Consider the following 115,343-nt stretch of genomic DNA (forward strand, 5'->3'; position numbering starts at 1 on the left):
CTGTCTTACTTGTCGATGCTTCGTGAGTGGAATGATGACGACCGACGGGAAAGTGAGGCGCGTATTGTTGTTATTATGCGGTTGATAGAGGAAATGCCGCCCCTGACACGTACGGTGATGGAACAATGCTATGTTTATAAGAAAATGTATCGAGAAGTGGCGCGGTTGACCGGTCTTTCGGAAAGTGGTGTGCGCAAACATGTGATGAAAGGGCTGAACATTATTCGGCAGTATTTTTCTGTAAAGTATAAAAAAGGTGGTAATTATAGTGACTAAAGTAATGTTTGATTCGTAGTAATTACGTGTAGTACATAGAAATGCGTTGATAGAATTATAAATATCATAGAAAAACAGCAAAACTATATGAGTGAGCAAGATAATAAACAAGATAGTAACTGTTGTGAGGATTATCAGGACGTAAGTACTCCCCAGGAGGAGCGTTTGCAGTATGAGTGCGAGCAGGCATTTCTCCGTTTGCAGTTTGAAGAACCATCAGGCGCAGAGGAGTGGAAGAAGTTCAGCAGCCGTGTCCGGCAAGAAAAGAAGAAGTCCCGGAAACTCCGGTCATTTATATTGTTCTCCGCTTCTGCAGCAGCTTTGCTGATTGCTGTATTTTTACTGTGGAGCAATGTGGAGACTACGTTGCACGAGAAGCAAGTGGCGGTGTTAGTGAAGACGGAGCCGGTGAAACAGGCTTCCGTGATTGAGGAGGATATCTCTTCGGAAGAAAAGACAGAAACACCTTTGCCAAATCTCTCAAAGGCGAGGATTGAGAAAGAAGGAGTGGTGCTTTCGGCTACCGAAGCCGACTATACCCGTGCGTCTGTTGAAAAGGTATGTCGTAATATTGTCTCTATTCCCCGCGGACAGGTTTATAAGATTGTGCTGAGCGACGGGACGGAAGTATGGATGAATGCGTCCAGCCGCCTTTCTTTTCCTACACGTTTTTCAGGTTCCCGGCGTACTGTGACTCTTGAGGGGGAAGCATATTTCAAGGTGGCTCGTGACGAACAGCATCCTTTTGTGATTATTACCGATAAAATGACTACCGAAGTACTAGGGACTGAATTCAATGTGAAGGCATATAAGGATTCCGAGGCGCACGTCACATTGGTGCAGGGCTCTGTGAAAGTGCATATGCCCGGAATTGACCGGGAAGTTCTGCTGGTTCCCGGCGATGACATTACCTGTACGGATGACGATTTTCAGGTTCACCAGGTGAATGTGAGCTATTATACTTATTGGATGGAAGGTTATTTCTATTATGATAATGTTCATCTGAGCGACATCCTGAAAGATTTGGGACGTTGGTATAACGTGACGATAGAGATGGAGCAGGATTCCTTGCTTGAAGAGCAGCGCCTTCATTTCGTTGCCGACAGGAGCGAGACCATAGACAGTGTCATTGAAAATCTGAACCTTTACCAATATCTTTCCGTAACAAAGGACGGAGGAAATAAAATAACTGTTCGTAAGCGCGAATAAATATCTTTTTTAGTTCATATTTTATTTGTTTGGTGGACATTTTTTGTTCATCAACGGGGCGTTATTTTCTTTTTTTTATGATTGCTCCTGTTGTTCACAATGGATGAGGAAGTGTTTTAGAGCCTTTCTTTCTGATATGAAAAAAAGAAAATGACCGTCAGAATGAAAAAAATAATGTTTTGTTGGGACTATCTTGCTTAATCTTTCGTAGTAATATAAATTTTTAATTTTTCAATATGTTGGATTTATGAAAGATTATTTAAGCAAGAGAGGGACTCTTTTGAATTCAATCGTGATAGCGTTGGTGGTCTTTTTGTTCGCCGGTTTGCCTGTAAGGCAAGCTTTAGCGCAGAACGGTTCGAAGAGGTTTGACTTAGTGTGTCATGACGAAGCTATGCCTTCTGTGTTGAAGAAAGTGGAGGAAGCTTCAGGGTTTAAAGTTCTGTTCACTTACAATGAAGTCCAGAACTTCAAGGTGACTATCAACCTGAAACAAAAAACGGTGGAAGAAGCTATGGTGGCTATCACTACTTCTTTTCCGCTTTCTTTCAGGATTAACGGCAAGTATGTGTCGGTCTTGTTGATAAAGCGGCAGGCTACACAGAAAATCACAGGGCAGGTGAAAGATGTTAATGGGGAGCCGCTTCCCGGGGTGAATGTCCGGACGGACGACCCGTCGGTAGGCGGTGCTACCGATATGGATGGGAAGTTTACGATTGCTGTGCCCGAAGGCAAACAGGTAAAAACTGTGCATTTTACTTATATCGGTATGCAGAAGGTATCTGTTCCCTTTGCGGGGAAACCTCTTACTATTGTGATGAAAGATGACGCACATGCAGTAGATGAAGTGGTGGTGACAGGTATTTTTGAACGGAAGAAAGAAGGGTTTACCGGTTCGGCTAATCGGATGTCCGGTGAGGAGATTCGTAAACTGACTTCGGGAAATGTCCTGAACGCCATTCAGATGCTTGACCCCGGTTTCCGGATGGAAGAGAGTATGATTTCCGGTTCCAATCCTAGCTCGGTTCCGAATTTCAATATGCGTGGACAGTCCAGCATGGGAGATTATTCTACGGATGAGACGATTATTATGCGTGGTGATGTGGATACTCGTCCCAATCAGCCGTTGTTCGTGCTGGATGGTATCATTGGGGTAAGCGTGACAAAGATTATGGACTTGGATCCTGCCCAGATTGCCAGTGTCACTTTGCTGAAAGATGCTGCGGCGATGGCTATTTATGGATCGCAGGCTTCCAATGGTGTAGTTGTCGTGGAGACGAAAGCACCGGAAGCGGGCAAGCTGCGCGTCACCTACAATGGAAATTACAAAGTGGAATATCCTGATTTGACAGATTACAACCTGCTTAATGCGGCCGAAAAACTGGAGCTGGAAAGGCGTGCCGGGCTTTACGACGAGTATTACACGGGAGAATCGTCTGCCGGCAGGCTGGCGTCTTATGCCAACAAACTGTATAATGTCAAGCGTGGAGTGAATACGTACTGGTTGTCCCAACCTTTGCAGACGGTGTTTGCTCATCGCCATGGTATTAATCTCGAAGGCGGTAACGAGAGTCTCCGTTACAAACTTTATGCGGGCATTAATGAGGCTCCCGGTGTGATGAAGCAGACGGGGCTTAGCGGGAAAAGTGTCAGCCTGGACATTCGTTATCGTTACAAAGGCTTGTTAATCAGTAATATTGCTTATGTGGACTATAACGTGTCTGACAGAACTTCTCCTTATGGAAGTTTCAAGGAGTATGCTTCGTTGAATCCGTATTATACGATACGTGACGAAAAGGGAAATATTCCCCTTTATCTGGAAGAACCTTTGGATATGTATGATTTCTCTTCCGGGAAATATGTGACAAATCCGATGTATAATACACTTTATAACACGAAAGACCGTAACACTGCCTTTGAAGTGCGTGACGCTTTCCGTGCTGAGTATTCTCCGATAAGCAATCTGCGTCTTGCTATGGATCTAACTGTTACAAAGACCCAGTCGGATACGGATATTTTCAAGTCTGCCAATCATACGCAGTTTCAGACTGGAGAACTTCTACCGCTTGAAGACAGGGGGAGCTACCTATGGAGCAATGCTACTTCATTGCAGTACGATTTGGCTTTCACTGCCAGTTTCAATCAGATATGGAAGAACAAGCATCTGCTTTCTACTTTTTTCCGTTATAATGTGACCGAAACCAAGAATCATACGGCTGGTGTCAATGTGACGGGATTCCCTAATGATAATATGGACGAAGTATTTCTGGGTGCGAAGATGAAAGAAACTACGGGAGATGAAAGTACTACACGTGCGTTGGGAGCGGTAGCTACCGTCAGTTATACATATGACCAGCGTTATGCTGTCGATGTGAACGGTCGCTTGGATGCTTCTTCTGAGTTTGGAAGCAATAACAGGCTCGCTCCGTTCTGGTCAACCGGCGCGCGCTGGAATCTCCACAAGGAGTCTTGGATTAGGAAGACGGGGATATTCGATGAATTGGTTTTGCGTGCCACTTATGGTGTGACCGGTGAGCAGGGATTCTCTGCCTATCAGGCATTGCAGATGTATTCTTACGCCAATAGTATGCGTATTTATCAAGGTTCGGACGTGGTGGGAACGATGCTCTACGGTATGGGAAATCCGGATCTGAAATGGCAGATTACGAACTCTTTCAATGCGGGAGTTGACTTTAGCATGTTCAAGAATAAGTTGAGCGGACGTTTTGAATACTACAATAAGTACACTAAGAATACGGTGCTTGATTATTCATTGCCGCCTTCTGTGGGATTCAGTACGATGAAAGATAATGTCGGTAATATCTCTAATGTCGGATACGAGTTTACTTTGCGTGTGATGCCTTATTACAACCCGTCCAAACAGATGAACTTTAGTATTATTGCCAACGGAAGCCACAATAAAAATAAAATTAAGAAAATTTCCAATGCCATGCGTGCACGTAATCAGGAGATGATGCAGGAAGACCCCGACAACCCGAACAAGCTGAGCCGTCCCATGCCACGCTATGAAGAGGGATATTCACAAACAATAATTTGGACTGTCCGTTCATTGGGAATCGACCCTATCACCGGACGTGAAGTTTTTCTGGATCGTAATGGCAACCGCAAAAGTACGTGGGATGCGGCCGACCAGGTTCCGGTTGGTGACACCGAACCCGACCTGATGGGTACGTTGGGGGTAAACTTCAACTGGCGCGGACTTAGTGTCAGCGTGGCCGCCCGCTATAAGTTCGGCGGACAGGTGTATAACAAGACGCTGCTTGACAAAGTGGAGAATGCTGACATTTATAGTAATGTAGACCGCCGTGCTTATACCGAGCGCTGGCTCCAGCCGGGCGATGTGGCAAAATATAAATCTTTGTCGGAGACGGTAAACGGAAATACCACAAAAGCCAGTTCACGTTTTATCATGGATGATAACGAGTTGGTGCTGAACACTATTAATATCCAGTACCGCTTTGAGAAGCGTTACGACAAGTTCCTGGAGAGACTCGGGTTGAGTAGTGCCAGCGTAGGATTTTATATGGAAGACCTTTTCCACTGGTCTACGGTGAAAGTGGAACGTGGTACGGAATATCCGATGTCGCGTCAAGTATCCATGTCGCTGAATCTAACTTTTTAATTTATTTGCCTTATGAAGAAAATAATAGATATATCTGTATGCTGCCTGTTGCTGCTTGCCACTTCGTGCAGCGATTGGCTGGATGTAAATCCCAAGAACAATATAAAGGAAGAAGAACTGTTCAGTACCGAGCAGGGATTCAAGGAAGCGCTTACCGGTATTTATATGGCTATGTGTGATGTTTCGCTCTATGGCAGACAGTTGACTTATGGCTTTATGGATATTCTGGCACAGCGTTACGACACTCAGTCGGATACGGAAACGCTGGATTATACACGGACGGACTGGTACACATTCCCATCCAACCAGACAGAGAATTATACCAATAAGTTCTGGGGCGGACACTATAATATCATAGCCAATATCAATAATTTCCTCACCAATCTTGAAACGAAAGGAGATGTCGTGACAAGCGATGGGTATCAGGATATTATGAAAGGTGAAATGTTGGGATTGCGTTCTTTTCTTTACTTTGACCTGCTCCGTATGTTCGGGCCTGTCTATAAGGACAACCCGTCTTCTCCCACTCTTCCCTACCGGACGGAGTTCGACCGTTCTATAGTCCGGCTGATGCCTGCCTCTGAATTGGTGGACAATCTTATTACTACTCTGAAAGAAGCTGAAAGATTGCTGGAAAATGACCCGATGAATATCTCTTTCCCGACAGCGGGTTCGTATGAGGAAGGAGTTGACCCTTTTCTGGATTACCGTTTCAACCGTATGAATAAGTTTGCTGTAAAGGCAGTGCTTGCCCGTGTTTACCTTTATAAGGGGGATGCACAATCTAAGGCGTTGGCGGCGGATTATGCTGCTCAGGTGATTAAAGCATCCAAGGGAAACAGCCACTTGTTCACACTGGTTACGGACAATGCTACTGATCCGGTGTGTTCCACAGAGCTTGTTTTCGCGTTGAGCATGGATTCCGAGAAGTATGATGACCAGATAGATTTGGACTTCAAAGCCGGAATGACTAATGCATATTTTATCAAAAATAGGGACAGGGTCTACGAACTGTTTGATACGGAAGCCGACGGATATAATGATATGCGTATGAAGGAAGGACAGGGCTTCACCATTTCCAATACCGGTTCGTATACCCTCAAATTCAGACAGACCGGATTATTCTCTCCGGCAATAGAAAACCAGATGCCGCTTATCCGCCTGCCGGAAATGTACTATATTCTTGCCGAATGTACGGCAGATTTGAGTGAATCGGCAGAAACGCTGTCCGTTGTCAGAAGTGCCAGGGGGCTTTCCAGCATTGAGGTTTTTGCCGGTGAAGACGAGAAGATGAAGGAAATAGAGAAAGAATACCGGAAGGAACTGTATGGAGAAGGACAGTTATGGTATTTCTACAAACGGTTGGGATATAAGACGTTCCAATTTTGTCCTGTCAACAATATGACTGAAAGTAACTATCGTTTCCCTATTCCTGATGATGAGAAAGCTTTGGGAGGCATCTGATGATTAACAAATTATAAAGACGTTATGAAGACTATATATAACTTATATCTTATTGTACTGGCTGCGCTTTTTTATTCTTCTTGTACGAAAGAGGAAGTTTATTCTTTCACGGGAGAGCCTGCCATAAACTTTACTTCGCAGGAATATCAGTTAGGAGATATGCCGAATAGTCAGGAAGACCCGGACAATCCCGACCAGATGGGATATACTTCAAATTTTGCCGCTCATTATGAGAAGGGGCAATTCACGGATAAATATGATACCGTGTACGTGAAAGCCAAACTGGAAGGAATGTTGCAGGAACATCCTTTGCGGGTGAATCTTGCTTATGAGTCGGTTGAGGGCTATGATACACCGACATTGGTTTTGCCTAAGGACTCTGTTATCAAGGCGGGAGAGTATTATGTAAGGATGGCGGTGCTGGTGGAACGTCCTGCTGCCTATAATAAGGAGTATCAGGTAAAAATCACTTTCGATTATGCAAATTCGGATGTGGTGGCCGGCTCGGAGGAACGCCAGTCCATTATTCTGAAAGCATCGGATAAGTACGAAATCTCTCAGGAGAACATGGGAGTTGGAAGTGAAGAGGAATGGAACAACACATTTGCTTCTTATATCGGTATTTACGGCCCGGTGAAAGTACGTTTTATCTTGTCTGTCTTTAAAAACCGTACTACTCAAATCTTTGTATATACCCCTTATGGATTTGGGATAGGCTTTGACAGTCCTGCTAATGTGGAAACATTGAAGGAAGCCTTGAATGCATATAATGCTAAACATGGGGCATTGACTGAGCCCGACGGCACCGTTGTCACATTTGAACCGGTAGAAGTGAAATAGAAAGAGGAGGAAACTATATGAAACCAATTTATACGATATTGACAGTACTTGCGTTATTGGTAGTAAGTTCTTGTTATGAAGATAAAGGCAATTACGATTATCAGCCTTACCACCGGGTGTTGGTGGAAGTGGACAACAACTACGGAATCAAGCAACCGGAAGAAGCCATTGAGTATACTATCACTCCTAAGGTGACATTGAGCAATGGCAGCACTGACTTGTCCGATGTCTCGTTTTTATGGAAGATGGACAGGAGAACCAATCAGGGCGGCGAGAAGTTTGGAGAAACAGTAAGTACCGGACAAAGCGTCACTATTACGATAGACCCGAATGACACGAAGACGTTCTCTTATAATTATTATTTCCGTTTTTACGTGACGGACAATCAGACGGGCGTCACTGATATGTATCCTGTTAATCTGAAGCTTATCAAACCTTTTGAGAATTCCTGGATAGTGTTGCATGATATCGACGGGCACGCAGAACTGGGTAGTGTTGAATATGCTAATGGAGCCATGATTGTCACTCCCGATGCATTGACCAGGGAAAGAGCGAAAAATGAAGAGATAAAACAGGAACCGCTTACCGGAAAATCCGTAGCGCTGGGCAGGCGGCAGGTAGCTCTTTCAAGTTATGACGCTACTAATTGGCTGGGGTTGATTACCAATACGCAGTTATATGTAAGTACTACCAACCAAGAGGAGTCCGGTTTGCTCAATCAGGCGGAGAACTTTATATTAGCGGGTAACTGGGAACATATTATTTATCCCGGAGAAATAGAGGGATTCGGCAGTGATGATGTCAGTTTCGGCAACAGTTATCAGGCAGGCTTCCTATGCAGTCATGGAAAAGTGTTCCAGGGTTGTATGTATAGTGTGTTGATGTATGGCATGTATCCGGATAATGAAGTGGCGGCTGCAGGCGATTATTATGTCGAAAAAGCATATCCTGTTCCTACGGCGGGCATTGCTTTCGACAGCAAGAACCATCGCTTCCTGAAACTGAACATTCAAAGCCAGAATAGCTGGTCGGGTAGTACACATACCGGTGCGGCACCTTCTAAAAGGGGGACGATACAGGTTGTTCCGAATAATCCGAAGAATGCGGCAGATCCTTCAGCAGTTAATCCCGATTTGAAGTTGGTAGACTTCACAGCCGGATATTGGTATGGTAAGTCTCTTATGGCGGCATGGCAGCGTATGGCTGTAAATGCTTATTTGCTGAACGAAAATACTGGCAAGTCTTCAGTGTACGTATTCCACGGTTATCCTATGACGAATAGCAGTGATCCGGATGACATTCCGGTGACGAACTTATATTCCATCGATACGCCGGCAGGGGTGACAACCCATACGCCGATGACCTCAAGTTGGGAGTACAGTAATATTCTTTTTTATGCTGTAGGTAATAAAATCTATAAATTGGACTTTGCTGTAACCGGAGGCAGTTCGACGGTTGTTTATCAGCATCCTAACCCCAATGCGGAGATTTCTTGTTTGCAGATGGCTTACGAAGAGGCTCTGTATGTAAGTGACATGCCTGATGGGGCGGAAATCTACGGGCATCCGTATGAACGTACAATGGCTGCCGGAGTGAACTTGCCGGATGGAACCGGTGAAGTGGTGGTTCTTCAGTTGAACACAGCCGGGAAAGTGGATAATGATACGATGTATCCTGCCATTCAGGAGCATAAAGGCTTCGGAAAGATTAAAGACGTGACATTTATTTAAGAGATTGCAGTTTTGCATGCGTAACTTATTTATTAAATTCTAAAATAGAACTATTTTTATGATGAATTCTTTGAAATTTTCTGGTTTGACAGCTGTTGCAGCTTCTTTCATCTGTTGCAATATGCTTGCCGGCACCGTAGATGGCAACAAGGTGCATCTCAAAGGGCAACTGGTAGACATGGGAACGACTGATGTTCCGATGCGCTTTGACGGGGCAGCTTCCATGTTGGGTGAAAGTCGTAATATCATGTTGAAAACAGATGCGAAAGGTAACTTCGACACTGTCATCGAGCTTGATAAGCCTGCTTACTTTAATATCAACCGTAATACGGTGTATCTGAGTCCGGGTGATGATCTGACAGTGAAAATCACACAGAATAATGGGGAGGCAGAGTTCGCAGGAAAGGGAGCGGAAGCCAACATATATATGAAAGGGCGCCTTTTTCCGCATGGAGGCTCTTTCCTTGAAAGTGGCGATAATATACGTGCTGACTTTGCCGCTACGCGGACTACTATCGACAGCTTGGCACGTATCCGACGTGCGCAGTTGGAAGCTCTGACAAACGTAAGCAAGGACTTCAAGGATATGGAGAATGCACGTATCAATGCGGATATTGTAAATAGTTACTTGTCTTATCCTTCTTATTCCCGACTTACGTCAGGAGTGAAAGATAGGGAACAGGCTATGCAGAAGGTCGACTCGTTTTATAATACCCTGACTGAAGAAGTAAAATCACGGATTAAAGAACTGGTTGACGACAGGTATCTGGATGTGAATGTGGCGCGTAGTGTACTGAGTCAGGTGAATGCTCCTTATCTGGCTTCTATGAAAGCATGGACGGAGGGCGTTACTTTTACCCCGCGTATTCAGGCTTTATTCAACTCTTCCGAATATGTTAATAAGTTGCGTCAGGAAGTAACTGATGAGTCACTGGCTGAGGTGAAGAGTTTTGCTGATAATTTGCAGTATAAGGACTTTGCGGCCGAACTGAACAGCATGATAGTAAAAGCGAGCCGATTGTTGAAAGGACAACCTGCTATTGATTTTGAATTGACTGATACGGCGGGAGTTGTCCGTCATCTTTCCGATTTCAAGGGAAAGGTGCTTTATGTTGATTTCTGGGCTACATGGTGTGGGCCGTGCATTCAGGAATCTCCGCATTTCGAGTCGTTAAGTAAAGAATATGCCGGTAAGGATATTGTTTTCCTGCCGGTTTCAACAGATACGAACAATAAAGCCTGGAAACGGTTCATTACCGCACATAAAAAACAACTCAGCCAGTATAACAGTGTCGATAAGACAATGCATAGTGGTTGGTCTATTTATTATATTCCCCGTTTTGTCCTGATTGACAAGGATTTTAATATAGTCAGTGCTTATGCGCCCCGACCTTCTAATCCGGAAGCGAAGGAAATGATTGACTCGTTGCTGAAATAAAGGACTGGTAAGAGGTATGTCTTAAAAAGGATATGTCTCCGGCGCTAAAACCGGGGCATATCCTTTTTCTTATTTTTTCTTCTTGTCAGCGATAAATCTCGGCAAATATGCCAGACAGCCTATCAGTATTGCGTACAACAACTCGATATCCCGAAACTCACGGTTGATAAAGTGGCAGACAATGGCGTAAATGGCAATCGTAAATCCGACATAAAGTGCCAGCACGAAAATCGTTCTTACTCTCTTATTTAGAATCATTTTAAATCTATTTATGTGTTAAATACGTGCCAAATATACTCATAATCTCCGAATTCTCTTTATCTTTGTAGCCGAAATGAAAGTGTGGACAGATTTGAGTAGCTTGCAACCACGGAAAAAAATGCTAAAACACGTCTTATCGACGCTTTGCCGTTTACTCTTTGCAGCACTCACCTCTCCTACTCTCTCATTCTTAATTCTTATTTTTTAATTCTTAATTTAAGAAAGATGGGATACTTATTTACATCCGAATCGGTGTCAGAAGGACACCCCGACAAGGTAGCCGACCAAATATCGGATGCCGTACTTGACAAACTGTTGGCTTACGACCCCAGTTCGAAAGTAGCTTGCGAAACACTAGTGACTACCGGACAAGTGGTGCTAGCGGGTGAAGTGAAAACTAAAGCGTACGTTGACCTCCAGCTCATCGCACGCGAAGTGATTAAGAAAATCGGCTATACCAAAGGAGAGTACATGTTCGAAAGTAACTCTTGTGGTGTATTGTCCGCTATTCATGAGCAAAGCCCCGATATCAACCGCGGTGTAGAACGTCAGGATCCGATGGAGCAGGGCGCGGGCGATCAAGGTATGATGTTTGGTTATGCTACGAATGAAACGGAAAACTACATGCCGCTTTCTCTTGATTTGGCACACCGCATTCTGCAAGTGCTGGCTGATATCCGTCGTGAAGGTAAGGTGATGACTTATCTCCGCCCCGATGCAAAAAGCCAGGTTACTATTGAATATGACGACAACGGAACCCCTGTCCGCATTGATACAATCGTTGTTTCTACGCAACATGATGACTTTATCCAGCCGGAAGATGATTCACAAGCGGCTCAGTTGAAAGCTGACGAAGAAATGCTGTCTATTATCCGCCGTGATGTGATCGAGATTCTGATGCCTCGTGTGATTGCTTCTATCCATCACGACAAAGTGTTGGCATTGTTTAATGACAAGATCATCTATCATGTTAATCCTACCGGAAAGTTTGTAATCGGTGGCCCTCACGGAGATACCGGATTGACAGGTCGTAAGATTATCGTTGATACTTATGGTGGTAAAGGTGCTCACGGTGGTGGTGCTTTCTCAGGAAAAGACCCCAGCAAGGTAGACCGCAGCGCGGCTTATGCAGCACGCCATATCGCTAAGAACATGGTCGCGGCAGGTGTAGCGGATGAAATGCTCGTACAGGTAAGTTATGCTATTGGTGTAGCTCGTCCGATCAATATTTTTGTGGATACTTACGGCCGTTCTCATGTGAATATGACTGATGGCGAGATTGCCCGCATCATTGACCAATTGTTCGACCTTCGTCCGAAAGCTATCGAAGAACGTCTGAAGCTTCGCAATCCTATTTATCAGGAAACTGCTGCTTATGGTCACATGGGACGTGAACCGCAAGTGGTTACGAAGAAATTCTCTTCCCGTTATGAAGGTGAGAAAACGGTAGATGTTGAGCTCTTTACATGGGAGAAGCTTGATTATGTTGATAAAATTAAAGCCGCTTTCGCTCTGTAAGTCTCTTTAGAGCTTTGCTTATTGTATAAAAGAGTCACAATTTCACCTTCCTTTCCCGGGAAGATGGGATTGTGGCTCTCGTTTTTTATAAGTTATATTTAAATAAATGTATTTTGGATACTAAATATATCTTGCAGGAATTTGTTACTTTTGTTTCGTGAAACGAACAATTTCCAGATGAAAATAAAATATTTCTGTTCAAGGTGCCATTGGTTGGCTTTTTGTTGCTTATTTGTCGGTATAGGTAGTATTTTGTCGTCTATATCCTTTTCTTCATGTTCTTCTTCAGTGAAGAATCCTTTGCTATTGTGCGCTGATTCATTAATGGAAGCACGTCCTGATAGTGCGTTATTCATTTTGGAATCTATCTCTTCTCCACAGAAACTGCCACGTGCTGATAGGGCGCTTTATGCGTTGTTGTTTACGCAAGCTCAGCATAAAAACTATATTGCTTTAGAAGATGATTCGTTGATAAAAACAGCTGTTGAGTACTATGGTGATAGAAAGAAGAGTGTGCGTGCCGCAAAAGCCCATTATTATTTAGGAGCTACATATCGGGATATGGGTTATACTTCTTTCGCTGTAGAAGAATACTTGACGGCAATTCGGTTGATGCCTGTTAAAGATGAGTTTTTGGCGATGATATATGATAATTTGGCGGAATGTTATGAAGAGGAAGATTTGAGTAGTATAGCGGCAGAAGCTTATCGTTCAGCTTATCAGATATTAAAAGGGAAAAGTGGACAGGTATATCCATTGAGAGGTATTGCACGCACATTCTTGTTACAGAATGAGAAAGATAGCGCACTATGTTATTATGGACATGCTCTTGATTGTGCGTTAGTAGATTGCGATTCTAATCTGATAGGTGCACTTTATCATGATTTAGCTATGGTTTATAGTGAAGAAAAGGATTATATTCAAGCAGATAAATACATATCGAAAGCTATTGAAATAATGGATTATGATAGTTCTTTTAATGCTTGTTTATTAAAAGCTAAAGTTATGCTTAATCTGGATAAGCTTGATTCCGCTAGTTATTTTTATTGTAAGAATATAGAACAGCTTGATATTTATGGCAAAGTTGCTTGTTATGATGGAATGTATCAGGTTGCAAAGAAAAAAGGTGAATGGAAAGCTGCAACAGAAAATATTGATGCATATAAGATACTTTATGATTCAATTCAGGTGATTGCTGATAATGAGGAACTTAATCGACTTATGGATAAGCATCAATTGGAAGAACATAAAAGAGTATTGTCAGAGCGTACTAAAATATTAATTGGTAGTTTGATTGTTGCATTTCTTTCTTTGATGGTTATATGTGTTTTTTCCTTTATGTGGAATGATAGGAAACGAAAAAAGCGTTATATAGCATTGCAACATGAATTAACTCAAAAGCGAGTAGATACTATGTTGTTAAAAGAGGAAGAAATTTCTGACTCCAATAAGGAACTTGTTAATAAAAAAATGTCCGAATTGAGGGAACAGCAGTTTCAATTATGCGTGTCTGTGTTTCAGAATACTGATTATTACAGTAAATTGGAAGCTTTAGAGAAAGCGACTCCAAAGCAATTATTAGTGATGCGTAATTTGAGAGTGGAGATGCATATTGTTATATGCAAAACATTTATTGATGTAATGACGAATTTGCAAGAATGTTGTCCAGCTTTAACTCATGACGATTTGTTTTATTGCATTCTTTCCAAACTTCATTGTTCCAAAACTGTCATTATGGAATTAATGGATACTACATCAGATGCTCTTAAAACACGTAAGAATCGTATTAAGAATAAAATGGATGCAGGGATGTTTGAATATGTATTTAGCATTGATAATCTGTAAATTATAGTGTCCTGTTACCATTGTTACCACATAAAAATCGTTTTTTTTGTATCAACTATGTATTTTTGGGGCGAAATTTTAAACTCAATTTATTATGAAAGCTAAATTCTTACTTCTGTTATTGTTGACCATTTTACTTCAGGTAAACACAACTTCCTTTGCACGAGAAATGAAATCTTTGCGTCAGATTGAACTAAGAAATAAAACTCAGGCACAACATAGAACTATTCCTATTATACCTATTGCTGTTGTTGAAAGCCCGATAGTATCCATTGACCTTCTTGTACCTGTTACTTCTGTAACAATCATCATAAAAGATGCAGAAACGGAAGAAGTTGTTTATTCATCTACTGATTTGAATGTACAAAAGGTTAATGTTAATCTTGCAGGTGAGGAGAAAGGCAAGTATATTGTAGAAATACAACTTCCGACTGAAACCTATGCCGGAGAGTTTGAATTAGACTAATCTCTGTAATAGATATATTTGCAACTAGATAAATATACCTAAATTATTAACTATTAAGGCCCCGCTATTGAATATATAGTGCATTGCTGAAAAGGCGATTGGCGATTAGATGTTGACCGAGAGGGGAAAGAACCGGTTGATTTTGACTCGTGGGCTTAATGTTCCTTGCGAAAGGCATACAATAGTTATTAGGTATATTTTGAAAATAGAATCACTTATAATAATTGTCTCGCTGAAAGCTGGTAGGGTGTTCGAGCAAACTGGTTATTCGAATAAAAGTTCATTCAGCGGCAATCTGATACATCTGTTTGCAGATGCGATATCTGCAATAGATGTATTTTCTGTGAGAAAGGCTCTTGGAATTCTGAATCAGAAGTCCAAGAGCCTTTTGAGCGTAATAGACCAGTATGTTCAATATGAGAAAGCAGGTATATCTGTTATCTCTGATAAAGATAAATGTGAATAACGGAATTTTTTCGTAATTTTGCGCCTACGATATAATAAACTCATGGATAGTGCGATGAAGATGAACCAAATAAATTCTGTATGCGTATATAGTGCCTCCAGTACCAAGATAGATCCTGTCTACTTTCAAGCAGCCGAAGAACTCGGCCGTCTGCTTGCCGAACATCATATTCGTTTGATTAACGGAGCCGGCAGTATCGGGCTGATGTGCTCTGTGGCAGATGCAGTCTTGAAGAATGGTGGTGAAGTGACCGGAGTAATCCCTCATTTTATGGTAGAGCAGAACTGGCACCATACGGGACTGACAGAACTGATTGAAGTGGAATCCATGCACGAGCGCAAGCAGAAAATGGCAAATCTGAGTGATGGCATCATCGCACTGCCGGGCGGATGCGGAACACTTGAAGAACTCCTTGAGATTATTACATGGAAGCAATTGGGGCTTTATCTCAACCCTATTATTATTCTCAATGTAAACGAATTCTTTGACCCGCTGTTGGAAATGCTTGAAAAGGCTATTGAGGAGAACTTTATGCGTCAACAGCATGGAGATATATGGAAAGTAGCCCGGACGCCTGAAGAAGCCGTAAAATTGCTTTATGAGACTCCGGTGTGGGATGTTTCCATTCGTAAATTCGCTGCTATATGATAGGCGATACGCTAAGTGCCCAACGCGCTGATACTCTGCCGCTGTTCCAACAAGGGCAGACTGCCCCGGTGAAGGCGGCTAGTGATAGTTTGCAATTGACTGCGGCTCATACTACGCAGGAAGTTGAATCAGGCTTTGAGGGAACCCCTATCCCCTACTCTCCCCGTACGGATGACGTAATCTCGTTAACGTTGCTGGTTTGCTTCTTCCTTTCTTCCATCGCTTTGGCACGCGGAAAGAGATTTCTTTCGCAGCAAGTGAAAGACTTTGTGCTGCACCGGGAGCGGACGAGCATCTTTGATAGCTCCACGGCGGCTGACATGCGCTATCTTCTTGTACTCGTATTGCAAACCTGCGTGTTGGCGGGAATCACATTTTTCAATTATTTTCATGATACTTGTCCCGCTCTGATGACCCATGTCTCCCCTCTCCTTTTACTCGGAATTTATGTCGGTTTTTGCCTGGCATATTTCTTACTAAAATGGTTGCTTTACATGTTCCTTGGATGGACTTTTTTTGACGAAAACAGGACAAATCTATGGTTGGAATCTTATTCTACACTCATATATTATGCCGGATTTGCCCTTTTCCCATTCGTACTTTTTCTAGTTTATTTCGATCTAAGCCTCACCAATTTGATTGTAATTGGTTCAATTATTCTAATTTTAGCTAAAATATTGATGTTTTATAAGTGGATAAAGCTTTTTTTTCATCAATTTAGTGGCCTTCTCCTTTTAATTGTGTACTTTTGCGCTCTAGAAATAGTACCTTGTCTGCTACTCTACCAAGGTATGATTCAAATGAACAATATTTTGCTAATAAAATTTTAGGACGTTGAAAATTACAAAAGTACTAGTGTCGCAGCCTAAGCCTGCGTCAGAGAAATCTCCCTATTACGACATAGCTGAGAAGTATGGCGTAAAAATAGATTTCCGGCCGTTTATTAAGGTTGAAAGTCTTTCGGCGAAAGAATTTCGGCAACAGAAAATTTCGATTCTCGACCACACTGCCGTTATATTCACTTCGCGTCATGCTATTGACCACTTTTTCAGTTTATGTACTGAAATGCGTGTAGCGATTCCCGAGACAATGAAGTATTTCTGCGTGACGGAAGCGGTGGCATTGTACATCCAGAAGTATGTACAGTACCGCAAGCGCAAAATCTTCTTTGGAGCTACCGGAAAGATTGAAGATCTCGTTCCTTCCATCGTGAAGCACAAGACAGAGAAATACCTCGTCCCGATGTCGGACGTACACAATGATGATGTGAAAAACCTGCTCGACAAGAATGGTATTCAGCATACAGAAGCTGTGATGTACCGCACAGTGAGCAACGACTTTACGTCAGAAGAAGAGTTTGATTATGATATGTTGGTGTTCTTCAGCCCGGCAGGAGTGACTTCTTTGAAGAAGAACTTCCCCGATTTCAATCAGAAAGAGATTAAGATCGGAACTTTCGGCTCTACTACCGCACAAGCTGTACGTGATGCCGGCCTTCGTCTGGACCTTGAAGCGCCTACGGTGCAGGCTCCGTCAATGACTGCCGCACTTGACATGTTTATCAAGGAAAACAATAAATAAACAGAGTGGGTATATATACTTTGTGCAAAGCCGAAAGGCTGAACAGTAAAATACAGATCGGAAAGATGTTTGAGGGCGGCGTTTCGAAGTCGTTTTCCATCTTTCCGATACGTGTTGTATATATGCCTGTCGAACAGGGTGAGGCTTCGGTTTCCATACTGATCAGCGTGTCGAAACGACGTTTCAAGCGGGCGGTAAAGCGCAACCGGGTGAAACGTCAGATACGCGAAGCCTACCGAAGAAACAAAGAACTCCTAATCGGTGAACTGCAACGGCGTGAACAACGTCTGGCTGTCGCCTTTATCTATCTGTCGGACGAGCTTATAGCTACTGCCCAATTGGAAGAGAAAATGAAAATAGCGCTTTCGCGCATCTCCGAAAAGCTTTCCTCATGAAATCCCAGGGCTCCGGGGTATCCTCCATCTGGGTATCTGTGAAAGGATTTTTGAGAAGGATATTTTCGTTCTTGCTACTTATCCCCATCTATTTTTACCGGATTTGTATTTCTCCGCTTACACCTCCTTCTTGCCGGTTCACACCCACTTGCTCGGCTTATGCAGTCGAAGCGATAAAGAAGCACGGGCCTGTGAAAGGGCTTTATCTGACTGTGCGACGTATCCTGAGATGTCATCCCTGGGGTGGCTCCGGTTATGACCCTGTGCCCTAAAAAGAATTAAAACAAAGAATCAAATATGGAAGGGAAAATGATAGATACGATCCTGGATATTCATACCCATAGACGGGAAGCTGACTCTGAAGGCAAGTCCATTATCAATTATAAACAGTTGACAGGAGCGCCGCTTTTGGAAGGTTATTATTATTCTATCGGTATCCATCCCTGGGAGCTGACACTGTCTAATATGAAAGAGCAACAGGATTTTATTATCAGTCAACTGTCCGATAAGAGGATTGTAGCCATAGGGGAGGGCGGACTGGACAAATTGACAGAGATTTCGATGGAACTTCAGAGAATGGCATTTATAATGCAGATAACCCTGTCGGAACAGTACAGCTTGCCATTGATCATCCACTGCGTGAAAGCGATGGATGAAATGTTGGCTGTGAAAAAGAGATTTCGTCCCACACAGCCCTGGATATGGCATGGTTTCCGGGGAAAGCCTGAACAGGCGACGCAATTACTGAAGCAGGGATTCTATCTTTCTTTGGGAGAGCATTATTCCGATGAAACAATGAAGCTGATACCCGACGACCGCTTATTTTTGGAGACAGATGAAAGTTCGCTTGATATTGAAGACATCCTGCGGCAGGCAGCCGAAGTGCGTGGAGTGGGAGTGGAGACGCTGCACGAGACAATCCGTAGAAATATTCAAAATGTCTTTTTTAAGGCCTAAGAGTTGTATCTTCCGGGAAAGAGTCGTACTTTTGCCGCATATCGGATTAAAAAGACAATAAAAAACTAATAATAAAAAGAGTAATACGATGAATTTTGTAGAAGAATTGAGATGGCGTGGCATGTTGCAGGACATCATGCCGGGAACGGAAGAGTTGTTGAGCAAAGAACAGGTGACAGCCTATATCGGTTTTGACCCGACAGCCGATTCTTTGCACATCGGGCACCTTTGCAGTGTGATGATTTTGCGTCATTTCCAGCGTTGCGGACATAAGCCGTTGGTGCTGATTGGCGGTGCTACAGGTATGATAGGTGACCCTTCCGGGAAGTCGGCAGAACGGAATTTGCTGACAGAGGATACTTTGCATCTCAACATGGAAGGCATGAAGAAACAGTTGAGCAAGTTCCTTAACTTTGATTCTGATGCACCCAATCATGCGGAAATGGTGAACAACTACGACTGGATGAAAGAGTTCAGCTTCCTCGATTTTGTCCGTGAAGTGGGTAAGCATATCACTGTGAATTATATGATGGCGAAAGACTCTGTAAAACGTCGTCTGAATGGCGAGGCACGTGACGGACTGTCATTCACTGAGTTCACTTATCAGTTGCTTCAAGGATATGACTTCCTTCATTTATATGAGACAAAAGGCTGTAAGCTGCAAATGGGTGGTTCAGACCAATGGGGAAATATTACTACCGGTGCAGAATTGATTCGTCGTACGAATGGGGGAGAGGTTTTTGCACTGACTAGTCCGCTGATAACAAAGGCTGATGGTGGTAAATTCGGTAAGACAGAATCCGGAAATATTTGGCTGGACGCTCGTTATACATCTCCATACAAGTTCTACCAGTTCTGGCTGAACGTAAGCGATTCCGATGCAGAACGCTATATCAAGATCTTCACTTCTATCGAAAAAGAAGAAATTGAAGCATTGATTGCCGAACATCAGGCAGCTCCGCACTTGCGTATCCTTCAGAAACGTCTTGCGAAAGAGGTGACTGTGATGGTTCATTCTGAAGAAGATTACAACGCGGCGGTAGACGCATCGAACATCCTGTTTGGTAATGCTACTTCCGACGCTTTGCGCAAACTGGACGAAGATACTTTGCTGGCTGTATTCGAAGGAGTACCTCAATTTGAGATTTCCCGTGATGCGTTGGCGGAAGGAGTGAAGGCGGTAGACCTGTTGGTCGATAATGCGGCTGTATTTGCTTCGAAAGGTGAAATGCGTAAGTTGGTTCAAGGCGGCGGCGTTTCGTTGAATAAGGAGAAGCTAACAGCCTTTGACCAGGTAATTACAACTGCCGACCTGCTCGATGAGAAATATCTGCTTGTTCAGCGTGGCAAAAAGAACTACTATTTGCTGATTGCAAAATAAGAAAAGAGATAGTTGAATGACTGAAAAATCAGGTTTTGTCGGCATGAGTCTGACAAAATCTGATAAAAAAACACCGAAATATTTGGAAGTTTAGTTAGATACTTCTATCTTTGCACCGCTTTTTAACAGAAAGCACTCTGAGTTTGTCCTATGGTGTAATGGTAGCACAACAGTTTTTGGTTCTGTTTGTCTAAGTTCGAATCTTGGTAGGACAACAACTTTCCAGTTTATTACAAGTAAAAACCCGCAAAAAACGTTATTTTGCGGGTTTTTTTGTATCCTTTAATAAGCTCTTCCGAAAAAAGTTGACGCTCATTCGGGAGATTTATCGGGAGACATTATCCGGTTAAAATCAATTCTTTTTTGAAGTTCCAGCAAAAACATGGAACATGGAACAGAAAAAAAGAACTTTTAACGTTTTATTCCTGATGCGTAGGAATAAACAGAGTGATGCCGAAGCATCGTTATTTTGCCGGATAACCATCCGAGGACAAAGATACGAATTTCCTCTCAATTGTAAAGTACGAGCGCGAAATTGGAATGCTGCGGCGCAAAAGTCTACAGGAAAGACAGAAGTGGACAGGGATGCAAATACCCGCATCGAAGATATAAAACTTTTCCCGAGCTGCAACAACTTGCCCGGACAAATCCGCTATCAGTTTTCTGTATTATATCCCCTTAGAGTTATACAGCTACCTGTTCTTCTTTGATAATAGAGATACCCAACGCTCTTTCTATTTTGGAAAGAGTTTCCAATGAAAGATTTTCCCGTCCTTTCAATATTTTCGAGATATACTGTTGGCTGCAACTCATCATTTCTGCCAGTTGCTTTTGGTTTATCCCCAGTTCGTCCATTTTATCCAGCATCAACATGGCTATGCGCTGTGAATATCGGAGCCACATTTTGTTCTCCTGTCTAGCTTCCAGTGCTTCACGCCATTTTGAAGGAGTTGAAGATGCATATTTTTCCAACTTCTCAATGGTTGTTTTCATGTCATTATCCATACTTTTTTCTCCTATAATTAAAGTTCAGTCATATAATCAACAAATCCTGTATCATCAATAACATTTTCCTGCAACAAGAAGTTCCGTACACGTTCCAATTTAGCGAGTTCCCTGCTTGTATGTTCTCTTTCCTGCATTGTTGCCGTCAATTTGATCGCCCCACCCGTAATGATATATATCCCGGAAACCAACTTGATAGCATATAGCCGTAACCATGACGAATGACCAAATTTGCGTTTCAGTCTTGCTTTTTCCTTCTGAAGCATGATATCGGACATCTGATTGTTATCCAACGGGCGGAATATCCGGTTTAAATCAGCTTCCGGAGAAATATCTAAAATGATACGTTGCAGGCGGTCGCTATCGTCAATCGTATCGCTTATAGCGATGTTTATATCAGATATTTTAAAATAGGCAATCAAATCATTAATGTTCTCTATGAAAAACGCGCGCAGCCATTGTACATCGTCCCATTGGTCAATCGTTTTGATAAATTCGTTATCGTCATTTTCATCGAATCGAACTGCCCACAATCTTCCGTCTCTAGTAATCTTGTCGAATATCATATCTTTTTTATTAGTTGTAACAAAGGTACAAAAAAAGAGGGAGATATACAACTTATAAGTTGATTATTTCGTTTTACGGATAGATTTTTATTTTGGTTTAGTAGTTGTATGGTAAATAGTGGTATCAGTATTCCAATCGTTTATTTTCTCATTTTTGTGATCTTGATTTCAGTAATAGTTTGTCTGTTGTAAGAAAACTATCATGTGTTATTTGTTTGAAAGATTGACTGTTTTAATGATTGCTTTATTCATTTATGAATAAGTCTGTCTTTTGTTAGCAACAATATCTTTACAGTTCTATAATAAACCCGGATACAGTTTTTAATAAATAGTTGGAGGGTTTATTATAAACGGTATCCGAGTTTATTAAAAACTATTTTTGGCGGATTTCAAGATTTTATGTGAATAATATAAACAAAACGGGAGAAAACCATTGCTGATTTTCTCCCATTGTAGTTCTTCCATATATGGAAATATATGTTTGATAATGTGCTATTATGTCTTGATTTTTATATAACTCATATTGCTTTTTCTCCTATTTTGGTTCTTCAAAGATACAAAATAAAAAGGGAAAAGTCAATAGCCGGGACTATTTAATGGTGAAAGCATAAAGCCCCATCATCATAAAAGATGTTTCCACCAGGTCGCCGGATTCTATCTGCTTGCCGAACTTGACCGGCTGCCCTTCCGCATTCATCCAGTGTGACCAGACTCCTTTTATGCGTTCCGCTTTGTTTAGGTAGCGCGCAAGCGTGAGAATACGCTTCGATCTCTCTTTGCGGGTAATCCATCCCCGTTCTATTCCCGTCAGTGTCACCATGACACCGAAGCCGCTTCCTCCGGTAGTCAGATTCTTGTTGTTGACATTCGTGCCTGCGTGAATCATTCCGGTCTGTTTATTGGCGAATTGCCAGAAATGATTGAATGCGGCACGTTGTTCCTCTTCCAATATGATACGTACAGAGTCGGGATGGTATGAGAAGGAAGGCGTCACCCGGACGGACGCGGCATATCCTGATATGCATACGCTACACGCCAGCAGGAGACTGAATACTGTTTTCTTTAGCAGGGAGTGGTTCATAGCTTTTTATTTTTGGGCAAAGTAAAGCTTTTCTTGCTATCCGCTCAAATTCCGGACAGCGTATCGAATACGTCAGCATGAAGAAAACGGAGAATCAGACTACTATTTCTATACTACATGGATAAATAATTGTCTGATAATGTGAATATTGTATCTTGGATATGTTTCCCTGTCTTTTTTCAATCTCCAAGGTATGATTCAGGTTGGATACCATTCAGTCTGCTTCTTTTTTGATGGCTTTGTTTCGGGATACTAAAAAATCCAAAGCATATGTGCTTTTCCTTTCATTAGGTGAAAATCTCTTTCGAATCGTATTATAGTTCGTTAAAAAAGTGTACATTGCAACAATTCTGGACATTTTTGGTGGATAATTGGAACAAAATTGCAAGGTAAACCCGTTTTCTTTTGCTATTTTTGCATCGTGTACGCAAACGGTGTGCACGTAGAAAGAGAGTTTATTCAATAACTATAAATAAATAAGGTATGAAAACGAACTATGAAATTCGCTATGCTGCGCATCCCGAGGATGCAAAAAGTTATGATACTACAAGAATCCGCAGAGATTTCTTAATCGAAAAGATATTTGTCCCCAATGAAGTGAATATGGTATATTCCATGTACGACCGCATGGTAGTAGGTGGAGCTCTTCCGGTAGGAGAGGTGCTGACGCTCGAAGCGATTGACCCACTGAAAGCTCCTTTCTTCCTGACACGCCGCGAGATGGGTATTTACAACGTAGGCGGCCCGGGTATCGTAAAAGCAGGCGATGCTGAATTTGAACTAGATTATAAGGAAGCCCTTTACCTGGGCTCGGGCGACCGTGAAGTGACTTTCGAAAGCAAGGATGCTGCACATCCCGCCAAATTCTACTTCAACTCACTGACTGCACACCGCAACTACCCCGACCGTAAAGTGACGAAAGCCGACGCAGTAGTAGCCGAAATGGGCTCACTGGAAGGTTCCAACCACCGTAACATCAACAAGATGCTGGTGAATCAGGTATTGCCTACCTGCCAACTTCAGATGGGTATGACGGAACTCGCTCCGGGAAGCGTATGGAACACGATGCCTGCCCACGTGCACAGCCGTCGTATGGAAGCCTATTTCTACTTCGAAATCCCCGAAGACTACGCTATCTGCCATTTTATGGGCGAAGTGGGCGAAACGCGTCACGTATGGATGAAGGGCGACCAGGCGGTTCTTTCGCCCGAATGGTCTATCCACTCGGCTGCCGCTACCCACAACTATACCTTTATTTGGGGTATGGGTGGCGAGAACCTCGACTACGGCGATCAGGACTTCTCATTAATAACAGATTTGAAATAAACAACTACAATAAGTTTTCCTAATTTAATAACAAAAAAATTATGAATCAGTATTTGAATTTTTCTTTGAAAGGTAAAGTAGCTCTCGTTACAGGTGCTTCTTATGGTATCGGTTTTGCTATCGCTTCTGCTTTTGCAGAACAAGGCGCTACTGTTTGTTTTAACGACATCAATCAGGAGTTGGTAGACAAAGGTATGGCTGCTTATGCAGAAAAGGGTATCAAGGCTCACGGTTATGTATGTGACGTAACAGACGAACCGGCTGTACAGGCTATGGTTGCTACTATCGCTAAAGAAGTAGGTACAATTGATATTCTTGTAAATAACGCAGGTATCATCCGTCGTGTTCCTATGCACGAAATGGAAGCTGCAGATTTCCGTCGTGTAATCGACATCGACTTGAATGCTCCGTTTATCGTTGCTAAGGCTGTTCTTCCTGCTATGATGGAAAAACGTGCCGGTAAAATCATCAACATCTGCTCTATGATGTCTGAGCTGGGTCGTGAAACTGTATCTGCTTACGCTGCCGCTAAGGGTGGTCTGAAGATGCTGACTCGCAACATCTGCTCTGAATATGGTGAATACAACATCCAGTGTAATGGCATCGGCCCGGGTTACATCGCTACTCCGCAGACTGCTCCTCTTCGTGAGCCACAGGCAGACGGAAGCCGTCACCCGTTCGATTCATTCATCTGTGCAAAGACTCCGGCCGGCCGTTGGTTGGATCCTGAAGAACTGACAGGTCCTGCCGTATTCCTTGCTTCTGAAGCATCTAACGCTGTCAACGGACATGTTCTTTACGTAGACGGTGGTATCCTTGCTTATATCGGAAAACAACCGAAATAATACAAGATAAGATAGAAAACTAATCCGGTAAGGTGATAGAATGGCAAAGAGCATCCTCTTTTCATCTGTCACCTTATTTTTATTTAAATAAGAACCAATCATGAAAAAGATATTTATTCTGTTTGCCGCCGCTTTGATGGGCTTCGCTTCCTGTGCGGACAGCAAACAGGCGATGACGGTCACTGTGACCAATCCTCTGGCGTTGGAACGTGCAGGGGAGATGGTTGAAGTACCGATGAGCGATGTAGTTGCCAGACTGAAACTGGCAGATACAGCACAGATTGTAGTGCTTGACGCCGACGGCCGGCAAGTGCCTTACCAAGTGACATATGACGAAAAAGTTATTTTTCCGGCTGCGGTGACAGCTAACGGCACAGCCGTTTATACTATCCAGCAGGGCACTCCGGAGCCTTTCAACGTAATTGCTTGTGGCAAATACTACCCCGAACGTCTGGACGACGTTGCCTGGGAGAATGACCTTGGCGGTTATCGTGCCTATGGCCCTGCCTTGCAGGCAAGAGGCGAACGCGGCTTCGGCTATGACCTATTTACGAAGTACAACACCACGGAACCGGTTCTTGAAGGTATGTACGCTGAAGAACTGAACAAGGAAAAGCGTGCCAAGATAGCCGAACTGAAAAAGACAGACCCGAAAGCGGCAGGAGAACTGGGACGTTCCATCTCTTACCATATCGACCATGGTTACGGAATGGACTGCTATGCCGTAGGTCCTACATTGGGTTGCGGTACGGCTGCTTTGATGGCAGGTGATACCATTATCTATCCTTACTGCTATCGCACACAGGAAATCCTTGATAACGGCCCGTTGCGTTTCACTGTGAAGCTGGAATTCAATCCATTGGTAGTTCGTGGAGATTCCAATGTGGTGGAAACGCGTGTCATCTCCTTGGATGCAGGTTCATACCTCAACAAAGCAGTAATTTCGTATACCAACCTGAAGGAAGCCATGCCTGTAACTACCGGACTTGTCCTGCGTGAACCGGACGGTATAGTTGCAGCAGATGCCGCAAACGGCTACATCACTTATGTTGATCCTACGACCGACCGGAAAGGTGGAAACGGCAAGATATTTGTCGGCGCCGCATTCCCTGCGCAAGTAAAAGATGCTAAAGTAGTTCTTTTCCCGGAAACGGAGAAGAAAGAACGCGGCGGAGCGGACGGTCATGTACTGGCTGTCAGCGAATATGAGCCGGGTTCTGAATATACTTATTACTGGGGTTCTGCTTGGGACAAAGCTGCCATCAAGACGGCAGATGTATGGAATAAATATATGGCTGAGTATGCTCAAAAATTACGTGCTCCGCTTTCGGTAGCATATTAGTATCTGATATAAGAGCTGAAAATAGTAGAAAAGTGGGGATTCCTGTAATTATATGGGAGTTCCCATTCTTTTTTAGTAGAAATAATCTATCGTGTGGTTGCTAGACAGGAGCGAAGGGGAGAGTATATATTTGTTGTGCGGGTGTGTTGGGAGGTGATTAAGTTCTAGCAGAACTTGGTGCATTGCTGATAGTGAACTTTCCATCCATGTTGGTAGTAGTTCCTATAGACGTGCCTTTTACTAGTACGGATGCCCCTACAACAGGCTGGTTGTCCTCTTCCGAAATGACAACACCTGTGATTGTTTTAGGTGTTTGGGCGATCGCTAGACCAATTCCTGCCAATAAGCAGGCCAATAACAACACAAATCTTCTTTTCATACGCTCCCTAAATATTTAGTTAATATAATAGTTGTCTATTTGCTTGTATACTTTTTGCAAAAATAAGCACATTTTATTAAAAACAAAGCAAAACAATGAAAAAAATATCAATTTGATTGCAAGATAATTTGAAAGATACGTGGTGAATATCATTTTTCAAAGGAAGTGGATAGATTGTTTTTGATAACATATTGCTATTATTAATAAGGTGCATCACTATATTATGAAAATAAATAGTACATAGTGATATTTTTAAAAATGGGTTTAATTATATAAAAACTAGTATTGATATTTTCAAAAGAACCAAAATTTAACAAATTACAAAGAGGACAAATTAGGATGAAAAATAGCTACTTGAGACATTAAAGACATTTCCTTAAATATGAAAATAAGCAATAAAAATATGAAGGGTTTTAAATGGTAGTAAAATAAGGGTATTTCTGTCATTATGCAATATAAACACAATTATGGGTAACATGTACTTTCCCGAAAATATCCGGTATATAGAAAAAAAGGCCAGGATATATACATTGGAGACGTTGGACATATATACACTGCCTGTCAGACATATATGCCCAACACATTGGATATATATATCCAACACTTCAGCAAACTATATCCAACATGTTGGCAAGTAATAGCCAACCTGCCATTTCCCCTTTTAAAGGTTATCAGACCTTAATTTCCTGTCATACACTTGTATGGAAATAAGAAAACGGAGCTTTTATTTTCATTTTTATGCTGATAAAGGACTGGAAGAATTATAAAATAGTTTTTTATTTTCTAGTTGCTACCTATAAATAAATGGGGCAAAACTAACAAATAAAACGAGTATTGAAGATTTTACATTCCCATTTCACACATAAAACAGATATTCTTATTTTTATTGATATAATAATTGACAGTTGACATACATCATGCATTTTCCTATCTCCGAATCCTTGCGTTTTTATCATTTATATCGTACTACTTCCAAAATATTTGCATGCTGAAGAGAAGTGAATATCATTTTGACAGTTTTATGTTTGGGTTATTATATTGACAATTATTCCCGAATTTGTAAAACAAATATTCTTTAATATTAAGTTCTGCTAGAACTTTGAAAATTAGCTATATCGGTATGAAAACGCAAGAAGTCTCCATTAAACCGGGGACGATGAAAGTTGTAATGAAACCCGATGCAGAAGTATTGCAAGAGGTTGTGGTCACCGGTATGCAGAAAATGGATAAGCGATTGTTTACGGGAGCAGCGACTAAGATTTCGGCGGAAAATGCCAAATTGGACGGTCTTGCAGATGTCAGCCGAGCCCTGGAAGGACGTGCAGCCGGTGTATCTGTTCAAAATGTGTCAGGAACATTCGGTACAGCACCGAAGATTCGTGTTCGTGGCGCTACTTCCATTTATGGTAGTTCAAAACCTCTGTGGGTAGTAGACGGTGTCATCATGGAAGATGTGACGGAAGTAGGAGCTGATGATTTATCTTCCGGTAATGCAGAAACATTGATCAGTTCGGCCATTGCAGGTTTGAATGCCGACGACATTGAGAGTTTTCAGATATTGAAAGACGGTTCAGCTACTTCCATTTACGGTGCACGGGCCATGGCAGGTGTTATCGTAGTCACTACCAAAAAAGGAAAAGCCGGAACAAACAAAATCAGTTATACCGGTGAATTTACGATGCGCCTGAAGCCTCAGTACCGGAACTTCAACATTATGGATTCTCAGGAGCAAATGAGTGTATACAGGGACTTGGAAGCAGCCGGTTACCTGAATTTTTCCGATTCGTATCGTGCCTCCAACAGTGGGGTATATGGCAAAATGTATCACCTCATCAACCAGTATAATGCGACAAACGGGACTTACGGATTGGAAAATACACCGGAAGCACGCATTGCCTTCCTCGAACAGGCGGAATACAATAACACGGATTGGTTTGACTTGTTGTTCGACAACAACATATCCCAAAGCCATGCCGTCAGTATGTCCACCGGTACGGAAAAGGCATCCTATTACACCTCACTTAGTGCCATGATAGATCCGGGATGGTCAAAGAAGAGCAAGGTTTCACGCTATACCGCCAATATCAATGCACTCTACAATGTTTCGAAACAAGTATCATTGAATCTGATTGGTAACGCTTCTTATCGTAAACAGGAAGCGCCGGGAACCTTGGGTTCGCAGTCGGACCCCGTAAACGGAGAAGTGAAACGGGATTTCGACATCAATCCCTATTCGTTTGCGCTGAATACTTCACGTACAATGGATTCCAATGAGTATTATGTACGTAATTATGCCCCGTTCAATATCTTTAATGAATTGGAAAATAACTATATGGACCTCCATGTAGTAGATATGAAGTTTCAGGCAGAGTTGAAATGGAAACCTGTCCACAAAGTGGAACTGTCCGCCCTGGGTGCTTACAAATATTCTACTACAACCCAAGACCATTACGTGAAAGATTACTCCAATCAGGCATGGGCATACCGCGCTATGGATGATGCCACGATGCAGAAAGCCAATCCGTGGCTATATACCGACCCTGACAAGGTAAATACACTTCCGGAAAGTGTGATGCCCGTCGGTGGCTTCTATCGCGAAACAAAATATGCGATGAACAGTTTCGACTTCCGCGGTACCGTAAGCTACAACGACGTCTTTAACGAAGACCATATCCTGAACGCCTTTGGAGGTATGGAAGTGAACTCCACCAACCGTAACAAAACTTGGTTCAACGGAGTAGGTATGCAATATGGCATGGGACTATTGCCGGCTTACGACTATCTCTATTTCAAACAAGCGAACGAGGAGAATTCTAATTATTATACGGTGGATGAAACCCGTTCGCGGGAAGTGGCTTTCTTTGGGACAGCAACCTACTCATACAAAGGCAAATATACCATCAACGGCACGCTTCGCTATGAAGGATCCAACAAACTGGGAAAAAGCCGGGCTGCACGCTGGCTTCCTACATGGAACGTATCCGGCGCATGGAATATGCACGAAGAAAAATGGTTTGAGAACCTGCGCCCCACACTCTCCAATGTCACACTGAAAGCCTCCTACTCACTGACGGCAGACAGGGGGCCGGCTAATGTCAGTAACTCGCTGGCAATTATCAACAGCTATAACCCGTGGCGACCCACCGCAAATGTTCAAGAGTCCGGACTGCAAATTAAAGAGCTGGAAAACAACGGACTGACTTATGAAAAAAAGCATGAACTGAACATAGGAGCCGATATAGGTTTCATCGACAACCGTATCAATGTAGCCTTTGACTGGTACCGCCGTAATAACTACGACCTGATAGGCATCGTAAATACAGTAGGTGTAGGAGGGCAGATTTCCAAGTATGCCAACATGGCCAGTATGCGGTCGCATGGAGTGGAATTTACCTTGTCGACACGTAACATCGTGACGAAAGATTTCAAATGGAATACGGATTTTATCTTCTCCAAAGCAAAAAATAAAGTCACCGACCTCAAATCCAATTCTACCATTATGGAAATGATCAGCGGCAGCGGATTCGCTTTGGAAGGTTATCCGGTGCGCAGCCTTTTCTCAATGGATTTCCAAGGACTGAACGAAGAGGGTGTACCAACGTTCATCAATGAATCCGGTGAACTGACCACAAGTAACATTAACTTTCAAGACCGTGACCACAAATCCCATTTAGTATACGAAGGCTCTACCGACCCCACCATCACCGGTAGCTTCGGCAACGTGTTCTCTTACAAAGGGGTCAAGCTGAATGTGTTCATCACATACTCTTTCGGCAATGTGATACGTCTGGATCCGGCTTTCCATAATAAATATTCGGATTTGGACGCTACACCGAAGGAATTCAAGAACCGTTGGATGACTTCCGGAGACGAAAAAACGACCAACATTCCATCCATTGCCGATAAACGGATGAACACGAAAGATACCCGGCTAAGCCGCGCTTACAACGCATACAACTATTCTACCGAACGGATAGCAAAGGGAGACTTCATCCGTATGAAAGAAATCTCATTATCATATGATTTCCCCAAGTCATGGGCAAATCGGGTAGGGCTTTCTACAGCTTCACTGAAACTTCAGGGTACTAACCTATTCCTGATTTACTCGGACGACAAACTCAACGGACAAGATCCGGAGTTCTTCAATACCGGTGGTGTAGCCGTACCTATGGCTAAACAATTTACTTTGACTTTAAGATTAGGAATTTAACAGGAGACAATACATTATGAAAAAGAATAGACTTTATATCCTGCTGGTTGCTTCAATGTCGGTATTCGTGTCTTCATGCAGCGATTTTCTTGACACGGTGCCCGACAGCCGCACGGAAATTGACAAAGGTGACAAGATCACCACCTTATTGGTATCCGCCTATCCGGACAGATCACCGTTTTTCATGGCGGAAATGTCATCTGACAATGTGATGGACAACGGCGCCCGATTTGATGACATGAAACTACAGGAAGAGACATATTTGTGGGAAGATCCCACGGACAGGGAGTCCAGTGATTGCCCTTACGATCTGTGGGAATCATGCTACAAAGCCATTGCTTCGGCCAACCAGGCACTGAAAAGCATTGAAGAATTGGGAGACCCCGACAACTTGTCCGCCCAGAAAGGGGAAGCTTTGGTGTGTCGGGCGTATGCGCATTTCGTACTGGCAAATATTTTCTGCATGCCCTACAATCCGCAGACAGCAGACAAGGAGTTGGGAATACCTTACTGCACAACACCCGAGAGAGAGGTATTCGCCCCATATGAACGAGGCACATTGGCACAGACGTATGAACAAATAGAACAGGATATCACAAAAGGATTACCCTTGATCAGGGATGCCATCTACAGTATTCCCAAATATCATTTCAACAAAAAAGCAGCCAATGCATTCGCCGCGCGATTCTACCTCTTCTCCCAAAAATGGGACAAAGTGATAGAACATGCCGATGTCGTATTGGGAAGTAACCCCGTCACCTCTCTGCGCCACTGGACGGAAGACTTCGGAGAGTTGAGCCAAGTGGAGGACATCGCATCCAAATATATTTCGGAGAAAGTAGCTGCCAACTTGTTGATATCCCCGGTTTATTCGGAATGGGCCTACATAGCCGGACCTTATAGCATATACGAACGCTATGCCCACGGGAGAGAAATATTCAGTGCGGAAACGATCGATACCAACGGTCCCTGGAGCTGGAGAGGCGGTTCAGGTTTGCTATACTTCATTAGCGCCAACCAGCAAAAGAATCCATTCCCGAAGATGATAACGTATTTTGAATATACGGACAAAGCAAACGGTATTGGATTCAATCACGCGGTAAATGTGACGTTCAGCGGTGACGAAACACTTCTTTGTCGCGCGGAAGCCTATGCGGTGGGAAAACATAACTATGCACAGGCATTGGCCGACATCAACCAGTGGATTGTATACAACAGCGATATGAGTCAAGATACGGGAAGCGACCTGACGATATCTGCCTTAAATGAATATTACGACGCCCTTCCGTATGCTCCCGCAAAAATCGATTCACGTGATCAACGGAGTGTAAAGAAGACACTGAACCCTGAAGGATTCACCGTAGCAGCCGGAACGGAAGAGAACCTCGTTCAACTGATTCTGCAGTTGCGCCGGCTGGGTGGAATCCAAGAGGGAATACGCTGGTATGACCTGAAACGTTATGGCATTGAATTTTCTCACAACCATGCCACAAGCTCGTCTACCGTATTGAAAAAAGACGACCCGCGGCGTGCCATCCAATTGCCTCAAGAGGTTATCAACGCGGGAATGCAACCTAATCCTAGAAACAATTAAAAAGAGAATACGTATGAACTATTTTAAATATATAACTTTAATCCTGTTTGCCATTTGCGGGCTAAGTGCTTGCAGTGAAGACGACTTGAACGACCGGAGTATCTTTGAAGGTACTGCCATCCAAAGAGCAGAATTCGACAACTGGTTACTGAACAACTACGTATACCCCTATAACGTAGACTTCAAATACCGGCTGGAAGACCATGAGTCCGACCAAAAATATAACTTGGTACCGGCTGAATTCCGCAAATCAGTAGCCATAGCCAAGTTGGTGAAGTTCCTATGGATCGACGCTTACATCGAAGTGATGAACAACGACCGGGAATTCATCTGCACATACGGTCCGAAGATGATTCACTTAATTGGTTCTCCGGCTTATGAAGAAGGACAAATTGTGCTGGGTACGGCAGAAGGCGGATTGAAAGTCACGCTATACAACGTCAATGCTCTCAATCCGGACAATCCGGACATAGAAGTGCTTAACTTCTGGTACTTCAAGACCATGCACCATGAATTTGCGCATATATTGCACCAGACAATAGAGTTTCCACAGGAGTTTTACGAAATATCCACCGGTAAATATACGGGGGGAAGCTGGGTAAACTACACAGATAAACAAGCCTTGGAGAGAGGATTCATCACGGCTTATGCCAGCAACGAAGTGCACGAAGACTTTGCCGAGACGATAGCCAACTTTGTCACTCACGATAAGGCTTGGTGGAACGAGCAGATTGAGACTGCCGGTGACGGAGCCGCCTACATCGAGCAAAAGCTGGAATTGGCACGCACCTATATGGCAGAAACGTGGAACATTGATTTGGACAGTCTGCGGGACATTGTCCAACGGCGTTCTTCGGAAATTATGAACTTGGATTTGGTAAACCTGAACGATTAAAAGCATGAACTATATGAAACATTTATACAAAATCAGCCTTCTGCTGGCCGTCTTTACCTTTGCGGCATGTTCTTCCGAAGTGGACGACTTGTTTAACAAGACGGCATCCGAACGCATCAGCGAAGCCATCAAAGAAGACTTGAACATATTGCAAAGCGCCAAAAACGGATGGGTGATTGAATATTACCCGTCTCCCACTAAGATGTATGGAGGATATACCATCCTGACTTCTTTCGACGATAAGAAGAACGCGACAGTGTCGTGCGACCTCTTTGCCAGTGACAAGAAAGTGATCAGTCAGTATGACGTAAAGCAGAGCACAGGTCCGACGTTGACTTTCGATACGTACAATGAGATATTCCACCTATTCTCCGAACCTCTCAATAATTTCGGCATCGGTAGTTCGGGTAAAGGAATGGAGGGGGATTATGAATTCCTCATTCTGGAGTGTACTCCGGAGAAAGTGACGCTCAAAGGTAAAAAGACCGGGACAACGATGTTGATGACTCCACTGCCTGAAAACAAAACATGGAAAGAGTATCTGGACGAAGTCAAGGCAGTGACCAAAGAAGCCTCTCCTGCCCTGTATGACGTAAAAGTAGGAGCTGAAAAGAAATATGATGTGGAACAACTGTACCATAAATTTGTGCTAACCCACGAAGATGGCACACAGGAAGATCTTCCGTTTGTCTACACCCCGGATGGAATCAAGTTCTACGAACCGATAGATTTGGGTAATGCACAGATGCAGTCATTGACCTGGGATAAAGAAAGAAAGGCCTACGTGAACGGAGATATAGCCATGGAAGCCTTCATTCCAGAAGGATATAAGGCATATGATGAATACTTGGGAACATATCTGTTTTATTACAACAGTACGAAAAGGGTCACTCTTAGCCGTGTAGAAAACGATCCTTTCAACACACTCTATACCATGTCAGGATTTCCCAACGATATTCTGATGACTTATGATGCTGCTTACGGCAGAATAACTCTTCTGACACAGCCTCTGTATGGTAGCGTTTATCTGTGTGTCTGGGGGCTTGCTGCTGGCGGAAGTCTTACCAATCAGTCCGGAGCCGGAATGGTTGGCATCAATGACGAGAATGGTGTCATTAACTTTAAAGATAACGGAGTATGGGGCAATACAGATTCATTCATCGCCTATGACTTGAAGACACACCAAAGTATTTTCCAAATCCCTTACGTAAAAAAAATGGTTAAACAATAAAAGGTTATGAGAATAAAGAATATATATACATTATGCTTGGCGTTGTGTAGCTTATTAGTAGTAGTTGCATGCTCTGAAGAAGATAATGACCATCTGATTCCTACGCCGAAATTTGAGATAACCCAGTCCACCAACATCGATTTGTCGGCCAAGGGTGGTGAAGCAACCGTAGAATTTATATCGGAAGGTGCAGAAATAAAAGCCAGTGTAGATGCTGACTGGTGCCGAATAAAGGAGATTACGGGCAATAAAGTGATAGTAACGGTAGACGTGAATGCAGGATATCCGAGCCGTACGGCCGCCATCATATTGTCGGATGGCCAAACAAACCGGAAAGTAGCCATTTTGCAACAAGGTGCCGTGTGGATCTATAATCAAAACGAAACAACGCTATTTGTAAGAGACATTGCAGGTGACGTGTTTGTGGAGACATCCGGAACGTTCCCTATTGAGATTGATATTCCTGAAGCTGCCAAGCAATGGATAACAGGAGAAGTGACAGATACCGGATTCAAGCTGTCCGTGCAGGAGAATGCAACAGCCAGCCGCCGCACTGTCTCCTTCAAGGCCAAGATGAACAATCGTGAAGTGGAATATACAGTCATACAATGCTGTGTTGCCGATTACGTGGGTACATGGGAAGGAAAAACACAAGTCATAGGAGAAGACTTCGGAATTTCCGGTTTGTTCTCATTAGCTGGCACAACAATTGAGAAGAGCGAGACGGAGGGTGAATATCTAATTACCGTTCCAATGGATATGCTTGCAGAGGGTCTAACGATGGAATTGACTGCCGTTTATGACAAAGGCGAATTTCTAGTTACCACTCCTCTTCCCCAAGATATAGGCATAGGCGGTGGAGTGAACGGATCCGTCATTGCTGCCAGTCAGGATGGAGGTTTATATTTGGAGGCAACGATTGCTCTTGTTCCCTCCATCAAAAACGGAGTGGTCACTCTGACTTATGACGATGCGGGCTTATTCTTTGTCATCGGATTTTTCAAAGGCAGCAGTTATCAGGGACACCCGATTCTGTTCCCCGTTTTTACGATGCAAAAGTCCTTGAAATAACATGTTTTGAATAGTATAAAGCGAGCGCGCTTAAAAAGCTAAATCATATAATGACCCTTAAGGAAGGTTTAGCTTTACATTAATTATTTCGGAACAGCCGTTTTGTGATAAAACGGCTGTTTCTTTTTAGTACGCCCAACATGGGCGTACGTTTTAGGGTGCAAATTTCTCATGAACTCGGATAGTAGGATTCTGTTTCAGGACATTCTTGCTTTACTTATAAATTAAAATGTGAGATATCCATAACTTTTATCTAATATTGAGCTATTTGCGGAATATCTCCAATAGATAATCTCTCTTGAGTTATATGGTTTAGTTTAACTTTTGTGAGAAGGTGCGTTTGATTGAAAATGTGCCTTCTCTTTTTAATGTCTATCAGTCGTTTTCAATTTCTTTGAATTTGAATATTTCCTCCTCATTCTCAAGTATATATCGTAGACATCTATGAAATTCTTTCTTTATTGTTGGATTTAGAAACTCACTCCAGGCAGGATTCTCTTCATATCTGAGAAATGCAAATAGCGCTAATGAATAAGCCCATTCGTTGTGATTTAAATAGCCGGACGTACTATATGCCCACCTGTCGTATTCTTGAGAAAATTGGAAGGAAGCATTTGATGTAAAAACCCCGAATCCAAAGAATACTGTTGCAAGGTCTGTCATGTATTCGTCGTTTTCTTCCATTTTCTTTTCTCCTAATAGCTTGATGTGGCATAATTCATGGGCCAGAGTGGCAATTAATGCTTCAGGATTTCCCAGGTTTATTTCATTGATGGAAATCTCATATTTTCCATTTTCATTTTTATCAAAGTATAATCCTGATGTATGTTCTTCCTCAGCAGGATTTTCCAGGAAAATAGGAGTCGTTCCTGTATTTAATTCCGTCATTCCTTCCATATAAAAATCCATTTCAATCTCATCAGGGTTTATTTGCATGGCTTCAGAAACTATTCTCAGGGCTTCTATCACATTTGTTTTTGATTTATTCCATTTTATTGGAATATCGTCTTCGGAAGGTAAAAAGACTTTTCTCTTGTCTAATGAAGGCTCAGGGAAGAAGTCGATTAGGCAAAGTATATTATTTTCGAAATACTTTCGAAGTGTATAATCTAATGGTTCATATGTCTTCTTCGACTTAAAGAGTTTACTAAACATCGTTCTTCTTTTAAGGAACTAAAGGATTGGTAATTATCGCTGATAAAATTACTGAATGTTTCTTGAATAACCAATGATTGTTACTTGAAATCTTTGCTTTTTCACTTTTTATCTTTCTGAAAAAGAAAGAAATCGGTAAAAGTTTCTTTTCTGGAAAGAAAGAATTGCTATTATCATTAGGATAATGATAAATTAGTTTCACGGTGTTTTTACTGAATTCCCACTTATACAACCGACTCACCACCTGGAGGCTTTCTGCGAAAGAGTCCTATGCAAATTTATAAAGAAATAAGTTTGGAGGGGACGATAATGATACATGACTTTTTAAAGATACACTATTTTGCTGTTTTTTTGTCCTTTATTGAACGAATGTGCGTCACGATGACGGATGGTAGCTAGAACGGGAATCTTTCGGATTTGAGCCGGAAAGTGGCTTTAAATGAAGAAAAGCCGGGGCGTAGGGCTTCGGCTTTTATATTTTCTCGAATTCTCTTGCGAGAAACGGGGCTTTATTCTTGCAGGTCAGAATACTTTAAACTCATATCCTTCCTCTTTCAGGAATTCGATGGAGCGGGGTAGTGCATATTGCAGGTTTCCGTTATTCCAGGATTTCAGGGAGTCGTGGAAGGTGATGATGGAACCGTTGCGGGCATACCGCTTTACGTTGTTCAGTACCTGTTCCGGACGCATCCGCTTACTGTAATCGCGGGTTACGAGGTCCCACATGATGATGCGGTAATGATAGCGCAACGTATAATACTGCCGGAATCCCATATGTCCGTGTGGCGGACGGAAAAGGTCTGAATGGATAATTTCGTCCACTTTCCGGGCGTTTGCCAGATAATCCGGGTTGGAATATTCGAATCCGCGGATGTGGTTGAAGGTGTGGTTGCCGATGCGGTGTCCGTGTTCCACCACCATCCGGTATTCATCCGGGTGTTTGCGTATATTATCGCCTACCATGAAAAAGGTAGCTTTGATAGAATGCTTTTCCAGTACATCCAGTACCCAGGGAGTAACTTCGGGAATAGGACCGTCGTCAAAAGTCAGGTAGACTGCCCGTTCGTTCGGGTCCATACGGAAGATTGCTTGTGGATACAACGCCCGTAAAAGCCAGGGTGGTTGTTCTATAAACATTGAGCTTGTGATTTTTTTGAGTATCAGGTATCAGGCATTAAGTATTATTCCGTGCGGAAGAACTGGTTAAAAGCTGCGATTCATACTTAATACCTGATACTTTATACTTACTTATTTCCCTTTCATTCTCGTAACATACTCGTTGTATAGTTGGTCGAGCTGTTCGGAGTAGTGTTTTGCGAGTTCTGCTGATTTGTATTTCTCCATCAGGCGGATTTCGGCGTCAAGCAGGCTGGCGTTATATACGAAATTCTCGCTGGCAATGGCAAGTTGGCTATCAGTCAGGCTGAGATACCAAATCATGTATTCGAGCGACTTGTTGGCAAGTTCGTCGATAATCTTGTTGGCCTTCTCGGTTTGTTCCAGTTGATAATAAGATTCCGCCATTTGGAAAGCGCCGTTCGCCCAGTCGTACGGTACGTTGTAGGCCGGAATCATCTTTTCGGCATAGTCAAGGGCTGCAAGAGCCTTGTCTTTCTTGCCTTCTTTGATGAGTTGTCCTACGAGCTGTGTGAAGACACGACGGTGTGTGTAGCACATGCGCATTACGTTCTCGTCGATGTAGATACCCGGTTTGTCGATGCCACCGAACTTGAACTTGTTCATCAGGTTGTCGTACATCTTCTCACTGTCTATCTTGCTGTCGAGCTTGTCCGTATCGAACGGAGTGAAGCGGTAGGCGAGACCTTCTTGTGTGAAGTGGTTGCCCATGCCGAGGTGGTTCTCGCTGCCTACGGTGATTGCCATGTAGATAGGACGTTCCCAGTTAGCGTTGGCAAGCATTTCGAGCATCATCAGTTCGCTCTTGTAGAGGGCACGTTTCGGGTTGCCGTTGGCGTCTCTCAAGGTGATGGTCATGTATTCGGGGATGGAGTCGCCCAATGCTTCCGGTATCTTCATGCCGGAGCGGCGTACGGCTTCCTTGTCTATCTTCATTACGATGCTGTCCGTAGGGATAAGCGGTAATTGTATATCCTTACCGGACTTTTTGAGAAGCTCCTTCAACTGGTCGTTCTTGCCAAGCATCCAGCGGTTGATGATTTCCTTCAGTTCATAAGGATTCTCGCCGAAGATGGAATGAACGAGCGACAGTATGGTCGTGTCTCCCTGTGCAGCCAGTTCATTGGCTTGTTTGAAGTAGCTGTCGATAAGGGCTTTCATTTCCGGGCGGATAGAGATATATTCATTCTGTCCTTCTACGTACTGTACGCGGTCCCAGGTGATAGGAAGCGATGGAGAATCGTATGCCGGACGCTTCATCTGGTCGATGTACCAGTCGGTTTGCAGGTAACTCAGGTTGCAGGTACGGGCGTCCGTGCGGAAGCCTTCCGTTTCCTGATTGTACCACAATGGGAAAGTATCGTTGTCACCGTTGGTGTAGATTATCGGGTTGCCTTCTTCCTGCAAGGTCATCAGGTAGTTCTGGCCGAAGTCGCGGGCTACGAAGCGTCCGCTACGGTCGTGGTCGTCCCAAGTTTGGCTTGCCATTTGTATGGGGACAAGCAGACAAATGATGGAAAGGCTGCACGCCATTGCCGCAGATGGCTTGTATGGAACGTAGGTTTCGTACAGAGAATCAAGTTTATGTTGCAATTCCGCTTCTTCTTCCTCTGTAATAAACTTCGCTCTTTTATCTTCCAGCGTTCTTCTTATCTTCTCCGCTTCTTCTTCCGTTGCTCCTGCGATAAGGCGCTGTTCGGGCTTCATTCTTGAGCACCACTGGATCAGTCCTGCCACTCCCATACCTATCCAAATGGCAAAGGCATAGAACGAGCCGGCATATGCGTAGTCACGTTCACGGGGCTGTGCGGGCGTTTGGTTGAGGTAGAGCACGATGGCGATACCTGTCATAAAGAACAGGAAGAATACTACCCAGAACTGCTGGATACCACGCTGGTTTCGGTAAGCCTGCCAGAATAGCCCTATCAGGCCGAGAATCAGCGGCAGGCAGTAGAATACATTATGCCCCTTGTTATCCTTGAGATCCTGTGGGAGCAATTCCTGATTGCCTACGAGCAGGTTGTCGATGAACGGAATGCCGGTAATCCAGTTGCCATGTTCTATTTCTCCGGTGCTCTGTATGTCGTTCTGCCGTCCGGCAAAGTTCCACATGAAGTAACGCCAGTACATGAAGTTCAACTGGTAGGAGAAGAAGAACTTGATATTCTCCCATTGGGTGGGCATATTTACCATTACCATTTCCCCGCACTGGTCGTAAGGCACGTCATAGCCTTTGATGTCTACCCATTGCTTGTAGAGCGGGGCGTGTGACGAGCTGTACATACGCGGGAAGAGCATATTCTGCGCATATTCGTATTCGATACGTCCGGGGAGTTCGATATAAGAGTCCTTTTCGTCCGGTGAGGTCTTTTCCTTGCGGACATATTTGCTTCCCGTTTCCGATTGGCGGGGAACGCAATATCCGTCTTTTACGTCGAGAGCCACTTTCGAAGAGAAAGCAGGGCCGTAGAATAACGGACGTGTTCCGTACTGTTCGCGGCCAAGGTATTCGCCCAACGTGAAGATGTCTTCCGGTGAGTTCTGATCCATCGGAGTGTTGGCGGTAGAACGGATAACGATTAGTGCGTAAGAGGAATATCCGATGACAATCATCATGGTACACAGCAATGCCGTATTCATGGTGCGGGCGGAAATACGCCATTTCTCTTTGATTTTGGCCTGCATTTGCGGAGCAAGATAAAGCCCCAATGCGGCGATAACCAGAATACCGATAACGATACTGCTTGCTCCGTGTCCGTAGAATGGGATACCGAGCAGGGTAATCGTCAGGATGAAGGAGATAGCCATGCGCATCTTGTTCTTTTCGGTATAACTTTCGTATACACCCCAAATAAGAGAAGCCGCAAGCAGGATTATGTAAACGACTACGCCGGAATTGAACGACATGCCGAGTCCGTTGACGAACAGCAGTTCGAACCAGCCGCCTACTTTCACGATGCCCGGTACGATGCCGTAGAGCACGGCGGCTACGAGTACGCCGGAACCGACGAGTGCCAGTAACGAGCCTTTGGCGGTGGCATTCGGAGTCTTTTTGTAGTAATATACCAGTACGATGGCAGGCAGGCAGAGCAGGTTCAGCAAGTGCACGCCGATACTTAATCCCGTCAGATAAGCGATGAGGATAATCCAACGGTCGCTGTGAGGTTGGTCGGCTACGTCTTCCCATTTCAGAATCAGCCAGAAAACGACTGCGGTAAACAGGGAAGAGAAAGCATATACTTCACCTTCTACGGCCGAGAACCAGAATGTGTCGCTGAACGTATAGACCAGTGCGCCGACCAGTCCGCTGCCCATGATGGTGACAAGCTGTCCTTGGGTGATATTGTTTTCGTCAGTGACAATCAGTTTGCGAACCAGGTGGGTGATGCTCCAAAAGAGGAACAGGATACAGGCGCCGCTCATCAGGGCACTCATATAATTCACCATTTTCGCAACGGTGGTAACGTCGGAAGCAAATTGGGTAAACAGATTCGCCATCAGCATGAAGAAAGGTGCGCCGGGCGGGTGACCGACTTCCAGTTTGTAGCCGGTGGTTATAAACTCAGGGCAATCCCAGAAACTTGCGGTCGGCTCTATCGTGAGACAATAGACTGTCGCCGCAATGATGAATGTAAGCCAACCCATGAGGTTGTTTACGGTTCTGTACTGTTTCATTAGCACTATGGTAGTTTATTCGTTAAAAACAAGTTACGCGGTCGCAAAGATAGTGATTTACCTGTATATAGGAGAAGAAAGTAAGATTTATTAAGTATAAGGAGACTCTTTGGGTGATAATAAATATAAATCCCGCGACAGGTATTAATAGATAAGGTTGTCAGGTGTTAATACTTGAGTTGTCAGGTATTAACACTTGGGACTTCAGGTATTAACACTTGAGAGGCCGGCTATTAATAGCTGATTTTCAAGGTGCTAATAGCTGATTTTTAAGGTATGAATGGTTGAAAGCCCAAGTATTGCATCTTTAGTGATGGTGATGCTCGCCCAGAATGCGGTGCGGCAATGTCCCGTGTCCGAGCAGTTCGATGGGGCAGTTGAAATTCTTCTCCAGCCATTCAGTGGTGACAACCGTATCGGGGTGATAATCCAGTGTTTCATTGACACAAGCGATGGATTTTACTTGTTGGAGCACTGTGCCGATGTCATGGCTGACAAGGATAATGGCGCAATCTTTATTGATTTCTGCCAGCAGTTCATATAGACGGGCTTCGAAACGCTTGTCGATATACGTGCTTGGCTCGTCGAGGATCAGGACTGCGGGGTCGGAGATGATGGCACGCCCCAATAGGGCACGTTGTAATTGTCCGCCGCTGAGTTGTCCGATAGAGCGGTGTTCAAGACCTTCTAGCCCCATGCGGGCGATGATTTCTTTCCCTTTTTCTTTCTGTTCGGGCGTAAATCGGGAGATAAGGGACTTTTGTATGCTCAATCCTGACAGGATAACTTCTTCCACCGAAATCGGGAATTTACGGTCGATGGTGCTGTATTGCGGCAGATAGCCAAGTGAAAGTTGGGTGTTGGAAGCCTTTTCTGCAGGAGTGTGAAAGATGATTTCTCCCCCTGTGAGGGGCAGCAGGCCGAGGATACACTTGATAAGTGTCGTCTTGCCGCCGCCGTTGGGGCCGATAATACCCAGAAAATCCCGTTCGTAGACGTTCAGGTTGACGTCGTGGAGAACAGTGCGGCCGTCATATCCGGCAGAAAGATTCTTTATTTCGATTATGGGTTTCATTGTTGGAAATGGCTGTTTTTTATTCTTTATACTTCTACTTTGCGGCTGCTTGCATCTACTTTGTAGCTGTTTGCGGGGCAAGTGCTTTGGCTACATTCAGCATTTCTTCTTCCCAGTCGTAGCTTAACGGATTGATGGGGACAACCTTTGTTCCGGTTTGCTGCGCGATGGTTTCCGCATTGCGTTTGTCAAATTCCGGTTGAACGAAGATGACGCGCACATCTTCGGTCTGGCAGAGGTCTATCAGTTCTTTCAGCTGGGCGGGAGAAGGCTCTTTGCCACCCTCTTCGATAGAAATCTGATGCAATCCGTAGTCGCGGGCGAAGTAGGAGAGTGCCGGATGGTAAATCATAAAGGCTTTGGCGGCTTCCGGTGCGGAGAGTTGTTGGCGAATCAGGCTGTCGGTATGTTGGATACGTTGGCAGAGGGAGTCGTAACGTGCCATGTAGTATGCGTCGTTGGCTTTATCCAGTTGGCTGAGGGCTTTGTAGGTGTTTCCGGCGATGATTAATGCATTGGTGGTAGAATTCCATACATGGGGCTCTACGGCGTGGGTATGTCCGTCACGAGGGCCATGTCCGTGTCCGTGGTCATGGTCGCCGTTGTTAAGGATAAGGTCGATGCCTTTGGAAGTATCGAATACTTGGATATGGGGCGTATTGTTCATCAGGCGCTCCATCCATGCCTGTTCGAAGCCGATGTATCCGATGCGGAAATAGGCTTTGCTATCTCCGAGGGAAACGAGTTGTTGGGGGACAGGGTCGTATGTCTCCGGGCTGGAACCTTTGGGAACCATGCTGACTACCTTGAACTTGTCTCCTGCGATGGCTTCGGTGAAATAACGCTGGGGTTCGAGTGTGACGGTAATCACCGGCTTTTCTCCATCGCCGTTATTGCTTTTGGACGCACGTCCTGTGCAGGCTGCCAGTAGCAGGCAGGAACCAAGGAGAAGAAGCGTTCTCATATCTTTTAGTTGTTTTTTCATGGCTTTCTTTTATTTCGAGGGTTTCTTTTTATCTTATCTTGTTTTTACTCTTGTTTACAGGCGCGTAATATCTCCCGTTTACCGCCCGGAGGGCCCGGAAGACGTTCTACGATGAATCCGGCTGTCTGCAACATTCGTCGTACAATGCCTTTTGCGCAGTAAGTGGTGAGGATGCCGTCTTTAGCTAATAAAACATAAAGACGGTTGAATAGTTCTTGCGACCACATTTCCGGTTGCTTTTCCGGGGCGAAGGCGTCGAAGTAGACGAGGTCATATGAGTTATCAATAGTCGATAATGGAGAACGGGTTTCGTTATTGGTTATTGCCCATTTTTCATTATTCATTGTCCATTCGTTGACGTCCGTCTCTACTTTCCGTAAAGTGAAGTGTGGAGTAAGGTGTACCTCTTCTTCCCAGGAAGATGTGTGGAGTTGCTTGAAAAGTTCGATAGCCGTTTGCTGTTCGCCGTTTACTGTTACTTGTTCATCGTTCGGAACATAGTTAAGCTGCTCCACTGTCTGCCATTCCAAAGGATATAGTTCCAAGCCTGTATAGTGTACGTTCCGGCCGCTTTTCTCTGCTTCTTTGAGAGTGAGCCAGGCATTCAGTCCTGTTCCGAAACCTATCTCAAGAACGCGCGGAGAGATGGCGGCAGAAGCTTTCAGCCCCATATCAATGAAGATATGCTGAGATTCCGTGTGTGCTCCTTTCGTTGAATGATAATGTTCATTCAATTCCGGTACAAATAGGGTAGCACTCCCGTCCTCGGTTTTCTCAATAATTCTTTCCATTACGCAATCTCTGTTACCTGATAATGCTTGATATCTAATACTTTACACTTAATACCTAATACTTATAATACCTGATGCTTAAAACCTTTATCCTGCCACTGCATCCCAGGCGCTTTCGAGCACATACAGAAGAAGGATATAGCGTACTAATTTTCCGACAAACATGGAAGTTACGGTAATCCATGTATTGCTCCGCATAAATCCCAGTGCAATGGCGATCACTTCTCCGATGGCGGGAAGAAAGGCAAAGAATGCCATCAATGCTCCTTTCCCTTGCAGGAAGCTCACCATTTTATCTACTTTTTCTTTCTTTACTTTGAAATATTTCTCAATCCAGCTTATTTTGCCCAGGCGCCCCATGTAGTAGCATGTCATTCCGCCGACCGTGTTGCCTAAAGTGGCGGACAGCAGGCAGGCGACAGGGGGCAGACCGAGTTTCACCAGTGTCACCAGTACCAGTTCGGAACTGAAGGGCACGATGCTTCCTGCCAGTAAAGCCGAGATGAATAATCCCGGAAGTCCCCACTCTATGAGGAGTTGTACTATTGAATCTATAAAAGCGTCCATATATTAAATGCGAATAAGAGGATGAGACTGACCAATGAAACGATAAAAAACACATTGGAGCTTTTACTGTTGGTCAGTACAAAAAAATGTCCGATAAGGATGCTGCAACTTATCATAAGAAGCGGTAGCAAATCACTGCAATAGTTCGGTTGGATGGCTATCAGCAGGAAGAGGAAGATGGTCAGGTCTATCAGGAATTGCAGATAGGCGCGTGTACGTATCTTGTCCTCGAAGCCGGCGGCAATACAATGAACGGTGCTGACAATGAACAGCACGAGCAAATAGCCGAGCACCGCCAGTTCCCAAGTCTGAAGAATCTGTAAGTTAAAGACGTCGCCGAAAGTTGTCAGTTCGATGAAAGGACGGTAGAACAGTTCCATTTCATTGTAGAAGAAGGCATGTCCGAACAGCATCCAGTAAGGCAGCATCCATCCGAGCAATGCGCCGCAGAAGCTGCGTGGCGTAAGCGCCTGAAACCGGTAGGCTTCAAACAGCCAAAGCACAGAGAGCACAGTGAGCTGTGGAAAAAGGATGCTTCCCGCCCCGATAAAGAGGAAGGAATAGAACAGATAGCCTGCCGCACGCGATTGCTGATAACTCTTAAATAAGAAATAAATCGAAATAAGGAAAGCCAGGGCGGCAATGTCTCCTGCGTACAACAGATGCATCTCCGGACAGGCAGTGACCAGCAGGAAGTAAATAGCCGTCTGCATCGAAGCCCTCATACGGATAATACCGAACTGGTTGTTCAGCTCTATCAGGAAATAACCGATAACGGCATAGACAAGAAAGCTGACGATTCGTTCCGCCCAGCCCGGAAGCAGAAAGTCACGGGCAGATTGCCAGAACGAAGAAAGGTTTTCTTGTGTGGGAGCAGTCATAAGGTCGGGAAATAAAAAGTAGGTCGACACCCAACAGAGGGTGCAGATAAGAATAACGACAGGCAGGGTGAACCGTCCTGCCGTTACTTGATTCTGTAGCTTTTTATTTCTCATTATTTCGTTTCTTACAAATCGAACCCGATGTCGCGACGGAAGTATTTCTTGTCGAAGTCAATCATATCCGCCACTTTGTAGCTCTGTGCCAGTGCTTCTTCTTTCGTCGCACCGTAAGAGCAGACGGCGATGACACGTCCGCCGTTTGTCACCACTTGTCCGTCCTTCAGGGCTGTTCCGGCATGGAAGATGATACTGTCCGTAGCGGCAGCCTGTTCCAGTCCCTTGATGGGGAATCCTTTTTCGTAGGCTTCGGGGTAACCGCCGCTGACGAGGATTACACAACCTGCCGAGCGCGAATCCATTACGAGCGTTTTCTCGTTCAGGTTGCCTGCGGCTGTGCCTTCAAGCAGTTCGACGAGGTCGCTCTGGATGCGGAGCATCACGCTTTCTGTTTCGGGGTCGCCCATGCGGACGTTGTATTCGATAACCATTGGCTCGCCTTTCACCCGGATAAGTCCGAGGAAGATGAAGCCTTTGTAGGTGATGTTTTCTTCTTTCAGTCCGTTGATGGTCGGTTCGATGATGCGGGTACGTACCTTCTCCATATATGTTTCATCGGCAAACGGAACAGGGGTTACGCTACCCATACCGCCTGTGTTGAGGCCTTTGTCGCCTTCGCCGATACGTTTGTAGTCTTTGGCTACGGGAAGGACTTTGTAGTTCTCTCCGTCTGTCAGGACGAATACGGAACATTCGATACCGCTAAGGAATTCCTCGATAACAACCGTTGCGGATGCAGAGCCGAACATTCCGCCCAGCATTTCTTTCAGTTCCTTTTTTGCTTCGTCCAGTGTGGGAAGGATAAGAACGCCTTTGCCGGCACAAAGACCGTCGGCTTTCAGTACGTAGGGAGCTTCCAGTGTTTCGAGGAAAGCGAGCCCTTCTTCAAGGTTTCCGGCAGTGATGCTTTTGTAGCGGGCTGTCGGGATATTGTGACGCATCATGAAGCCTTTTGCAAATTCTTTGCTTCCTTCCAGTTGCGCTCCTTTTGCCGAAGGGCCGATAACGGCAATATGCTTCAGTTCCGGACGGTTCTGGAAATAGTCGTAGATGCCTTCTACCAGCGGGTCTTCGGGGCCTACTACTATCATTTCGATGTTTTTCTCCTTTGCGAAGGCGCTGATAGCTTCAAAATCAGTTGCTTTGATGTTGACATTCTCGCCTACGGCAGTTGTTCCGGCATTACCCGGGGCAATGTATAGTTTTTCAACTTTCGGACTTTGGGCAATTTTCCATGCGAGTGCATGTTCGCGGCCGCCCGAGCCTAGTAATAATATCTTCATCTTTGTACTGTTATAAGTTATACTGTTATTTGTCTGGATATGGATGCGGTTACTTTTTGCAGGTTATAGGTTCTGTTCAAAGTAACGGGTGATTTTCTCGTGCAGATGTACACGGTCGCGGCCTGATACGTTGTGCTTGTGGCACGGGTAAATGAACAGGTCGGGGTAGGTGCGGGCATCTACACAGGCTTTCATGAACGACAGTGTATGCTGTGGCACACAGGTATCGTCGTGGTCGTCATGGATAATCAGCAGGTGGCCTTTCAGTTGTCCCGCAAAGTTCTTTAGGTTACATTCTTTGTAGCCTTCGGGATTGCTTTCGGGAGTGTCCATATAGCGTTCGCCGTACATGATTTCATAGTAACCCCAGTCGATTACAGGGCCGCCGGCAACGCCTACTTTGAATATTTTCGGGTAACGGAGTAATAGGGCGGTGGTCATGTGCCCGCCGAAGCTCCATCCGTGTACGCCGATACGTTCGCTGTCTACGTAGGGCAGGGATTTCAGGTATTCTACACCTTTCACCTGGTCTTTGCCTTCTTCGATGCCGAGATGACGGAAGGTGGCGTTTTCAAATTCCAGTCCGCGGTTGCTGCTGCCACGGTTGTCGATGGTGAACATGATATAGCCTTTGTTGGCCATGTAAGTATCCCATCCGCGCGCGCCGTTCTGCCATCCGCCGGTGACGCATTGTGCGTGAGGGCCGCCGTAGACGTAGACAATGACCGGATATTTCTTGTTAGGGTCGAAGTCTGCCGGTTTCATGAGACGGTAGTGCAGGTCGGTGGTACCGTCGGCTGCCTTGATACTTCCGGTTTCGATGCTTGGCATCTGGTAGCCTTCGTAGGGGCTTTTTGCTGTCAGCAAGTTGACGGTTTCTTTGAAATCCTTGGTATCTACCAGGTTGATGATACGTGGCTGGTCTTTCGTGGAATAACGGTCGATAAGATAAGTACCGGATGCGTTAAGTACGCCGCTGTGCTCACTTTCCTGACACTTGCTGAATGGTTGGTTCATCTTTCCGTTGCCGGTATTTACTGCAAAGTGACCACTCTTCAAACCTTCGATAGCGGTGAAGATAATGTCTTTGCGTCTGGCATTGAAGCCGAGGATGTCTTTTACCAGCCAATTGCCTTTGGTCAACTGTCGTACCTTGTAGAACTGTTGGTATGTTCCGCCTGTTGCAGAGGAATGTACTTCGGGATACGTCTTGGTACGTGTATCAAAGAGGTATAGGTGATTGTAACCATCACGCTGGCTCTGATAGATGAATTTGGTGGCATCCCATGGTAAGAATACGATTGGATTTTGCGGTTCGACGTATTTGGGGTGCGTCTCTTCATAAAGAACTTCTATCAGATTGCCTGTCTCCGCATTGTATTGGCAAAGTTTGGCCTGATTTTGGTCACGGTTCACTTCTATGAGGTAGAGGCTTTTTTCATCCGGCGACCAACTGATATTTGTAAAGTAACGGTCGGTAGGGTCGCCCGTATTCAGGAAAATGCTTTTCCCGGTTACAGGATTATAGATACCTACCTGTACTTTATGACTGGTCATTCCTGCCATCGGATAGCGTACATTATTAACTTTTCCCACACGTGCGGTAATATCTACAAGCGGGTATTGTGTTACCATGCTTTCATCCATGCGGTAGAAGGCCAGCAGATTACCTTTCGGGCTCCAGAAAGTACCTTTATTGATACCAAATTCATTGCGATGCACGGATTGTCCGCAAACGATGCCTTCGGGTTCGTTGGTCACTGCTTGCTCATTGACGTACAGGTTATTGCCTATCGTGTAAGCTACATTACCGCTAGTTGCGCAATAGTCTTCATTATTAGCTTTCTCCCTAAGTTTGAGGGTGCTGATAATGCGGTTGCTCTTAAAGTCATATGTGATAAACTTTCCTGCTATTGTGAATAGCATTTGCGGTTTGTCCGCCCACGGGAAGCGGATAGAGTACAGATGTGACAACTTCCCTGCTTCGTTCTCGGCAAGTACCTTGTTAATCTGTTCGCGGGTGATGACCATCGTCTCTTTTCCCGTTTTAGGCTCAACCGAATAAAGCGTATCGACGCCCGGTTTCATACATTCGTCACCCCACCATTGCAGCCCGTACAGGTTTTCTGCATAAAGGTAGCTTTCGCCGCCCGGAATTAACTCTTCCAGTGTCGGCTTTTTGGTTTCTTGTGCCATAACATTGAATCCGATTGGTAGTGCCATCAACAACAGGATAGCTCTTTTTCCAATTTTACTCATTGCTCTTTTCTTTATTATTTGTTTTTAAATCCTTCTACTTTTACTCTGTCCAAAGGAGTGGTTTTTACCTGAATGGCGGCACTCAATTTGGCAAAGGCGGTGAATAAGTCATCAAATTGTTTCTCGTAGCTTTCTCTGTCCGATGATACGTCTTCTTCCAGATATTCAATCCTTTTCTTTAATTCTTCCAGTTCCTGCTTCGGGGCGTGGGAGAGTAGGTATTGACGCATATGAACGAAGGCTCGCATGATGTTGATGTTGACTTCGATGGCTTTAGGGCTCCGAAGTACTCCGGAAAGCATGGCTACACCTTCTTGAGTGAAGGCGAAAGGTGCATATCTAAACCAGTTAATATCTAAGGTCACATTTTGTGACCTTATGCTGTTTATCAGATAGTTACACTCTTCATTCGTTAGTCTAAACATGAAATCATCAGGAAAACGTTCTATATTTCTTCGTACAGATTGTTTGAGTACTTTTGTTTCGATTTCATACATCTCTGCTAAGTCAAAGTCAAGCATAACCTTTTGACCTCTGATTTCATATATCTTATTTTCTATAATGACTAATTCATTCATTTTTCGTTTAATTTGGTAGCTAGCTTACCATCTACGCCTATTACTTAACATAATTATCATTTGAACTTGAGGTTGCAATTTGTGACCTCATATTGTTTGTCAGATAGTTAACCCTCTTTTGTCTGGTAAAGTGTAATTAACTATTGATGTTCAGCTATTCCTCTTCCTTCTTTGGAATCCTTGGCTCCCGATTTCCTTTAAACTCTCTCGGCGCTCTTGAATCCCTTCCCTCGCGGAAATCTCCCCGTGGCTTTCTGTCTCTGTCGCCACCTTTAAAATCACCACCTTCTCTGCGCGGTTTGAACTCTCCCTCTCTGCGAGGTCTGGATTCACCTTCTCTGCGTGGCTTGAAGTCCCCTTCGCGTCGTGGTTTAAACTCACCTTCACGACGTGGCTTGAACTCTTTTCTTTCTCTGAATCTTGGAGCTTGTTCCCCTTCGGAGTCTTTCTTGTCTTCCTCTTCTCCTTCCTGGCTCTTGAATTCTTTGTACTTTCCGTCAAAAATCTCATATTTGCGGAACTCACACTCCAACGGGCCATTGAATAAAGGCACTTTCTGGCTTGCCTTCAAACCGATTTGGTCGAAACACTCTTCCCGATAAGACAATACCCACGCTTCATTACCGACAAACGCATGCTTCAGACGCTCGCCAATCATTTGATAAAGCCCGAGCAAATCATTCGTAGAAATACGCTCTCCGTAAGGCGGGTTTGTGATGATGATTGACTTCTCCTTCGGCTGTTCGAACTGCTGGAATGGTTGTAACTTCAGCACTATATCTTTCGATACACCCGCAGCCTTTATATTATGTGTAGCAATCTCATTAGCCTTCGGATTATTATCATATCCATAAATCTTATGAGTAAATTCACGCTCCTGACTGTCATCGTTGTAGATTTCATCAAACATATCCGCATCGAAATCCACCCACTTCTCGAAAGCGAATCCTTTGCGGAACACTCCCGGAGCAATATTCTTTGCAATCAGGGCAGCTTCGACAGGAATAGTACCCGAACCACACATAGGGTCAATCAAGTCACAATCTCCACGCCATCCCGTCATCAGAATCATACCGGCAGCCAACACCTCGTTCAACGGAGCTTCTACCGCTTCCTGGCGATAACCGCGGCGGTGCAGTGACTCGCCCGAAGAATCCAAAGACAACGTACAGGTAGTCTGTGCAATATGAATATTCAGCAATACGTCCGGATTATTGATACGGACAGACGGACGTTTTCCGGTTTTCTCGCGGAAATAGTCCACAATCGCATCTTTCACTTTATACGAAACGAACTTCGAATGGCGGAACTCATCGCTGAACACCACTGCGTCGATAGCAAAAGTCTTGTTAACATCGAGATAATCTTCCCATCGAATGGCTTGTATCTGGTTATAAACTTCGTCAGCATCCTTCGCTGTGAAGTTTTTGATAGGTTTCAGGATGCGGATAGCGGTACGAAGGCAGAAATTAGCCTTATACATCATACGTTTGTCTCCGGTGAATGAAACCATCCGGCGTCCTATTTGGATATCGTTGGCTCCTAATGCTGTCAGTTCTTCTGCAAGTATCTCTTCCAGTCCTTGGAAGGTCTTGGCTATCATCTCGAATTGTTCGCTCATATATAGTTATTTGATTTTATTTTTTTGCTTTGGTTTGTACGATTCTCGCTCCTGCGGGCACATTCTCTGTCACCCATATATTGCCGCCCACGGTTGCATCGCGTCCGATAGTGATTCTGCCCAGGATAGTGGCATTGGAATAGACAATCACATTGTCTTCCAGAATCGGGTGGCGGGGGATACCCTTGATAGGCTTTCCGTCGGCATCCAGCGGGAAACTCTTGGCTCCCAAAGTGACACCCTGATACAGTTTGACATTATTGCCGATAATACTTGTAGCACCGATAACGACACCCGTTCCGTGGTCGATAGTGAAGTGGCTGCCGATTTTCGCAGCCGGATGGATGTCTATCCCCGTCTCACTATGTGCCATCTCCGTGATGATACGCGGAATCAGAGGAACACCCAGTTCCAGTAATTCGTGCGCAATGCGGTAATTGCTGATAGCCTTGATAGCCGGATAGCAGAAGATTACTTCACCATAGCTTTCGGCAGCAGGGTCGCCGTTGTAAGCGGCTTCCACGTCGGTTGCCAGTATTCTCCTCATGGCGGGCAGCTTGCTGATAAATTTAGCAGCAAGGCGTGCGGCTTCTTCCCGTTTGGAGTCTGAGCAGACATTGCATTTCCCTTCTATGCTGACGCTGAAACACAACCCGGCGAGGATTTGCTCGGAGAGCAAACCGAATAACTTCTCAATATTTACACCGATGTGATAATTGATTGTCCGGCTGTTGATGGTTGAATTCCCGTAATATCCGGGGAAGAGAATGGAGCGTGAAAGCTCGATAATTTCATACAAGACTTTAGCAGAGGGCAGTGGTTCGCCATCTTTGTGTTGATGAAACAGTCCTTTGTAAGATTCGCTTTCCGATAGCTCATCGACTGCCTGTGTCAAAATGTGGGTGAAGTTCAGTGGACTCATTAGGTCAGTTACTCATATTTATATGGGTGCAAAGGTATTAAAAAAATAATAAAATTCGTTGGGATTCAGGATAAATAATGTATTTTTGTCACATTCAAAACATGACATGAATAAGGGGCAAATGAAACAAAGGGCTACTATGAAACTATTCGGGTGGTTGTGGCTGTTGATGTTATTGGGCTGTGGATATACTGACAAACATCACAGTAAGCCTTTGTGTGAACAGACTTTTGTTGATTCATTGGAAGTTCGCGTGCAGGACTCCCTGTTCTCCAATGTGCTTTATTCCCGCTCACAGATACGTGACGCGCTGGCTCAGGCGCAGGATTCTCAATTTTATTATCGTCTTCTCGCTTTGTACGGAAAAACATTCTTTGTTTCTTCTGATTTCGATTCTATCTTTTATTATCACCGGCAGGTGAAAGCATTCTCCCACAAGGCGGTCAAATGCCCGCGGTGGAACAATGTGCTTTCCGAGATTTATAATATGGAAGGAAATGTCTGGATGCAGTTGAATCGTCCGGATTCTGCCATAATGGACTATAGGCAGGCGTATAGGCATTGTCTGGACGGAGAGAAATTACAGCGTCTTCCGGATATTTGCATCAATATAGCCGATGCTTATCTGCATCGTGGCGACCTGGCGCATACCGCTTTGTATTATCGTCGTGCCCTGTTTCTCTGCGATTCATTGAACTTGTCCGAACATACGAAATTTCCCGTCTACTACGGACTGGGGCAAACCTATATGGAATTACGTGACTTCGACTTGTCAAACCACTATTATGAACTGGCAGGACAGTTCTTCGATGAAATGAATGTAGGAGAGAAATGGACTTATCTCAACAACCGCGGTAATCATTATTATTACAGAAAAGACTATCAGGAAGCCTTGAAGTATATGCGCAGGGCAAATGAACTGGTATCCGCCCACTCCCAGATGGTGTTCGAGCAGAACTTTATCAAAGTGAATTTGGGAGAGTTATATGTATTGACCGACAACCTCGATTCCGCACAAATATGCCTGGATGAAAGCTATCGTTTTTTCTCTAAAATACAGCATAACTCGGCCATATATTACATCGAAACCCAAATGATTGAACTTGCCCTGAAAAAGGGAAACATTGCGCAAGCGCAAGAAATGATTGCCCGCACTGCTCCCGTGGGGCATCTCGATGCAAATATGCTGACCATACGCAACCAGTATCTCCAGCATTATTTTGAACGTACCGGTGGTTACCGTCGCGCCTATGAATATCTGAAACGTAATGGTCATTTGGACGACTCCATCCGTAGCGAACGGGTGCAGATGCGTGTTGCCGAATTGGATATGCGTTATCAGCAGGATACGATTGTGTTGCGAAAAGAGATACAGATTCAGCAACAGGCAGGTGAAATGAAAGCCCTGAGGTTGAGTGTTTATGTTTGGATACTGGTCTGCGTGCTGCTTGTAGCGGGTACGGTAGTCATAATATGGTATATGCGCAAGAAGCGGGAATTCCTTCGTGAGCGCTTTTTCCGGCAGATAAACCGTGTCCGCATGGAGAATCTGCGCAGCCGTATTTCCCCTCATTTTACTTTCAATGTGTTGGGACGTGAGATTAACCAGTTCAATGGGTCTGAAGAAGTGAAACAAAACTTGATGGAACTGGTGAAATATCTCCGCCGGAGTCTCGAACTGACGGAAAAACTGAGCGTGCCTTTACAGGACGAACTGGATTTTGTATGCTCTTACATCGACCTGGAGAAAGGACGTGTCGGAGAGGATTTCACCCCGACAATCACAGTAGAAGACGGATTGGATGCTACCCGTATCATGATTCCTTCCATGATTGTGCAGATTCCCGTAGGAAATGCCATCAAGCATGGGCTGGCAGGAAAAGACGGAGTCAAGGAACTGGTTATATGCGTCTCCCGGCAAGAGAACGGAATCCGCATAACAATTATCGACAACGGGCGCGGATATCTCCCGCAGGTGGCTTCCGCAACACGTGGTACCGGTACAGGATTGAAAGTCCTTTACCAGACTATCCAACTGCTGAATACGAAAAATAAGAGTGACAAGATACGTTTTGATATAACCAACAGAAGCGATGGACAGACCGGAACGCAAGTCTCGGTATATATCCCGTTTCATTTTTCTTATGATTTATGATGGAGACAGACGAAAAGTATAAAGTAGTTATCGTTGATGACGAACGTTCGGCGATTGATGCTTTGCGCCATGAGTTGGAACCCTATCGTGATTTTGAAGTGAAGGGAATTGCAAGCAATGGTACAAAGGGGAAGAAGATGATTATGGAACTGCGCCCGGATTTACTCTTTCTTGATGTAGAACTTCCGGACATACTCGGTCTTAACCTGCTGAGTGAAATAAGGGATGATGTATTGTGGGATATGAAAGTGGTATTCTATACCTCTTATGACAAATATCTGCTGCAAGCCCTGCGCGAATCTGCTTTCGACTTCTTGCTGAAGCCTTTCGAAAGCGAAGATTTAAAAGTGATTATAGACCGTTACCGGAAAGCCATGTCAACCTCTGCGTTGCTTCCGCCGCCTTCCTTCGCGTCTTCTATCAATGCCCTGCTGCCGCAACATGGCATGTTTATGATTAGCACAGTGACCGGATTCAAACTCTTGCGGCTGGAAGAAATCGGCTTCTTCGAATACCTGAAAGAGAAGCGGCAGTGGCAGGTCGTACTGTTCAACCAGTCACGGCTGAACCTGAAGCGGAATACGAAAGCCGAAGATATTATCGGTTATTCACAAGCTTTCATACAGATTAGTCAGTCTGCTATTGTAAATGTAAATTATCTGGCTGTGATTGACGGCAAGTGCTGCCAGCTTTATCCGCCCTTTCATGACAAGAGCGACCTGGTTATCTCCCGGAATTTCTTGAAAGAACTGCAAGAACGCTTTTACGTGCTATAATCTGCCGGGCTTATACATAATCGAAATTATATATCATCGGACTTAATATATAAATGAGCATATATATAAAATGGGGAGACGCCACTTCTTCATCAGGAGCGGCGTCTCTATTTGTTAGAATATTAGAATGAGAGAGAGTTATGTTACATATTTGTATTATCCATCGTAACGGTCATTTCGGGAACCAATACGTAGGTTTGTTTCTTAGCGTTCCATTTGTAATAATTGGTAGTGACAGTCTTGCCTTCATAAATGTAATTGATGCGTAAGTCTTTTTGCCATTCATCCTTGCTGCTGTTCCATTTCATGGATTCACTTTCAATCATACGTTTGTTATCATCGTACTTATAATTGTACTTCATATAATTAGCGAGAGTGTTACCGTCCATTTTGTAAACGGTTTGTCCTACTGTCACGCCATTTTCTTCTACCGGATTATAAACCAGTTGACCATCGTAGCTACGTGCAGAAGTAGCAAGCGACACAACAAGAAGAACAGCTGATAAAACGAACATTTTTAAGGATACTTTTGCTTTCATGGCTATTTAAGTTTTTGAGTTATACTTTCATATTTCTACAACTGCATCAGTTTTACGCTGCAAACTTACATATTAATTTGGTATTTATGCAATTTAAATGCTGAAAGATTGTCAAAATGTCAATAGGTGGTGTGGGGTAATAGTTGCTTTTTGCCAATATTGGTGACAAAAAAATATCCGGCAGTCAATCTGCCGGATATAGAATGAATCACTTCGTTGAAAAAGTGTTCCTTTTACTAGCTTTATGGATACCGGGTTAAATAATGTTATTACATCTTTTACTTTCCGGTTTCCTGATATTTACTTTGTCAGTATGACTTGTGCCGCCTCTTATTAATGTGCTTCAAGCCAATTCTTCCCCCATCCGCAATCAGCTTTCAAAGGCACATGCATACGATATGCCTTCTCCATTTCCTCGATAACGATTTCCTCCACGCGTTCTTTCTCGTTGATGGGAACGCTGAAATTCAATTCGTCATGTACTTGCAGAATCATCTTCGCCTGTATTCCTTCCGCCTGGAAGCGTTGGTAAATACGGGCCATGGCTACCTTGATAATATCCGCCGCACTACCCTGGATAGGAGCGTTAATCGCATTTCGTTCCGCATACCCGCGTACGACGGCATTTCGTGAATTGATGTCCGGCAAGAAACGTTTCCGGTGGAAAATCGTTTCTACATATCCTTTTTCCTGTGCCACCTGAATGCTTTTATCCATATACGCCTTCACGCCCGGATAAGTCTCGAAATACCCGTCAATCAATTCTTTGGCCTCTTTCCGGTCTACATTCATCCGTTCGGCAAGACCGAATACGGATATACCATATATAATACCGAAATTGGCAGTCTTGGCTTTACGGCGCATATCCGAACCTACATCATTCAAATCAATCTTATAGATTTTCGCGGCCGTGGCAGCATGAATGTCGTGATTGCTGAGGAAAGCGTCAATCATATTCTTATCCTCACTGAGATGCGCCATAATGCGCAATTCAATCTGCGAGTAGTCCGCCGAGAAGAAAAGACAACCTTCATCGGGGATGAATGCCTTGCGGATTTCCTTCCCGTTCTCGTCGCGGATAGGGATATTCTGCAAGTTCGGATTGCTCGAACTCAGGCGTCCCGTAGCGGTGACCGTCTGGTTGAAAGACGTATGTACCCGGCCTGTGCGTGGATTGATTAATAAAGGCAGCGCATCGATATACGTTCCCAGTAACTTTTTCAGCCCGCGGTGTTCCAGAATCTTTTCCACCACCGGATGCTTGTGGCGAAGACTTTCAAGCACCTCTTCCGAAGTGACATACTGTCCCGTCTTGGTCTTTTTCGCTTTCTCTACAATCTTTAATTTATCAAACAACACTTCGCCGACTTGCTTGGGAGAAGCAATATTGAAAGTCTCGCCTGCCAACTCGTAAATTTCCTTCTCGATGTTTTCCATCTGTGCCGTGAAATGGGCAGACGATTGTTTCAGCGCTTCCGTGTCCAGCAATACCCCGTTCCGTTCTATATTGACCAATACCGGAACAAGCGGCATCTCTATATCGTAGAATAACCTTTCGGCATCATTCTTCTTCAGTTCCTCTTCCAGTACATTCTTCAACTTCAACGTTACATCCGCATCTTCGCAAGCATAACGATAGACGTCCTTCGGGTCAAGGTCGCGCATGTTCTTTTGATTCTTGCCTTTCGGCCCGATTAGTTCGTCAATATGAATCGTCTGATAATGCAGATATATCTCCGCAAGATAATCCATCCCGTGGCGAAGTTCCGGCTGAAGAACGTAATGGGCAATCATTGTATCGAAAAGCGGGCCTTTCACTTCCGCGCCATAATTTTTGAGAACAATCATGTCGTACTTGATATTCTGTCCCACCTTCAGCGAATTTTCATTTTCAAAGACCGGACGGAACTCATTGACGATTTTTAACGCTTCCTCTTGTCCGGCAGGGACAGGAACATAAAATGCTTCATTTTCGGCAATAGAAAAACTCATTCCGACCAATTCTGCGTCCATCGGTTCCGTTCCCGTTGTCTCCGTGTCTAACGAGAGAATTTTCGATGTAAGTAACTTTTGAATAATTTCCCGCCTTTTCTCTTCTGTATCAATGAGTTGGTAGTTACAATTAAGTGATTCTAGCGTCTCTAGATTTGATTTTTTTGCTTCGTCCGGCTCGTTGCCCGTGAAATTTGCAAATAAATCGCCTTGCACAGCTCCTCCTTCTTCGGGAAAAAGTGGAAGAGGGGCGGGAGTCTCCTTTTTGAGCACGCGGTCGATAAGCGTCCGGAATTCCAGTTCCTCAAAAATACTGCGGAGTGAATTTTCATCTGCGTCTTCGCGGACAAGCTTGTCCATTTCAAGTTGGATGGGTACGTCGATTTTGATAGTTGCCAGGAACTTCGAGAATGTAATCAATTCCCGGTTCGTTTCCACTTTCGTCTTCAGTGCCCCTTTCAGTTGGTCGGTATGCTCCAGCAGATTCTCGATACTTCCGAATTCGGCAATCAATTTCTGTGCGGTCTTTTCCCCTACACCGGGGCAACCGGGAATATTGTCCGAAGAGTCACCCATCAACCCCAGCGTATCAATCACCTGCGCAGGCGACTGGATATCAAACTTGGCTTTCACCTCCTCGATGCCCATCACCTCAAAACCACCCGTATGCTTGGGACGGTACATGAATACCTTGTCGCTCACCAACTGACCGTAGTCTTTGTCAGGCGTCATCATATACGTCGTAATCCCCTGCTTGCCGGCTTCGGTGGCAAGAGTTCCTATCACGTCATCGGCTTCGTAGCCCGACACTTCGAGAATAGGAATACGATAAGCCTTTATAATATCCTTTATAATAGGTACGGACAGGCGGATTGCTTCGGGAGTCTCTTCGCGTTGCGCTTTATATTGTTCGAAAGCCTCGTGGCGGAAGGTAGGCCCTGAAGGGTCGAAAGCTACTCCTATATGCGTCGGATTCTCTTTTTTCAGCACCTCTTCGAGCGTATTGACAAAGCCCAGGATGGCTGAAGTGTTGAATCCTTTGGAGTTGATTCTTGGGTTCTTGATAAAGGCGTAATACGCCCGGTATATCAGTGCATAAGCGTCTAAAAGAAATAATTTATTATCTGAATCCATAGATTTAATTAATTTTTCATGGTAAAAGTACAAAAAAATACCGTATTAAGCGTTTTATTATTACTTTTGTGCTCAAATTACGTATTAATGGACAGTATCTCACTCATCAGGACTCCGATTGAAGCGGAACTGGCGGACTTCAAAAATCTTTTTGATAGTTCTCTTTCCAGTTCGAATGCATTGCTCGACAGCGTCGTATCCCATATACGACAGAGGAATGGTAAGATGATGCGTCCTATTCTCGTCCTGTTGGTGGCGCGCCTTTACGGTGCTGTCCGCCCTTCCACGCTTCATGCCGCCGTTTCCCTGGAGTTGCTTCACACAGCCAGCCTAGTACACGATGATGTAGTGGACGAAAGTACCGAACGTCGCGGACAACTTTCGGTGAATGCCATCTTTAATAATAAGGTAGCCGTACTGACAGGCGACTACTTGTTGGCTACAAGCCTTGTTCATGCCGAACAGACCCACAGCCATCCTATTATCCAGTTAGTATCTTCATTGGGACAGGATCTTGCCGACGGCGAATTGCTCCAGCTCTCCAATGTAAGCAATCATAGCTTCTCCGAATCAGTTTATTTCGATGTCATCCGTAAGAAAACCGCCGCCCTTTTTGCAGCCTGCACAAAAGCCGCCGCTTTCTCGGTGGGGGTAGGTGAGGAAGAAGCTGAATTTGCCCGTTTGTTGGGCGAATATATCGGAATCTGCTTTCAGATAAAGGACGATATATTCGATTACTTCGACAGCAAAGAAATCGGCAAACCGACCGGCAACGATATGCTCGAAGGCAAACTGACATTGCCCGCCCTGTATGTGCTGAACTCAACGAAAGACAGCGCTATGCTGGAGATTGCCATCCGTGTGAAGGAAGGCACGGCCACCCCTGACGAAATAGCCCGTTTAATCGGGTTTATCAAAGAAAATGGCGGTATTGAATATGCAGTCCATACGATGAACCTTTATAAGCAGAAAGCCTTTGGCCTGCTGGCTTCCCTGCCGGATTCAAATGTCTGCGCGGCTCTCCGTGCCTATTTGGACTACGTGGTAGACCGCGAAAAGTAATTACTTCCTGTATTTGTCTAGCAGAGAATAACAAGTCAGCGCTCTGTCCCAATCTTCTATTCTTCCTGATTTCATGGCCCGGCCGAGCAGGTAGCTTTTGTCTATCTCTTCCGGAGTGCGAAGATTTTCCGCACACAATGCGCTTGCCTGTTCGATGTATTTCCAAGCCTCTTCTTTGGTAATGTACCCACTGCCCAAAGCTGCGCGGACTAATCCGACCAGCAGTCCCATATCCCATCCGACGACCCCTCTTTCCAAGTCATTAATCCATATGATCGGATCCCTTCTTTCTTCTGTATACTTCACGAAATTGTATAGATTCTTTCCCTGCTGAACGAAGCGCTCCACTCCGAAGAAACGTTTTTGAATGATTTCCTCGAACTCGCAGAAGTTGCTTGTCGATAGGAGATAGGGGAGCATGATTTGATAGGAAACTCTGTCTCCTTCGTTAGTAAGGAACTGGAATAATCCGGTGACGGACTCGGTATCCGTGCAGTGAAAGTCTTCCGATAGAAATCTTGATAACTTTTGCGGATGTACGCCGGTATCCATGGAATTGATATAGAAACCATTCAGTGTGGCTTCCATATAACCTATACGCAACCCCTTTTTTCTCTCATTTCCAAGAAAGAAATTCAGAGGATTGGGATTGAATCGTACGGTTCTTATATGTGTTTCCATCCTTAGTACTTCCATTAAAATTTGCGAAAAGCGTGGGAACTGTTGCCATGTATTTTCCTGAGGCTTCGGCAAGCCGTTATGAAATACAAGCAACAGTCCCACGCTCCGTTCGAATATATAACAAAAGTATATACATGAAGGTGCGTGAGACCCGTTTGCTTATTACCGTTCATAACTTTGAAATTTGCCGAATTTCAGGAATATGGTAATAAATGAAACGTTCTCTAATATAACTAATTAGCTATATTTTCTCTGCTAATTCACTTACAAAGATAAGGAATTTTCCCGATAGCCTGGTAACTATCTTTAGTTTTTCTTAAATAAAAAATACCGCGTCGGCTTCCGTATAGACGGGAGCCGGCGCGGTGAGGCATATTTGAATTGCTAATGTAGCCTTTGACTTTCCTAGAAGAACTTGACCTCTTCGCCTTTAATATCCGAGAGCAATAAATTCGCTAAACGACTTGTTCCCAGGCGGAACAGTTGGTTATCCAGCCATTCTTCGCCCAGCAACTCCTTGACGATAGTGTAATAGATAATCGCATCGTTCACCGTGTTGATTCCACCTGCCGGTTTGAAACCGACTTTGATGCCTGTCTTCTGATAATACTCCCTGATAGCTTCGCACATCACGTAGGCGGCTTCGGGGGTGGCGGCAGGCTGTTGCTTTCCTGTAGATGTCTTGATGAAATCCGCACCTGAATACATGGATAGGATAGAGGCTTTCTTGATGTTGGAAGCGCTCTTCAAAGCACCTGTTTCGAGGATTACTTTGAGGTGACGTTCCTTGCATACTTCCTTCAATTCCTGTATTTCCTCGCACATTCCTGCGTAGTCGCCACTCAGGAATTTGCCGACAGAAATGACAATATCTATCTCGTCCGCACCGTCTGCAATAGCCAGTGCAGTCTCTGCCACTTTCACCTCGATAAAAGTCTGTGAGGAAGGAAACCCGCCGGATACACAAGCGATATTGACGCCATCCACTTCCAACGTATTCTTCACGATAGCGGCAAAATTAGGATATACACAGATGGCAGCCACGTTCTTCAAGTCGGGATATTCGTCGTCGAACTTATTGACCTTTTCCGTGAAATGCATCACGCTTTCATCGCTGTCCGTACTGTTCAGAGTAGTCAGGTCGATGCAGTTGAACAGGAATTTCTTCACATCTTCCGTATCATTTTCCGGTACTTTTTTCTCGATTAGTTCAGCTACGCGAGCCTGAATATCCGCATCGTTCAGATGTGTATTATACTTTGCCAATGCGGCATCATACTTGTTGGGCAGTGAGTTATTCTCTTCCATGCTCTTTCAGTTTTGGGTTATTGATATGTCTTTGATTATCTCGTTTCGTTTTCTTGTCCATGCTCTTCTGAAGGGCGGTGGTGAGGTCTACACCCGTCTGGTTGGCGATGCAGAGAAGTACCCAGAGTACGTCTGCTATCTCCTCGTCGAGATTGTCTTTCTCTCCCTCTTTGAAGGACTGGTCGCCGTATTTGCGAGCCATCACGCGTGCCAGTTCGCCTACTTCTTCCGTCAGAACCGCCATATTTGTCAGTTCGCTGAAGTAGCGGACACCGTATGTCTTGACCCATTGGTCTACCTGTTTTTGAGCTTCTTCTAATGTCATTTTTTACTCCTTGTTTTTTGTATCCATGCATATAGTAACAGGGCCGTCGTTTAAAAGTTCGACCTTCATGTCTGCCCCAAAGATGCCCGTGCCTATTTCTTTTCCTAATGCACTGCTCAAGTCCTTGCAGAATCGCTCGTAGAGTGGGATAGAAACTTCCGGCTTGGCAGCCTTGATATAAGAAGGGCGGTTTCCTTTCTTCGTAGAAGCGTGTAACGTAAACTGGCTGATGACCAGAATTTCGCCCCCGTCCTCTAAAATAGACTTGTTCATCACCCCGTTTTCATCGTCGAAAATACGTAGATTTACTATCTTTTTGCAGAGCCAGTCGATGTCTTCCTGTCCGTCTGTTTCCTCGATGCCGACCAATATCAGCATCCCTTTTCCGATGGCGGACTTGCAGTTTCCTTCAATGGTCACTGACGCATGACTTACCCGTTGTATAACTGTTCGCATTGCTATTTATCCTATTTCATGATTATGAAAGGCAAATTTACAAAATTCGAAAGAGAAAACGATGGGTTGAGAGGAAAATATTATAGAGTTGTACAGAAAGCTTTAATGATTTGGTTTAGGCACGGATTACGCTGTTGTTTTATACAATCATATTTTCAAAATCCGTGTAATCCGTGCAATCCGTGCCTAAAAATGATAGAAATACAACCGGCTCTATTCTGCCAATTTCTTATCGAACTGACGTTATTTGTTGTCGGCCTGTTCATCGTTCAATCCCGCCTTTACAGTCTTTGCCTTCGCTTCCCCGACGATAGCGCTAATCTCCTCTAAAGAGGCTTCTTTGATTCGTTTTACGCTCTTAAACTCCTTCAAAAGGGCAGTCTTGGTCTTTTCACCGATTCCCTTGATATTATCCAGCGCAGACGCCACCTGTCGTTTGCTCCGTTTATCGCGGTGAAAACTGATAGCGAAGCGATGCACCTCATCCTGAATCTGCGTCAGCAAGCGGAACAGCGAACTATGCTGCTTGATACCGATAGTCTGCGGTGGAAAACCGAAAAGCAGTTCCGATGTGCGGTGACGGTTGTTCTTAGCCAACCCCGCAATAGGAATATTAAGATTCAATTCATCCTCAATAACCTCCCTGACGACCTCCATTTGCCCTTTTCCACCGTCAGTAATAATCAGGTCGGGTAGTGGAGAACTCTCCTCGATAGCGCGCTGATAACGCCTTCTTACGATCTCTTTCATCGACGCGTAATCATCCGGCCCTACAACCGTCTTTATATTGTATTTCCGATAATCTTTCTTCGATGGCTTGGCCTTTTTGAATACGACACAGGCGGCCACGGCATCAGACCCCTGTATATTCGAGTTGTCGAAACATTCAATCTGCAAAGGCGGCCTTTCCAAATGCAACTCCTGCTGTATCTCCTTCATCAAACGCATACTTCTCTGCTCAGGATTCAGCTTCTCCGCCTGCTTCAGCCGGTCAGCCTTATATTGCTTCACATTCAAGATAGAAAGATCCAGCAACTTCTTCTTGTCTCCCCTCTGCGGAACGGTGAAAACGACATTATTCAACTCCAAATCGAGCTCGAAAGGAACGATAATCTCCTTCGACATACTTTTATAACGCTCCCGCATCTCAATAATGCCAAGCGTCAAAAGCTCCTCTTTCGACTCATTCAGCTTCTTCTTGTACTCGAAAGTGAATGCCTGATTGATAGCCCCGTTCGTAATATGAAGATAATTGATAAAAGCCGAATTAGTTTCATCTTCTTCAATAGAGAATACATCAATATTATGCAGGATAGAACTTACCACCTCAGACTTCGAACGGTAATTCTCTATCAGCAGATACTTTTCCTTTACCTTCTGCGCTTCTTCAAACTTCATCTCAGCCGCCAATGCCTGCATTTTCTCCAACAGCATCCGGCCGACCTCCTGTGTATTCCCTTTCAGAATCTCCTTGATTTCATCGATATTTTTAAGATAATCTTCCTGTGATTGCAGTCCGACGCAGGGCCCTGCACAGTTTTTGATATGATATTCCAGGCACACATTGAACTTCCCGGCACGTATATTCTCCGGTGTCAGGTTCAAATGGCAGGTACGCAACGGGTACAAATGCTTAATCAAATCCAACAGCGCATACATTGACGGAATATGACTATACGGCCCGTAATAAGAAGAACCGTTCCTGATAATCTTCCTGGTTCTGAAAATCCGCGGAAAGTACTCATTCTGCACACAGATGGAAGGGTACGTCTTGTCGTCCTTCAGCATTACATTGTAACGCGGCTTATACTTCTTAATCAGATTATTCTCCAGCAGCAAAGCATCCTCTTCCGTATTGACCACGATATAGCGGATATCGGCAATCTTGCTGACGAGCACCCGGGTCTTTCCCGGTTCATGCTCCTTGCTGAAATAGGAATAGACCCTTTTCTTTAAATTTTTCGCCTTTCCAACGTATATAATTGTCCCTTCCGTATTCAGGTATTGATAGATACCCGGCTTATCGGGAAGGTTGGCTACGATTCCTTTCAAATATTCATTGGTTTTACTTTCCGGTTCTGTATTCATAATCGTTAGGGATGAGAGACCACTAAATGAGAAACTATTAAATGAGAAACTGCTAAAATGAAAAAGGCGTAGTTCAACTACGCCCTGCAAATATAATCAAATCCTTTATAAAGACAATACGGATTCTACTTCTACGTCATCTCCGAATACAGATTTCCCATTCAGGTCTTTCAATTCAATGATGAAGTTTACATATACTTTCTTTGGTTTTAGCTTTTTCACCAGTGCACAGGCTGCTTTCATTGTTCCGCCTGTTGCCAGTAAGTCATCGTGCAGCAGCACTACGTCGTTTTCATCCAACGCATCTTTGTGGATTTGCACGGTGTCTTTTCCGTATTCCTTGTCGTAGCTTTCTTCAAGCGTTTCTGCCGGAAGTTTGCCGGGCTTGCGGATAGGGATGAATCCTGCGTTCAAACGGGTAGCCAGGATAGGTCCCATAATGAAACCTCTAGATTCTATACCTACCACTTTTGTGATGCCTTTCTCCTTGTACATTTCATACATGACATTTGATAATTCCTGCAGGCACCACGGGTCTTTGAATAAAGTGGTAACATCATAGAATAGGATTCCGGGAATTGGGAAATCCGGTATTTCCCGAATGCTTTTAATTAGCGTTTCTTTGCTCATAATCATTGAATTATATCGTTTCTTTAAATGCTTTGTTTCACGTGAAACGTTGCCGTTTATCGTCCGGAAAGTACCAGTAATACGTTGATGTCGCTTGGTGATACTCCCGGAATCCTGCTTGCCTGGGCAATCGTTTCCGGATCTATCTTTATTAGTTTCTGACGGGCTTCCGTCGATAATGATTGAATGGAAGCATAATCAAATTTGCCTTTGATTTTAATGCTTTCCAGTCTCGCCAGTTTTTCCGCTATCATTCGTTCCCTGTCAATATATCCTTGATATTTGATCAGGATTTCGGCAGCTTCGAGAATCTCTTCTTTACGGTCTTGATTAGCACTGGTTGCTTTATCCAGTTCCCGCTGAAATGCCGGAACGTATTCCGCTATGTTTCCGATTGTCACCTGCGGACGGTTCAGTATTTCTATCAGTTTGCATCCCTGGCGTAGGGGAGTTGTTCCTATCTTTTCGAGCGCGTCGTTAATTAATGCCGGTTTCATCGAGTAGTTGTGTGCGAAAGATACAATCTGGTCTACCGCCTCTTTCTTGCTCTTCATTAATTGATAACGTTCTTCCGTTGCCAGTCCGAGTTTGTAAGCCCGTTCGGTCAGGCGCATATCGGCGTCATCCATACGGAGCAGGATACGATATTCTGCACGTGAGGTAAACATCCGGTAAGGCTCGTCCACACCTTTAGTCACTAAATCGTCGATCAATACGCCGATATATGCTTCATCGCGTGCCAGTGTGAAAGGCTCTCCGCCGTGGCAATTGATGTGCGCATTGATTCCGGCTACCAATCCTTGTCCACCTGCTTCCTCGTATCCGGTAGTACCGTTTACTTGTCCGGCAAAGAACAGGTTGCCGATAATCTTCGATTCCAACGTATGCTTTAACTGCGTCGGGTCGAAATAATCGTATTCGATTGCATATCCCGGACGATAGATCACCAAATCCTTGAAAGCGGGAACTTTCTTTAATGCGGCAATTTGTATGTCCATCGGAAGCGAAGAAGAGAATCCGTTAAGATACAACTCTTGTGTGGTTTCTCCTTCCGGTTCGAGGAACAATTGATGCTGTGTCTTATCGGGGAAAGTTACAATCTTCGTTTCAATGCTTGGGCAATAACGTGGCCCGATACTTTGAATCTGTCCGTTGAATAGGGGAGAATCCGGCAGTCCGTCACGTAGAATCTGATGTACCTCTTCATTAGTATAGCAAGTCCAGCATTGCAGTTGCTTCAGGTGGCGTACGCTCGTATTCATAAAAGAGAACTTATGAAAGTCACATTCACCGTCCTGTGTTTCCATCAGGTCAAAATGAACGCTGCGCGCGTCGATTCGTACCGGGGTTCCGGTTTTCATCCTTCCGTAAGTGATGCCGTGGCGGGCGATGGATTCGGTTAATTTGTAAGAAGCCGGTTCGGCCATTCTTCCGCCCGGTAACTGGTGGCGTCCTACGTGCATCAGTCCGTTGAGGAAAGTTCCTGCGGTGAGTACGATGCATTTTGCTGTAAGAGTAACACCCCACACAGTGACCACTCCGGTCACTGCACCGTTTTCAACAAGAAGTTCGCATACGGTATCTTGCCAGATATGAAGGTTGGGCGTATTCTCCAGTTTCTCCCGCCACGACCAGATAAACTTGGCACGGTCGCATTGGGCGCGGGGACTCCACATGGCGGGGCCTTTCGAACGGTTCAGTATCCGGAACTGGATAGCTGTCTCGTCTGTTACCAATCCCATCTGTCCTCCCAACGCATCTATTTCACGTACTATTTGTCCTTTGGCAATTCCACCTACGGCAGGGTTGCAGCTCATCTGCCCGATCTTGTTCATGTCCATCGTAATGAGACAAGTCTTCGAACCTAAATTTGCAGCAGCGGCTGCCGCTTCGCAACCAGCATGTCCGGCACCAATTACAATTACATCGTACTTAAAATCCATTCTATCTTATTTATTATCAAACGGTGCAAAGTTACGGAAAAGTTGCGAGAAATATATCTCCATGCTCTTTTTGCTTCCGAAAATTCGGGGAAGCTGCCCGGCTTCGTTGAAAAAAACGCCGTAATTTGGGCTTAGAAATATACAGTTTGTTCGATATTGACGGCTCAACCGTGTTTTAGATGCTTCGATTCCTTTTCAAAATGTCTGTTTTCTGCCCAAGGATACTCGCTTATGCTTTCTTTTTGCTACTTCAAAATCGGTCGGAATACGGATAAAACTAGAACGAAAAGTGTTAAATTCACTCTTTGTCTTGACATAAATCAAAAAAACAGGCCAAAATTTGATTTTTTAGATTATAGCTCTTGTCATTTTCCGAAACAGCTATAACTTTGCAGCGTAGTTGTGAAACTACTAAGATTTTTAGGTATTAGGAAAAAGGTAATATACGAAAGGTATTAGTTTATAAAATTAAGGTATTAGATTTAGAGATTAGTTTTTAGGAAAAAGATTGTTTTGATTAGGTATTAGGAAAAAAGTAGTTTTCAGGTAATGAGTAAATGAAAGATGAAAGAAAGAAGAATCCCATTAGGGGGATTCTTTAAAGGTGGGGCGGAATGATTCGCTCTTTTTTTGTGCCATGTCAGGAGATGCACGGGTTCTCCTTTTTTGAGCAAGGGGCTTTTCTAAAAGAAAGAGTCCCGAAAAAACTTCCGGGACTTTTCCATGCAATGATGGTTCTTTCATTCAATGATGAAGACACTCCTTGTTATTTCAAGACTTCGCTCAGTTTCTTTTCAATTTCCTCACCTCTGAGGCTTTTCCCTATAATCATTCCATTCGGGTCTACTAACAGGGTGGCAGGAATAGCTCTTATGCCATAAACGGCAGCGCCTTCACACTTCCAGCCCTTTAAGTCGGACATTTGCGGCCATGTGATACCCAGATCTTTTATTCCCTTCAACCATGCTTCTTTCTTGCTGTCCAAAGAGATGCCGACAACTTCAAAACCTTTGGAAGCGAACTTTTCGTAAGCTGCTTTTACATGTGGCATTTCCCCGCGACAAGGACCGCACCATGAAGCCCAAAAGTCAATCAATACATATTTCCCTTTTCCTATGTAGTCGGATAAGGCAACCTCTTTGCCGTTCACATCTTTCAATTTGACATCTGTATATTTCTGTCCCACTTCTGCGCGTTTCATGGCAGTCTGGTGCTTGATAACAGCCTGAGTATATCCGTTTTCCTTCATGACAGGAGAGGCGGCTGCAAGAATTTTTGTAACCTCTTCGCTTGACAGGCTGCTTTCAAAGCGGCGGAGTAACTGTGCTCCGACAATATTGTTCAGGTTTTGGTTGATACATTCTTTTACTACTGCCGTTTGCCTGTTACTTACATCTTCCCAACTCTTTTCCAGTTCGAGCATTTTGTCCTTATCCTCTTCTTTTAATTCGGAAGCCTGTTTCCTTAATGCTTTGTATTCATTGTTGAATGCATTAATCTTCTCATTGCAAGCCTCAAGAATGTCATTTGAAGGCGTTCCTGTCGCTTTTCCCGAAGATTTATCCAGAGAGACATTGATCGTCCCGTCTTCAAGGATTAAAGTCGTTCTGGCTCTGCCCGCTGATACGGTGGCAAAACAAGCTTTTGGTTGTGTTCCTTTGAATGTAAAGGCGTTGTTACTGATAATTACGCTATCCATTGCGGCGGCTTCACCGCTTTCTGCGTCATTGAGATAGACTGTCTGCCCATCCATACCGGTAGCGCTACCTTTGATGGTATAGTTTACTTGTGCGGATGCTGCGAGTGACATGCATAATGCGCATGTCGTGATACTGATTCTGTTCATAATTCGAATATTAAAGTTTTATTGTATGTTCAAGTTATCTGTTCATTTCTTTCCGAGCGGGTCATATGGGCGGTTATCGACTTCCAATCCCCATTGCGGATTCTTTTCAATGATAGAGTTCGATTTCGGCAGCGTGTAATACTCATTATTCACCGGAGCCGAATAAGTCTTGCTTCCTATCTTATGTGTGATTGTAGTCTGACACCAGGGCTTTCCCGTATCATATACAAAACGTTTGATGTCAAAGGTACGCTGATAAGATGAAATAGGCAACTCCCGACGGCGTTCTTTTAGTATTTCATAAAGTAATTCATCTTCATTTAATGAACTGCCGTTCGGCAAGTCGGTATTATCACCGGAATAACGGTACTTGCGCAACAGGTTCAGGTCTTTCAATGCATTTGTCTTGTCGGAAGTGCGGGCTTCCGCTTCTGCTTTCATTAAAAGAAGCTGAGGATATGTGATGCCTTGATTGGTCAGCATTTTGGAACTGCGGCAATAAGTCCTTTTTATGCCGTCCTCATATTTTATGCCGCCTACGGTCGTCGAATATCCTAATATTCTCAAGGCAAATAACTGGTAACGCCTGTCGGTATCCGGGTCGAACAGGGCAAGGAAATCATCCGACGGGTAATAAGTGGATTGGCCATTGGTGGTGGCACATCCTGCAGGTGCTGTTCTGTAAAAAAGATTTTCCCTGTGTATACTTTGGTTGAACAGCAGGTCTTGTCCGAGTAAGTCGAGTGACAGTTCTTTGTCCGTTCCTTCTGCCGGCTCGGCATTGGGGTCATCCTCATAATAACATTGGTTGAAATCATAAATCATATTATCGACACTTCCTTTCAGTGCAAGAGAACGGCTCCATGCTTCCGACGCTTCTTTCAGCATATTGGGCCAGTCTCTCATATACATGAAATATTCTGCCCGCAAAGCATGCACGGCCGCCTTGTTGGCACGGCAGGGATTTACTACATTTTCGGGAGCGTCCAGCGCGTCATCCAAATCTTTCTTTACAAGCTGCATCAGTTCCGCTGTGGTAGCCAGGTCGGGATTGGGCACAGTAGGGTCGCCCGAAGTGCGGTAAGGAATTGTTTTGGTGCTGTTGTCCCCGTCAGGGTTATACATCGGGCCATAGCCCAGTCCGCCTACCATGTAAGACCATGCGCGTCCGGCTTTGGCCTGCGCGATAACCGCTTTGCCGTTTTCTGTTCCGGCGGCACCGTCCAGCCCTTCAATGCCCTCGATGACATTGTTGAATAATCCGACTGCCCGGTAGATTCCCCATTCCCACGTATATTGCGGCTTGATGGGACTCTCATAAGGCACATTGAAAGTATAGGCTGCATATACATCCTTATTGACATACGAGCTGATATATTTATATTTATCCTGATTCTCGCTTATGGATAAATTGTCCGCCAACATAGAGTAAAAAGAGGTATTGTTGTTATCCATGAAATGGTACTTGATGGTACTTTCATTATTTAACAAATTCTCAAATTCCTCTATCTCTGTCGGTATTAACTTGCCGATGGGCTTCACATCCAGAAAATCACTGCAAGATGTAAAGGCGATGGATATCAAAAATAAGTATTTTAGTTTCATGATCTATTCAATTAAAATGAGAATGACAAACCGATATAAAACTCAGGGCGTAAAGGCAATGAAGTGTATCCCTGGTCGTAAGTGGGGCCGGAGTATCCGGTTTCGTTCACTTCCGCGATTTCGGGGTCTATGTCAACGCCTTTGGCTGTTATCCTAAACAGATTGCGCATCTGGAAATAGACTCTTGCGTTATTCAGATGAATCTTGCTGATGAGCGAACGGTCAAACGTGTAAGCCAGCGTGACATCCCGTAATTTCATATAACTGGCATTTCCGACTAATATATCCAGATATGGGAAATCAAACAAATCCATATTCCAGCTTTTCAGTACCGGATAGATTGCCGTTGCCTCGTCTCCCGGCTTTTGCCATCTTTCGCCTACATGGCGGTTGGAATAGTTGGAACCGCTGAAGCAATCTTTGCGATATTTGTGACCTAATTTGGCAATCAACATAAACGATAAATCCCAGTTCCTGTAACTGAATCTATGAGTCATGGACATATCGAATTTGGGACGTAAGCTTCCCTGACAATAAACATCGTCTATCTCGGCGTCACCAATCAGTATTTTTTCTCCTTTTGAGTTATAAATCATGGTGGCTCCTTCTTCGTTCAAGCCTGCGAATTTATATCCCCAGATAGAATTGGCAGGGTATCCGGCAACAGTTACCGAGCCTGTGCTTGGTGTGTAACTGCTTGCGTAACTGCGTGTTACATTGTACTCTTTCACCTTGTTATGATTGTATGCGAAATTGTAATTGATATTCCATTTGAAATTGCGCGTGGCAATAGCATCAGCGTCCACGGTTATTTCTATACCGTTATTGACAATCCTGCCCACGTTCTTGGTCAGAGAAGCAAAGCCGGTAGTCGGGTCTATCGCGTCTTTTGCCAACAGATCGGAACTGTTCTTGGTGTAGTAATCAAAGCTGAAGTTCAACCGGCTGTTGAAGAAAGAGAAATCCAGCCCGATGTTGGTCGTTTTGGTCTTTTCCCATCTTAACTGGTTGTTGGGCGGAGAGGCTACCTTGTAGGATACGCCACCGGTCGTCTGGTTGTAACCCCCTGCTTCCAGGATTAAGAACGGGCCTTCATCCAAAGCGATATTACCGTTTATACCATAAGACGCGCGGATATTCAGCCTGTTGATCCACGGCACATTGAAGAATTCCTCATTGGCAAGCTTATAGGTTCCGCCGACAGACCAAAGCGGTTTATGGCGGTATTTAGGGTCTGTACCGAAGAAATTGGTCAAATCCATACGAATGCTGCCGCTTACGATAAACTTGTTATTGTACTCATAGGAGCCGTTGCCATACCAGGAAACGAAACGGTTGTCACGGTAGGTATATTCTCCGTTTGTGAACGTGTCATAGAGCGGCGGACTCCACGGAGAGCCGAACAGCATGTCCGAATAGTTCACATTCCCGACAAAATCCTTTAAATTCATCGGAATAAAGGAACCGGCCACTTCATTGTATCCCGCGCGGGTTGCCATGGTGTTATAATCGTATGTGGAACGGCGTACTTCATTGCCCGCAAGGAGTGTGACGCGGTGTTTGTCATTCAGGAATGAACGGTTGTAATTGATTTGGGTACGTACCGTCCAGTCTTCGCTTACATTTCTTTTTTCATTGATAATGGCACCGTCGGGCAGATAATGGTTTACGGTATTTGTCTTGGAAGTCGCGTCGTTGTAGGCGATGCGAACGGCATAAGAATCGGCCTGACGCAATTGCTTGTATTGGTAATTTCCCCTTTGCCATACCCCGCCGACTTCGATATTCAGTCCCTGCATGATGTCCAGACGCAGCTTGCCGCTGATTCTCGTGCTGAAGTTCGCGGTATTTATCGCATCTTTGTAAACATCCTCAATCGGATTATATGACCAGTCTTTCATGCCGGGCGTATTCTGGTAAGTTTTCACTTTATACTGGCTGATTCCCCATACGTTACACGGATTCCCGTTTTCGTCTACAATGGCGGTATAAGGCTGTAAGGCGGAGCCGCTGCTGTATCCGGTCAGACTTGAATAGGTCGTGTTCGGCTCATTGGTACGGTTGTACAAGATGTTTGCTCCCAAGTCTATGGTCAGGAATTTATAAGGTTTCCATTGGTTGTTGAAATCCAGTATCAGCCTGTCCTCATCGGTATTGATGAAACTGCCCCTCTTGTAATTATAATTGGCTGCTACGTTGTACATATAGTTGTCTCCGCCACCGGAAATGGAGACATTGTGCTGATGGCTTAGCTGGTTGCGGAACATATACTTCTCAATCTGTTTCAAACCGTCCACCCCGCGGAGCTGGTTTATTTCCGCCATGGCTTCGTCCTGTGTTATCTTATTGTTATGTGCCTGCATCAGCAGATAGCTGACTCTGCTCATGTTTCCTTCATCCAACGGGTCGTAACTATCCGGCGACTGGTTGAACAAGTCAATCTCGGCATCAATATAATCCGAGGAAGATGCCCTGTTCAGTTTGCTTAAATCAGGTTTCAGCGTAACGTTGAACGAACCTTTGTAGGAGACTACCGCTTTTCCTTTCCGACCGCGCTTCGTCGTGATGACGATAACCCCGTTGGCTGCCCGCGAGCCGTAGATGGAAGCCGCCACACCATCCTTGAGTACTGTGATGTTTTCAATATTGTCAGGGTTCAGGTCTTCCAGTTTTCCTTCGATAGGATAGCCGTCGACTACGAGCAACGGGGTTTTCTCGGCGTTGAAAGTGGAGACACCCCGGATTTCAATGTTTCCTTTCTTGTCTATCACGATGCCGGCAGCCTGTCCTTCCAGTAAAGATTTTAAGTCGGGCTGTAACTTGGTTTCCAGTTTGCTGGAAGAAATAAGCCCGAATGCTCCTGTCACCCTCTCTTTGGAAAGAGTCTGGTAACCGGTCACAACCACTTCGCTCAACGCGGAAGTGGCAGGCAATAATTTTACGTTTACGGCTTTGGTGGCAGGAGTGACCTTGATCATCTGGTCAGCCATGCCTACAAAGGTGAATGTCAGTACCTCGCCCGGTGTGGCTTTGATTGAAAAGTGTCCGTTTGCGTCCGTGATTGTACCGTTATTGCTTCTGGGGACAAAGACGCTTACACCTACCAGTCCGTCTCCGTTTTCATCTGTAACAGTGCCCGAAATGTTTATAGGAGCGTGTTTTTTGTCGCTGAGTGCCGTTTCCTTTTCAGGATAAAGGAGAATAAGGTTCCTTTTAATCTCGTAACGCAGCGAAGTCTGTTTGCAGAAATCCTGAAGGACTTCGGATAACGAAGCGTTTTGATAACTCAACGTCACTGTCTGTCCCGGATGAATGGTCGTTTCTTCGTACACAAAATGCAAATTTGTCTCCCTTTGCAATTGGTCTAACACTACCCTGACCAGAGTGTTTTGAACATTTATGCTTATCTTCTTGTCGGCCTGGGCAAACGCTTGTGTGCCAACTGTTAAAGAGAAGAGCATAAAAGTTATAAAACATCTAATCATTAAATTCTTACGAAGAAAAATTTCGTTTAAAACTTTTTTTCCCATAACTTTGTTTTGATTAAATGATTGAAATTTCCTGTTTCACAGGATTTTGATTGTTGTGTTATAGCGGGAAGGCTCCACCCTTTCCGCTATTTGTTATATATATCTTATTGTTTTCCCTGATGAATTTCACGTTTGACACTTTCTCGATTACTTCGATGGCGAAACTGAGTTCGTTATTGCGGAATATGACTCCGGCAAAACGCTTGTGCTTTAGCTTTTCATCATTGAAGCATATGTCTACGTTATACCAACGTGAAAGTTGTGCGGCGATGTCACCGAGTTCTGTTTTGCGGAACTCATACATTCCCTGCGACCACGATGTAAAGAGTCTTGCATCCACATTTTCTACTTTGATATCTCCTGTTCCGTGCATTGCCGCTTGTTGGTTCGGGAGCAAGGTGACCGAGCGCTCATGGTTATATATCTTTACTTTTCCTTCCGCCAGTGTCGTGTATATTCTATTTTCCGGATATGCTGAGACATTGAACTTGGTGCCCAGTACTTCTACTTTGTTGCCGGCCATGCTGACTATGAAAGGACGCTTGCTATCTTTGGAAACTTCAAAATAGGCTTCACCTGTCAAAGCAACTTCACGTTTGTTCGCGAAACTGACCGGATAGTGCAGGCTGCTTTCAGAATTTAGCCACACTTTTGTCCCGTCTGCCAGAACAAGCAGGTACTCGCCACCACGGGGAACGGTCAGCGTATTGTATTTGAGAGTCTTGGGCGTCTCCTTTTTCGTGTCTTGATAAACAAGCGCCTCATTGGGCTTGCTGACGGCAATTGTACCTTCCGTACTCTCTATATTTCCTTCTTTTGTACCTAAATCTATTTCTTTCCCGTCATCCAGGGTTAAAGTGGCTTTTTTACTGCCCATTTCCGGAAAAGAATCCGTTGCGGCGGAAAGTTCTGTTTCCTTATGAGGGAAATTATGAGATAAGGAAGTGTAAGCCAGTGTGAAAATGAGCAGGAAAGATGCTGCGACAGCAACAGATGTATATGTCACGCGACGTATTTGTCTCCGGCTTTTCTTTTTCTGAAGGCGTTTCCATGCTTGTGCAGCGTCATACTGTTCGATGAAGTCAAGGCAGCGTCTGATTCTATGATGTTCAAACCATGTCTTTGCCGCCTTCTTGTGTTCATTCAAATTATTGAACTGCGTGCGAAGGTTTTTCATTTCTTTGCTCATTTTATCAATCCTTTATAATAAGGAGTATAAAAGTTGCAAAATGGGTGACATAAGAAACGAAAAATATAAAATTAATTATTTTATAGCCATAAAAGTATTAGGTTGTTATCTTTGCGCAAGCGCTTCAGTGCACGTGACAGATGGGTTTTCAGGGTATTCACGGATATATTCAGTTCTTCTGCCGCTTCTTTGTACTTTTTGTTTTCGAGAATCACCGCTTGCACGGCAGAGAGTTCCTGCTTGGGCAGCTTTTCTAGTTCTTCCATGATTTTCCTCTCTTTTTCTCTCAGTTCTTCTTCGTCGGTGATAGATTCGGTGATATCTATTTCCGTATCGAAAAGTTCTTCCATCGAGACGAGGTTGTTCTTCCTTAATAATAAGTAAGAGTTGTTCCGTATGGCATAAAACAGGTAACTGCGTAACTTGACAGCAATATTCTGATATGTTTTTTTCTCCCAAAAAGAGATAAAGAAGTCCTGCACGATGTCTTCAGCCATGCTGAAAGAGTCTGTCAATTGCACGGCATAAAGACAAAGAGGCATATAATACGTATCAAACATCAATTTGAACGCACTTTGAGGATTGGTGCGAAACAGTTCCAATATGAGCTTGTCTTTTTCGTCGTAATATTTTTGTTTCTCTTGAAATCTGTGCATTACTTACTGCTTTTGGTTTTGCAAAGAAACGAAAAAAAAGCTTTCTAGGAACATTTTGATAATTATTAATAGTAGATATCGATAACTCGGTGAACAGATAATTTCATACTCATCAACATACCTTAATAATGATGCGTGTTAATGATTTGAGTCATTACCCTCTTTTGCTTTCCATTCCATCAATAGTTCGTCTGCTAGATATTCATCGCTTAAGCAGTGCATGTCACCTATTCCTTCACTTACCAGACGATAAGTATCCGAATCATAAAAGAATCCAAGTGCGTCTTCATATGGCAAGTGGAGAAAGTCGGCAAACAACCGGACTATTCGGGCATATTTCATTTGCAGTATGATTTTATCGGCTTGCATGGTCAGTTCCTCTTGTTGTTATTTCCTTGACACTGATAAAATGAAGATGGCGAATTATTATTTCCTGATTCAAGATGCATAATTGATGATTGGGATGCTCAAATGCCAGTCTTCCCAACGCGTCATCTTTGCTCATGGCTCCGGAAAAATAGAGGTCAATAGTATTGAATACCTTGTCATTGGCTATGCCGCCCTCTACTAAATCGAAAAGTCCATCCTGTGTTCCCCTGCGGCATTCTCCTACATAGTCCAGCCATTCTTCATCATAACTTTGAAAGATTTTAATCTTAAAGTCTGATAGTTCGTCATCCAACATGTATTCATTAATATAGGCTTTTTGTCTTCTGAGTAGAAAGCGCATGGCGTATTTATAGGCTTGGTCGTACAAAGAAGTCAGATAAAATCCTTTTCCAAAATCCAGATGTTCTCGTGAATGATATACATCCGGTTGTTTGATGACTAATGACGATGCATGATATAGTTTCATGCTAATACTCCTTTCTCTTTCATATATTGGATAAGATCCTCCACGATATATTCTTTGCTGAATGTATGAAGAACGTCATATCCCGGAATCAGATAATCTGTCAGTATTCCGGAAGTACGCAGTAATTCATATGTTTTCCCTGCACTCATTTTCAATGCTTCTGCAAGGCTGCCTACACAAAAGGTTGTAAAACTTAACGTCTCAAAATTCATATCCGTCAATTGATTGTCATTTGCAAAAATAGCATTAATTCTTCGTAAAGCAATCGGTTCTCTTAGTTTTTATTCGATTGGTTGTTCATTCCCTTCACATTGAGATAATTCTCAATCTATCAGTCATTTTATGTGATTCGTTGAGTGAAAACATCTCTTTCACGTCCTTCACACCCTTCATCGTGTGGGATGTTCCGCATCTCTCGACACCCCATAATAACCGGGAGCAGGCACATACATCGGTTGATTACGCAAACCGATATTCACTAGCTTTCCTTCTCCACGCAAACGAACCAAATGTGTTTTGGCGGTAGTACGAGCCAAGCCGCATATCTCTTGAAAGTCACGACGGGTCATCATCTGATGTCCGGCAAAATATTCTTTCAACAAGATGTCAATCTCCACCTCTGAAACCTTCTCCGAATGGCGGACGTACTTGGACTGACTGGCACGAACGCCAACAAAATGTCCTTTCAGATTAGTGTCAGGACGGAAACGGACTGTTTTAAAAGTCACCTTGTTGGTTTTGTGCGGAGTACTGCGGGTCACTTTCCCCGTAGCCGCCAAAGTGGGGAAAAAATAACCGATTCCTTCGATATGCACTTCTTTTCCCTCACGCAACGACTCGCCGAGAATCTTCGACAGGTTGTCGAGCACATTCTTTACATCACCCACAGTCAACGAACTGTAATCATGAATCTTATAACAAAGCATATCCGTATCCACCTTACCATTCATAAAGATGCGCGGATGCAACGCTGCCTCTTCTTCTTCCGAAGATGCATTAGGATTTTCATACCAATCAAATACAATAGCCATTACTTCTTATTAATAAAAATGTTTAACTTCATCATGAGACGACTGTAATCGGCTACTTGGACAACTGGAATCGGCTGTTCAGTCAACTATAGTCAGCTAACTAGACAACTCCAGTCGGCTTTCCTCAAATAAGCACTAAAGATACGACAAAGTAACGACATATCAGCATAAGAATGCATGTTTTTCGTTTCAGAAGAAAGGAAGTATTTTCTTTGTTAAATACTTGCAAGTCCTATATTCATGTCATACCTTAACAGCGTCTTTACTTGCATTGCCTTGTCTGACTCATTGTTGATACAAAACTTCTTATATTTATTCCCGTATTTCCGACATAGTTCAAAAAAAACATCTATCTTTGTCACGCACTTTCAGCCCATCGGCGTGATGAAACTGGCGGAAAGTGTTTTTTATTTCCTTTATGGAGTAAATAACGTATTGTCTCTCCAATTCAAAAATCAGCAAATTTTAAACAGAGAGAGATGATACAACAGATACTCCACGTGGATTGCCGTATATCAACATATCAGTTAAAGATGTGTTATATATAAACGATTGGCGTGGATGTCTGTTGTTCTCATTATCTTCTGGAAGGGTTTTGCTGGCCTTGAATTGGGATAATGGTGCAACAGCATCTGCGCCTTTCTTGTGTCCGGACGGTTTGTTTCGCGCCCTTGTATATACCCTGATTAATCCCCACCCACCGGATTATAGAAAGTGCAGATGCCCGTTGTGCTAATATATTAAGAAAAGAGCTTTCACTCTTTTTAATTGTATAACACATAAAAAACGAACACTATGTCGGAATGGATTAGCATAAAAGAAGCGGCTAAAAGACACAACCTTGATGAAGAGTATATCCAACTTTGGGCGGACATGAAAGTGATAACTGCCTATCTCAAGGAATATAATACGGTTGTAGTAAACGATGAATGCCTTCGTGCATTCCTGAAAGTCAAGGAGCAAGGGAATACTCTGGCATATGTTAAGATGCTGGAGCGATTTAGTATCAGCCAATCCGAGACTTGTGTAACGTATGCCTATCTCTTAAGTGCACGCGACAAGGAAATAGAAATGTATAGAGAAGCAAAAACGCAGCGGGATGCATTTCGTAGGATGTGGCTGGAGCAGAATGACCAAATGCGGGATTTGGCAGTAGAACTTGCATTGGAGCAAACATGTTGTTATAAATGTTGGTTGAAGAAGCTGTGTATGACAATCAAGAAAATAACAGCTCGTAGTCGTGTCGGAATGAGGTTTCCGGTAAGATTGAGGAGAAATAACAAGAAATCAGAGCGATAAAAAGACGGTGATAGGTGATAGATGAGGTGATAGGTTGCCGACAACCTATCACCATATCTGGAAGTACCATGAATAAACTGTTTCAAGAACCCCGGTGATAGGTGAAAGAGAAAAGTGAAAAAACTCTATGTATGTGAGAGAGCTTTTTTATTTTCTATTTTGTAAGCCGGCAAGGTCTGCGTTTCTGAAAAAAAACAATATATTTGCATTCGTAAATATCGCAAAAGTAAGTAGTTACGGTGATTTTTATGAATTCTGTTTTCTTTTTTCGCAGGTAATGTGACAGTATGAACGATAAAATTGACACCATAGTAGCGGGAGTAAACCGGAAGGATGAAAAGATGTGGGGCGATTTCTACGATCGTTTTTATGCTGCTTTATGTGTTTATGTTTCCAAGATATTGCCGGTTCCCGATGCGGTGGAAGATTTGGTGCAGGAAGTCTTTATTTCTGTATGGGAGGGCAAGCGAACCTTTTCCGATATTAAAGAACTTACCAATTATCTTTATCGCGCCTGCTATAATAACACCTTATTATATATACGCAATAATCAAATCCATGATACCATATTGAGTTCTTTAGCCGAAGAAGAAGGTGTAGAGGATGAAGATATGATTTATGCATTGACGGTAAAAGAAGAAATTATCCGCCAACTGTATTGTCATATTGAAGAACTTCCTGCCGAACAACGCCGGATTATCTTAATGAGAATCGAGGGGTATACGTGGGAAGAGATAGCGGAACGTCTGAAGATAAGTATCAATACCGTCAAAACCCAAAAGACCCGCAGCTATAAGTTTCTCCGTGAAAGGCTGGGGGATTCCATGCATTCCATAATTCTTTGTTTATTTCTCTAAAAAGATAAAAAAGTCATTCTGATACTTCTTTATCTTTTTATTGATTGATTAAGATTTGTTTTCTTTGTTAAAATCAAAAGCTTTTCTTTTATATTGTGACATTATGATATATTTCTGCCCCTAAATTCTGAATCCTTATTCTCCTATCTCAAAAAAATATCATCTTTTTGTCACCCCTTTCTATGAGTTGTGTATATCTATAATAAAGATGAATTAAACAATTGTTTAATTAAAAAAATCGCAATAAGATGAAGAAGTTCGAAAATGTATATCAAGATGCCGCTCTAATGAGAAAGGTTCTTTTGGGAGAAGCTGATGAAGTGGAGCAACAAGACCTTGAAAAACGGCTGGCGGAATGTCCGGACTTACAAAATGTATATGAACAATTACAGAACGGGGAGACTTTGAAAGTCGCCTTTGGAGAATATCAAAAATATTCGTCAAAGAAGGCTTATCAGTCTTTTCTTCAGAATATCGGGCGGATGGAACCGGAAGCGCAGAAGCGCCGTTCTCTCCGTGTTTGGTGGTACGCTGCTGCGGCTGTCGTTACTTTAGTCGTTGCCCTTTCTTTCTATATGTCGAACTATATCTCACCGGAAAAAGAGGGGAAGGCCCTGATTCAGCCGGGAACCCAGCAGGCACAACTGACTTTGCCCGATGGCAGCGTGATTGATGTGCATAAAAAAGAAGTAAGCGTAATCGTGGACGGTGTTCAAGTAAAATATAAGAAAGGAGTGCTGTCTTATCAGCCTACCGTCACAACACAACATGAGGAGAAAAGCGTCGAAGAACAACCTGCCAAATCAAATGAACTGGTTATACCGCGTGGGGGTGAAAACACCGTAATCCTTGCCGATGGAACGACAGTGCATTTGAATGCCGGCTCCAAACTGACTTATCCGGTACGTTTTGGCGGTAAACGCAGAATTGTACGTTTGGAAGGTGAGGCCTATTTTGATGTTGTGGCGGATGAGAATCATCCGTTTGTGGTACAAACTCATCTTGGAGAAATAACCGTACTTGGTACTGAATTCAATGTGAATGCTTATGCCGATGCCCCTGTCTGCTATACGACTCTGGTACATGGGAAAGTGAAATTCTCCACATTAAATGCGGAAACGATTACCCTTTCACCGGGTGAACAGGCTGTTGTATTTGCCAATAGTTCAACGAAACGCAAGGTGGATTTGGAAGAATATGTTGGTTGGGTAGATGGCATGTACATCTTTAATGACCGTCCCCTGGGCGATATTATGAAGACATTCGAACGCTGGTATGACATACAGGTTTATTACGAAACTCCGAACCTGCGAGATATTACCTATAGTGGCAGCTTGAAGCGTCACGGAACAATAAATTCCTTCCTGGATGCACTGGAACTGACGGGCGACCTGACTTACAAAATCAGTGGGCGGAGTATATTGATATATGACAAAGCGGATGAACAGGAATAAAAGGATAGAATATTAGAATAATTAGAATATTAGGTACACAAAAGTTTAATTATTAATTTATGAGAGAAAAACGATGGCTGCTATGTTTTCTAGTGGCAATGTGCTGCACGTTTAGTGCATGGGCTTTACCGTCACAAGACAAGACGGTAACTTTGAAACTGCACAATGTCTCTATCGAGACTGTCTTGGATGCAGTGAAGAAACAGACAGGCGTGAATATGTTGTATAATTCACAAATGTTCAAGGGCGTTCCTCTGGTGTCGATTAATGTGAAAAATGAGCGATGGGACGCAGCTCTTAAGTTGGTATTGAATCCTCAAGGGTTTGACTATGTGATGAAAGACGGTATCGTTGTCATTCGCAAACAAAAGCGTGAGAACCGTGTTCGTGGTATGGTGACAGATTCACATGGAGAGCCGATTCCCGGAGCCAGTATTATTGTTAAAGGTACACGTACAGGTACTTCTACCAATATTGAAGGTGAATTCACTTTGGACGTGAAAAGTGATAAAGTGGCGTTGGAAGTTTCTTTTATTGGTATGAAGAAGCAGACTGTTCAAGTAGATGCTACCCGCCGGAAAACGGTTGAAATTACATTGGTAGACGATGTTAAAACATTGGAAGATGTGGTTGTGACCGGATATAGCAATGTACGTAAATCCAGCTTTACAGGTAGTTCGACTCAGATTTCGGGTGATGATCTTCGTAAGGTGTCGCAAACAAATATAATTGGAGCAATCCAGTCATTCGATCCCTCTTTCCGTCTGGTAGATAACGTACAATTTGGTTCTGACCCGAATGCTTTACCTGAAATGTATATCCGTGGACGTTCTGGTTTTGGTGTTAAAGAACTTGATAAAGATCAACTTTCAAAATCAAATTTGGAGAATAATCCTAACTTACCAACCTTCATCATGGATGGTTTTGAGGTAAGTATTGAGAAGGTATATGACTTGGATCCTACCCGTATTGAGAGCTTGACGGTTTTGAAAGATGCTGCTGCTACTGCTATGTACGGTTCGCGGGCAGCTAATGGTGTGGTGGTAATTACTACTGTTGCTCCGAAAGCAGGAGAGGTACGTGTTTCTTACAACTTTACAGGAACGCTGGAAATGCCTGACTTACGAGATTATAATTTGGCAAATGCATCGGAGAAATTAGAAATAGAGCGTCTCGCAGGCATGTTCGATAAGGGACAACTCAATATTCCGACAACTGCAGTAGGAATGAATAACTATTATAAGAAATATGCTTTAATCCAAAAGGGAGTAGATACAGATTGGATGTCTATTCCACTTCAAAACTCTTTCAATCATAAGCATAGTGTTTACTTGGAGGGAGGAACTCCTAATCTGCGTTATGGTGTAGACGGTTCATTTAATATAGCAGACGGTGTGATGAAGGGTACAGAGCGTAACCGATATAGTGCAGGCTTCTCATTAGATTATCGTATCAAGAATCTGCAAGTAAGAAACTATGTGTCTTTTGGACATACGAAATCGAAAGAGTCTCCGTATGGTTCGTTTAGTGATTTTACCGGACTACAGCCTTATGACTCTCCTTATAAAGATGATGGAACACTCCGGGAGACACTCACATATTCGAAAATCGGTGGACGTGATAATAATAATCCGCTGTATGAAGCGACTTTGGGTAATTATAATTGGAATTCCTATGATGAGGTTATCGATAACCTGAGCTTTAACTGGTATCTGAATGATTACTGGACGGTTAAAGGACAATTTAGTGTAACGAAGAAATATTCCAAATCAGAGAAATTTATTGATCCGCTTTCAAGCAAGACTAGTGTTACAGGTTCAAAAGATAATAATCTTGCCGGTGATTTGTATACGACGAATGGAGAAAGTCTGGATTGGAATTCTAATGCTTTTTTATACTATACACGTAGTTTTAACAAGCAGCACAACTTGAATGTTTCAGCAGGTTGGGAAGCTGCTTCTGGTACTACTGAAAGTACCAATGCTCATTATCGTGGATTTCCGTCGGGTGAGTTCCACTCGCTCAATTATGCGGCGGAAGTATATAAGAAACCTACCCGTACTGAGAATACCACACGAAGGGTCAGCGTATTGGCTTCTGCCAATTATACGTGGAATGATATTTATTTGGTAGACGCTTCTGTACGTTTCGACGGTTCGTCAGAGTTTGGGGCGAATCAGAAATGGGCTCCTTTCTTTTCTGGAGGTGTGGGTGTTAATATACATAATTATGATTTCTTCAAAAGTAATAGTTATATCAATAAGTTGAAATTACGCGCTTCTTATGGGCGTACCGGTAAAGTCAATTTTCCGGCTTATGCTGCAACGACGATGTATGAAACTTTATTTGATGAATGGTATATAACAGGTTATGGAGCTGTATTGAAGGCTTTAGGCAATAAAGACTTGACTTGGGAAAAGACGGATAAGCTGAGTTTTGGTCTTGAAACAAAAACATTACATGACCGATTGACTATTGATTTCGAGTATTACTATAATAAGACAATCGACTTGGTGAATGATGTCACTCTTTCCCAAACCTCTGGTTTCTCAACTTACAAAGATAATATGGGACAAGTTGCCAACAAAGGTGTAGAATTAAAACTTCGTGCGGATATTTATCGTGACAGAAACTGGAATGTGGCCTTATGGGGAAATATGGCACACAATAAGAATGAGATTTTGAAGATTTCCGACTCTCAGAAAGCATATAATGAGAGAGTGACCGCTTATTATAAAAATGAAGCACTTTATCAGGAAACATTAGGACTGTCTCATGGTGCGGAGTATTCGGTACCACTGCCACAGTATGAGGAAGGAGCTTCTCTGACTTCAATTTGGGCTGTACGTTCATTGGGCATTGATCCTACCACGGGTAAAGAGATCTTTTTGAACCGTGATGGTTCTATAGCTGATAAGTGGAATGCTGCGCAGGAAGTTGTAGTTGGAAATACAGAACCTAAATGCAGTGGTGCTTTCGGGTTGAACCTGTCGTATAAGAATTGGACTCTGTTTGCTTCATTCCTTTATGAATGGGGTGGACAGGAATACAATCAAACATTGGTCAACAATGTGGAGAATGCGGACTTAGTGAATAAGAATGTCGATTTACGTGTATTGACGGACAGATGGAAAAAACCGGGTGACATAGCTCAGTTTAAAGATATTAAAGACCGGGGGATGACTACTTTGCCAACATCACGTTTTGTACAGGATAAAGCATTGGTTCGATTGAATTCATTGAATGTCAGCTATGATTTTAACCGTGACTGGATAAAAAAACATCTCCGTATGAATCTGCTTCGTTTGGAAGCTTCTACGAGCGACCTGATAAACTGGTCCTCTATTAAACAGGAACGCGGATTGAGTTATCCGAGATCTTGGAAAGTGGAATTCTCATTAAAAGCACAGTTCTAAAAAAGAAGAAAAATGAAAAAGATATATACTCTAATATTTGCGTCATGTCTAGCGGCTGTCTCGTTCAGTTCTTGTAGTGACTGGCTGGACGTGAGACCTGCGGATGAGATAAAGGAAGAATATTTGTTTGAGACAGGAAACGGTTATCGTACAGCTCTGAATGGTATATACCGGAAGTTGGCAACTTTCGATTTATACGGTAGTAACCTGAGTTGGGGGTTGATAGATGGTTGGGGACAGGTATATGACTTGGACAAAGCTCCCGACAGCGGTGGTGGTAAAGCTATGAAGAAATTATCTCAGTTCTTGTATAAGAACTCTGAACTAACTCCTACAACAGATGCTATGTGGAGTGCTGCGTGGAATATTATAGCCAATTGCAATAACCTTGCACAGCAAGTGGCAGAGGAAGATACAATGCTGTTCTACAAACGTACACAGGAGAAAAATATGATTTTAGGAGAAGCTATTGCCTTACGGGCATATATGCATTTTGATTTGTTACGTATATATGCGCCGTCTTTGGCTATGAATCCGGGAGACAGGCTTTTTATTCCTTATGTGGACAAATATCCATCTTATTTGGCCGACCGACAAACAGTCAGTTACTGTTTGGAACGCATCATCGCTGATTTGGTAGAAGCACAAAAGATTTTGGAGGATGTAGATAAGTCATCAGAGTTTACTTCAGGTAATCGTTTTACTAAGTCTCCTTCCGGAGAGGAACGTTTTGTTTGGTACAGAGGATTCCATCTTAATTATCATGCTGTAACTGCGGAGTTGGCGCGTGTCTATTTGTATGCAGGACAACCGGAAAAGGCATATGCGGCAGCGAAGTTACTAATAGATATTAATGCTGATAAAGGCTATTACAAGGCAGTAACAAGCAGTTATAGTGGACCAATGAATATAGAGAATGGGAATATAAAGATGTATGAAGACATCATATTTGCATTATACTCTACAGATCAGACTGATTGGGATTTGGAGATTAATCATGCAAGTGATAATGCTACGAAACCGGATGATGAAAGGTATCTGGCTTTGAGTGATGCTGTGGTAACGAAATTCTTCGGTAACGAGAGCGGTAAAGATTGGCGTCTTAAGTATCAGTTGGGACCGAATACTTCTTCTTTCTATCGTTCATTGAAGTATAAAAAACAAGATGAAGGTTCTGGTTTTGGAAAAGTGAATAGTACAATGGTGCCTATGATCCGTATGTCTGAAGTATATTATATAGCTGCAGAGGCTATTTATGATACGGATAAGGAATTGGCCAAGACATATCTTAAAACTGTGAAACAAGGAAGAGGTATTAGCTCTCCTGATCTTAGCAAATCGGGTACGAAGCAAGACTTTATTAATTTGATAGTTGATGATGCTCGTCGCGAGTTTATAGGCGAAGGACAGACTTTCTTTTTATACAAGCGCCTGAAACGGAATTTGGAAGGATCGGATAAAAAGCAGTCCGTAGAATATCCGGCGATTGAAGAATATTTGGTGATGCCATTGCCTGATTCGGAAAGCAATATTTAAATTTTGAAAGATTGAAGATATATGAAAAAAATAAGTTTTTATATAATCATTATATTGTTGGGAGTCTCCTTCTTTACTTCTTGTGAGGAGCAAGGATTACTGACCCATACAAATGATGTGTCATATATTGCATTTGAGAAAAATATGACAACAGATACAACAGGTGTATCTTTTAAGTTTTATAATGAAGGTGAAAATGCTAAGATATTATTAGGAGTTACTATTTCTGGAAAAGTACAGGATAAGGATTTGGAGTTTACGGTCAGTGTAGATCCGGAACGAACGACTTTGCCTGCTACACAATATGAATTACCGGAGAAATGCGTAATTAAAGCAGGAGAACTAACCGGAGAAATATTGGTGGTTTTGAAGTATTACGAGAAATTGGATACGAAAGCTGAACTACTGACGTTGCAAGTGAATGACGGTGGTGAGGTTCGTCAAGGTCCGAGTGTTTATTCACGTGCCATTATTTCTGTATCTAATTTATTGTTTGCACCTGAGTGGTGGACTAGAAATGACGGTGATGTAAATAATCCCTATAATATTGTTGAAGAATGGTATCTGGGGAGGTATTCGGAAAAGAAATATTTAATGTTTTTGGAAGAATTGAAGAAAGACGGGGTGGTATTTGACGGAAAAGACATGTTTGTACTGCGTAAATATGCACTGCGTTTGAAAAATAGAATTAAAGATTATAATACTCAACATCCGGATGAACCAATGAGTGATGAGTATGGTAAAATGGAAATTCCTGTTGCCGGATAATTAAAAAACGGAAAAAGTATGAAAAAGATAACAGTTTATATTTTATCACTACTTTTATTGGGTAGTATTTGCAGTTGCCTGGATGATAAAAACAATTATGATTATACACCGATTAATGAATTGAAAGGCACTATTAAAAATATTGAGAAAAACTATAGTGTTGGGATAGATGAAGACTTGGTTATAACACCCACATTTGAGTTTACAATTGATAAAACAGACCCGGATGTGAGCTACGAATGGAGGATGGACGGAGAATTGCTGAATGTAAAAACGCCTTCGTATACTTTCAATTCTCATAAAATCGGATTGTTTGAACTCACATTTTCTGTCATCGACAATAAAACGGGTGTTAAGTACTCTGCTTCAACTGACATTTTGGTTCGTTCTCCTTATCAGAGAGGATGGGTGGTTCTGTCTGACGTAGATGGAAAATCAACACTTTCATTTATCAAGATTAAGACTTTGTATGGCGTGTCAGAAACTGTGAATATCTGGGGGGAGAAAGTGGTACGTGATTCTATCGCATATCATTCTGTCGAAAAGTATTTAGTCAAAGATTTGGGAACTAATCCCAAAGGTATCTTTGAACACTTGGGCTATCCCAGTACTTTCGGGCAGGTAGAGACTGTATATGATGAACTGGTAGTGATGCAAGATCGTTGGGTGGAGCTGAACGGTAATACTTTGGAGCGTGAAGTATATACAGAGGATGAGTTTTATGGGGATTTGCCGGTGGGAGGCTTCAAACCTGTAGAAGCTGCCATGTCTTACTCTGCAAAATTTATTCGCGATGAAAATGGATATATCTATATGCACACGAAGCCGGTTGCGAATGATTTTCATGCTGGAGCTTATATGTCTATTCCATTGTGGAATTATACTAAATTCAGCGCTTTATATCCTGTACAGAAGTTTAAGGATAGAAATATGGATGCGGTTCTGGCTCTCCGTGAAGAGGATAATTCGTTGGTGATTATTCGAAATGGAGGTGGGGTAAAGAATAGTTCCAATGACCCGACATTTTATGATAATACGGTGAAGGATACCGGAGAAATAGTTGAGTTTGAAGGAGAAGACGCTGAGAATTTTCAGAATATGAGTGATAAAAGTATAGTAGAAATGAAAACTGCGTCAGTTAATTTGGACGGCGACATGATGCAAGCATGGGTTGCTTTGATGAAGGGTAACGATATGTCCTATCAATTGCGTTATTTCAGAATGAAGAATAAAAAATGGGAGATGTATGATTATTATGAGAATGACTTGACACCATTGAAAAATAAAGACTATACAGATATGGCTGTATTTGAACAAAAAAAATATGTTGTTATTGCAATGGGGAATGAATTGTGGTATTGCCAATATGTGAAGGGTGTAGCGTCTGTTCCAAAACTGATTCATACATTTGATAAGAAGGTGATTGCTCTTTCATCTAATGATATATATTTGTATCCAAAATACGGGACTTACAACGGTCAGTTAGGGGTTGCCTTGGAGGACGGAAGTTTCTTTATATATGGGGTAGAAGAGAAGAATAAACAAGAATCAGGATTGGTTAATGATGTAGAAATAAAACAATTATACCCGAATGAGGAAAGTGAGAAGGAGGGAGATAATAATTTTGGAAAAATAGTGGATGTGCTATATAAAATAGGAAATGCTAACCAGCTTGTTCAGTTTGACCTTTAAAATAATTTGATCTATATAGATTATGCGGAGAATCGCATTGAGTCTTGAATACTTTATGTGATTCTCCTTTGTTTATTTGAATATGAGAAAAAGAATACTGTTTATAATCTTATTTGCTTGGTCAGGCTTTCTGTATGTTTTTTCCCAACAGCAGGCCAACTATGAATTGGCAAATGAATTTCAGGCTTTTGGTTTAGGAGGTAATTTTTCTGCTAATAGTCTAAATCTTTGGCCGAATGAAATCAATGGAACAGATAAGTTTTGGTTTGAATTTCATACGACTGCCGGGAAGGATTATTATTTTGTAGATCCTGAACGTCGCTTAAAGGAACCGTTGTTTGATAAAGGGAAACTGGCATCGGGAATAGCACAGATTACTAGAGGGGTAGTGGACAGGAATAAAATGGAGTTGAGTGATATCAAGTTTTCTGAAAACCTGGCTGTGTTTTCTTTTTCTTATAAAGGGAAGAATTATGAATATAATCGCTTGACACATCAGATTGTAGAGAAAAAGAAAGATAAGAGCCGGTCATTATTTGATCGTTATTCATGGATGAAATACTCACCGGACAGGAAATATCTCGTTTATGTGAAGAAACACAATTTGTATGTGAAAGGTAACGGAGAGATGGGAATGGACACAACGGAAGTGCAGTTGACTACTGACGGAGTTCGGTATTACTCTTATGCACATGATGGAGGAACGGAAGAAGAAGGAGAAGTCATGTCTGATATCCGTTGGTGTCCCGATTCACGGCATCTTTATCTGGTACGCGAAGATGAACGTCTGCTTAGGGATTTTTGGGTGATAAATTCGTTGGGTGACAGACCGTCCCTAACTACATATCGTTATGAATTCCCTGGCGATAAGAATGTAACCCAGAATGAACTGGTGATAGTTGATGTAATCGAACGAACCGTAAAGAAGGCTAATATAAATAAGTGGCCGGATCAATACGTAGCTCCTTTGTGTGTGACATCTGACAGTAAATACCTCTTTTTCGAACGTACAAAACGTACATGGGATGAAGTGGATGTTTGTTCTGTTAATATTTCGACAATGGAAGTGAAAGAAATCATTCACGAAGTTGACAAACCATATCGTGACCCTCATGCTCGTAGCGTTGCTATTTTGAATGACGGTAAAGATATTCTTTTCCGTTCGGAACGTACGGGATGGGGGCATTACTATCATTATGATGGCAATGGAAAGCTGAAGAATGTGATGACTTCCGGTGACTGGGTGGCAGGTCAGATAGCTTCTATTGATACTTTGGAACGAACAGTATATTTGTATGGATATGGTAGGGAAAAAGATATTAACCCATCTTATTACATGCTCTACAAAGTACATATTGATAGGGAAGGAGTGACTCCATTAAGTACGGAAGACGGTCAGCATCAGGTTAACTTCCTGAAGTCTAACAGATATTATATTGATACTTATTCTAGAGTGGATATGGAACCTAGAATCATGTTGAAAGACAATAAGGGACAAACGATTCTTGAATTGGCAAAGCCGGATATTGAATTAGCCGGCAAAGCCGGATGGAAAAAACCGGAACGTTTTGTTGTGAAGGCTGCTGATAATATAACTGATTTGCATGGAGTAATGTGGAAACCGGCAGACTTTGATTCGACTAAGGTGTATCCGATTGTTTCTGTGGTATATCCGGGACCTTACTTTGGGCAGGTTCCTACTTCGTTTACCTTAGAAGATAGATGTTGTACCCGTTTGGCTCAGTTAGGTTTTATCGTAATTGCTGTGTCTCACAGAGGAGATACCCCTATGCGTGGAAAGGCATATCATCGGTTTGGTTACGGCAATATGCGTGATTATCCATTAGCGGATGATAAATATGTTATCGAGCAGTTAGCTCGCAAACATTCTTATATTGACATTGACAAGGTAGGTATCTACGGTCATTCCGGTGGTGGATTTATGGCTGCTGCAGCCATCTGTACCTATCCGGACTTTTATAAAGCTGCTGTCTCCTGTTCCGGAAATCATGATAACAACATCTATAATCGTGGATGGGGAGAATGCTACAATGGGGTGAAGGAAGTGGAGAAAGTTGTAAAAGACAGTTTGGGCAACGAGACAAAAGAGTATGAATATAAGTTTAGTGTAAAGTCAAATGCAGAGATTGCTAAGAATCTGAAAGGACACTTGATGCTTGTCACCGGAGATATGGATAAGAATGTGAATCCTGCACATACATATCGTATGGCTCAGGCTTTGATTGAAGCCGGAAAGGATTTTGATATGCTGGTGATTCCGGGTGCCGGTCATGGATATGGTTCTGCTGATAAGTATTTTGAAAAGAAAATGTACCGTTTCTTCGCTAAACATTTGCTAGGTGATACTCGTGCGGATTATTGGGGAGACATTAATCGCAATAAATAAGACAATAGATAAGATTTTATGAAGAATTCTCTCTTTAAATACATATGTCCGGTAGTTGTGTTGTTTGTATGCAGTTTTGCCGGTGCGCAGCAGAAAGCGAATTATAAGTTAGCGGAGAAGTTCCGTCTGTTGGAACAAAATCCTATAATAAAGTATTCAACAGAAGTCAAGCCAACGTTTATCAACGATACGGACTGTTTTTATTATTCGTTTACTACACGTGAAGGAAAGAAGTATTATTATGTCAATCCGAGGAAAAAGGAAAAACGTCTCCTGTTTGATACGGCTGAATTATTGAGTAAAATTGCGGCATATACCAAGAAAGCCTATTCTTCGGCAGACCCATATCTGTCTTTCACTTTCATGAAGGATAACGAAACTATCCGTATTAATTTCGACCGTGGATTGTATACTTACAACATCTACTCGAAAGTATTGAAGCAGCTTAATGAGAAATCATCTTATGGAAATAGTGATCCGTATTGGATGAAATATTCGCCGGATAGTCTTTACTTTCTTTATGCCAGTAAGGATAATTTGTATTTTGTCGGGAATCAGAAGAAAGGACAAGATACTATTCCTGTACAACTGACAACGGACGGTGAACCGAATTATACATTTAACCGTGAAGATGAGGGCATGATGGAAGGACGCTTCGGGGCTGAGTCCGCTCATTGGATTCCGGGTAGCCATCGTTTTTATGCAGTTCGTGAGGATAACAGGAAAGTGCGTGATTTATGGTTAATCAATTCGTTGTCTACTCCATATCCGACACTGAAAACTTATAAAGCCGAACTGGCGGGCGATAAACATGTCACCCAATATGAATTATTGATTGGAGATGTTGATACCCGTGAAGTGAAAAAAATTGATATTAATCGCTGGCCTGATCAGTATATTGATGTATTGTATATTTCAAAAGACGGGAAACGTTTGTACTTCCAACGCTATAACCGCCCATGGAACCAGTCGGATATCTGCGAAGTAGACGTAGAAACCGGAAAAGTGCGCGTGGTGATTCATGAAGAAAACAAACCGTATCTCGATTATCAGATGCGTAATGTCTCTTTCTTGAATGACGGAAAGGAAATTCTGTTCCGTTCCGAACGTAACGGTTGGGGACACTATTACCTGTATGACACGGCAACGGGAAATCTGAAGAACCAACTGACTGATGGAACGTGGGTAGCCGGTCCGGTTACCAAGATTGATACTATCGGGCGTAAGATGTATTTCTATGGTTATGGTCGTGAAAAAGGTATTGATCCTTATTACTACATCCTTTATGAAGCTCAATTGGATCGTCCAAATGCTGTTCGTTTGTTGACTCCGGAGAATGCGTCACATGATGTCAGTATCTCTCCGTCTTACCGATATATGGTAGATTCTTATTCTACCGTTTCGCAGGAACCGGTGAATGTGGTTCGTAACCGGAATGGAAAGGTAATCATGACGTTGGAAAAGCCCGATTTGCAGCCTGTTTATGAGATGGGATGGAAAGCGCCGGAACGCTTTAAGGTAAAAGCTGCCGATGGAGTGACCGACTTGTATGGCGTGATGTGGAAACCTGCCGATTTTGACTCGACAAAGGTTTATCCTATCATTTCTAATGTTTATCCGGGACCGTTCTTTGAATATGTGCCGACACGTTTTACGATTAGCGATGTTTATAACACCCGCCTGGCTCAACTGGGATTCATTGTAATAACCGTAGGTCACAGAGGCGGCACTCCGATGCGTGGAAAGGCTTATCATACCTACGGATACAACAATATGCGTGATTATCCGTTGGCGGATGATAAATATGCTATCGAGCAACTGGCTGCCCGTTATCCGTTTATTGATGCTACCAAAGTCGGTATTTACGGACATTCTGGCGGAGGATTTATGTCGGCTGCCGCCATTTGCACTTATCCCGATTTCTATTCGGCTGCCGTTTCATCGGCTGGTAATCACGACAACCGTATTTATAATAAAGGTTTTGTAGAGATTCATTTCGGTGTGGATGAGAAGGTGAAAACGACTAAAGACAGTTTGGGAGTAGAAAGCACGACGTATGATTATAGTGTCCGTGTACGTCCGAATCAGGAGTTGGCAAAGAATTATAAGCACGGCTTGCTGCTGTTTACCGGTGCGATGGATAAGACTGTGAATCCGGCTAACACATTGCGTCTGGTGGATGCGTTGATTAAGGCAGATAAGGATTTCGAGATGTTTGTATTGCCGAAATGTACACATGGATTCTTCGGTGAGTCCGAGGACTTCTTCGAGCATAAGATGTGGCGTCATTTTGCCCGCTTGCTGTTGCATGACAACTCGGCTGATTCTGATGTCGATTTGAACAAGGATATGATTAAAGATGACAGGAGAAGATAAGATGAACCGGATATTTGTACATATAGGGATTATAGCGGGCTTGTTGCTAGGTGGAAGCTTGTCTGTTGAGGCTCAGAAGAGGCCGTTGGATATAGAAGCGTGTACGTCTTGGAAACGTATTGATGCGCCGGATATTTCACCGACAGGCAGGTGGGTGACTTACCGTATATCGTTGATGGAATATAATCCGGATAGCAAGGAAGAAAAACCTCTGCATTTATTCGATTCCCGTACACGGAAAGAAATATTGCTGAATGGTGATATAGAGCGCCTGGAGTTTTATAATAACGATCAGGGAGCTTTTTATCGGCAGGCGGACTCAGCAGGAGTAATGAAGACGTTCTTGTTGTCATTGCCTTCGGGAGTAAAGGCCGAATGGAAACATAAAGAGGCTTTTCGCCCTGTAGAAGGGACTCCTTACTCAATCTCTGTAACTAACGTGCCGAAAGATACGGTGAATCATGTCCCGGCTTTTAACAGGCTGGTGGTACGTCATTTGAAGACAGAAGTTGCTTTTCATATTGACAGTATCGGCTATCATACATTGTATGACGGAGGGCGTTCTATTCTTTTCATTCGTAGAAAGTCAGACGGGAACGAGCTATGTTATGGTCCTTTAGCCGGTCCATATAAGACTCTTTATCAGAGTTCTGTAAAGAGTGAACCCTCTTCTTACAGTTTTAATGAAAAAGAGATGACCGGGGAGTTTAGCGTAAATGATTCTTTGTGGTATGCTTTCTCATTAAAGAAGCCGGGTTGTAACTTACTTTTTGACCGGAAAGAGATTGTTTTACCTGAGGGAATGGCTGTCGGACGCATTGACTTGTCTAAAAGCCATAATTTTCTGATACTTGAACTTCGGGACTCACAGCAGATTTCACGTAGAAGGGAAGAACCGGAAAAGAAACCGGACAAGAGCTTTGAATTGGAGTTGTGGACATGGAACGAAATGGAAGTTCCGACTTTACAACGGGGCGGACGTTATAGGCAGGATAAGTCGGTGACGTATATTTATGATATTTCTTCTAAGAAGCTTACTGAAATTGCCCCGTCTACCGTAGATTTACTCTTACCATCGGGAGCAGAGAAATTGGATTATGTGCTTTACACGGACGAATCTCCTTATAAGACGCAACGTGAGTGGCTGGACCGGTTGCCGTTCGATGTGTATTCGGTGAATGTGCATACGGGTGCGAAACAACTGATCGGACGTAACTATCGTACTGCTCCGAAATGGTCGATGAATGGCAAGTGGGCGGTAATGTATGATCCGATTGCCCAAGTCTGGAATAAGTTTGATGGTGCTACCGGTAAGGTCGTTAATATATCTGATGCTATCGGTTATCCGATGTTCGTGGAAAGTTATGATAAACCGGCTCCTGCCCCCGCTTATGGAATAGCAGGGTGGACGGCTGACGGGAATAATGTCTTTCTGTACGATGCATATGACTGGTGGAAGGTTGATTTGACTGGAGAACGTCAGCCGGAGTGCCTGACTAAAGGGTATGGTCGCAAGCATGGCAAATCTATTCGTAAAATGACGAGCAATATAGATAAGGATGTTTTTCAGAAAGACGAAACTGTCATTGTCAGCCTTTGGGATAAAGACACGATGGATGAGGGTGTCTATCAGCTTGATATGAAAGGACGTCTGAAGAAGCTGATGGAAGGGAATTATGTATATACCATACACCGTTTCTCTGACAATCATAAGTATTGTGTTTGGAATCGTCAGAATGTATCGGAATTTCGGGATTTGTGGTGGAGCAAAGCAGACTTTTCAAATCCGGTCAGAGTAACGGATGCCAACCCTCAACAGGCGGATTATAAATGGGGTACAGTCAAACTGGTGAAGTGGACCAATTACGAGAATAAGGAAAATAAGGGATTGCTTTACTTGCCTGAAGATTATGATCCCCAAAAAGAATATCCGGTGCTGGTACAGTTTTATGAAACCCATTCCGGTGAGCTGAATATCTATCATGCACCTTTGCTGAGCAGTGCGTTAGGAGATCCTGTATATTTTGCCAGCAATGGTTATATTGTGTTTATGCCGGACGTGCATTTCACGGTTGGGACTCCCGGCCAGAGTTGTTATGATGCTGTGGTTAGCGGAACAAAGTACTTGATAGAGCAGGGGATAGCGCATCCCGGGAAAATTGGTTTGCAGGGACATAGCTGGTCCGGTTATCAAACATCCTATTTGGTGACAAAGACAGATATTTTCACCTGTGCCAATATTGCGGCTCCTATCACCGATATGGTTACCGGCTATTTGGGAATTCGTAATGGAAGTGGGCTGCCGCGCTATTTTATGTACGAAGAGACACAGAGCCGGATGGGAAAGACTTTATGGGAAGCGAAAGATAAGTATTTGGCTAGTTCTGCAATTCTGGAAGCAGACAAGATACATACACCTTTATTGATATTGCATAATGACCAGGATGAGGCTGTTGCGTATGAACAAGGTCGTGCCCTTTATTTAGCTATGCGCCGCCTGCAACGTCCGGCATGGTTATTGAATTACAAAGGTGAAGGGCATTTTGTAATGGGCAGAGGTGCTCAGAAAGACTGGACTATCCGGATGATGCAGTTCTTCGACTATTACCTGAAAGGAACCAAAGAGCCGCGTTGGATGAAGGAGGGTATTCATCTGAGAGAACGTGGCATTGACCAAAAATATGATTTACTAGAAAAATAAATGAAATGAAGAAACTATTAATTACAGCTATGACTCTGTTCTGCTTTGCGTTCAGCAGTTACGGACAGGGCAAAGTGGAGAAACAAATTATTGGTAAATGGTGCAATCCTTATACCTACAAGTCTACAGGTGAATTCAAAGGATTTGAATTCAAAAAAGGGGGAAAATGCTCTGCTGTCAATATCCCTTCTTTAGATTTAAAGACTTGGAAGATTGATAAAGACGGCTATTTGATTATTGAAGGATTCAGCAAGGAAGACAATGGAAAGACGGAAGTGTATAAGACACGTGAACGCATCGGAAAGCTGACAACTGATTCATTGGAACTGGTTACACAGGACGGACCACCGAGGTTGGCTTTCCTGTATCTGAATACCAAATCAATCAAGAAATTGGTGACTCCGGAAGTAGCTCCCGACAAGAAGAAATAAATCTCTCTCTTAAATAATTTAGTGTTAATATTAGCATTACGTTGCTAATGAAGGCGCCCCGTCGTAGTGGTTACGATGGGGCGTTTTTTTCATTATACTGTTATAGTATATCTGGATGAATCGCCAATAGGATATAGCTTATAGCTGTCGTACCGCCAATGCCTTATTTTCTGCCGCTTCCATAATTTCCCGTTCTCCGGGGCCTTTATCGTTTATACCGCAAAGATGGAGTATCCCGTGAATAATGACACGATGTAGCTCATCGTCATAGGATGCACCGAATTGCTCTGCATTGGTGCGTATCGTATCCAAGCTGATGAACAAATCGCCTGATAAACGGTCGCCCTCGCAATAGTCGAAGGTAATGATATCTGTATAATAATCGTGTTGCAGATATTGGCGGTTTACTTCCAGTATTTTCTCATCCGAGCAGAAAATATAGGCGATTTCACCGAGTCTTTTTCCGTAGGAAGCAGCTACGGCTTTTATCCATTCCGTAGTCTCATGTTTTTTGATATCAGGCATCTTGACGCCTTCTGTTTGATAAGTTACAGCCATAATTGAATGTTATGATTTAAAAGAAAAATAAATAACTGATTAAGATAGCGGCTATGATACCGGAGAAATCGGCGATTAAGCCGCAAGTTACCGCATTGCGGGTTTTACTGATACCTACACTGCCGAAATATACAGCCAGAATGTAGAAAGTGGTATCTGAAGCTCCGCGTACTACACAACTCATACGTCCTACAAATGAATCGGGCCCCAGTTCTTTCATCGTATCAATCATCAAACCGTTTGCACCGCTTCCACTAAGTGATTTCATCAATGCCGTAGGCAATGCACCTACAAAGCTGGTATCCACTCCGCATAATCCTACTACATAACCGATTCCACCCACTAAGTAGTCCATCGCTCCCGAAGTGCGGAATACAGCGATACCTACAAGGAAAGCCACCAAATAGGGAATGATACGCACAGCCGTGGTAAAACCTTCTTTAGCCCCTTCCACAAAAGAATCATAGACATTGATTTTCTTTCTGATCCCTGTTAGAATAAACAGGATGATAACACCGAACAGAATGATGTTGGCTATCAGTGTGGAGTAAGTTCCCATTTCCTCACGGGAGACACTGATAAACAGATAAATCAATCCGGAAAAGAAGAGGCAGACTACACCCATCAATATCAGAATCGGCTTATTGATTAAGTTTATCTTCTGGGCAATGCTGACGGCTATAACTCCCACCAAAGTAGAAATGAAAGTACTTAGCAAAATAGGGATAAACACGTCTGTCGGTTGCGCAGCCCCCATTTGTGCACGATATACCATGATACTGATAGGGATAAGAATCAGTCCCGAAGTATTGATGACTAAGAACATAATCATCGGATTGGAAGCCGTATCTTTCTTCGGATTCAGCTCCTGCAATTCTTTCATTGCTTTCAGTCCCATCGGAGTGGCGGCATTATCCAGTCCGAGCATATTGGCGGACATATTCATAAAGATAGACCCCAGTACAGGATGCCCTTTAGGAATATCCGGGAACAAACGGCAGAGTACCGGACTCAAGAAACGTGCCAATGCACTGATTAATCCACTGTTCTCGCCGATTTTCATAATACCCAGCCAAAGGGCTAATACTCCGGTAAGCCCGAGAGAAATCTCAAAAGCTGTCTTTGAAGAGTCGAATGTCGAGTTCATGATAGCGGTGAATATCTCCGTATCTCCCAGGAAAATCACTTTTGCGAGGGCGATGACGAAAGCTATAAGGAAGAAAGCTATCCAGATATAATTTAGGACCATGGTCGATTGCGTGTATTATAGATTTACATATATCATATATACGATATATATCGTGCAAAAGTAATATTTTATAGTTGCTTTTCATGCTACCGGGCTTTTTTTATTCATCTTTCTTATATTGAAAATGAATGTATTTCTCTATCTTTGTCTCCTACTTTCGAGAAATAAATGGAACAAGAAGATTTTAACATACGCGAACATCAGCTAACTTCAAAGGAACGGGATTTTGAGAATGCACTCCGCCCGTTGAGCTTTGAGGACTTTAGCGGACAGGATAAGGTGGTGGAGAACCTTCGCATTTTTGTGAAGGCGGCACGCTTGCGTGGCGAGGCGCTAGACCATGTCCTGCTTCATGGCCCTCCCGGCTTGGGAAAAACAACTCTTTCGAATATTATCGCCAATGAACTGAATGTCGGCTTTAAAGTGACTTCCGGTCCGGTACTCGACAAACCGGGCGACCTGGCAGGTGTACTGACCAGTCTCGAACCGAATGACGTGCTTTTTATTGATGAAATCCATCGTCTGTCACCGGTAGTGGAAGAGTATCTTTACTCTGCCATGGAAGATTATCGCATTGATATTATGATTGATAAGGGGCCTTCGGCACGTAGTATTCAGATTGATTTGAATCCTTTTACGTTAGTGGGTGCCACTACACGCAGCGGCCTGCTAACGGCTCCGCTTCGTGCACGTTTTGGTATTAACCTGCATTTGGAATATTACGATGATGATATTTTGAGTAACATTATCCGTCGTTCCGCATCCATCCTGGATGTACCCTGCTCGGTGCGTGCAGCATCGGAGATTGCTTCCCGCAGTCGTGGAACACCGCGTATTGCCAATGCTTTGCTTCGTCGTGTACGCGACTTTGCGCAGGTGAAAGGTTCCGGATCTATTGATACGGAAATCTCCCAGTTTGCGTTGGAAGCATTGAATATCGACAAATATGGTCTGGACGAGATAGATAACAAGATACTTTGTACCATCATAGACAAGTTTAAAGGCGGCCCTGTGGGATTGACAACCATTGCAACCGCTTTGGGCGAAGACGCGGGAACCATTGAAGAAGTATATGAACCTTTCCTCATAAAAGAAGGATTTATGAAGCGTACTCCCCGTGGCCGTGAAGTGACGGAACTTGCTTACAAGCATTTGGGGCGTAGCCTGTATAACAGTAATCAGAAAACGTTATTTAATGATTAATATAAGGTTAATGTAAAGTTAGCAGAATGTTAATATAAAGTTAGTGTAAATTAGTAGTAAGTCATATCTCATTAGGGGAATCTCCGAGAGTTAATAGTCGGTAGTATTCCCATTCTCCTCCTTCTGGAAGGAGGAGTACCCGTAGGGGGAGGTGGTAGGTGAATACATAAAACAAATGATCTATGCACGATACAATGAATAAGTCTGAACTGAAATCAGTTCGAAAAGATTTAAGAAATGGGGGCACCTCTGCCGAAGCCACTCTTTGGAAACTAATCAAAGGAAAGCAAATTGATGGACTTAAATTTCGTTGGCAGCAGAGTGTCGGTCCTTATATTTTAGATTTCTATTGTCCGCAATTCCGATTGGGTATAGAATTGGACGGAGAAGTACATTCTACTTCGGCGGCAATGGATTATGCGGATACTCGTGCACGTTTCCTGTTTAATGAGAAGGGTATATGGGTCATTCGGTTTGAGAATAGGGTGGTATTTGAGAATCCTTCGCAAATAGTGGAGGAGATTCGAGAGGCTGTGAGGAAGAGGAGAGGGAATCCTACCACCTCCCCCTGCGGGGACTCCTCCTTCCAGAAGGAGGAGAGTGGAGATACTACCGGCTGTTCGATATTAATCGCTAATCATTCGTCCGTTAATCACTAATCATTATCTGCATGGCTGGACTAAAATCATTAGCAAAAGATACTGCAATTTATGGGTTGAGTAGCATTGTCGGACGATTCCTCAACTATATGCTGGTGCCGTTGTACACGGCTGTTTTACCGGCTTCTACGGGGGGATATGGAGTCGTATCCAATGTATATGCTTTTACGGCTTTGATGCTGGTACTGCTTACATTCGGTATGGAAACCGGATTCTTCCGCTTTGCCAATAAATCGGGAGAAGATCCGATGAAGGTATATGCCAACTCTCTGCTTTCGGTAGGCGGGGTATCGTTGATTTTCGTTCTTCTCTGTTTATTGTTCCTACAGCCGATCTCCAATCTGCTGGATTACGGTAACCATCCGGAATTTATAGCGATGATGGCTGTTGTAGTGGCTTTAGACTCTTTTCAGTGTATTCCTTTCGCTTATCTACGCTATAAAAAACGACCGATAAAGTTTGCGGCTATCAAACTGCTTTCCATCATTGGCGGAATCGGGCTGAACCTGTTTTTCTTATTGCTGTGTCCCTGGCTGAATGTGCATTGCCCGGAAATAATCTCATGGTTCTATGATCCCGATTATCTGATAGGCTATATCTTTATCAGTAACCTGATAGTCTCCGTTGCCCAGATGTTCTTCTTTATCCCTGAACTGAGAGGGTTTGCCTACAAACTGGATAGGGCATTGCTGAAACGTATGGTTGTTTATTCCTTCCCTGTACTGATTCTTGGCTTGGTCGGTATTCTGAATCAGACGGTGGATAAGATGATTTATCCGTTCCTTTTCGAAGACCGGCAGGAAGGATTGGTGCAACTGGGTATTTATGCGGCTACCAGTAAAATAGCAATGGTAATGGCTATGTTTACACAAGCCTTCCGCTATGCTTACGAGCCGTTTGTATTTGGCAAGGATCGTGAAGGGGACAACCGGAAAATGTATGCGGCTGCGATGAAGTATTTCCTTATCTTCTCGTTACTGGCTTTCCTTGCCGTAATGTTCTATCTTGATTTGCTGCGTTATCTGGTAGCAAAAGGATATTGGGAAGGTTTGGGAGTCGTGGCTATTGTGATGCTTGCGGAAATCTGCAAAGGCATCTATTTCAATCTCTCCTTTTGGTATAAGCTGACGGACGAGACACGTTGGGGAGCTTATTTCTCCCTGATAGGTTGTGCTATAATCGTAGTGATGAATATTATGTTCGTTCCTACTTACGGCTATATTGCTTCTGCCTGGGCTTCCGTTGCCGGATATGGAGTAATTATGCTGCTGTCTTATTGGATGGGACAGAAGAAGTATCCGATTCAATATGATTTGAAAAGCCTTGGACTTTATGTGCTGCTTGCGGCGGTACTCTATGTGATTGGAGAACAAGTGCCAATCTCCAATCTTGTGCTTCGCCTTGCTTTCCGCACAGTGCTTTTGTTGTTGTTTGTAAGTTATATTATCAAGCGGGACTTGCCTTTGAGCCAGATTCCTGTTATTAACCGATTTATAAAAAAGAAATAAACATGAAGACAGATGAGCGTAATAAATTTGCCATCAAGTCCTTTTTGAATGAATATCTGGACTTGAAAAAGGATAAGGATAACGAATTGGCAACAGTCGATTCCATCCGTAAAGGAGTAGAATTCAAAGGTGCCAACTTATGGATTCTTATCTTCGCCATCTTTATGGCATCACTTGGATTGAACGTGAACTCTACCGCTGTCATTATTGGTGCCATGTTGATTTCCCCGTTGATGGGCCCTATCATGGGTGTGGGCCTGTCTGTCGGATTGAATGATTTCGAACTGATGAAACGCTCTTTGAAGAGTTTTCTTATTACGACAGCTTTCAGTGTGACGACGGCAACCATTTTCTTTCTTCTTGCCCCTATTGCCGGTTCACAATCAGAATTGCTGGCACGCACATCGCCTACTATTTATGACGTATTCATCGCATTATTCGGTGGTTTGGCGGGTGTTGTAGCCCTTTCTACTAAAGAAAAAGGAAACGTGATTCCGGGCGTTGCCATCGCTACCGCATTGATGCCGCCACTTTGTACGGCGGGATACGGATTAGCGTCAGGTAATCTGATCTATTTTCTCGGAGCTTTCTATCTGTATTTTATCAACTCTGTATTCATCAGTCTGGCTACCTTCCTCGGAGTTCGCGTGATGCACTTCCAACGGAAAGAGTTTGTAGATAAGACCCGTGAGAAGACAGTACGTAAATATATCATCCTGATTGTGATTCTGACGATGTGCCCGGCTGTCTATCTGACGTTCGGTATCATTAAAAGTACCTTCTACGAAGCTGCTGCCAATCGGTTTATTTCTGAACAATTAGGATTTGAGAATACACAGGTACTTGACAAGAAGATCAGTTATGAACATAAGGAACTTCGTGTTGTTCTGATTGGGTCTGAAGTGCCGGATGCTTCCATTTCCATAGCTCGTAGCAAGTTGAAAGAGTATAAGCTCGAAGATACCAAGCTTATTGTATTGCAGGGTATGAATAACGAAGCGGTGGATGTCTCTTCTATCCGTGCCATGGTGATGGAAGATTTCTACAAGAACAGCGAACAGCGTCTCCAAGAGCAGAAAGTGAAGATATCCCAACTGGAGACAACGCTCGAACAATACAGGACGTACGATGCGATGAGCCGTACGTTAGTGCCCGAATTGAAGGTGCTTTATCCTACTGTCACTACACTTTCTATCGCTCATTCGCTCGAAGTGCGGGTAGATTCGATGAAAACAGATACAGTGACACTGGCTGTTCTGAAATTTACCAAACATCCGTCCACAACAGAAAAACAAAAAATCAGCGAATGGCTGAAAGCCCGTGTAGGAGCCAAGCAGTTGCGACTGATTACAGAATAATGAATCTAAAAATAAGAACATGAAATTCAGACTAACCGCCATCGTACTTCTCTCTATCTGTCTCTCGAAAGCTTTTGCTGACGAGGGAATGTGGTTGTTGGGAAATCTCAATAAGAACAAGCAGACAGAACAAGTGATGAAACAACTTGGCTTGCAGATGCCTGTAAAGAAACTATATGACCCGAAGAAACCATGTCTTGCAGATGCCGTTGTCAGCTTTGGCGGCTTTTGTTCGGGAGTCGTTGTTTCCGAAGACGGCTTAGTGTTTACCAACCATCATTGCGGATTCAGCAGTATCCAGCAACATTCTTCAGTGGAGCACGACTATCTGAAAGATGGTTTTGTGGCACGTAGTCTTGAAGAAGAACTGCCGAATCCGGAGTTGTATGTTCGTTTCCTGCTTCGTACGGAGAATGTGACCAAACGGGTATTGTCCGCTGCCAAACATGCTAAAACGGAATCAGAACGCCGGGTAGCTGTCGATTCTGTCATGAATGTAATCGGCATGGAGATTTCGGAAAAGGACTCTACATTGACCGGGATAGTAGATGCTTATTACGCAGGAAATGAATTCTGGCTTTCTGTTTACAGGGATTATAATGATGTCCGTCTGGTATTTGCTCCCCCTTCTTCGGTCGGAAAATTCGGATGGGATACGGATAACTGGATGTGGCCGCGTCATACCGGTGATTTTAGCGTATTTCGTATCTATGCTAATAGCAAGAACGGTCCGGCGGATTATTCTCCTGAGAATGTCCCATATCACCCTGAATATGTAGCTCCCATCTCTTTGGATGGATATAAGGAAGGCTCGTTCTGCATGACGCTTGGTTATCCGGGAAGCACGGAGCGTTATCTTTCCTCGTATGGCATTGAGGAAATGATGAATGGCATCAATCAGGCCATGATTGACGTGCGGGGAGTGAAACAGGCTGTATGGAAGCGGGAAATGGATCGCCGTCCGGATATCCGTATCAAATATGCCTCAAAATATGATGAAAGCTCCAATTACTGGAAGAATAGCATCGGAACGAATAAAGCCATCAGACATCTGAAAGTCTTGGAAAAGAAACGTATTGCTGAGGCTGCACTCCGTGAATGGATTCAATCGCACCCGTCAGAACGTGAAAAACTCCTTCGTTTATTCTCTTCTTTGGAATTGGGTTATAGCAATCGCCGCGAGACAAACCACGCTTTGGCTTATTTCGGCGAGGCGTTTATTAATGGCCCTGAATTGGTTCAACTTGCCCTTGAAATCCTGAACTTCGACTTTGAGGCAGAAGAAAAACAGGTAGTAAGCCGCATGAAGAAACTATTGGCAAAGTATGATAATCTTGACCTTTCCATTGATAAAGAGGTCTTTGCTGCCATGCTCAAGGAGTATCAGGAGAAAGTCGACAAGAAATATCTCCCCGCCATGTATCAGAGGATAGATACGCTTTACAACGGGAATATTCAAACTTATGTCGATTCTTTATACGCAACGTCCCAAATAACTTCTCCAAAAGGCTTGAAACGTTTTCTGGAACGGGATACGACTTATAATCTGATTGAAGACCCTGCTGTTTCCTTGAGTCTCGACCTGATTGTGAAATACTACGAGATGAATCAAAGTATCTCCGAAGCTTCCGAGCAGATAGAGCAAGGCGAGCGGCTGTTCAATGCCGCCATGCGTCGCATGTATGCCGACCGTAATTTCTATCCCGACGCCAATTCTACCATGCGTTTGAGTTTTGGAACAGTGGATGGCTACTCACCTTTTGACGGAGCTACCTATGACTATTATACGACTGTAAAAGGCATATTCGAAAAGGTGAAAGAGCATGCCGGTGATATTGACTTTGCCGTCCAACCGGAGTTGCTGAACCTGCTTTCTTCCGGTGACTTCGGCAGATATGCCAATGAACAAGGCGATATGAGCGTTTGCTTCATCTCTAATAATGATATTACAGGAGGAAACTCCGGCAGTGCCATGTTTAACAGCAAAGGAGAATTGCTTGGCCTGGCTTTCGATGGGAACTGGGAAGCCATGAGCAGTGATATTGTTTTTGAACCCGATTTGCAACGTTGTATCGGAGTGGATGTCCGGTATATGCTCTTTATCATGGAGAAATACGGAAAGGCGGGAAATCTTGTACAAGAATTGAAAATAGCCCGATAAGATAGCTCATGTAGTCTTACATATGCATTTACTGGAATTATGCCCAGGGGAGAACGACCGTATGCCCCGGGCTAATAAAAATAAGCCCAGGGTTCATCTCATGTGAGCCCTGGGCTAAACTTTGGTAATCCCCGGGCTGAATGGAAATCATTCCGGGAGATATATTAGTTAGAATCTTACTTCTTCGGTTTTCTGCGTGCCCATCCTTCTTCGCTGAAGTCAGGTTCCTTATCTTTGAAGAACTCCTGCCAGTCATCTTTCTTTTTCGGTCCGCGGGCATCCGAATATCCTCGTTCCGCACGGCTCGGTTTTTCTTTCTTTCCGGGTTTTGAACCTTTGGCAGACGCATCCTTAGATTTTCTGTCTTTATTCTCATAGCGTGGCGCACGTTCTTCTCCTTTACCGAATCGCTTACCGTCTTTGCGTTCTCCTGAACCGTTTTCGCGTCCTTTTCCGCCTTCCTCGCTGGATATTTCCACAACAACTTTGCGTCCGTTCCATTTCGCATGGCTTAGGGCTTTCACTACATTGATTGCTTCTTTTTCAGGCACTTCGAAGAAAGAGAAGTTCTGCATTAAGTCAATGCGTCCCAACTCGATGCGTCCGCGTGTGTTATTATTCAGCAAACCGATAAGGTCACTTGGGAAGAAACTGTCCGTTTTACCTAAATTGATAAATAAACGGTTGAAGCCCGGAGCAGCTTTCCGGCTTCTCTTTTCGAAGCCACCCTCTTTGCGGTCACCTCTTCCGGCACGTTCACCGCGGCTTTCACTTGTCGGTTGTTCTATTTCCGGGCGGTGACGGTAATACTCTGCGAAACGGTTGAATTCGTGCGAAACCATTCGTTTTATCAGGTCTTCCTTACTCAACCATTCCAGTTTACGATAGATTTCCGGCATGAAGTCCGCGATTTCTTCTTCGTTTACTTTTACTTTTTCAAGGTCATCAATAACCTTAATCAACTGCTTCTGGCAAATGCCTGCCGCAGTCGGCATCTCTCCGGCAATGAATTTCTTGCCGATGATTCGTTCTATTTCTCTTAACTTACCTCTTTCGCGGAGATTGATGATAGCGATAGAAGTACCGGTCTTTCCGGCACGTCCCGTACGTCCGCTACGGTGAGTGTAGCTTTCCGTATCATCAGGCAAGCCGTAATTGATAACGTGAGTCAAATCGTCCACGTCCAGACCGCGGGCAGCTACGTCCGTAGCAACGAGCAGTTGCAGATTACGGATACGGAACTTTTGCATAACAGCGTCCCGCTGCGCTTGTGAAAGTTCGCCATGCAGCGAGTCAGCATTGTAGCCTTCCTGCATTAATTTGTCGGCGATTTCTTGAGTTTCCTTACGGGTACGGCAGAAAATGATACCGTATATTTGCGGGTAGTAATCTACGATACGTTTTAGCGCCTCGTATTTATCTTTAGCCTGTACGGTGTAGACAACGTGTTTTACGTTGTTGGTACTCTCGTTCTTACGGCCGATAGTGATTTCTTTGGCATTGCGCAGGTAATTCTTTGAAATACGCGCAATCTCCGGGCTCATAGTAGCCGAGAAAAGCAATGTATTACGTTCCTGCGGCACATCAGCCAGGATAGCGTTGATGCTGTCCGTAAATCCCATGTTCAGCATTTCGTCTGCTTCGTCCATCACCACGTTGCGGATGGTAGATAAGGATACGGTTTTGCGTTCCATCAAGTCCAGCAAACGTCCGGGAGTGGCAACGATGATATGTACACCCCGTTTCAGGCTGCGTATCTGGCTGTCAATAGAAGAACCGCCATATACAGGCAGCACCTTCAGTCCGTCAATGTATTTGGAATAATCGTTCAAATCTCCCGCTATCTGGAGACAAAGCTCACGGGTAGGGCAGAGGATAAGCGATTGTGGAATTCGATTCTTTACGTCAATCTGTTGGAGCAGGGGCAGTCCGAATGCGGCTGTTTTACCTGTTCCTGTCTGTGCAAGAGCTACTACATCATTATTTTCTCCTAAAAGGTACGGAATCACTTCCTCTTGTACCGGCATGGGATTCTCGTATCCCATTTCTTCAATTGCTCTACGTATCTCCGGAGAAACGCCAAGCTCTTCAAATGTCTTCATTAAATCTCTGTATATCTTTTATTTCGGGCACAAAGATAGAGAATAATTACGAATTATTAATTACGATTTGCCATTTATTCCAGCAGGATACTGCGTAACTCTTCTATTTCTTCGGCAGAAAGTCCTATCCCTTTCTTCAGGTAGTCTTGTACGCTTCCATACTCTGACTCAATCTGTTCCTTTGCGGCATTCAGAAAATCTTCCTTAGCCGAATAGATCGTAGTGATCGCTTCTTGCGAATTTGCCGGTAGTTGATAAGCATATTTTGAAGCCTTGGGGATATTGAAATAATCATTACTCAACCGGTAATCTGACATTATCACGTCTTCATTGACACCCAGGGCGGCAAGCAACAAGGCGGAAACGATTCCCGTGCGCCCTTTCCCCGATGTACAGTGAATCACAGCCGGATAGCAGTCACGATTGAGCAAAACAGAGAATAATTCTTTGAATTCCTTCTGATAGTTCATCACTAATTCACGATTCATCCGCTCCACCAGGCGATATATGGTATCGCTTTTTATTTTCTCTTCCTGAATCCCTTGCAGGATTTTATCCATATTTCCTGTCGGGATGGGAATATGCACAATCTTAAACTCATCATCATGTAGCTGCGGATAGTTATGCCGCTCTTCTTCGGCACGTAAGTCTATGATAGTCCGTATGCCCATATTCTTCAGTTCCCGGCGGGAGCAGGGCGGAATGCTATCTATCTGTGCAGAGCGGTAGAGCATTCCCCAACTGACTGATTTCCCTGTATCGACGGATTTATATCCGCCTAAATCACGGAAATTCTGGATACCGGGAATATTAATGTTGCGGGTAGCCACCTTGACCCTGTATTTATTATCGAACACCATCAAATAATAATAGCGTCGGGACGGGTCGTCAGTGACAATGGTCATCTTGCCGCTGGATATTTTGCTCATCGCTACGGGAGAGTCTTCGGGAATCAACTCGGGGGAAGTAGATGCATATACTCGTACCTGTCCTTTCAGTACTGGTGCCGTTTCCCATTTAATCACGCAGTTTCCCACGTTGTTTTCTTCGCATACCACCGATATGGTCGGTTGTATACCGGAGCAGGACGGGAGTACTAACAAAATGGTAAGCCAGCTAAACAGGTTCTTATACATAGTTTCTTTGTCTGAGTGAATCATATACGCAAAGATAGGAATTACCGGAAGATATGGTAATTCCTTTGCGATAATTAGCCAAAGTTAATAGTAATTTACGTGCGAACGGGCACTGTACTTGCAGCTAATGAAGGATTATTTATAGTTCTGCGCAAACTCCACTGACACTGAATTGCTGAAACTGCGGCAAACCTCGGCTGCAAAGTCTTTTCCGCACCGAATAATTTTATCCCATACTTCTTCGTTCAGGTTATTCAAGTCTCGGTAACGGACATCGTATTTTAATAGTCCGTAAATCAGTCCCGCATTGAAATTATCACCGGCTCCGATGGTGCTGACAGCTTCCAGCGGCTCAATCGGATAATCTTTGTTGACCAGGTTGGTGCGTAGCGAAACTTTCTCTCCGCCTGCGGTACAGATAAACCGTGGACAGTAAAATTTGATTTTATCCTTGTATATCTTGTCGGCATCCTGCATACCATACATATAAAGGAAATCTTCTAAAGAACCGCGTACAATGTCCGCATACTCCAGGTTTTCGATGATAGTCGGTGCCAGTTTCATTGCTTCATTCTTGTGCGAAGAACGGAAGTTCGGATCATAATAGATAATGGCCTTTTTCTCCCTTGCCTGGTCGAGTAATTCGAGAATCTTTTCCCGTAATACCGGATTCAGGGCATAGTATGAACCTACCATGACAATATCATCCTCTTCCAATTTTGGAAACAGGACATCCAGGCGTTGCTTGGGGTAATCTTTGTAGAAAATATATTCGGCATCACTTTGTTCGTTGAGAAAAGCAAGAGATACCGGTGATTTACCGTCGGGGAATACATTCACATGATCCGTCGGGATATTATTCTCACGCATGAATTGCAGGATAATGTTCCCTACACGGTCATTGCCGGTTTCGCTGATGAAACCGACGTTTACTCCCATCCGTCCTAAGGATACGATGCCGTTGAACACAGAGCCTCCCGGTACGGCTGCGGAAGGCTGATCACCTCGAAAGATGATATCGAGGATTGTCTCTCCGATGCCGATTACTTTTCGCATAGCGATCTTGATTTTTCTCCCAGATAACCGCCGTGATGACGTTTTGAATATTCCTCTATGGTGAATTGGGTTTCCTTCATTGTCTGCACTACTAATATATCACCGATAACGGTCATGGCGGTGGTTGAGGTAGTAGGCGTCATTCCTAAAACGCAGACCTCAGCCGGCTTGCCGGTACTCAGGCAGACATCCGATTCGTGTGCCAGCGGGCTGTCGGGGTTTCCGGTAATAACGATAAACTTCAAGTCCGGGTCCAGATTATGGGCAAGGCGTGTTAATTCTACGATTTCGCGTGTCTTGCCTGAATTAGAGATAAGCAGCAGTAAATCGTTCTTTTGTAAGATACCCAAGTCACCGTGTTGTGCCTCACTGGGATGCAGGAAAACGGATGGGATACCGGTGGAACAGAAAGTGGTAGCAATGTTCATTGCAATTTGTCCGGCTTTTCCCATGCCGGAAGTTACTAATTTCCCCTTTTTCTGATGTATTTGTTCTACAATCAGTTGTACGGCTTTCTCATAAGCGTCTGTTACAGGGATGTTGAGCACGGCTTGTGCTTCCTGTTGCAAAAGTTGTTTGATGGAGTCTATCATATAATCAGTTTATTTTTTCTTTCAATTCTTCCAGGGTGTTTGTTACTTCGTAATAGGTGGAAAAAGGCTGCCGGGCAAACCCTTTGTCTTCTAATGTTTTGAGTGCTTTCAACAGTTCGTCGTAGAAACCGTATTCATTGTAAAAGACCACCTTTTTATGATGGTATCCGATGGAAGCGGCGGCTATCACATGAAATATTTCATCCAATGTGCCCACGCCACCCGGCAATGCCACCAGTATATCCGATTTCTCGGTTATCACATCTTTCCGGTCACTTAGATTATGGGTGCGAATCACTTCGTTCAGGCAGTTGCTTACACTGCCTTTCTCTTCCAGTTTGGAAGGGACTACCCCGATGACTTTCCCGCCGTTCTCTTTCACGGCACGGGCTACGCATTCCATAAGTCCGAGGTTGGCTCCTCCGTAAATCAACGTTTTACCTGTTTTCCCCATCCATTCGCCGATTCGGCGGGCACTTTCAAAGTACATTTTGTCAATGTTTTCAGAGGCAGAACAGAATATTCCTATCTTTTCCATATACGTTGTAACTGTTATAGTCCACAAATATCTGCAATTTTCTATAAACAGCAATAAGTTTTATTGTATTTTTGTACCATAATTCAATAAGGAACCAGAAAACAATGCAATCTAACGTATATACACTCCCCAACGGCCTGCGTATTATCCATGAACCGACTCTCTCAAAAGTAGCTTATTGTGGTTTCGCCATTGATGCCGGAACGCGCGATGAGGCGGAGAACGAACAGGGGATGGCTCATTTTGTGGAACATCTCATCTTTAAAGGAACGGAGAAGCGAAAAGCTTGGCATATCCTCAACCGGATGGAGAATGTGGGCGGTGATCTGAATGCCTACACCAACAAGGAGGAAACAGTGGTCTATTCCGCTTTCCTGACTGAACATTTAGAGCGTGCACTCGAACTGCTGGGGGATATTGTATTCCATTCTACCTTTCCTCAACACGAGATAGAAAAAGAAACGGAAGTCATTATTGACGAAATCCAATCGTACGAAGATAATCCTTCCGAACTCATCTTCGATGATTTCGAAGATATGATATTCCGCAACCATCCGTTGGGGAGAAACATTCTGGGCAAACCGGAGCTTCTGCGGAGTTTCCGCACCGAAGATGTTCTTTCATTTACCCGCCGGTACTATCAACCGGGGAATATGGTCTTCTTCGTTCAGGGACAATACGACTTCAAGAAAATAATCCGCCTGGCGGAGAAATACCTGTCGGATATTCCCGCCGCGGAAGTGAATAATCACCGTGTACCCCCTCCACTTTATGTTCCCGAACATTTAACGATTGCCAAAGATACGCATCAGGCACACGTAATGATCGGCAGCCGTGGCTACAACGCCTATGATGATAAACGTACTGCCCTCTATCTGCTGAATAACGTTCTCGGCGGCCCCGGCATGAACAGCAAACTGAATGTGGCTCTCCGTGAGCGTAGAGGACTGGTTTATAATGTTGAATCCAACCTGACTTCTTATACCGATACAGGAGCTTTCTGCATCTACTTTGGGACAGATGTCGAAGATATGGACACCTGCCTGAAACTCACTTATAAAGAATTGAAACGAATGCGGGACACGAAGATGACCTCTTCACAATTGGCGGCAGCCAAAAAGCAGCTTATCGGACAAATAGGAGTGGCATCCGATAATTTTGAGAATAATGCATTGGGAATGGCGAAAACATACCTGCATTACCATAAGCACGAATCGCCGGAGCTTGTCTTTAAACGTATAGAGACATTAACGGCAGAACAACTACTGGAAGTTGCCAATGAAATGTTTGCAGAAGAATACTTGTCTACGTTGATTTATAAATAATGTATGATACTGTCCTGACATGATAGAACCACTCATAAACCACTAATATTAAATTGACCATGAAAAACTTGACACGGAATGTTTGGATTTGCTTAGGTTTGCTGATGCTGCCTCTTGCCATGTCCGCGCAACAAAAGAAGAACTTTACCTATACATCGGCACAAGACCTTTTACTGGTGGGTAAAGCAACTACCGAAGGTGAATATTTCCATCGGGTAGACACCGCGAAGTACCATTCAATGCCGCCCAGGGTGAAGAAACTATTTACGAACTCTGCCGGTCTGGCTATTTCTTTTACTACGAATAGTCCGGTGATAAAGGCAAAATGGACTGTACCTGATAATCCGCAATTACCTAATCTGACGAGAGTCGCTCAGAAAGGGCTGGACTTATACATCAAGCGGGATGGAAAATGGCAGTTTGCAGGAGTAGGAATGCCGGGCGGCGTGACTACGGAAAGAGTACTTGTCGATAACATGGGTACTGAAGAAAAAGAATGTTTGCTGTACCTCCCTTTATATGATGAACTGAAAAGTCTTGAAATCGGAGTTCCTTCCGATTCGTATATACGCAAAGGACAGAATCCGTTCAAAGAAAAAATAGTAGTGTACGGGTCAAGTATCTTGCAGGGAGCATCCGCCAGCCGTCCCGGTATGGCTTACCCGTCCCGTTTATCCCGTAGCAGCGGATATAATTTTATTAATTTAGGATTGAGCGGTAACGGAAAGATGGAGAAAGAAGTTGCCGAAATGTTGGCGGATATAGACGCGGACGCCTTTATCCTGGATTGTATTCCCAATCCTTCTCCCAAAGAGATTACTGAACGTACTGTCGATTTTGTAATGACATTGCGCCAGAAACATCCGGATACTCCTATCATCGTGATACAGACATTGATCCGTGAAACGGGTAATTTCAACCTGAAAGCCCGTGAAAATGTGAAGCAGCAGAATGAAGCCATTGCCGGACAGATAGAAGTACTGCGTAAGAAGAACGTCAAGAACCTGTATTTCATCAAAGAGGACAGCTTTTTGGGTACAGATCATGAAGGAACCGTTGACGGGACTCACCCGAATGATTTGGGATTCGACAGAATGTTGAAGAAGTATAAACCGGCTATCGGCAAGATTCTGAAAATCAAGTTTACGGATGAATAACAGAAGCGAGAGATGAATAACAGGAATAAAAGATGATGAAGAAAACAGAAAAAAGCTATCATAATGGAAAAACAATACTGATAGAAGCAGAAAGATAGAAGTAATAAAGGCCAACTCATGAGGGTGAGTTGACCTTTTTTGGTAAATGTGCTAAGTTATTCCTGAAAACAGTACTTGATAAAGCCTGTCGTCCTCTCGTAGGACATTTGATTATTTGACAGTGATACGCCGGATCAGATAGTTGACAGAACCTGCCACATACATCGTCTTGCAGTCTTCCGAAATAATGATTTCATACGGTTGATTGAAAGTAGCCTTCAAGCCTTTTCCGTCGGCAAACCCGGCTTTGCCGGAACCTGCTATCGTTTCTAATGTTCCTTTCGAGTAGTCTCCATTTGTGTCGGGAGTTAATTTGCGGATACAATTATAGGTATTGTCAGAGATATATAAGCATCCGTCCGAGCCGGCAGCCACACCAAAAGTCGCGCCTACTTTGGCAGTAAGCGGATTGCCGGGCTCACCGTCATAATATTCCTGACCTTTTACACCATCCCCTGCAATCGTCTTTTGAGTACCGTCCGGGCTAATCTGAATCAAGGCGTAGCTACTGGAAGTGCCGACAATCATATTTTTATTCTTGTCGAATACAATGTAGTTCGGCGAAGCATTGAGAGTTGCGAAAGTCGTTTTCGTACCCGAAGGGGTAAATTTATAAATTGCTTTATTGTCACGCGCCGATACATATATGTTGTCTTCATCATCAAATGCTACGTTCATCGGACTCTTCATATCGGTTGCAACAGTTGAAACGGTCATGCTGCCGGCTTCAACTTTCCGCAACATTCCTTTTCCTTTATCAATAAAATAATAATCCCCTTTCGAGTCAAATCCGCCTTGCCAGATGGCACTTTTACTGTCTACAGCCACATCAAGAAGCGAAGTGACCAGGAAATCTGGTGAAATCCGGCGTATCCAGTTATACCCGCGTTCTGTAAACCAAAGGCTGCCGTCGGGAGCAAAGGCGATTCCGGTGGGTAGTTTGGTCGTTGCTTCGCTTCCTACGCCGTCCTTCATCTCGAAGATGCCTTTTTGGCCTACGATGGTCTGGACGATATATTCTTGGTCGGGAGTCTTGAGATAATTAAGTTCAAGTCCTGTCAGTTCGCCTGAAGGGGATTTGACGCGGATAGAATACTTTCCCGGAGCCATTTCGGGCAATATGATTTTCAGTTCGTCTTTGGCGGCTTCTATTACCGTCGCTTGCCTGTCATTGATGAAGACAGCGTTCTCTT

The 115,343-nt window shown here is 43.6% G+C and carries 90 protein-coding genes, 1 tRNA gene and 2 pseudogenes (2 of these 93 running past the window's edge); 48 read left to right on the top strand and 45 right to left on the bottom strand.

The genetic code is table 11. From position 1 onward, the window contains the following. The 7 genes from AB5443_RS16435 to AB5443_RS16465 form a co-directional block, all read left to right on the top strand. Positions 1-276 carry the 3' portion of a sigma-70 family RNA polymerase sigma factor gene (locus tag AB5443_RS16435; RefSeq protein WP_022139152.1) on the top strand. It extends 267 nt beyond the left edge of the window, so the window shows 276 of its 543 coding nt (coding positions 268-543); its start codon lies off the left edge, out of view; its stop codon occupies positions 274-276. Positions 277-363: 87 nt separating this feature from the next. Next, a complete protein-coding gene (locus AB5443_RS16440) occupies positions 364-1,485 on the top strand; it encodes a FecR family protein (RefSeq protein ID WP_195662024.1) in 1,122 nt (373 codons plus the stop codon). Positions 1,486-1,732: 247 nt separating this feature from the next. Then, complete coding sequence (locus AB5443_RS16445) at positions 1,733-5,128, top strand: SusC/RagA family TonB-linked outer membrane protein (protein WP_368119624.1); 3,396 nt, start codon at positions 1,733-1,735, stop codon at positions 5,126-5,128. Positions 5,129-5,140: 12 nt separating this feature from the next. Further along, positions 5,141-6,592, top strand: coding sequence for a RagB/SusD family nutrient uptake outer membrane protein (locus AB5443_RS16450; RefSeq protein WP_277129899.1), 1,452 nt, complete (start codon positions 5,141-5,143; stop codon positions 6,590-6,592). A gap of 24 nt (positions 6,593-6,616) precedes the next feature. Then, positions 6,617-7,432, top strand: coding sequence for a hypothetical protein (locus tag AB5443_RS16455; RefSeq protein ID WP_277129896.1), 816 nt, complete (start codon positions 6,617-6,619; stop codon positions 7,430-7,432). 17 nt (positions 7,433-7,449) lie between these two features. Then, positions 7,450-9,162 (top strand): PKD-like family lipoprotein, encoded by a 1,713-nt coding sequence (locus AB5443_RS16460; protein ID WP_277129893.1) that lies wholly within the window; start codon positions 7,450-7,452, stop codon positions 9,160-9,162. A gap of 58 nt (positions 9,163-9,220) precedes the next feature. After that, the gene (locus AB5443_RS16465) at positions 9,221-10,600 is read left to right on the top strand and encodes a TlpA disulfide reductase family protein (RefSeq protein WP_277129891.1); all 1,380 of its coding nucleotides are present in this window, start codon (positions 9,221-9,223) and stop codon (positions 10,598-10,600) included. 69 nt (positions 10,601-10,669) lie between these two features. Here the strand turns inward: AB5443_RS16465 and AB5443_RS16470 are convergent, their stop codons facing one another. Further along, a complete protein-coding gene (locus tag AB5443_RS16470; protein ID WP_022139159.1) occupies positions 10,670-10,858 on the bottom strand; it encodes a hypothetical protein in 189 nt (62 codons plus the stop codon). A gap of 228 nt (positions 10,859-11,086) precedes the next feature. Between AB5443_RS16470 and metK the strand changes: the two genes are divergently transcribed. The 12 genes from metK to AB5443_RS16530 all read left to right on the top strand — a co-directional run bounded on the left by metK (position 11,087) and on the right by AB5443_RS16530 (position 20,828). Continuing rightward, entirely contained in the window at positions 11,087-12,379 is a 1,293-nt protein-coding gene (gene metK, locus AB5443_RS16475; protein ID WP_044653537.1) for a methionine adenosyltransferase, read from the top strand. 177 nt (positions 12,380-12,556) lie between these two features. Further along, positions 12,557-14,224 carry a hypothetical protein gene (locus AB5443_RS16480; RefSeq protein WP_368113713.1) on the top strand — a complete coding sequence of 556 codons (1,668 nt, stop codon included), beginning with the start codon at positions 12,557-12,559 and terminating at the stop codon, positions 14,222-14,224. A gap of 94 nt (positions 14,225-14,318) precedes the next feature. Beyond that, positions 14,319-14,690, top strand: coding sequence for a DUF3244 domain-containing protein (locus AB5443_RS16485; protein ID WP_022136638.1), 372 nt, complete (start codon positions 14,319-14,321; stop codon positions 14,688-14,690). A 526-nt stretch (positions 14,691-15,216) separates the two neighbouring features. Further along, a complete protein-coding gene (locus AB5443_RS16490; protein ID WP_044655339.1) occupies positions 15,217-15,804 on the top strand; it encodes a TIGR00730 family Rossman fold protein in 588 nt (195 codons plus the stop codon). Next, entirely contained in the window at positions 15,801-16,634 is an 834-nt protein-coding gene (locus AB5443_RS16495; protein ID WP_303002794.1) for a DUF4271 domain-containing protein, read from the top strand. Before AB5443_RS16490 ends, AB5443_RS16495 begins: the two co-directional genes overlap by 4 nt. Before the next feature lie 4 nt (positions 16,635-16,638). Next, on the top strand, positions 16,639-17,385 hold the full coding sequence (locus tag AB5443_RS16500) for a uroporphyrinogen-III synthase (RefSeq protein WP_022136634.1): 747 nt from the start codon (positions 16,639-16,641) through the stop codon (positions 17,383-17,385). A gap of 5 nt (positions 17,386-17,390) precedes the next feature. Next, positions 17,391-17,780 carry a ribonuclease P protein component gene (rnpA, locus tag AB5443_RS16505; RefSeq protein ID WP_368113715.1) on the top strand — a complete coding sequence of 130 codons (390 nt, stop codon included), beginning with the start codon at positions 17,391-17,393 and terminating at the stop codon, positions 17,778-17,780. Positions 17,781-17,830: 50 nt separating this feature from the next. Then, a complete protein-coding gene (yidD, locus tag AB5443_RS16510; protein ID WP_303003092.1) occupies positions 17,831-18,052 on the top strand; it encodes a membrane protein insertion efficiency factor YidD in 222 nt (73 codons plus the stop codon). A gap of 25 nt (positions 18,053-18,077) precedes the next feature. Continuing rightward, entirely contained in the window at positions 18,078-18,737 is a 660-nt protein-coding gene (locus tag AB5443_RS16515; protein ID WP_022136632.1) for a TatD family hydrolase, read from the top strand. Between the two features lie 88 nt (positions 18,738-18,825). Then, the gene (gene tyrS / locus AB5443_RS16520) at positions 18,826-20,118 is read left to right on the top strand and encodes a tyrosine--tRNA ligase (protein WP_368113716.1); all 1,293 of its coding nucleotides are present in this window, start codon (positions 18,826-18,828) and stop codon (positions 20,116-20,118) included. A 144-nt stretch (positions 20,119-20,262) separates the two neighbouring features. Next, positions 20,263-20,333 (top strand) — tRNA-Gln (locus tag AB5443_RS16525). Between the two features lie 213 nt (positions 20,334-20,546). Further along, entirely contained in the window at positions 20,547-20,828 is a 282-nt protein-coding gene (locus AB5443_RS16530) for an Arm DNA-binding domain-containing protein (protein WP_195407747.1), read from the top strand. On the opposite strand, the gene AB5443_RS16535 is transcribed toward AB5443_RS16530, so the two are convergent. From AB5443_RS16535 to AB5443_RS16545, 3 genes are all read right to left on the bottom strand, one after another. Then, positions 20,803-21,123, bottom strand: a complete 321-nt coding sequence (locus tag AB5443_RS16535; protein WP_195407748.1) for a helix-turn-helix transcriptional regulator — start codon at positions 21,121-21,123, stop codon at positions 20,803-20,805. The two genes, AB5443_RS16530 and AB5443_RS16535, sit on opposite strands and share 26 nt — an antisense overlap. Positions 21,124-21,140: 17 nt before the next feature. Continuing rightward, complete coding sequence (locus AB5443_RS16540) at positions 21,141-21,689, bottom strand: hypothetical protein (RefSeq protein ID WP_195407749.1); 549 nt, start codon at positions 21,687-21,689, stop codon at positions 21,141-21,143. Between the two features lie 589 nt (positions 21,690-22,278). Beyond that, positions 22,279-22,770, bottom strand: coding sequence for a hypothetical protein (locus AB5443_RS16545; RefSeq protein WP_195662013.1), 492 nt, complete (start codon positions 22,768-22,770; stop codon positions 22,279-22,281). Positions 22,771-23,253: 483 nt separating this feature from the next. On the opposite strand from AB5443_RS16545, the gene kduI reads away from it, so the two are divergent. The 3 genes from kduI (at position 23,254) to AB5443_RS16560 (ending at position 26,283) form a co-directional block, all read left to right on the top strand. After that, complete coding sequence (gene kduI / locus AB5443_RS16550; RefSeq protein WP_368113717.1) at positions 23,254-24,096, top strand: 5-dehydro-4-deoxy-D-glucuronate isomerase; 843 nt, start codon at positions 23,254-23,256, stop codon at positions 24,094-24,096. Positions 24,097-24,137: 41 nt separating this feature from the next. Then, positions 24,138-24,941, top strand: coding sequence for a gluconate 5-dehydrogenase (locus AB5443_RS16555; protein WP_044655860.1), 804 nt, complete (start codon positions 24,138-24,140; stop codon positions 24,939-24,941). 100 nt (positions 24,942-25,041) lie between these two features. Then, positions 25,042-26,283, top strand: a complete 1,242-nt coding sequence (locus AB5443_RS16560) for a DUF4861 domain-containing protein (RefSeq protein ID WP_368113718.1) — start codon at positions 25,042-25,044, stop codon at positions 26,281-26,283. Positions 26,284-26,440: 157 nt separating this feature from the next. Here the strand turns inward: AB5443_RS16560 and AB5443_RS16565 are convergent, their stop codons facing one another. Further along, complete coding sequence (locus tag AB5443_RS16565; protein ID WP_044657265.1) at positions 26,441-26,662, bottom strand: carboxypeptidase-like regulatory domain-containing protein; 222 nt, start codon at positions 26,660-26,662, stop codon at positions 26,441-26,443. Between the two features lie 1,078 nt (positions 26,663-27,740). Between AB5443_RS16565 and AB5443_RS16570 the strand changes: the two genes are divergently transcribed. Genes AB5443_RS16570 through AB5443_RS16590 form a run of 5 tightly spaced genes read left to right on the top strand, consistent with a single transcriptional unit; the run spans position 27,741 to position 35,663 of the window. Next, entirely contained in the window at positions 27,741-30,872 is a 3,132-nt protein-coding gene (locus AB5443_RS16570) for a SusC/RagA family TonB-linked outer membrane protein (RefSeq protein ID WP_195407783.1), read from the top strand. A 16-nt stretch (positions 30,873-30,888) separates the two neighbouring features. Next, entirely contained in the window at positions 30,889-32,466 is a 1,578-nt protein-coding gene (locus tag AB5443_RS16575) for a RagB/SusD family nutrient uptake outer membrane protein (RefSeq protein ID WP_368113719.1), read from the top strand. 13 nt (positions 32,467-32,479) lie between these two features. Then, on the top strand, positions 32,480-33,361 hold the full coding sequence (locus AB5443_RS16580) for a putative zinc-binding metallopeptidase (RefSeq protein ID WP_044654061.1): 882 nt from the start codon (positions 32,480-32,482) through the stop codon (positions 33,359-33,361). 13 nt (positions 33,362-33,374) lie between these two features. Further along, on the top strand, positions 33,375-34,592 hold the full coding sequence (locus AB5443_RS16585; protein ID WP_333699908.1) for a DUF4302 domain-containing protein: 1,218 nt from the start codon (positions 33,375-33,377) through the stop codon (positions 34,590-34,592). A 6-nt stretch (positions 34,593-34,598) separates the two neighbouring features. Next, positions 34,599-35,663, top strand: a complete 1,065-nt coding sequence (locus AB5443_RS16590) for a BACON domain-containing protein (protein ID WP_368113720.1) — start codon at positions 34,599-34,601, stop codon at positions 35,661-35,663. A gap of 375 nt (positions 35,664-36,038) precedes the next feature. Here AB5443_RS16590 and AB5443_RS16595 read toward each other — a convergent pair whose 3' ends face one another. The 14 genes and pseudogenes from AB5443_RS16595 to AB5443_RS16660 form a co-directional block, all read right to left on the bottom strand. After that, on the bottom strand, positions 36,039-36,818 hold the full coding sequence (locus AB5443_RS16595) for a hypothetical protein (RefSeq protein WP_195407762.1): 780 nt from the start codon (positions 36,816-36,818) through the stop codon (positions 36,039-36,041). 522 nt (positions 36,819-37,340) lie between these two features. Beyond that, the gene (locus AB5443_RS16600) at positions 37,341-37,955 is read right to left on the bottom strand and encodes a polysaccharide deacetylase family protein (RefSeq protein WP_022138878.1); all 615 of its coding nucleotides are present in this window, start codon (positions 37,953-37,955) and stop codon (positions 37,341-37,343) included. 111 nt (positions 37,956-38,066) lie between these two features. Then, positions 38,067-39,500 (bottom strand): annotated as a pseudogene (locus AB5443_RS16605) (hypothetical protein); the annotation flags it as partial. A 174-nt stretch (positions 39,501-39,674) separates the two neighbouring features. Further along, a pseudogene (locus AB5443_RS16610) lies at positions 39,675-41,630 on the bottom strand (DUF2723 domain-containing protein); the annotation flags it as partial. A 307-nt stretch (positions 41,631-41,937) separates the two neighbouring features. Beyond that, complete coding sequence (locus AB5443_RS16615; protein WP_073346987.1) at positions 41,938-42,705, bottom strand: metal ABC transporter ATP-binding protein; 768 nt, start codon at positions 42,703-42,705, stop codon at positions 41,938-41,940. A 55-nt stretch (positions 42,706-42,760) separates the two neighbouring features. Further along, a complete protein-coding gene (locus AB5443_RS16620) occupies positions 42,761-43,690 on the bottom strand; it encodes a zinc ABC transporter substrate-binding protein (RefSeq protein WP_368113722.1) in 930 nt (309 codons plus the stop codon). A gap of 44 nt (positions 43,691-43,734) precedes the next feature. Then, positions 43,735-44,481, bottom strand: a complete 747-nt coding sequence (mnmD, locus tag AB5443_RS16625; RefSeq protein WP_333699039.1) for a tRNA (5-methylaminomethyl-2-thiouridine)(34)-methyltransferase MnmD — start codon at positions 44,479-44,481, stop codon at positions 43,735-43,737. 87 nt (positions 44,482-44,568) lie between these two features. After that, positions 44,569-45,048 carry a YqaA family protein gene (locus AB5443_RS16630; protein ID WP_368113724.1) on the bottom strand — a complete coding sequence of 160 codons (480 nt, stop codon included), beginning with the start codon at positions 45,046-45,048 and terminating at the stop codon, positions 44,569-44,571. Then, entirely contained in the window at positions 45,033-46,043 is a 1,011-nt protein-coding gene (locus AB5443_RS16635; RefSeq protein WP_368113725.1) for a hypothetical protein, read from the bottom strand. The genes AB5443_RS16630 and AB5443_RS16635 overlap by 16 nt, the downstream gene beginning before the upstream one ends. Before the next feature lie 11 nt (positions 46,044-46,054). Beyond that, entirely contained in the window at positions 46,055-47,329 is a 1,275-nt protein-coding gene (gene purD / locus AB5443_RS16640; RefSeq protein WP_368113726.1) for a phosphoribosylamine--glycine ligase, read from the bottom strand. 63 nt (positions 47,330-47,392) lie between these two features. Further along, complete coding sequence (locus tag AB5443_RS16645; protein WP_368113728.1) at positions 47,393-49,588, bottom strand: DPP IV N-terminal domain-containing protein; 2,196 nt, start codon at positions 49,586-49,588, stop codon at positions 47,393-47,395. Positions 49,589-49,602: 14 nt separating this feature from the next. Next, positions 49,603-50,166, bottom strand: coding sequence for an ORF6N domain-containing protein (locus tag AB5443_RS16650; protein WP_277131823.1), 564 nt, complete (start codon positions 50,164-50,166; stop codon positions 49,603-49,605). A gap of 154 nt (positions 50,167-50,320) precedes the next feature. Continuing rightward, complete coding sequence (locus tag AB5443_RS16655; protein ID WP_277131821.1) at positions 50,321-51,787, bottom strand: THUMP domain-containing protein; 1,467 nt, start codon at positions 51,785-51,787, stop codon at positions 50,321-50,323. A gap of 16 nt (positions 51,788-51,803) precedes the next feature. Further along, positions 51,804-52,709: a serine O-acetyltransferase gene (locus AB5443_RS16660; RefSeq protein WP_022138029.1), complete on the bottom strand. Its 906-nt coding sequence runs from the start codon at positions 52,707-52,709 to the stop codon at positions 51,804-51,806. Positions 52,710-52,830: 121 nt separating this feature from the next. On the opposite strand from AB5443_RS16660, the gene AB5443_RS16665 reads away from it, so the two are divergent. Beyond that, on the top strand, positions 52,831-54,864 hold the full coding sequence (locus AB5443_RS16665) for a histidine kinase (RefSeq protein WP_368113730.1): 2,034 nt from the start codon (positions 52,831-52,833) through the stop codon (positions 54,862-54,864). Further along, positions 54,861-55,640, top strand: a complete 780-nt coding sequence (locus tag AB5443_RS16670) for a LytTR family DNA-binding domain-containing protein (RefSeq protein ID WP_044657145.1) — start codon at positions 54,861-54,863, stop codon at positions 55,638-55,640. The genes AB5443_RS16665 and AB5443_RS16670 overlap by 4 nt, the downstream gene beginning before the upstream one ends. A 143-nt stretch (positions 55,641-55,783) precedes the next feature. Here AB5443_RS16670 and AB5443_RS16675 read toward each other — a convergent pair whose 3' ends face one another. Together AB5443_RS16675 and polA are read right to left on the bottom strand one after the other, a co-directional pair. After that, positions 55,784-56,179, bottom strand: a complete 396-nt coding sequence (locus AB5443_RS16675; RefSeq protein WP_022138032.1) for a DUF3836 domain-containing protein — start codon at positions 56,177-56,179, stop codon at positions 55,784-55,786. 333 nt (positions 56,180-56,512) lie between these two features. Next, positions 56,513-59,305 (bottom strand): DNA polymerase I, encoded by a 2,793-nt coding sequence (polA, locus tag AB5443_RS16680; RefSeq protein WP_368113732.1) that lies wholly within the window; start codon positions 59,303-59,305, stop codon positions 56,513-56,515. 87 nt (positions 59,306-59,392) lie between these two features. Here polA and AB5443_RS16685 point away from each other — a divergent pair, with 87 nt between their 5' ends. Then, complete coding sequence (locus tag AB5443_RS16685) at positions 59,393-60,367, top strand: polyprenyl synthetase family protein (RefSeq protein WP_277131812.1); 975 nt, start codon at positions 59,393-59,395, stop codon at positions 60,365-60,367. Here the strand turns inward: AB5443_RS16685 and AB5443_RS16690 are convergent, their stop codons facing one another. From AB5443_RS16690 to AB5443_RS16765, 16 genes are all read right to left on the bottom strand, one after another. Continuing rightward, positions 60,368-61,048, bottom strand: coding sequence for a DUF1266 domain-containing protein (locus tag AB5443_RS16690; protein WP_022138035.1), 681 nt, complete (start codon positions 61,046-61,048; stop codon positions 60,368-60,370). Positions 61,049-61,453: 405 nt separating this feature from the next. Further along, positions 61,454-62,356: a deoxyribose-phosphate aldolase gene (gene deoC, locus AB5443_RS16695; RefSeq protein ID WP_022138036.1), complete on the bottom strand. Its 903-nt coding sequence runs from the start codon at positions 62,354-62,356 to the stop codon at positions 61,454-61,456. Further along, entirely contained in the window at positions 62,343-62,681 is a 339-nt protein-coding gene (locus AB5443_RS16700; protein WP_022138037.1) for a nucleotide pyrophosphohydrolase, read from the bottom strand. The genes deoC and AB5443_RS16700 overlap by 14 nt, the downstream gene beginning before the upstream one ends. Positions 62,682-62,684: 3 nt before the next feature. Then, complete coding sequence (dtd, locus tag AB5443_RS16705; protein ID WP_195661994.1) at positions 62,685-63,137, bottom strand: D-aminoacyl-tRNA deacylase; 453 nt, start codon at positions 63,135-63,137, stop codon at positions 62,685-62,687. A 243-nt stretch (positions 63,138-63,380) separates the two neighbouring features. Beyond that, positions 63,381-65,225, bottom strand: coding sequence for an excinuclease ABC subunit UvrC (gene uvrC / locus AB5443_RS16710; RefSeq protein ID WP_368113734.1), 1,845 nt, complete (start codon positions 65,223-65,225; stop codon positions 63,381-63,383). Between the two features lie 105 nt (positions 65,226-65,330). Further along, the gene (locus AB5443_RS16715) at positions 65,331-65,861 is read right to left on the bottom strand and encodes an adenine phosphoribosyltransferase (protein WP_022138040.1); all 531 of its coding nucleotides are present in this window, start codon (positions 65,859-65,861) and stop codon (positions 65,331-65,333) included. A 50-nt stretch (positions 65,862-65,911) separates the two neighbouring features. Further along, a complete protein-coding gene (gene mnmG, locus AB5443_RS16720; protein WP_195661991.1) occupies positions 65,912-67,798 on the bottom strand; it encodes a tRNA uridine-5-carboxymethylaminomethyl(34) synthesis enzyme MnmG in 1,887 nt (628 codons plus the stop codon). Positions 67,799-68,564: 766 nt separating this feature from the next. Then, positions 68,565-69,644, bottom strand: coding sequence for a TlpA disulfide reductase family protein (locus AB5443_RS16725; protein WP_022138042.1), 1,080 nt, complete (start codon positions 69,642-69,644; stop codon positions 68,565-68,567). Between the two features lie 42 nt (positions 69,645-69,686). Beyond that, positions 69,687-71,249, bottom strand: coding sequence for a RagB/SusD family nutrient uptake outer membrane protein (locus tag AB5443_RS16730; RefSeq protein WP_022138043.1), 1,563 nt, complete (start codon positions 71,247-71,249; stop codon positions 69,687-69,689). Between the two features lie 11 nt (positions 71,250-71,260). Further along, on the bottom strand, positions 71,261-74,581 hold the full coding sequence (locus AB5443_RS16735; RefSeq protein ID WP_368113736.1) for a SusC/RagA family TonB-linked outer membrane protein: 3,321 nt from the start codon (positions 74,579-74,581) through the stop codon (positions 71,261-71,263). A gap of 256 nt (positions 74,582-74,837) precedes the next feature. After that, on the bottom strand, positions 74,838-75,968 hold the full coding sequence (locus tag AB5443_RS16740) for a FecR family protein (protein WP_368113738.1): 1,131 nt from the start codon (positions 75,966-75,968) through the stop codon (positions 74,838-74,840). 80 nt (positions 75,969-76,048) lie between these two features. After that, positions 76,049-76,624 carry an RNA polymerase sigma factor gene (locus AB5443_RS16745; protein WP_368113740.1) on the bottom strand — a complete coding sequence of 192 codons (576 nt, stop codon included), beginning with the start codon at positions 76,622-76,624 and terminating at the stop codon, positions 76,049-76,051. Positions 76,625-76,762: 138 nt separating this feature from the next. Next, the gene (locus AB5443_RS16750; RefSeq protein WP_229088124.1) at positions 76,763-76,966 is read right to left on the bottom strand and encodes a DUF3791 domain-containing protein; all 204 of its coding nucleotides are present in this window, start codon (positions 76,964-76,966) and stop codon (positions 76,763-76,765) included. A gap of 13 nt (positions 76,967-76,979) precedes the next feature. Then, the gene (locus AB5443_RS16755) at positions 76,980-77,480 is read right to left on the bottom strand and encodes a DUF3990 domain-containing protein (RefSeq protein ID WP_195407775.1); all 501 of its coding nucleotides are present in this window, start codon (positions 77,478-77,480) and stop codon (positions 76,980-76,982) included. Then, the gene (locus AB5443_RS16760) at positions 77,477-77,692 is read right to left on the bottom strand and encodes a DUF3791 domain-containing protein (RefSeq protein WP_195407776.1); all 216 of its coding nucleotides are present in this window, start codon (positions 77,690-77,692) and stop codon (positions 77,477-77,479) included. The genes AB5443_RS16755 and AB5443_RS16760 overlap by 4 nt, the downstream gene beginning before the upstream one ends. A 177-nt stretch (positions 77,693-77,869) precedes the next feature. After that, entirely contained in the window at positions 77,870-78,511 is a 642-nt protein-coding gene (locus AB5443_RS16765) for an HU family DNA-binding protein (RefSeq protein WP_368113742.1), read from the bottom strand. 795 nt (positions 78,512-79,306) lie between these two features. Here AB5443_RS16765 and AB5443_RS16770 point away from each other — a divergent pair. The 11 genes from AB5443_RS16770 to AB5443_RS16820 all read left to right on the top strand — a co-directional run bounded on the left by AB5443_RS16770 (position 79,307) and on the right by AB5443_RS16820 (position 97,448). After that, positions 79,307-79,810: a hypothetical protein gene (locus AB5443_RS16770; protein ID WP_368113743.1), complete on the top strand. Its 504-nt coding sequence runs from the start codon at positions 79,307-79,309 to the stop codon at positions 79,808-79,810. Between the two features lie 287 nt (positions 79,811-80,097). Beyond that, a complete protein-coding gene (locus AB5443_RS16775) occupies positions 80,098-80,667 on the top strand; it encodes an RNA polymerase sigma-70 factor (protein WP_368113744.1) in 570 nt (189 codons plus the stop codon). 248 nt (positions 80,668-80,915) lie between these two features. Further along, a complete protein-coding gene (locus tag AB5443_RS16780; protein ID WP_368113746.1) occupies positions 80,916-82,121 on the top strand; it encodes a FecR family protein in 1,206 nt (401 codons plus the stop codon). A gap of 59 nt (positions 82,122-82,180) precedes the next feature. Further along, positions 82,181-85,537 carry a SusC/RagA family TonB-linked outer membrane protein gene (locus AB5443_RS16785; protein ID WP_307995983.1) on the top strand — a complete coding sequence of 1,119 codons (3,357 nt, stop codon included), beginning with the start codon at positions 82,181-82,183 and terminating at the stop codon, positions 85,535-85,537. 12 nt (positions 85,538-85,549) lie between these two features. Beyond that, positions 85,550-87,073, top strand: coding sequence for a RagB/SusD family nutrient uptake outer membrane protein (locus AB5443_RS16790; protein ID WP_022137127.1), 1,524 nt, complete (start codon positions 85,550-85,552; stop codon positions 87,071-87,073). A 21-nt stretch (positions 87,074-87,094) separates the two neighbouring features. Further along, the gene (locus AB5443_RS16795) at positions 87,095-87,841 is read left to right on the top strand and encodes a DUF4843 domain-containing protein (RefSeq protein WP_022137126.1); all 747 of its coding nucleotides are present in this window, start codon (positions 87,095-87,097) and stop codon (positions 87,839-87,841) included. A gap of 18 nt (positions 87,842-87,859) precedes the next feature. Next, entirely contained in the window at positions 87,860-89,533 is a 1,674-nt protein-coding gene (locus AB5443_RS16800) for a PKD-like family lipoprotein (protein WP_022137125.1), read from the top strand. An 82-nt stretch (positions 89,534-89,615) separates the two neighbouring features. Then, positions 89,616-91,940 (top strand): DPP IV N-terminal domain-containing protein, encoded by a 2,325-nt coding sequence (locus AB5443_RS16805; RefSeq protein WP_022137124.1) that lies wholly within the window; start codon positions 89,616-89,618, stop codon positions 91,938-91,940. Between the two features lie 18 nt (positions 91,941-91,958). Next, complete coding sequence (locus AB5443_RS16810; RefSeq protein ID WP_022137123.1) at positions 91,959-94,316, top strand: DPP IV N-terminal domain-containing protein; 2,358 nt, start codon at positions 91,959-91,961, stop codon at positions 94,314-94,316. Beyond that, entirely contained in the window at positions 94,300-97,017 is a 2,718-nt protein-coding gene (locus AB5443_RS16815; protein ID WP_368113748.1) for a prolyl oligopeptidase family serine peptidase, read from the top strand. The genes AB5443_RS16810 and AB5443_RS16815 overlap by 17 nt, the downstream gene beginning before the upstream one ends. 5 nt (positions 97,018-97,022) lie before the next feature. Next, complete coding sequence (locus AB5443_RS16820; RefSeq protein ID WP_195663761.1) at positions 97,023-97,448, top strand: lipocalin family protein; 426 nt, start codon at positions 97,023-97,025, stop codon at positions 97,446-97,448. Between the two features lie 138 nt (positions 97,449-97,586). Here the strand turns inward: AB5443_RS16820 and ybeY are convergent, their stop codons facing one another. Continuing rightward, the gene (gene ybeY / locus AB5443_RS16825) at positions 97,587-98,006 is read right to left on the bottom strand and encodes an rRNA maturation RNase YbeY (protein ID WP_368113750.1); all 420 of its coding nucleotides are present in this window, start codon (positions 98,004-98,006) and stop codon (positions 97,587-97,589) included. Positions 98,007-98,022: 16 nt separating this feature from the next. Continuing rightward, positions 98,023-99,255 (bottom strand): nucleoside recognition domain-containing protein, encoded by a 1,233-nt coding sequence (locus AB5443_RS16830; protein ID WP_022137119.1) that lies wholly within the window; start codon positions 99,253-99,255, stop codon positions 98,023-98,025. Between the two features lie 168 nt (positions 99,256-99,423). On the opposite strand from AB5443_RS16830, the gene ruvB reads away from it, so the two are divergent. The 5 genes from ruvB to AB5443_RS16855 all read left to right on the top strand — a co-directional run bounded on the left by ruvB (position 99,424) and on the right by AB5443_RS16855 (position 106,144). After that, entirely contained in the window at positions 99,424-100,458 is a 1,035-nt protein-coding gene (gene ruvB, locus AB5443_RS16835; RefSeq protein ID WP_022137118.1) for a Holliday junction branch migration DNA helicase RuvB, read from the top strand. A 182-nt stretch (positions 100,459-100,640) separates the two neighbouring features. Further along, positions 100,641-101,117 (top strand): endonuclease domain-containing protein, encoded by a 477-nt coding sequence (locus AB5443_RS16840; RefSeq protein ID WP_368113751.1) that lies wholly within the window; start codon positions 100,641-100,643, stop codon positions 101,115-101,117. An 11-nt stretch (positions 101,118-101,128) separates the two neighbouring features. Continuing rightward, positions 101,129-102,625 (top strand): polysaccharide biosynthesis C-terminal domain-containing protein, encoded by a 1,497-nt coding sequence (locus AB5443_RS16845; RefSeq protein WP_368113753.1) that lies wholly within the window; start codon positions 101,129-101,131, stop codon positions 102,623-102,625. A gap of 2 nt (positions 102,626-102,627) precedes the next feature. After that, a complete protein-coding gene (locus tag AB5443_RS16850) occupies positions 102,628-103,983 on the top strand; it encodes a TIGR00341 family protein (RefSeq protein ID WP_022137115.1) in 1,356 nt (451 codons plus the stop codon). 19 nt (positions 103,984-104,002) lie between these two features. Next, complete coding sequence (locus AB5443_RS16855) at positions 104,003-106,144, top strand: S46 family peptidase (RefSeq protein ID WP_368113755.1); 2,142 nt, start codon at positions 104,003-104,005, stop codon at positions 106,142-106,144. A gap of 176 nt (positions 106,145-106,320) precedes the next feature. Here AB5443_RS16855 and AB5443_RS16860 read toward each other — a convergent pair whose 3' ends face one another. The 5 genes from AB5443_RS16860 to AB5443_RS16880 all read right to left on the bottom strand — a co-directional run bounded on the left by AB5443_RS16860 (position 106,321) and on the right by AB5443_RS16880 (position 111,569). Then, positions 106,321-108,246, bottom strand: a complete 1,926-nt coding sequence (locus AB5443_RS16860) for a DEAD/DEAH box helicase (protein WP_368113756.1) — start codon at positions 108,244-108,246, stop codon at positions 106,321-106,323. Positions 108,247-108,320: 74 nt separating this feature from the next. Further along, positions 108,321-109,382: a tyrosine-protein phosphatase gene (locus AB5443_RS16865; RefSeq protein WP_368113767.1), complete on the bottom strand. Its 1,062-nt coding sequence runs from the start codon at positions 109,380-109,382 to the stop codon at positions 108,321-108,323. A 135-nt stretch (positions 109,383-109,517) separates the two neighbouring features. Then, complete coding sequence (locus AB5443_RS16870) at positions 109,518-110,438, bottom strand: carbohydrate kinase (RefSeq protein ID WP_277131767.1); 921 nt, start codon at positions 110,436-110,438, stop codon at positions 109,518-109,520. Further along, complete coding sequence (locus AB5443_RS16875; protein WP_022137108.1) at positions 110,426-111,031, bottom strand: SIS domain-containing protein; 606 nt, start codon at positions 111,029-111,031, stop codon at positions 110,426-110,428. Before AB5443_RS16875 ends, AB5443_RS16870 begins: the two co-directional genes overlap by 13 nt. Before the next feature lie 4 nt (positions 111,032-111,035). Further along, positions 111,036-111,569, bottom strand: a complete 534-nt coding sequence (locus tag AB5443_RS16880; protein WP_368113758.1) for a TIGR00730 family Rossman fold protein — start codon at positions 111,567-111,569, stop codon at positions 111,036-111,038. A 104-nt stretch (positions 111,570-111,673) separates the two neighbouring features. Here AB5443_RS16880 and AB5443_RS16885 point away from each other — a divergent pair, with 104 nt between their 5' ends. Both AB5443_RS16885 and AB5443_RS16890 read left to right on the top strand, forming a co-directional pair. Beyond that, entirely contained in the window at positions 111,674-112,894 is a 1,221-nt protein-coding gene (locus tag AB5443_RS16885; RefSeq protein ID WP_195406628.1) for a pitrilysin family protein, read from the top strand. 59 nt (positions 112,895-112,953) lie between these two features. Further along, a complete protein-coding gene (locus AB5443_RS16890; RefSeq protein ID WP_195406629.1) occupies positions 112,954-114,051 on the top strand; it encodes an SGNH/GDSL hydrolase family protein in 1,098 nt (365 codons plus the stop codon). Positions 114,052-114,261: 210 nt separating this feature from the next. Here the strand turns inward: AB5443_RS16890 and AB5443_RS16895 are convergent, their stop codons facing one another. After that, positions 114,262-115,343, bottom strand: partial view of an IPT/TIG domain-containing protein gene (locus AB5443_RS16895; protein WP_368113759.1) — the 3' portion only. Its footprint extends 178 nt past the window's final position; only the last 1,082 of its 1,260 coding nucleotides appear in the window; the start codon falls outside the window, past its right edge — the gene reads right to left on this strand; the stop codon is at positions 114,262-114,264.

The organism is Bacteroides sp. RTP21281st1_H5_RTP21281_210402, from assembly GCF_040918965.1.
Classification (GTDB): Bacteria; Bacteroidota; Bacteroidia; order Bacteroidales; family Bacteroidaceae; genus Bacteroides; species Bacteroides congonensis.

What these genes read in the sequence shown, in the direction of transcription:
- AB5443_RS16440 (WP_195662024.1), top strand. Translation starts at nt 364, where the DNA reads ATGAGTGAGCAAGATAATAAACAAGATAGTAACTGTTGTGAGGATTAT.
- AB5443_RS16770 (WP_368113743.1), top strand. Translation starts at nt 79,307, where the DNA reads ATGTCGGAATGGATTAGCATAAAAGAAGCGGCTAAAAGACACAACCTT.
- AB5443_RS16555 (WP_044655860.1), top strand. Translation starts at nt 24,138, where the DNA reads ATGAATCAGTATTTGAATTTTTCTTTGAAAGGTAAAGTAGCTCTCGTT.
- AB5443_RS16820 (WP_195663761.1), top strand. Translation starts at nt 97,023, where the DNA reads ATGAAGAAACTATTAATTACAGCTATGACTCTGTTCTGCTTTGCGTTC.
- AB5443_RS16850 (WP_022137115.1), top strand. Translation starts at nt 102,628, where the DNA reads ATGAAGACAGATGAGCGTAATAAATTTGCCATCAAGTCCTTTTTGAAT.
- AB5443_RS16725 (WP_022138042.1), bottom strand. Translation starts at nt 69,644, where the DNA reads ATGAACAGAATCAGTATCACGACATGCGCATTATGCATGTCACTCGCA.
- AB5443_RS16765 (WP_368113742.1), bottom strand. Translation starts at nt 78,511, where the DNA reads ATGGCTATTGTATTTGATTGGTATGAAAATCCTAATGCATCTTCGGAA.
- AB5443_RS16870 (WP_277131767.1), bottom strand. Translation starts at nt 110,438, where the DNA reads ATGCGAAAAGTAATCGGCATCGGAGAGACAATCCTCGATATCATCTTT.
- AB5443_RS16700 (WP_022138037.1), bottom strand. Translation starts at nt 62,681, where the DNA reads ATGACATTAGAAGAAGCTCAAAAACAGGTAGACCAATGGGTCAAGACA.
- AB5443_RS16865 (WP_368113767.1), bottom strand. Translation starts at nt 109,382, where the DNA reads ATGTATAAGAACCTGTTTAGCTGGCTTACCATTTTGTTAGTACTCCCG.
- AB5443_RS16630 (WP_368113724.1), bottom strand. Translation starts at nt 45,048, where the DNA reads ATGGACGCTTTTATAGATTCAATAGTACAACTCCTCATAGAGTGGGGA.
- AB5443_RS16495 (WP_303002794.1), top strand. Translation starts at nt 15,801, where the DNA reads ATGATAGGCGATACGCTAAGTGCCCAACGCGCTGATACTCTGCCGCTG.
- AB5443_RS16675 (WP_022138032.1), bottom strand. Translation starts at nt 56,179, where the DNA reads ATGAAAGCAAAAGTATCCTTAAAAATGTTCGTTTTATCAGCTGTTCTT.
- AB5443_RS16890 (WP_195406629.1), top strand. Translation starts at nt 112,954, where the DNA reads ATGAAAAACTTGACACGGAATGTTTGGATTTGCTTAGGTTTGCTGATG.
- AB5443_RS16755 (WP_195407775.1), bottom strand. Translation starts at nt 77,480, where the DNA reads ATGAAACTATATCATGCATCGTCATTAGTCATCAAACAACCGGATGTA.
- metK (WP_044653537.1), top strand. Translation starts at nt 11,087, where the DNA reads ATGGGATACTTATTTACATCCGAATCGGTGTCAGAAGGACACCCCGAC.
- AB5443_RS16575 (WP_368113719.1), top strand. Translation starts at nt 30,889, where the DNA reads ATGAAAAAGAATAGACTTTATATCCTGCTGGTTGCTTCAATGTCGGTA.
- AB5443_RS16540 (WP_195407749.1), bottom strand. Translation starts at nt 21,689, where the DNA reads ATGATATTCGACAAGATTACTAGAGACGGAAGATTGTGGGCAGTTCGA.
- kduI (WP_368113717.1), top strand. Translation starts at nt 23,254, where the DNA reads ATGAAAACGAACTATGAAATTCGCTATGCTGCGCATCCCGAGGATGCA.
- AB5443_RS16840 (WP_368113751.1), top strand. Translation starts at nt 100,641, where the DNA reads ATGCACGATACAATGAATAAGTCTGAACTGAAATCAGTTCGAAAAGAT.
- AB5443_RS16585 (WP_333699908.1), top strand. Translation starts at nt 33,375, where the DNA reads ATGAAACATTTATACAAAATCAGCCTTCTGCTGGCCGTCTTTACCTTT.
- AB5443_RS16785 (WP_307995983.1), top strand. Translation starts at nt 82,181, where the DNA reads ATGAGAGAAAAACGATGGCTGCTATGTTTTCTAGTGGCAATGTGCTGC.
- AB5443_RS16465 (WP_277129891.1), top strand. Translation starts at nt 9,221, where the DNA reads ATGATGAATTCTTTGAAATTTTCTGGTTTGACAGCTGTTGCAGCTTCT.
- AB5443_RS16860 (WP_368113756.1), bottom strand. Translation starts at nt 108,246, where the DNA reads ATGAAGACATTTGAAGAGCTTGGCGTTTCTCCGGAGATACGTAGAGCA.
- AB5443_RS16815 (WP_368113748.1), top strand. Translation starts at nt 94,300, where the DNA reads ATGACAGGAGAAGATAAGATGAACCGGATATTTGTACATATAGGGATT.
- AB5443_RS16875 (WP_022137108.1), bottom strand. Translation starts at nt 111,031, where the DNA reads ATGATAGACTCCATCAAACAACTTTTGCAACAGGAAGCACAAGCCGTG.
- AB5443_RS16595 (WP_195407762.1), bottom strand. Translation starts at nt 36,818, where the DNA reads ATGTTTAGTAAACTCTTTAAGTCGAAGAAGACATATGAACCATTAGAT.
- mnmD (WP_333699039.1), bottom strand. Translation starts at nt 44,481, where the DNA reads ATGGAAAGAATTATTGAGAAAACCGAGGACGGGAGTGCTACCCTATTT.
- AB5443_RS16740 (WP_368113738.1), bottom strand. Translation starts at nt 75,968, where the DNA reads ATGAGCAAAGAAATGAAAAACCTTCGCACGCAGTTCAATAATTTGAAT.
- AB5443_RS16455 (WP_277129896.1), top strand. Translation starts at nt 6,617, where the DNA reads ATGAAGACTATATATAACTTATATCTTATTGTACTGGCTGCGCTTTTT.
- AB5443_RS16745 (WP_368113740.1), bottom strand. Translation starts at nt 76,624, where the DNA reads ATGCACAGATTTCAAGAGAAACAAAAATATTACGACGAAAAAGACAAG.
- AB5443_RS16730 (WP_022138043.1), bottom strand. Translation starts at nt 71,249, where the DNA reads ATGAAACTAAAATACTTATTTTTGATATCCATCGCCTTTACATCTTGC.
- AB5443_RS16600 (WP_022138878.1), bottom strand. Translation starts at nt 37,955, where the DNA reads ATGTTTATAGAACAACCACCCTGGCTTTTACGGGCGTTGTATCCACAA.
- AB5443_RS16565 (WP_044657265.1), bottom strand. Translation starts at nt 26,662, where the DNA reads ATGAAAAGAAGATTTGTGTTGTTATTGGCCTGCTTATTGGCAGGAATT.
- AB5443_RS16685 (WP_277131812.1), top strand. Translation starts at nt 59,393, where the DNA reads ATGGACAGTATCTCACTCATCAGGACTCCGATTGAAGCGGAACTGGCG.
- deoC (WP_022138036.1), bottom strand. Translation starts at nt 62,356, where the DNA reads ATGGAAGAGAATAACTCACTGCCCAACAAGTATGATGCCGCATTGGCA.
- mnmG (WP_195661991.1), bottom strand. Translation starts at nt 67,798, where the DNA reads ATGGATTTTAAGTACGATGTAATTGTAATTGGTGCCGGACATGCTGGT.
- AB5443_RS16805 (WP_022137124.1), top strand. Translation starts at nt 89,616, where the DNA reads ATGAGAAAAAGAATACTGTTTATAATCTTATTTGCTTGGTCAGGCTTT.
- AB5443_RS16750 (WP_229088124.1), bottom strand. Translation starts at nt 76,966, where the DNA reads ATGAAATATGCCCGAATAGTCCGGTTGTTTGCCGACTTTCTCCACTTG.
- AB5443_RS16485 (WP_022136638.1), top strand. Translation starts at nt 14,319, where the DNA reads ATGAAAGCTAAATTCTTACTTCTGTTATTGTTGACCATTTTACTTCAG.
- AB5443_RS16855 (WP_368113755.1), top strand. Translation starts at nt 104,003, where the DNA reads ATGAAATTCAGACTAACCGCCATCGTACTTCTCTCTATCTGTCTCTCG.
- AB5443_RS16635 (WP_368113725.1), bottom strand. Translation starts at nt 46,043, where the DNA reads ATGAGAAATAAAAAGCTACAGAATCAAGTAACGGCAGGACGGTTCACC.
- AB5443_RS16845 (WP_368113753.1), top strand. Translation starts at nt 101,129, where the DNA reads ATGGCTGGACTAAAATCATTAGCAAAAGATACTGCAATTTATGGGTTG.
- AB5443_RS16880 (WP_368113758.1), bottom strand. Translation starts at nt 111,569, where the DNA reads ATGGAAAAGATAGGAATATTCTGTTCTGCCTCTGAAAACATTGACAAA.
- AB5443_RS16560 (WP_368113718.1), top strand. Translation starts at nt 25,042, where the DNA reads ATGAAAAAGATATTTATTCTGTTTGCCGCCGCTTTGATGGGCTTCGCT.
- ybeY (WP_368113750.1), bottom strand. Translation starts at nt 98,006, where the DNA reads ATGGCTGTAACTTATCAAACAGAAGGCGTCAAGATGCCTGATATCAAA.
- AB5443_RS16490 (WP_044655339.1), top strand. Translation starts at nt 15,217, where the DNA reads ATGAACCAAATAAATTCTGTATGCGTATATAGTGCCTCCAGTACCAAG.
- AB5443_RS16650 (WP_277131823.1), bottom strand. Translation starts at nt 50,166, where the DNA reads ATGAATGAATTAGTCATTATAGAAAATAAGATATATGAAATCAGAGGT.
- AB5443_RS16715 (WP_022138040.1), bottom strand. Translation starts at nt 65,861, where the DNA reads ATGATTATGAGCAAAGAAACGCTAATTAAAAGCATTCGGGAAATACCG.
- dtd (WP_195661994.1), bottom strand. Translation starts at nt 63,137, where the DNA reads ATGCGAACAGTTATACAACGGGTAAGTCATGCGTCAGTGACCATTGAA.
- AB5443_RS16450 (WP_277129899.1), top strand. Translation starts at nt 5,141, where the DNA reads ATGAAGAAAATAATAGATATATCTGTATGCTGCCTGTTGCTGCTTGCC.
- AB5443_RS16885 (WP_195406628.1), top strand. Translation starts at nt 111,674, where the DNA reads ATGCAATCTAACGTATATACACTCCCCAACGGCCTGCGTATTATCCAT.
- AB5443_RS16775 (WP_368113744.1), top strand. Translation starts at nt 80,098, where the DNA reads ATGAACGATAAAATTGACACCATAGTAGCGGGAGTAAACCGGAAGGAT.
- tyrS (WP_368113716.1), top strand. Translation starts at nt 18,826, where the DNA reads ATGAATTTTGTAGAAGAATTGAGATGGCGTGGCATGTTGCAGGACATC.
- AB5443_RS16645 (WP_368113728.1), bottom strand. Translation starts at nt 49,588, where the DNA reads ATGAGTAAAATTGGAAAAAGAGCTATCCTGTTGTTGATGGCACTACCA.
- uvrC (WP_368113734.1), bottom strand. Translation starts at nt 65,225, where the DNA reads ATGAATACAGAACCGGAAAGTAAAACCAATGAATATTTGAAAGGAATC.
- AB5443_RS16515 (WP_022136632.1), top strand. Translation starts at nt 18,078, where the DNA reads ATGGAAGGGAAAATGATAGATACGATCCTGGATATTCATACCCATAGA.
- ruvB (WP_022137118.1), top strand. Translation starts at nt 99,424, where the DNA reads ATGGAACAAGAAGATTTTAACATACGCGAACATCAGCTAACTTCAAAG.
- AB5443_RS16800 (WP_022137125.1), top strand. Translation starts at nt 87,860, where the DNA reads ATGAAAAAGATAACAGTTTATATTTTATCACTACTTTTATTGGGTAGT.
- AB5443_RS16530 (WP_195407747.1), top strand. Translation starts at nt 20,547, where the DNA reads ATGCGTAGGAATAAACAGAGTGATGCCGAAGCATCGTTATTTTGCCGG.
- AB5443_RS16810 (WP_022137123.1), top strand. Translation starts at nt 91,959, where the DNA reads ATGAAGAATTCTCTCTTTAAATACATATGTCCGGTAGTTGTGTTGTTT.
- AB5443_RS16590 (WP_368113720.1), top strand. Translation starts at nt 34,599, where the DNA reads ATGAGAATAAAGAATATATATACATTATGCTTGGCGTTGTGTAGCTTA.
- purD (WP_368113726.1), bottom strand. Translation starts at nt 47,329, where the DNA reads ATGAAGATATTATTACTAGGCTCGGGCGGCCGCGAACATGCACTCGCA.
- AB5443_RS16660 (WP_022138029.1), bottom strand. Translation starts at nt 52,709, where the DNA reads ATGAGTCCACTGAACTTCACCCACATTTTGACACAGGCAGTCGATGAG.
- AB5443_RS16760 (WP_195407776.1), bottom strand. Translation starts at nt 77,692, where the DNA reads ATGAATTTTGAGACGTTAAGTTTTACAACCTTTTGTGTAGGCAGCCTT.
- AB5443_RS16480 (WP_368113713.1), top strand. Translation starts at nt 12,557, where the DNA reads ATGAAAATAAAATATTTCTGTTCAAGGTGCCATTGGTTGGCTTTTTGT.
- AB5443_RS16690 (WP_022138035.1), bottom strand. Translation starts at nt 61,048, where the DNA reads ATGGAAACACATATAAGAACCGTACGATTCAATCCCAATCCTCTGAAT.
- AB5443_RS16830 (WP_022137119.1), bottom strand. Translation starts at nt 99,255, where the DNA reads ATGGTCCTAAATTATATCTGGATAGCTTTCTTCCTTATAGCTTTCGTC.
- AB5443_RS16535 (WP_195407748.1), bottom strand. Translation starts at nt 21,123, where the DNA reads ATGGATAATGACATGAAAACAACCATTGAGAAGTTGGAAAAATATGCA.
- AB5443_RS16460 (WP_277129893.1), top strand. Translation starts at nt 7,450, where the DNA reads ATGAAACCAATTTATACGATATTGACAGTACTTGCGTTATTGGTAGTA.
- AB5443_RS16620 (WP_368113722.1), bottom strand. Translation starts at nt 43,690, where the DNA reads ATGAAAAAACAACTAAAAGATATGAGAACGCTTCTTCTCCTTGGTTCC.
- AB5443_RS16470 (WP_022139159.1), bottom strand. Translation starts at nt 10,858, where the DNA reads ATGATTCTAAATAAGAGAGTAAGAACGATTTTCGTGCTGGCACTTTAT.
- AB5443_RS16780 (WP_368113746.1), top strand. Translation starts at nt 80,916, where the DNA reads ATGAAGAAGTTCGAAAATGTATATCAAGATGCCGCTCTAATGAGAAAG.
- AB5443_RS16445 (WP_368119624.1), top strand. Translation starts at nt 1,733, where the DNA reads ATGAAAGATTATTTAAGCAAGAGAGGGACTCTTTTGAATTCAATCGTG.
- AB5443_RS16790 (WP_022137127.1), top strand. Translation starts at nt 85,550, where the DNA reads ATGAAAAAGATATATACTCTAATATTTGCGTCATGTCTAGCGGCTGTC.
- AB5443_RS16545 (WP_195662013.1), bottom strand. Translation starts at nt 22,770, where the DNA reads ATGAACCACTCCCTGCTAAAGAAAACAGTATTCAGTCTCCTGCTGGCG.
- AB5443_RS16670 (WP_044657145.1), top strand. Translation starts at nt 54,861, where the DNA reads ATGATGGAGACAGACGAAAAGTATAAAGTAGTTATCGTTGATGACGAA.
- AB5443_RS16665 (WP_368113730.1), top strand. Translation starts at nt 52,831, where the DNA reads ATGAAACAAAGGGCTACTATGAAACTATTCGGGTGGTTGTGGCTGTTG.
- polA (WP_368113732.1), bottom strand. Translation starts at nt 59,305, where the DNA reads ATGGATTCAGATAATAAATTATTTCTTTTAGACGCTTATGCACTGATA.
- AB5443_RS16655 (WP_277131821.1), bottom strand. Translation starts at nt 51,787, where the DNA reads ATGAGCGAACAATTCGAGATGATAGCCAAGACCTTCCAAGGACTGGAA.
- AB5443_RS16580 (WP_044654061.1), top strand. Translation starts at nt 32,480, where the DNA reads ATGAACTATTTTAAATATATAACTTTAATCCTGTTTGCCATTTGCGGG.
- AB5443_RS16615 (WP_073346987.1), bottom strand. Translation starts at nt 42,705, where the DNA reads ATGAAACCCATAATCGAAATAAAGAATCTTTCTGCCGGATATGACGGC.
- AB5443_RS16795 (WP_022137126.1), top strand. Translation starts at nt 87,095, where the DNA reads ATGAAAAAAATAAGTTTTTATATAATCATTATATTGTTGGGAGTCTCC.